Here is a 115,343-nt window from a genome sequence, read left to right on the forward strand (position 1 = left end):
AGTTGGGTTCCTCGTTCCCCGACCACGGTGTCGTATCCGTAGGGAAGGCGCGCGACGAACTCGTGGGCATGCGCGGCCCGTGCCGCCGCCTCCACCGCCTCGCCGGTAACACCCTCCAACGCATAGGCGATGTTCGCCCGGACCGTGTCGTGGAAAAGCACGGTCTCCTGCGAGACGACGCCGAGCCGTTCGCGGAGGGACCGGAGTGAAAACTCGCGAAGGTCGGTCCCATCCACGAGGATCCGGCCTCCCGTCACGTCATAAAAGCGCGCGAGGAGATCCACGATCGTCGTTTTTCCCGCGCCCGAGGGGCCGACCAGCGCGGTCACCGTCCCCGCCCCTGCGCGGAAGCTGGCCTCCTGAAGGACGGGCTCCCCCGCACGATACTCGAAGGAGACGCGGTCGAAGGCGATCTCCTCCCGGACACCGGGAAACGGCACGGCCTGGGGGCGATCTCGAATCTCGATCGGGGCATCGAGGAACTCGAAGGCCCGCTCGGCCGCGACAAGTCCGGGTTGCACGATCGCGGGCAGCTTCCCGAGGTACTTTACGGGAGCATAGAGCTTCATGGAGAGGGCGACGAAGGTGATGAACTCTTCCCCCGAAACGCTTCCGCCCTCCAGGACGAGGCGCGTCCCGTACCAGAGGATCGCGACCGTCCCGAGGGCACCGGCCGTCTCCGTGATCGGTGCGGAGAGGGCCCGGTATCGCTCGGTCCTCACGAAGTTCTTGAAGTAGCTCCAGGTGAGCGCCCGGAAGCGCTTCCGCTCGTGGGCCTCGGCGGCCGAGGCCTTCACCACGCGAATCCCTGCCAGCGTCTCCTGAAGGTGACTGTTCACGTCACCGGCCAGGTTCAGGACCGCGCGATCCCCGCGGCGGACCCGACGGAGAAGTGGACCCCAGATGAGCGCGACTCCGGGAACCACGATGAAGGCGGCGAGCGTGAGCCTCCAAGAAATGAGAACCATCCAACCCAGAGCGGCCACGAGCTCGAAACCCGACGAGAGGATTCTCGCGAGCTCTCGCGAGACGAGCGTCCGGAGCTGCTCGATGTCGTGGGTCACCCGCGAGACGATCTGTCCCATCCTCGTCCGCCCGAAAAAGACGAGATCCAGGTCCACGAGGTGGTCGTAGACTTCGTTGCGAAGGTCTCGCGTCACCGACTGCTCGATCCAGGCGACCAGGTAAGTCCGCAGGTAGTCGAAGGCGTTTTTCAGAAGGAAGACAACCAGCAGGAAAAGAATGATCCCCTGCATCGCATCGGCCGGCGGAGCGCTGAGGTCCACGAACCGGCCCACCGTCCAGTCCATGATGCGCTCGAGCGTCCCTTCCTCCCCCGGTGCGGCGGCGGCTCCCCCTCCGGGCTCTGAGAAGAGGGTCTGCAGGAACGGGATCAGAAGCGCGAGCGAAAACGCGTCCAGCGCGGCGAAGATCGAAGTCGCTAGGACGGCGAGCGCGAACACCGGGCGGTAAGGCGCCAGGTATCCGAGGATCCGGCGGATGAGCGTCAACGCGGGCGGGGTTTGAGGGTCGCCACCGGGACGATCATCTCCTCGGGCGAGATGCCACCGTGGAGGAAGGCCCCGCGGTACCGGTTCTGGTACTCGCGAAGCTTCGTCGGATACACGAGAAAGTAGTCCTCCAGCGCGAGCACGTATCCCGTCCCGATTCTCCCGTGCGGGATGCGGAGGTCGGCCGGATCAGAGGTCGCGAAGACCGCCTTCGGGTCCTCTGCCTTGAGATCGTATCCGAACTTAAAGCGGAGGTTCGAAGTCGCGTCCTTGCGCGCGAAAACCGTCGTGGGACGGTTGCAGTGGATCGAGCCATGATCCGTCGTGAGGACCGTGGAAATTCCCTGCGCCGCGACCTCTCGCAGGACCTGCAGGAGGGAGGATCTTTCGAGCCAGGACCGCGTGAGCTCCCGGAGCGAGATCTCGTCGCGGGCCACCTCCATGAAAACCGGAGACTCGCCTCGCGAGTGGATGAGGAGGTCCATGAAATTGAAGACGAGGGCGACGACCCCCCCCTCGGTCTTGAGGGCAGAGGTCACGCGAGCACGGAGCCGCTCTCCCTCCCGTTCGGAGAAGATCTTTTCGTAGTGGACCGGGATGTCGCGTCCGGCAAGACTTCGGAGATGGCGTGTGAGGAGCGGTTGCTCGAAATCGTTCAGGCTCCCTTCTTCCCCGATCCCCTCCCACCACCCCGGTCGGTCCGCCGCGATTCGCTCGGGGAATTGCCCCGAAAAGATGGCGTTTCGCGAATACGGGGTCGCGGTCGGGAGGATGGAGTAATAAAGATCCTCCTCCACGTCGAATAGCGGCGCCAACAGAGGGCGCATGACGCGCCACTGGTCGAGTCGCATGCAATCCAACACGACGAGGAGGACTGGATTCCGGCCGAGCAGCGGGAAGAGGTATCGCGTGACCAGGTCCGTCGAGAGGGTGGGGCGATCGCCTCTGTCCCTCATCCAGAGGGGATACACCTCCTTCACCCAGACGCCGAAGTCCCGCCGCAGGTCGCCCATCAGGGAGTTCACCGAGTCGAGCAGCCCCGTCTCGCCCGCCGCCTCGAGCCGGATGTGCCAGTCCGTCAGCTCGCTGAAAAGCTCCGCGAACTCGGCGGGGGTACGCGCCGCCTCCCGACGCTCTTCGAGCCTCCGGAATCCGGCCGCGAAGTCCTGCGCGACCTGTTGTTGGCGGATCGAGGGACCCTCTAGGATGCGGGTCACCATCGAGAGGACCTGACGCGGGCTCGCCGGTTTCACGAGGTAGTCATCCACCCGCCGGCCGATCGCTTCCGTCATTGTCCGGTCCTCCTCGGACTTCGTGATCATGACCACCCGCGCGTGCGGATCCTCGCGGCGGAGGATCTCCAGCACCTCCAGTCCCCGCCGCCCCGGCATCCTTTCGTCGAGGAGCACAAGGTCGTACGGCTCGTCCCGGAGGAGGGCGAGAGCGTCGTCGCCGTTCGCGATCGCGTCCACGTGATAGCCGCGTTGCTGGAGGAAGAGACAATGGGGCCGAAGGAGCTCGACCTCGTCGTCCACCCAAAGGATCCGCTTCGCGGCACGGAGATGGGTCATGGTGGGAAAGCTACCGCGGGTAGCGGAGGAGGGCCAAGCAGACCGGAGTGGAAGTACACTTTCCCTGTTACATTCCGCGCCGAACCCGGGTCCGCCAGCCGCCTGTCGCCGGACCGCCAGGACCGATGCCCCCATGGACCACGATGATCGGTTCCCGAGCCCCCTCCCCCCCCCCGGCCTTTCGCGAGATCCCCGGGTCGCGCCTCCGTGCCTGGGCGCGCCCCGAGCTGGAGGAATGGGTGCGCGGGGCCCTGGGGACGTGCGGGACGCTCCATGCTGCCGCTCGCCGGGACGCCGGCGGAGCCACGAAGCTCACGGGACGCGCGCCGGTCTTCGTGGTGCGGCGGGGAGACACCGCATGGGCCGTGCGCCGTTACACCCGCGGGGGAGCGGTCGCCTCGTTTCTCGGCGACCGGTACCTTCACCTCGGCTCTCCCCGCCCTCTCAGCGAGCTCGCGGCGAGTGAGGGACTCCGCCGGCTTGGGGTCCCAACGCCACGAATCCTCGCTCTGGCGGTGTACCGCGCGGGCCCTTTCTACCGGGCCGACCTGGCGACCGAGCTCGTTCCCGACGCGACGGACCTCGTCGAGTTCCTCTTTCAACCACGGTCCAACGCCTCGGCGGCCACCCGGCAACGCGAGATTCTCCACGAGTCCGGCTCCCTCGTGCGCCGGCTCGCCGAAGTGGGGGGATACCACCGGGACCTGAACGCGAAGAATCTCTTGGTCCGGAACTCTTCCATGGCGCCACGGATCTATCTCATAGACCTCGACCGCTGCCGCGTCGGTGTCGGCGCCAAGGATCGCTCCCTCTCCCGAATGGCCGGCCGCCTCCGGTCTTCCCTGACGAAGTGGGGGCATAAGACCGGGCACTGGCTCGACGCCGCCGACTGGGATGCGCTGGCGACGGGGCTCGGGTCCCCTTCGGAGGGCACTAATTCGGGGCCTGAGGGTTACCAAACTCGTTAGACGGATTTGGAATCCGCAGCGAAACGAACACACGGAAGGAGGAAGGTATGAGGAGGAGGCTTAATCGTTGGACTGGAGCGGCGGTGGCCGGGCTCGTCCTGACGCTCGCGACGGCGGGCGGCGTGCATGCTCAGGCGCCGAACATCTCGGGCACATGGCTCTTCGATGTGGTGGTCGAGGGAGGCGGCGGGACGCCCACGGTGACGATCGTCCAGGAAGGGAACGCGCTCACCGGACACTACTCGTCCGAAACGCTGGGCGAGGCGGACTTCACCGGGACGGTCGAGGGAAACATGTTCACGTTCACCTTTTCGGTGGATCCGGGGCTCGGTCAGATGGTCCCGGTGACCTACGCCGGGGAGATCGAAAGCGCGACCGCCCTCAAGGGGACGTTCGATCTCGAAGGACTGGGCACGGGGACGTTCACCGCGGTGCCGAAACCGGAAGCCTGACCGGCCTCAGCGATCGCAGAGATTCAACCCCCGAGGTCGGCGGCCCGTCCGTCGGCCTCGGGGATTTCTCGTATCCGCCCCTTTACTCCATCCCGATCACGTAGGGAAACCAGGCCGCGACGGGGACGCCGTTCTCCCGGGCCGGATTAAAGACCCACTGGGCGGCCTCGCGTGTCAGCTGCTCATTAAAGCGACGGTCCGAGGTCGGCGGCCGAAGTTGAGTGGAGTCCGCAACAACGCGCCCCTGCTCGTTCACGAATACCCAAACCTCGATCTCGCTGCCCCGTAGTTCGCGGTTCGTGGGCGGGATGATCATTCCGCGCGGGGAGGGGGGGATCAACCGTGAGATGCCATCGGCGCCCTGCCCGGCGTCCCCGAGCCCGGTGGCTCCCGGCTGCCCACTGTCCCCGGCGTCGAGCCGATCGACGCCCGTCCCTGTCCCGACCCCGGGATCGAGGATGTCCGGTACCGCGGGTTCCAACTCCTCCGGTACTTCGGGGAGGATGACCTCCGGTTCCGGAAGGACGACGTCGGGAACGGGGATGAGGGGTGGTTGTGGGATCGCCGGTGGCGGGGATCCCATCGAGACGGCCTGGAGGACTCCAGGCGCGGCCCGGTCATTGGCGTTGTCCGGACCGGCCGCTCCGTCGGAGTCGAAGGGATTGTTCCAGATCGGGCTCAACAAGAAGATGAGCACATGGATCACCACGGAAGCGAGGAGCGCGAGCCACCACACGGCGCGCTCGCGCGACCGTCGGCTCCCCGCGTCCTGTTGGCGCTCGGTGGCATCGTCCATCATCGCTCCGTCGTCCGGCCGGGCCGGGTGGGTCGCCCTCATCCTCCGGACATCCCCGGCCGCCGCATGAAGGCCGGTTCCCTGTAGTACGACCGAGCCCCACCAAGGGTTTCCGTGCGCTGCCCCGCGCACTCCCCGGATTCCACGCCTCGAACGTGAATCGAGGCCGTCCGATCGGCGCTTGCGCGCCGCTGGGCCGCCGGGCAACTTCGATCATCCGCGTCCCGACCCCCACACCTTCCCCAGCCGGCCAGGGCCCATCGAGGCTTCGAACCGGAATCTCGGACCCCGTGCCCACGCAAGAACACACCGCCGATCGGGCCGCCCCGTCACTCGCGCGTTCGTATTACGAGCTCACGAAGCCAGGGATCGCCGGCTTCGCGATGATGACCGCCGGGGTCTCTTATTACGTGGCGACCGCGGGGCGCGCGGACTTCCTCCCCGTCCTTTACACCCTCGCGGGGATGCTTCTCGCCAGCGCCGGCGCCCTGGCCCTCAACCAATATGCCGAGCGGGACCTCGACGCCCTGATGGACCGGACCCGCCGGCGCCCGCTCCCCTCGGGCCGCATTCGCCCGAGGGATGCGCTCGCCTTCGGCCTCGTCCTGGTCGCCGCGGGCGCCTCCCTGCTCTGGGTGACCGTCGGCACCCTCCCCGCACTTCTCACTCTCGTCTCGGCCGCGGCCTACAATCTGATTTATACCCCGCTCAAGTCCCGCTCGTACGCGGCCACCCTCGCGGGAGCCATCCCCGGGGGCATGCCGGCCCTGATCGGGTGGAGCGCGGCGACCGGAGAGGTGACCCTCGGAGCCCTAGTGCTCTTCGGAATCGGATTCCTCTGGCAGATTCCGCACGTGCTCGCCCTCGCCTGGCTCCTCCGAGAGGACTATGCCCGGGCCGGGTTCCTCATGGCGCCGCCCGCGGATCCCGAAGGAAGGACCATCGGTCGCCACATGATTCTGTATGCTTCCGCCCTCATCCCGGTGAGCCTCCTTCCCACTCCGCTCGGATTGACCGGAACCATTTACCTCGTCGGTGCGCTGGCACTCGGGGCCATGCTCCTCGGATTCGCGGTCGTCGCGCGCGGGGAGATGTCGCGCCGCGCGGTGCGGAGAGTCTTCCTGGGCTCGCTCGCCTACCAGCCGCTCCTGTTGGCCCTCATGCTCGTAGACACCGTGCGAGGCTGACGCCGCGGCCCGTGCGTCGTCAGAGGGGCGGGGCTGGTGGGTCACGCCAGGAGTCTCGCCATCGATCGTAGCGGACCGCGACGACCCCGGCCCGCCCGAGGACGGCCAGCCCGTCGGCGTCGCGATACGGCTCCCGGTAAAAGAGGTGCGCCACCCGGGCCTGAACCATGAGCTTCGCGCACATGACGCAGGGCGACGCGGTGACAAAGACTACCTTGTCGTGCAGAAGGCCGGGGGCCTTCACGAGGGCGTTCATCTCCGAGTGGATACACCCGCACGCCCCGGGGATCGGGGAGTCGCAATCGTTCGGAAAGCCCCGCACGTTTCCATTGTACCCGATCGCGACGACGTTTTCGAGCATCGGATCGGTGATCACCGTTCCCACCGAAAGGCGGCGGCAGGTGCTGCGCTTGGCGAGATCCTCCGCCATCCGCATGTACACTTCGAAGAGGGGCGGCCGGTCGAGACTGTAAGCGGCGACTTCGCTCGCGTCGGCCACCTCGACCATGTTCAACGGATGTGTGTTTTCCGGAACGAGATCCTTGAAGAGGACCGGCATCGGTCACGCCTGTTGCGATGCGGTGGCCCTCAGCGTCTTCTTGCGTGCGTTGGGATCGAGCTGACGCTTCCGGAGCCGTAGCCCGTCGGGTGTGACCTCGATGAGCTCGTCGTCTTCGATGAACTCGAGCGCGAGCTCCAGAGTGAGGATCCGCGCGGGCTCGAGGCGCACATTTTCGTCCGAGCCCGACGCCCGCATGTTCGTGAGCTTTTTCTCCTTGCACACGTTCACGTCGAGATCCCCGGGGCGGACGTGTTCGCCCACGATCATTCCGGGATAAACCGGGTCTCCGGGTTTCACGAACATCGTCGCGCGCTCCTGGAGACTAAAAAGCGCATAGGGGATCGTCTCCCCCTGGCGGTCGGCCACGAGGACGCCGCGCCGGCGGCCGGTGATCGGTCCCGCCCAGGGCCCGTACTCGAGGAAGTGGTGGTTCAGGATCCCGAGTCCTCTCGAGTCGGTCAGGAACTCGGAGCGGTAGCCGAAGAGCCCCCTCGCCGGAATACGAAAACGCAGGCGCGTCGTGGACTCCACGGACGGGCGCATCTCGAGGAGCTCTCCGCGGCGCGGCCCCATCTTCTCCATGACGATCCCGACCATGGCTTCGGGAACGTCGATGAGGACTTCCTCGTAGGGCTCGAGCCGGTTCCCTGCCGGGTCGCGCTTCGTGATCACCCGTGGGCGAGAAACCTGAAACTCGTACCCCTCGCGCCGCATCGTTTCCATGAGGATCGAGAGATGGAGCTCGCCACGCCCGGAAACCTGGAAGGTATCGGTCTGGTCGGTGTCCTCGACCCGGAGGGCGACGTTCCGCTCGAGCTCCCGGAATAGACGCTCACGAACCTGCCGGGTGGTCACGAATTTTCCGGCCCGTCCCGCGAAGGGGGAGTTGTTCACCGTGAAGTCCACGGAAAGGGTGGGCTCCTCGACCTGGATCCCCAATAGCCGCTCGCGGTGCGCGGGATCGGTGAGCGTCTTCCCGATCTCCACCCCCTCGAGGCCGGCGAGCGCGATGATATCCCCCGCGGAAGCTTCCTGTACTTCGATCCTCTCGAGCCCCCGAAAGGCGAAGAGTTTCGATACGCGGGCCTCCACGCCTTCTTCGTCCGGGACACGGCCTGGGTCGCCGTAAGGCAGGAGGGCGACCGAGTCTCCGACTCGTACCCTTCCCCCCTCAATGCGCCCGATCGCGATCCTTCCCAAGTAAGACGAGTGGTCGAGGGTGGAGACGAGCATCTGGAAGGGACGGGAGGCGTCCCCCGACGGAGCGGGGACCGTGTTCTTGATGGCGTCGAAGAGGGGAACCAGGTCCGTGCCATCTTCGTCCGGCTTCGTCGCGGCCCACCCCTGCAACCCGGAGGCATAGAGGAAAGGAGCGTCGAGCTGACGGTCCGACGCCTCCAGTTCCATGAAGAGCTCGAGGACTTCGTCGTGCACTTCCTTCGGGCGAGCGGCAGGGCGATCCACCTTGTTGATCACGACGACCGGCATCAGCCCCAGCTCGAGTGCCTTGCGCGTCACGAAGCGGGTCTGGGGCATGGGGCCCTCAACGGCGTCCACGAGGATCAGGACTCCGTCCACCATCCGGAGAATCCGCTCCACCTCCCCCCCGAAGTCGGCGTGACCCGGGGTATCCACGATGTTGATCTTAAGACCCCGCCAGTAGACTGCTGTGTTCTTGGAAAGGATGGTGATGCCGCGCTCGCGCTCGAGCGGATTCGAGTCGAGCACGCGCTCCTGCATCGCCTGGTTATCCCGGAAGATTCCCGCCTGGCGGAGCATCTTGTCCACGAGAGTCGTCTTCCCGTGGTCCACGTGCGCGATGATCGCGACGTTCCTGATGGACATATTCCGGCCCTTCGACCCCCGAATGTGCGCGCCGAAGTCGGACTCACCGGATCGGCGCCGCCCTCCGCGCGGTTGCGTGGGGCGTAGCCCTTAATTTTAGCCGCTTCCGTCCTGTCGCGGCAGGGAGTAACGGGAGAGTGGACAGCCGGGTTTCGTTCGGCTCCGGCTTGGGAACCCTGGAGTCGGAAATGAATCGGGGGTGTGGGGGCGGGGGCCCCACACCCCCGTCGTTCCTCGACTCTCCCTCCGAAGGGCGCTCCGTTAGTTGCCACTTCCCCTAGTTGCCGCCTCCCCACTTCGCGGTGAGACCGACCTGAAGCGAGCGGTCTGGACCGGGTTCGTAAAAGCGGCTCCCGAAGGCGTTCACGGCGACCGACGCAATGTAGTCCTTGTCGGCCACATTGATGACCGCGACCCAGGGCGAGAGGCTCAGGTTCCCGACCACCAGGTCGGACACCCCCGCGCGGAGGTCCACGATCATGTAAGACGGAGCGGACGCGGTGTTCAGGTCGTTCGCCACGACCTCGTCCGAATAGGTCCACGCGGCATCGACCCAGAATGGATCCGGGCTCACCCGAGTGACCGCCTGAAGCCTCTGCGGAGCGACTCCCGGAATTTGGTTGCCGGCGAGATTCTCGTCGCCCAACTCGTAGGCGCGGAATCGGGCGTTGGTGTAGCTGTAGGTGACATTCTGGCGGAAGACACCGTCGGCGCTCGCGAAGGCGAGACTCGCCTCCACGCCCCGGTGGCGCGAGCGTCCCGCATTGCGGAAGAATGTCACGCCGGGGGAGCCTTCGACCTCGAAGGGCACGAGCTCGTTTCGCAGATCCGTCTGATAGGTCGTGACCTCGAAGGTCGCCGAGTTGCCGATCGCGCCCCGGAGCCCCGCTTCGTAGGACTCACCCTTCATGGGATCGAGATCGGGATTGAATCCTCCCGCCGCGTCGGGCCGGTTCGCGAGCTCCGTGGTCGTCGGCGTTTCGAATACCGTCCCGATGGATCCGAAGAATGTGAGGGAGGGTCCGGCGGGAACGCTGACGCCGATGGAGGGGCTGATGGCGTCGAGGGTGCGGCTTCCGGAGTCGTCGGGGTTCTCCGGTGTCACCGGGACCCGGTCCGTCGCGGTGAACTCCTGGCGGTCGTAGCGGAGGCCGGCGAGCGCAACCGCGCCTCCGGGGAGCTCAAGCGTGCCCTGGATGAAGGCGCCGATGCTCGAGACCTCCTCTGCCTGATCGAGGTAGGGCTCGTCCAAGGGGAGTCCGGACTGGAACTCCACTACGACCTCCGAGCGGTCGTCGTCCTGGAGGTCGTACTCGACGCCCCCACGCCAACGCAGGTCGCCGAGCGCGCTCGCGATCGTGCTTCCGAGTTGCGCGCGCACGCCTCCGCCGTTCCGCGAAAGATCGATGATGTCGCTCGGAATCGGGTTGTTGATCGTCCGGTGGACGCCGTAAAGGGAAAAGTCTCCCTCCAGCGCGGCTCCGAGCGGCCCCTGCCAGCGGAGGCCTACCTGCTGCTGTTTCAGCGTCTTCCCCGTGCGAAACCGAAGATAGGTATCGGCGATTTCGCGGAAGACCTCCGGCGCGAAGTTCCCCGCTTTCGAACCCGCGCTCTCGGCGTCCAGATCCACCAGGTTCGCCGTCAGGCTGAGCTCTCCGCCCGCCATGCCTCGAGAAAGCTGGGCATTCAGGCCGAAGCGCTCGGAACTGCCGTACGACGTGCCGAGGGTATCCACGCGCGGAGACGCCGGGGCGATATTCCGGTAACCGTCCCAGGTCTGGCCCGAGATCGCGAAGATGTACCCGGTGCCGTTCACCGTTCCGGATGCCGTGAGTTGGCCGCGGTAAAGACCATCGCTCCCGGTCACCCCCGTCACCTCGAGATTGTAGGGTGTCAGGGCCGGACCCCTCGTCGTGAAGGAGAGGACTCCGCCGGAGGCGTTCCCGAAGAGGGCGGAGGCGGGGCCCCGAATTACCTCGACACGTTCCAGCGATCCAACGTCGAGGTGGTCCAAGCTGCTCTGGCCGTCCGGAAGTGTCGCCGGGATCCCATCCACGATGACGCGAATTCCGCGGAGGCCGAACTGCGCCCGCGCCCCGAATCCGCGGATCGCCACACGTTCACCGACCGCGGGATTGTACCGGTTCTGCACCTGGACGCCGGGGAGCCCGTAAAGCGCCTGATCGAGGAAGAATCCGCTGCGCCCCCGCTGGAGGTCCTCCCCGCTCAAGGTCGCGATCGCGAGCGGAGAGGCGGTTTCGAGCAGAGGGGTCCGGAGTACCGACACCTCGACGGGAGCGAGCGGAATGGTGTCTGCGGGAGCAATCTGCAGTGCGGCGGCCGGCGCGGCGCCGAGGAGCCAGAGCGAGAGCGCCGCGGAAACGGGACCTGAAACGGCTCTCGGAACTCTCACGAGGGACCGCGGGTGGCAAAACGAACGTTGCATCTCGAACATAGGTGCCTCGTCTTGAGAGAAAGCATCGGTCCGTCCGACCCGCGGAGCGCGGTCGGCGAACCGTTCTTCCAGTCTTCCAACGTCCGGCCTCTCGAAGGGGATCGAGGCGGACTACGCACCGTTAAAAGAATCGGGAGGGGTTCAACTGTCCAGAGATTCCCGGAGCGGAAGGGCGGTCGTGGCGGAATTCGGGGGATCCAATCCCCCGATCAGGGTGGGGTTGACCGCGGTGATCGTCGCCGTCACCAAGGAGAGCCCTCGCATCTTGACGCTATCCGGCATGGTGCCGGCCGGGAGCCCTGTGGAAGGCGCCAATCCGGAGCCTGCACCTGATTTCCTTCCCTACGGCCCGCTCGACCCGGCGGGCGACCGAACGCTGGAGCTGACGCTGCGGGGGTGGGTGCGCGAGCAAACCGGGCTCGAAATCGGCTACGCCGAGCAGCTTTATACGTTCGGGGACCGTGACCGGGTCGGGAGAGGCCGTTCCGCCGGGCCGAGAGTTATCTCCGTCGCGTACCTCGCGCTGATGCGGGAGGCGCGCCCATCCGGGTCGTCGCGGGCGCGTTGGCGCGACTGTTACGCTTATTTCCCCTGGGAAGATCGGCGCGCCGGCGCACACCCAGTGATCTCCGATGTCATCGCGCCGGCACTCCAAGCCTGGATGCGCGCCGTGCCGAAGGGTCCGCGGCAAGAAGAACGGCGACAGCGGGCCGGGATCGCCTTTGGGCTGGAGGGGTCGGGGTGGGACGGAGACCGCGTTTTGGAGCGTTACGAGCTTCTTTACGAGATCGGGCTGGTCGCCGAATCGGGGAGGGTTCGGCCTCACGAGAAGCACGACATCGCCACCGAGTCGCTCGGCCGGGCCATGGGGCTCGATCATCGCCGCATCCTGGCCACGGGGCTCGGGCGCATTCGGGGCAAGCTTCGTTATCGTCCTGTCGTTTTCGAGCTCCTTCCCGACACCTTCACCCTTCTCCGCCTCCAGCTCGTGGTCGAAGCTCTTTCGGGAATCCGGTTACACAAGCAGAACTTTCGCCGGCTCGTGGAGAGCGGGGGTCTCGTCGAGGGAACGAGAAGATTCGACCAGAAGACGGGAGGGAGGCCCGCCGAGCTCTTCCGATTCCGCCGGGAAGTTTTGAAGGAGCGCCGGGCGCCGGGGATGCGGCTCCCAGGAGGGCGTTGAGGGACTAACAGGGCGCCGCGACAGGAGGCGCGAAGGCCCCCCCCCGATCCTCGGTTTTCCTTGTTGACGAACCTCCCAATGTCCGGTAGGGTAACAGAAATGTGGCGGTTTTTTTTCGCCCTGATATGCTCACACTGAGTATAAGAGAGCCGAGATGCCAGCTAGTGCCTCCACAACGGTTGCCGAGCCGCTCGAGTACACGCCGGAAATCGCGCGAGCGACCGCGGAGCTCTATTCGCGTTTGCGAGGAGTCATTCCCGAAGTCGAATGGCCTTTTCACGCGCCCTACATCCACCGGATCGAGCAGCTCAAGATAGAGCGGAACGCGGTCATCCTCGCGCACAACTACCAGACGACGGAGATCTTCCACGGGGTCGCGGACTATCGGGGTGACTCGCTCGGGCTGGCGCAGGAGGGGGCCAGGACCGACGCTGACGTGATCGTCCTCTGCGGCGTCCACTTCATGGCCGAGACCGCGAAGATCCTGAGCCCGGAAAAAACGGTGCTCATTCCGGACCTCCGCGCCGGCTGCTCGCTCGCCGAGTCCATCACCGGCGCGGACGTCCGCCGGATGCGGGCCCGGCACCCCGGCGCGCCCGTCGTGAGTTACGTGAACACATCGGCCGACGTGAAGGCCGAGAGCGATATCTGCTGCACTTCTTCGAACGCCGTGAAGGTCGTCGAATCCCTCGGGGCCAAAAAAGTCATCTTCCTCCCCGACGAATACCTGGCGAGTTACGTGGCCAGCCAGACGAAGGTCGAGATCATCCCGTGGGACGGTCGTTGTGAGGTACACGAGCGCTTCACGGCGGACGAAGTCCGGAGATATCGGCGCGCCACGCCGGACCTCGTCGTTCTCGCGCACCCGGAGTGCCCGCCCGACGTCCTGGCCGAAGCCGATTACGTGGGCTCGACCTCGGGGATGGCCCGTTTCGTCCAGGAGAAGAAGCCGGTGCGGGTCGCGATGATCACGGAGTGCTCCATGAGCGACAACGTCGCGGCGGAGAACCCGGACGTCGAGTTCATCCGACCATGCAACCTTTGCCCGCACATGAAGCGGATCACCCTTCCCCGGATTCTCAGGTCCCTGGAGACCCTCGAGCACCGTGTGGAGGTGGACTCCGGAGTCGCCCAGCGCGCTCGCCGGGCCGTTGAAGCGATGCTGGCCGTCGGCCGGGGAAGCGGGGGATGAGCGAAGCCCCGCAAGGGGACCCCGACCCAGCTCCCCGTCACGCTCCACGGCCCCGCGCAGTGGACGTCCTCGTGGTGGGCTCGGGAGTCGCCGGCCTCTCCGCCGCGCTGGAGCTCGGCCGCCACCCTCTTCGCCCTAAAACGCTGGTCGCGACTCGCGGAACGCTCGGGGGCCACGGCGCCTCCCCCCTGGCGCAGGGCGGAGTCGCCGTGGCCTTCGATCCCACGGACTCTCCCGAGCTGCACGCGGACGACACTCGCGCGGCGGGTGCCGGCCTCGCGCGTCCCGAGCTCGTAGAGATTCTGACGCGTGACGGTCCCGACCGGGTTCGGGAGCTCATCCGTATCGGCACCGCCTTCGACCGGGGACCGTCCGGACGCCTCGCCCTCGGACTCGAAGCCGCGCATTCTCGCCGACGAATCCTCCACGCACGCGGAGACCGCACCGGAGCCGAGGTCACCCGTGCGCTCCGCGAGGCGGTACAAGGCTCCGCCGCGATCGAGGTCGCCGAGCACGTGGAGGTGCTCGAGCTCCTCGTGCGGAACGGAAGGGTCGAGGGTGTTCTCGCCCGCGACGGCGCCGGCGATCTCGTCCGCATTGAGGCCGCCGCGGTCCTCCTCGCCACGGGGGGTGCCGGGCGGGCTTATCTCAAGACGACCTCGCCCCCGGGGTTGAACGGGGATGGCCTTGCGATGGCCGCGTTCGCCGGCGCGCGTCTCATGGACCTCGAGTTCGTGCAGTTCCACCCCACCGCCCTCAACGTGCATGCGGACCCTCTTCCCCTCATGACCGAGGCGCTCCGAGGTGCCGGGGCCCGCCTCGTGGATCAACACGGGGAACCCGTGCTGGATCCCGACGAAGGCGACGAGCTGGCCTCGCGCGACAAGGTGGCGAGGGCCCTCTGGGCCCGGATTCGGGAGGGAATCCCCGTATTCCTGGACTGCCGGAAGGCGCTCGGGGGAAAGGGGGCCGAAGCCTTTCCGGGAGTCTACGCCCTCTGCCGGTCACACGGAGTGAATCCCGACTCCGAGTTGGTCCCCGTGACACCCGCCGCTCACTACCACATGGGAGGGATCGCGGTGGACGAGGACGGGAGAAGCTCCCTTCGCGGGCTCTGGGCCGCCGGAGAGGTGTCGGCCTCCGGGGTCCACGGCGCGAATCGGCTGGCGAGCAACTCCCTGCTCGAGGGACTCGTGTTCGGTCCCCGCGCCGCCCGCTCCATGGCGCGCGCCATCGCCCAATCCTTCGGGCCCCAGGGGACCCGCTCGGACCCACGGATCAACGGTTCGATGGGCACCTTCGACGCGCCTCCCCTCGCACCTGAGGCCGTCCTTCGGGTCCGCACGATCCTCTGGGAACAAGTCGGCGTCATTCGAAGCGCGGCGGGCCTCGAGAGCGCGCTGGCCGAGCTGGACGCGCTCGAAGAGAAGCTGCGGCGCCTTTCGACTCCACCTGTTCGTCCCTTACTTCTCGTGGCACGACTGATCACCCGCACGGCGCTCTTGAGGACCGAGAGCCGCGGCTGCCACTTCCGCACCGACTTCCCGGAACCGGACCCGGGCGCCCCTCGGCACAGCCAGGTGGAGGTCGGGCCCGACGGCCTCGCGATCCGCGCCTTTCTCGCGGAAGCTCCGACCGAACCCGCCCCACCCGCGGAAGTCTCCTCACCCGCTTAGGGCGAGCGACGGAGAAGGAGGATTCCTCTCCTTTCTCCCCGACTATCCGGGTGGAGTGGGTTTCCGGAGCGGGTCTCGATCAGGGAAGCTTCTCGTCGTCGTCCTCGGCCGGCGCCCGGGTGCCGGGGCCGGCTAGGACCTCGCGGTAGTGCCTGGCGGCTTCGCGAAGGCGCGCCTCGGTCATCGCGTGACTGGCGGCATGAAAGGTGGGTCCCACGCCCGTCCGAATGCCGGTCTGGAAGTGGGTCCCGGGGATCTGCCGCGCCGGCACCGCACGCACGAGACGGCGCGCGAAGTCCCTCCCGCGGCCCTCTGGTACGGCGACCACGAATTCGTCCCCTCCGGCCCGGAAGAGTCCCCTGGCATCGATCCGCATCTCACCTGCTACGCGCCCGATCATCGAGGCGACCATGCGAATCAGGCGATTCCTCGCCTAGTGGCCTCCGGTATCGTTTACCGCCTTGAGGCCGATGAAGTCCGCGGTGACGATGTCCACTTGCGGATCGTCGTCCAGCCGGTTTCGCGCCCTGGACCAGGCATATGCGTTGGCGAGCCCGGTGAGTGCGTCCTCGGGGAGCGTTCGAAGGCGTTCCCATCGCTCCGGATCGATCGCCTCCGCCAGGCGGCGGCGCAGGTTCCGGAGCGGCCGCTCGCGCAGCGGAATCGCGAAGAAGAAATAGGCGGCGTGCGCGTCCGCCGCCGAGTTGTTCGGCGCCGAGGCCTCCCTCCTTGAATGGCTGCCGGGATTGCGCGCCCGTGTCAGTCGCTCGGTGGCCGTCCGAACCAAGGCTGCGAGCTTCGTGACGAGGCCGGGAGGAGGCGCGGACGGAATCTCCATGAGAACCGTCGGCGAAGGAGCGGATCCCGCGAGCTCTCTCCGGGCGGCGCGCCGTCGCGGTGGGACTGGATCGGTCGCGGGTGGCGAGTCGCCGACCGATCCGCGCGGACGGGCTTCCTCCACCCCGGCGGCGGGGCCGGGAATCCGATCCTTCGACTCCGTTGGCGGATCGGTCGGTTGCATGCTCGCCCAGGGCGGCGGTGAAAGATGGTCCTTCGGCCCGGGGGTCGTCCCCGTGGACTGCAAGAGTCGTACCTCGCTCGTCCCCGTTTGAGACTCGTCCAACAAGGGCGTCACAAAATGAATGCCCGGACTCTCAGATCTTGGAGAAGTGGATCGGAGCGGCGCGATTTTCCCGCCATGGGGAACCCCTTGGGGCCGGACCGCCACGCCGGAGTCCCGGGAGGAGTGTTTCAGGACCCGAGGGCGAAAAAGAAGGGGGGGAGCCGGCGGGCTCCCCCACTTCGAAACTCCGCGCGGCGCCGGGCCGTGGGCCGCTTGGAGAACGTTTCCCCCGAGCGGTCCAGTCCGAGGCTGGAACCACCATGATCGCCGCCTGTCCGGCCTCGTCGCTCGGCAGCTCGGTTTCACCGGCGGGAATGCGGTTCAGCCTGAGCATGTACGCGACGATGTCCGTGTACTCCTGGCGGGTGAGCCTCCCGGGCGAGTCGTAGGGCATGGTCATGCGAATGCTCTCGACGAAGTCGCCGATCGGCCGCCCGGACCGGACGCTCAACAACATCGGATTGGCCCATTCGTTCTGGGAATGGCAACCGAAGCAGTTCGCCTGAGCCGTTCGTTGTCCCCGATCGGCCTGGGCGGTCGTGAACACGCCGTCCATGATCGTGACGCCCCCGGCCACCTCGTCCACGGGGGCGGGCCCGGCGGTCTGTGCCGATCCGGAGGTCGTGGAACAGCCCGCCATCAGGAGCGCGCCAACCCAGAACAACCCAATCGTGGATCTCATGATTTTTTCCCTTGTTGGTTCCCCGCTGTCCTTCTGGTTCGAAACGGGCAGCCTCCCGGCACCCTCCCCTGGTGACGCGCAGGGTTGCGGACGGTAAATCGTTCGTCCGTGTCAGTCAACCCGGATTCCGGCCTCACCGATCGTAGTACCCGCGAGATGGAGCCAAGTCTCGACCACGGTGTCCGGGTTGAGCGAAACGCTGTCGATTCCCTCGTCGAGGAGCCACTTCGCGAGGTCTGGGTGGTCGGACGGGCCCTGTCCGCAGATCCCGACGTACTTCCCCTTCCGCCGACACGCCTGGATCGCCATGGAGAGCAATGCCAGAACGGCAGGATCCCGCTCATCAAAAAGATGCGAGAGCAGCCCCGAGTCCCGGTCCAGACCCAGGGTGAGCTGGGTCAGATCGTTCGAGCCGATTGAAAAGCCGTCGAAGTATTCCAGGAAATCGTCCGCCAGCAGGGCGTTTGAGGGAAGCTCGCACATCATGATGAGCTTGAGCCCCCGCTCTCCCCGCCGGAGCCCCTTTTCCGCGAGGAGCTCGGTGACCTTTTTCGCCTCTCCCAGAGTGCGGAGGAAGGGAATCATCACCTGTACGTTGTCGAGTCCCATTTCCTCGCGAACCTTCTTGAGCGCACGCACCTCCAACTCGAAGCAGTCCCGGAACTCATCCGAGATGTAACGCGCCGCGCCACGGAATCCGAGCATCGGGTTCTCCTCTTCGGGCTCGTACTTCGCGCCCCCGAGGAGATTCGCGTATTCATTCGACTTGAAGTCGGACATCCGGACGATGACGGGTTCCGGCGCGAAAGCGGCGGCGAGGGTGCTGATCCCTTCAGCCAGCTTGTCCACGTAGTAGCTGACCGGATCCGGGTATCCGGCCGTAAGCTCCAGGATCGTCGCCTTCAGATCGTCCGTCTGATCGTCCAGGTTGATCAAGGCCTTGGGGTGAACGCCGATCATCCGATTGATGATGAACTCGAGGCGGGCGAGCCCGATTCCTCGATTCGGGATGCTGGCGAAGTCGAAGGCGCGGTCCGGATTCCCGACGTTCATCATGATGTCGAGCGGGATGTCGGGCATCGCGTCGAGGCTGAGCTCCTGCCGGTCGAAGTCGAGCTCCCCGTCATAGATGTACCCCGTGTCCCCTTCCGCGCAGGAGACGGTCACCCCCTGCCCGTCGGGGATCTCCTCCGTCGCGTGTCCGCATCCGACCACGGCGGGAATCCCGAGCTCCCGCGCGATGATGGCGGCATGACAGGTCCGCCCCCCGCGGTTTGTGACAATGGCGGAAGCCCGCTTCATCACCGGTTCCCAGTCCGGGTCCGTCATGTCGGCGACCAGAACGTCGCCGTCCCGAACCCGCTTCATCTCGGAGATCTTCTTGACGATCCTCGCCGGTCCGGCGCCGATACGCTGACCGATCGCCCGACCTTCGATGATGACCTTGCCGCGGGTCCTGAGCGTGTAGCGCTCGACGAACTGGCCCGGGCGACTCTTCACCGTCTCCGGGCGCGCCTGGAGGATATAGAGCGTTCCATCCTCCCCGTCCTTCCCCCATTCGATGTCCATCGGTCGCCCGTAGTGGCGCTCGATGGTGACCGCCTGGCGGGCAAGCTCGATCAGATCTTCGTCGGTAAGCGAGAAGCGGCGGCGATCTTCCGGGGAAACCGGCACCGTCCGAACCGACTTTCCATCGAAGTCCGCGTCGGCGTAAATGAGCTTCTCGAGCTTGGTCCCCATCGTCCGGCGAAGAATCGGGAGATCTCCTCTTTCCAGTGCGGGTTTGTAGAGGTAGAACTCGTCGGGGTTGACCGAGCCTTGGACCAGGAGCTCCCCCAATCCGTACGTCGCGGTGATGAAGACGACGTCGGGAAATCCCGACTCCGTGTCGAGAGTGAACAGCACGCCGCTCGCCCCGAGATCGGATCGGACCATCCGCTGCACCGCGGCCGAAAGCGCCACCTCCGAGTGCTCGAAGCCATGATGCACGCGGTAGGAGATCGCGCGGTCGTTGAAGAGCGACGCAAAGACTTCGTGCACGGCCTTCAGGACCGCGTCCACTCCCCTCACGTTCAGGAAAGTCTCCTGCTGGCCCGCGAAGGAGGCTTCAGGAAGGTCTTCCGCCGTGGCCGACGAACGAACCGCGACGGAGTGCTCCGTTCCGTCGCCGTGCATCTTGGCGTAGAATTCCTTGATCTCACGCTCGATCTTGCCGGGGAGGGGGGCGGCGAGAATCCACTGGCGGATCTCCTGGCCCGTGGCCGCTAGAGCCTCGACATCGGAGGCGTCGAGGGCGTCGAGGGCCGCATGAATGCGGTCCGCGAGGCCGTCCTGCCCGAGAAAGTCCCGGTACGCCTCGGCGGTCGTGGCGAAACCGCCGGGAACGCGGATGCCGAGCTCCGAGAGTTGGCTGATCATCTCGCCAAGGGAGGCGTTTTTCCCGCCCACGCGTTCGAGATCGTTCATCCCGAGCGTCGCGAGGTCCACGACATAGGCACTCACGATTCCGGTCGCTTCCTCTTTATTCTATGAGTGACGCACAACCGAACGACGCACCGAGGCCCAGCGTGCGGCCAGTGTTTTTCGTCTCGGATCGGACGGGAATCACGGCCGAGACGCTCGGTCACAGCCTTCTCACGCAGTTTAATGGGATCGAGTTCCAGCGGGTAACGGTGCCATTCATCGACAATGCTGACAAGGCCCGGGAAATGGTCGTGCGCATCAACGAGGCCACGCGCGCGTCGGGAGTTCAGACGCTCGTTTTCAGCTCCTTCGTGGACGATGAGGTTCGTGAGATCATCGAGACGGCGGACTGCCTGTGCCTCGACTTCTTCGACGCATTCATCGGGCCGCTGGAGAGAGAGCTCGATGTGCGCTCTGCACATGCCGCCGGCCGCGCGCATGGAATGCAGGACCACGATGACTATACGCGGCGTATCGACGCGATGAACTTCTCGCTCGCGAACGACGACGGAGTGAACACCAGAAACTATGGAAGCGCGGAAGTGGTCCTGATCGGGGTGTCCCGTTCCGGGAAGACGCCGACCTGTCTCTACCTCGCACTCCACTACGGGATCCACGCGGCAAACTGCCCCCTGACGGAGGACGATCTGGAGGACGGGAAGCTGCCGCCGGCCCTCGCCAAGCACCGCGAGCGGCTCTTCGGCCTCACGATCGATCCCGTCCGCCTCAAGGGGATCCGGCAGGAAAGGCGCCCCGACAGCCGGTACTCTTCAACCCGACAGGTGAACTTCGAGGTGAAGGAGGCGGAGGCGATGTTCCGACGATACGAAATCCCCTTCTACAACACGACGAACGCCTCCGTGGAAGAGATCGCCACCACCGTGATTCAGAAGGCGGGCCTCCGCCGCCGCCTCCTATGATGGACGAGACGAACCGCCCCCATCCGGGCTCCCCCGCCCAGAGCCCCTTCAGTCAGGAGCCTCCGCCCGGCTCGGTGGACTCCGAGTTCGAGACGCCCCTCAAGCTCTTCACGGTCCTGTCTCGGGCCCATGCGACTCTGCATGCGCGCGCCGCGGAAGACATCGGACGTCATGAGATCACCGCCACCGAGTTCTCGGTGCTCGAGACGCTCTACCACAAGGGTCCCCTCCTCCATGGTGCGATCGGGGAGAAGATCCTCGTCTCGAGCGGGGGGATCACCTATCTCGTGGATCGGCTGGAGGCCCGGGGGCTCCTCGAACGCCGCGAGTGCCCGGGGGACCGGCGCGCGCGCTACGTGGCGCTCACGGCCGAGGGAGTGGAGCTGATGGACCGCATCTTCCCTGAACACGCGCGCGCGTTGGCCGACGCCATGGCCGCCCTTACCGCGGACGAGCAGGTTCGGCTGACGCAGCTTCTCCGCACCCTCGGAAAGGGCGCAAGCGATCCCCCGAATGCGGGCGACCCGATCGCCCCGGGCCAGACTTCGGCCGGCCCGACCCCCCTCAGGGGATCTCGACCCGCGCGCGAGTGACCCACCCCTGGCCCGGAGCGAGACGTTCGGGCCCGGAATCGACGATCAGGAGATTCGCTTGCTTGTTCCGCGAACCTTCATTATATTAGTTTTGTCCTAAATGATTCAGTAATGAGATAAATGCCGGTGCGATCAATCCGGTCCGGGGCCCTGAACGGCCAATTGTCTCACCGCGTGACTTCACGATTCAGAGAAAAATGGGGGAGAACATGGCAACGAGCAGCCAAGGGGTCACCGAACAGGTTCGGGTCTGGAACATCGACCCCGCGCACACCCAGGTGGAGTTCGGCGTCCGGCACCTCATGTTATCTACGGTCAAGGGGCGTTTCCCCGGTGTCGCGGGGACGGTCCGGCTCGACCAGGATGACCCGTCCCGCTCCTCGGTGAAGGTCGAGATCGACGCTTCGTCCATCGACACTCGAAACGCGGACCGGGACGCCCACCTCAGGAGCGGGGACTTTTTCGACGTCGAGAACCACCCGACGATCCGCTTTGAGAGCCGAGAGGTCGAAATCTCGGACGACCGGTACCGCGTCGGGGGAGAGCTGACGATCCGCGGCGTGAGTCGCCCGGTCGTCCTTCGCGTCGAACGCCTCGGAGAAGTCGTGGATCCGTGGGGATACGAGCGGATCGGATTCCACGCCGAAACGCGCATCAACCGGAAGGACTTCGGGTTGACGTGGAACCAGCTGCTCGAGGCGGGTGGCGTCACCGTTGGCGAGGAGGTCCAGATCTCCCTCGACATTCAGGCGGTCGCGGGCGAGGAGGCGTAACCGCTCCGCGCCGCGAAGGTGGCTTCGCCGGCTAGAGGAGGGCTTCGATCCGGCGAAGCCGTTCTTCTGCCTTGCGAGGCTCGAGGTTGCTCAGGTAGATCTTTTCGATCCCGCGCTCGCGCAGCGCTTCGAGGCTCCGGGCGCATACGGCCTCGGGGGTGGCTCCACGCTCGAACTCCTCTCTCAGCGCATCCGCGGGCACGGGAATGAACTTTCCCAGGCGTTCGAGAGTGCGCGGGCGTCCACTTCGGTAATAAAAGACCCCCACTAGGATCGGGAGCGTCACCCCGCGCTCGGCCGCGGTCGCGAGGAAGCGCTCGAGGGGCTCGATTTCATGATGCGAGACGACCTGAGTGAGGACGTAGTCCGCGTAGAAATCGGGATCCAGGAGGAGATCCACCTGTTCGCCGGGATCCCGGAAGGGATTGACCCAGGCACCCAGGGCGAGATCAGGGACCTGCTCGCGGATGAGCCGGCGCAGATCCCTGGAGTGTGGAACGCAGCGGGCCGGGCCGACCGACCGGTCGCCGCCGGTCACGGTGAGGGCCCCCAGGCGGTGTGACGCGGCCCTCCTGGCGAAAAGGAGACAATACTCCAGCGAGTGTTTGCAGGTCAGAAAGGGGACCACGCGTGACAGATCGTGCCCGGCGCCGAGGTTGGACGTCAGGTGCTGAAGACTCTCCTCTTCCGGGTCGCCCACCGCGTCGTCGGTGAAGAGGACGAAACGGCCGGCACGAAGGAGCGCGCGCATGGCCTGATTCAGGTCGATCCATGCGTCCACCGAGCGGCCGCCGATCAGGCCGACCCGCGGTGGGCGCAACTCGACGGCCCGTAGCGGTCCGGGCGCCCGTAGCGCCTCCATGAACGGACCCCGCCCGGGCGCGTTGCCCGATCGCCCCGCGTCTCGCGTGGCTGGAGCGGGACGGTCAGCGACCATGCGGCCCGATACCCGCCCGTCGGCGGGCTTCCTCCGCCAATTCGAGGGCGAGCTCCACGCCCCCGCGCGATCCGTTCACATGCACTCCCTGCACGTGGGGGAGGACGGCCTCCAGGACCTCGCTCAGAATCTTTCGACCTTCGCTTACGGCCTCTTCCGCTCCCCGCGCCTCCGCGCCGGCCATCCGGCTCAGGATTTCCTGTGGCACCTGCACGCCCGGGACCTCCTGGGCGAGGTACTCCGCGTCCCGAAGCGTCGCGAGCGGCCAGAGTCCTGCGAGGATCGGGATGCGCGGGGCACCCGCCCGCTCCAAGAAACGCAACAGGGCACCCGCGTCGAAAACGGGCTGCGTGATGGCGAAGTCGGCCCCGGCCTCGACCTTCCACCGGTATCGACTCGTCTCGCGTTCAAGGTCGGCGGCCCCCTGGTTCAGCGCCACCCCCACCACGAACCGGGTGGGAGGTTCCACCGCGTGCCCGCCCGGGTCCACCCCGCGGTTCAGGTGGTGAAGAACGTTCGTCAGGCCGATCGAATCGATGTCGAGGACCGATGTGTGGTCCGGATAGGGACCCGTCGGAGCGGGGTCGCCGCTCACCACGAGGACGTTCCGGATGCCGGCCGCCGCCGCGCCGAGAAAGTCCGAAATCATCCGAAGCATGTGGCGGTCCCGGCAGGTGTAGTGCACGACGATCTCGGCGTCCACCTGGCCGGCCAGCACGATCGCCGCGGGAATTACGCCCGCGCGCCTGAGCCCTCTCCCCGCATCCACGAGCGTCACCACGTCCACGCCGGCCGCCCGCGCCCGGCGTGCATCCGCGATGAGTCCCGAAAGATCCCATCCCTGAGGGGGAAGCAGCTCGATGGACGCGACGAACTCCCCGGCCGCGAGCGCGCGCCCGAGCGGCGAGCGTTCCGCCAGGGGAACGGGGGAGGTGCCGGCCGCCACCTCCTGTGCGGGAAGGCGCGGGGCAGCGGCCCCCGCTGCGCGGACATGCCCGTCCGAAACCTCCGTTACCGAAACCGCGGCGCTAATCTCGCTAATGTGTGCGGGCGTGGTACCGCAGCACCCACCCACGACGCGGGCGCCCGCTTCGACCATGCGCCGCGCGTATCGGGCCATGTAGGAGGGGCTCGCCAGGTAGATCTTCCGGTCCCCGACGAGCCGCGGGAGCCCGGCGTTCGGCTGGGCGGAGAGTGGCACTTCCGTGACGCGGGCCATCCGCTCCACCGCATCGAGGATCTCCGCGGGTCCGACGGAGCAGTTCACCCCGATGACGTCCGCGCCCCATTCCTCGAGGCTGCGGGCCACGCTCTCCACGTCGGTCCCGTAGGAGGTGTTCCCTCCCTCCTCGATCGTCACCTGCGCGAAGACGGGGCGATCGCTCACCGACCGGACCGCCTTCAACGCCTGCTTGAGCTCGTTCAGATCCGAAAAGGTTTCGAGGAGAAAGCCGTCCACGTCGCCCTCGAGGAGCCCCGTCGCTTGCCGCCGGAAAAATCCCTCCGCTTCCGCTTCGGAGGTCGGGCCCCATGGCTCGATTCGGATCCCGAGGGGCCCGATCGCGCCGACGACTTTCGCGCGGCCCGCCGATGCCCTCCGGGCCAGGATCGCCGCCGCGCGGTTGATCTCCTCCGTCTTCTCCTCCAGCCCGAAACCGGAGAGCTTCACGGGATTCGCGCCGAAGGTGTTCGTTTCGATGATCTCCGCTCCGGCCTCCACATATTCCCTGTGGATTCCTTCCACGAGTTCCGGTTCGGTCAGATTCAACTCGTCGTAACAGACGTTGACGAACACGCCTCGCTCGTAAAGCAGGGTGCCGATCGCCCCATCGAGCAGATGGACGGCGCCGTCCCGGATCAGGTCTCGCAACGTTTTCACCGGGACTCCCTCCTTTCGGGACGCGCCTGGGATCCGGGTCCGGACCCCTCCGGATCGTAGCCTAGAACGGGCCCCAGCCAGCGCTCGGCTTCCTGGAGCGACCACCCCTTCCGGCGCGCGTAATCCTGAACCTGGTCTCTCCCGATCCGCCCGATTCCGAAGTAGAACGCGTCCGGGTGCGAAAAGACCCAGCCGCTGACCGCGGCCGTGGGAAGCATCGCGTAGCTTTCCGTGAGGGTGACACCCACCTGGTCCTGCCCCTCCAAGAGCGTCATGATCGTTCCTTTCTCCGTATGGTCGGGGCAAGCGGGATACCCGGGCGCCGGCCGGATCCCGCGGTACCGCTCCTGGACGAGCTCCTCGTTCGAGAGGCGCTCGTCGGCGGAATAACCCCAGATCTCGCGCCGCACTCTTTCGTGCAGGCGCTCCGCAAAGGCCTCGGCCAGCCGGTCGGCGAGCGATTGGGCGAGGATGGACCGGTAGTCGTCATGGTCCCGTCCGAAGCGTGCAATGAGGTCTTCGAGTCCGTGCCCCGCGGTGACGACGAAGGCTCCCGCCCAGTCCGGCGGGCCCCCGTCCCGAGGGGACACGAAGTCGGCGAGAGCCAGATTGGCTCGGTCCCCCTCCTTGTCGAACTGCTGACGGAGCGTGTGGATGCGAGCCACGACTCGATCCCGAGCTTCGGACTCGTACAGCTCCACGTCGTCGCCCACCGAGTGGGCCGGCCAGATCCGAACCCCGCCGGCGGCCCTCAAGAGTTTTTCGGCCACGATTTCGTCGAGGAGTAGGTTGGCGTCCTCGAGGAGGCGCGTAGCTGCTTCCCCCCGGTCCGGATCCGAGAGGATCTCGGGATATTTCCCCCGGAGCTCCCAGGTCTGGAAAAAAGGCGTCCAATCGATGTACCGGCGCAACTCCGCAAGCGACTCTTCCGGAAAAAGCTGGAGCTCAGTCGTGTGGGGCGCGGGCGGGAGATACCCCTCCCACCGAATGGGAAAGGCATTGGCCCGCGCCTCCTCGATGGGTACGAGTGGGCTCTTTTCTCGGCGGCCCTCGTGGCGCTCGCGAAGCTGGGCGTACTCCTCGCGCGTGCGGGCCATGAAACCGGTGCGCTCGCGCGGGCTCAACAACTTGGACACAACCCCCACCGCACGGGACGCATCCAGGACGTGCACGGTCGGTCCGCGGTAACGCCCTTCCACTTTGATCGCGGTGTGGGCACGGGAGGTCGTTGCTCCCCCGATGAGGAGGGGAAGCTCGAAGCCCTGCCGCTCCAGCTCCCCCGCGACATGAACCATTTCGTCCAGGGAAGGCGTGATCAGTCCCGAGAGCCCGATCACGTCGGCCGCCTCGCTCCGCGCCGCGTCAAGGATTCTCTCCGCGGAGACCATGACTCCAAGATCCACGACATGGTAGCCGTTACACTGGAGGACGACGCCCACGATGTTCTTGCCGATGTCGTGCACGTCTCCCTTCACCGTGGCGAGAAGCACCTTCCCCTTCGCCGAAGGCGCCTCGCCCTCCTCCTTCTCGGCCTCCATGTAAGGGAGGAGGTACGCGACCGCCTTTTTCATGACGCGCGCGCTTTTCACGACCTGTGGGAGGAACATCTTCCCGGACCCGAAGAGGTCACCCACGACGTTCATCCCCTTCATGAGGGGCCCTTCGATCACTTCGAGGGCGCGTTCCGCACCCTTCCTCGCCGCTTCGGTGTCCTCTTCGACCCAGCGGTCGAGGCCCTTCACGAGCGAGTGGGTGAGGCGCTCCTCGGGAGTGCCCTCCCGCCAGGAGAGGTCTGCCTCTCGTTCCTTGCCGCCCTCGCGGTGGCGCTCCGCGATCGCGGTCAGCCTCTCGGTGGCGTCGGGGCGCCGCTGGAAAAGCACGTCTTCGACGGCTTCCCTGAGTTCCCGGGGAACTTCGTCGTACACCGGGAGCGCACCCGCATTGACGATCCCCATATCGAGGCCGGCCCCGATCGCGTGATAGAGGAAGATCGTGTGCATCGACTCCCGCAAGCCGGGATTCCCACGGAAGGAGAAGGAGAGATTCGAGATCCCCCCGCTCGTGAGGGCCCGCGGGAGGGTCGCCTTGATCTCGCGGACGGCCTCGATGTAGGCGACGGCGTACCCGTCGTGCTCCGGAATTCCGGTGGCGACCGCAAATACGTTGGGGTCGAAGATCACGTCCTCGGGAGGGCATCCGACCTCCTCGGTCAGGATCCGGTATGCGCGCGTGCAGATCTCGACCTTTCTCTCCTTCGTTTCCGCCTGCCCCTGCTCGTCGAAAGCCATGACGACCACAGCGGCGCCGGCATCGAGCACTTTTTTCGCGCGTTCGCGGAAGAGCTCCTCCCCGTCCTTCAGGGAAATGGAGTTCACGACCCCCTTCCCCTGGAGGCACTGGAGACCCGCCTCCAGGACTTCCCAGCGGGAAGAGTCCACCATGACCGGGATACGCGAGATGTCCGGCTCGGCTGCCACGAGGCGGAGGAAGTGAACCATCGCCTCCTTCGAGTCCAGCAGCCCCTCGTCCATGTTGACGTCGAGGATCTGCGCGCCCCCCTCGACCTGTCCGCGGGCGACGTCGAGCGCCTCGTCGTAACGCTCCTCTTTGATCAGCGTCTGGAAACGCCGCGACCCCGTCACGTTCGTGCGTTCACCAACATTCACGAAGTTGAGCTGAGGGCCGATATTCAGCGGCTCAAGCCCCGAGAGTCGGCAAAGAGGCGGAATCTCGGGAACCTCGCGGGGCGGGAGCCCCTCGATCGCTTCCGCCAGGGCGGCGATGTGGTCGGGTGTGGTGCCGCAGCACCCTCCCACGATGTTGACGAGCCCACGGCGTGCGAAATCACCAATGAGGGCGGCCATCTCGGCCGGGCCTTGATCGTACCCGCCAAACTGGTTCGGGAGGCCCGCGTTGGGGTGAACGCTCGTCCGCGTATCCGCCGCCCGCGCCAACTCCTCGAGATGGGGAGCGAGTTGGCGCGCCCCCAGCGCGCAATTCAGCCCCACCGAAAAGGGGCGCGCGTGGCGGATCGAATTGAGGAAGGCTTCCGCGGTCTGCCCCGACAGCGTCCGTCCGGACAGGTCGGTGATCGTCCCCGAAACCATGATCGGGAGAGAGGACCCCATCTCGGCCTGGACCTCACGGATCGCGTAGAGGGCGGCCTTCGCGTTCAGCGTGTCGAAGACGGTCTCGACCATCAAGAGGTCGGAACCGCCCTCGATGAGGCCCGCCGCCTGTTCGCGATAAACACCGACGAGCTCCGCGAAAGTGATGTCGCGGAAGGCCGGATCGTCGACCCGTGGAGACATGGAGGCGCTCCGATTCGTGGGACCCAGAATCCCACAAACGAAGCGCGGTCGTGAGGGTTCCGCCGCCTCCACGGCGGCCGCCGCGCGCCGCGCCAGTGACGCGGCCTCCCGGTTGAGCTCCCGGACGACTCCGCCGAGGCCGTATTCGCTCTGCCCCAACGTCGTCGCGCTGAAGGTGTTCGTCTCGACGATGTCGGCGCCCGCCTGGAAGTAGCGCCGGTGGATCTCTTCGATCACATCGGGACGGGTCAGAACCAGGACGTCGTGGTTCCCCTTGAGCTCCTTCGAGTGGTCCCGGAACCGGTCACCTCGATAGTCGGCCTCGGTGAGGCCAAACCCCTGGATGAGGGTAGCCATGGCGCCGTCGAGGAGCAGGATACGTTCGCGGGCCGCGGCGGCGAGGGCGCCGGCTCGTCCGGAAGGTGCGGCGGTGCTTGTCATGGGCCGTTCTCCTCCCTCGACAGGAGGCTCACGCCACTCGCGCGCAGGATCGCGCGAGAAGCCGGAGTGGGCAGCGGCGAGGGATAAAAAAAATCCCCCGCCACAATGAGCGCGCCGAGGGGAGCAGCTTTTTAGCGGTTCGGTTTCCCGGGTCGCAATACGCTTCAAATCACCCTGAGCTCGTTCGGCTCGGTAGAATGTATAGCGGAGTCGCCTGGCGAATGCCACCCGGACGATGCGAGCCCGGAGCTGTGGGCGGAAAAGGGCGCAGCCATTCCGGTTCCGCCGCGGGCCGGAGCGAGGGGAGGAGAAATTGCCATTCACCCGTTACCGGGACGTCGTCCCGGACTGGGCGGGGTTTCAGGAGGCCATCGGGACGCCCGAGCCCGTCACGCTGAGGGTGCGGACGGGACTCGTGTCGCCCGATCGTCTCATTCCCCGGCTGGAGGGCCAGGGATTCCAGCTCTCGGAGGTCACGGGCGCGAGTGGGTTCTGGCGGGTGGACCGGGGCCCCGGATCGGTTGCCCAGACGCTCGAGCACTGGCTCGGGCTCTTTCACGTGCAGCAGGCGGTCATGGGTCTCCCCACCCTCGCCCTGGCGCCCCTTGCCGGAGAGCGCGTCCTCGACCTGTGCGCCGCGCCGGGGGGGAAAACCGCACACATCGCGGAGCTGATGGGGGACCGCGGCCCCCTCGTCGCCGTGGACCGGAAGGAGAAGAGGCTCCGGGGGCTTCTCGGGAACCTGTACCGACTGGGGCATCCCAACGTCCTGGTCATTGCGGCGGACGGCCGGCAGCTTCCGGGTGGGGCGATGTTCGACCGGATCCTGGTGGATGCCCCCTGTTCCGCCGAGGGGACGAGCCGGCGGCAGGGAGGACGAATCCCGCGGCGGGACGCTGGCTTCGTCGCGTACGTGACCTCGGTCCAGGAGGCCCTCCTCCGGCGAGCCGTGGATCTCCTCCGCCCCGGCGGCGTCCTGGTTTATTCCACCTGCACCTTCGCTCCGGAGGAAAACGAGGCGGTCGTGAGCCGGGTCCTCTCGGACACGCCCCTCGAGGTCGAGCCCATCCCCCTGCAAGCACCCCATTCGCCCGGACTCGCAGACTGGGAGGGAACGAGCTTCGATCCGTCCCTCGCGAGGGCGTGGCGCGTTTACCCACACCAGATGAACTCGGGAGGCCTCTTCATGGTTCGCCTCCGCAAGCCCACGGGTGCGAACGAGCCAGACGCCGGGTGGTCACCGGTTCCAGAGGCCTTTCCCGGGGAGGACACGGCCGCCGCTCATCTCAGGATCACAACAGCACAAATCGAATTAGAAGAGTGGTTCGATATGCCGCACGACCTCCTCGCGTCGCTCGACTGGATGGTGCGGGGCAAGAATGTTTGGGCGCACACGGCCGAGCGCTGGCCCGTCGCCGCCTGGGGCCGTGACCCCGCCGCGACGCGCTGGCGGGTCGTCTCCCTCGGGATTCGCGCCCTCAAGCAACGCCGCGAAGGGATGGAGACACCCTCGAACCACTTCCTCGCGCGTTGGGGGAAGGAGCTGGGTGGAGACCGCCAGGTCGAACTGACCCGGGACCAGCTTCGGACCTTGTTGTTGGACCTGCATATTCCCTCGGCGGAACTCCCGGTCGGTCCGGTCGCGCTTCTGTGGGAGGGAATGGTCCTGGGAAGAGGGATGGTCGGTGTCGGGGGACTACGGCACGAGATCCCCGGCGCGTCCGCGGCAAGGCTTTCGACCCTTCTCGGGGTCCGGACGGAAGGCGACGAGGGGGGAGACGGCCCTCTCGTCGGAGGCGACTTGGACTCGAAGGTCCGGACCCCAATCAGCCCCCATGGTTCGGGTCACGTAGGGGCAGACCCTGCGACCGGCGGGACAGAATAGAAACCGTACTGCTGTTCTATATCAAAAGGGAGGGGTTGTCGGGGGCGGAACTCGAGGATTCACGAGACGTTCATAGGCGTAGGCGAGCCCGATGAGCCTCCCTTCGTCGAATGGACGCCCGAGGAGCTCGATCCCGACGGGAAGCCCCGAGGCTGTGAGCGCCGCAGGTGCGACGAGCGCCGGGAGCCCGGTCGCCGCGCTCAGCTGACAATTGATCCCCCCCTGGGATTCGCCCACAGGAGCGGGCTCGCGCCTCGCGCTCGGATAGGCAATCGCGTCGAGCCCCTGGTCGTCCAGGAAGGCGATCACCACTTCCCGCACCCGGTCTCGGCGGCCGAGTGCCCTCCGATATCCGTCCGAATCCGGCCCCTCGGTCGCGCTGCTCGTCCGCAGGACTCCCTCGACGGCGGGATCGTGAAGCCCGCCCGCGATGATCTCTTCGAGCGAACCAACCGGGGCTCCCGGAATCGCCGAGAGATAGGCGCGGAGGTCTTCCCGAAACTCCTGGGTGATCACGCTCGTCCCAGCCAGCAACGTGTCGAGTCCGGGGATGACAACTTCGACGATCTCCGCCCCCCCTTCCTCCATTCGGGCGAGCGCGGAACGCACGACCGCGCTGACTTCGGCTTCCGCCTCCCCGGCACCGAAGTAGCTCCCAAGCACACCGATCCTGGCTCCTCTCAAGGCATCGGCCCGAAGGGCGTCCTGGAAACCTTCCACGAGAGAGGGGCGGGGGACCATGGTGGCCGGATCGTTCGGATCTGGACCCGCGATCGCCGCGAGCCCGATCGCGAGATCCTCGACCGTCCGGGCGAGCGGACCCGGTGTATCCTGGGTGTGGGAGAGGGGAACGAGCCCTTGGACACTGGCCAACCCCTTGGTCGGGCGGATCCCGAAGAGCCCGTTGAAGGCGGCGGGCACGCGGATCGAGCCGCAGGTGTCGGTTCCGTATCCGATCGCCGCAAAACTCGCGGAGACCGCGGCCCCGGTGCCCCCGCTCGACCCGCCCGGATTTCGGGAGGGGTCATAGGGATTGCGGGTTTGGCCGCCAAGCGAGCTGATGCTGGTGTAGCCGAAGGCGAACTCGTGCAGGTTGGTCTTCCCCAGGATGACCGCGCCGGCTTCCCGCAGCATCCGCACCACCGTCGCGTCCTCGGGAGGCACCATTCCCTCCAGCGAGACGGAACCTGCGGTCGTCGGCTGGTCCGCGGTTCCGAAGTTGTCCTTGAGGACGATCGGAATTCCATGGAGGGGGCCCCGCGGCCCTGACTCCGCGCGCTCGCCGTCGAGCGCCTCCGCTTCCTCACGGGCTCGCGGATTGAGGGAAATCAGGGCCCTCAGCTCGGGGCCGGCTCGATCGTAGGCCTCGACCCGCGCAAGATAGGCGTCCACCAGTGCCACCGCCGTCGTTCGCCCTTCCTCCATCGCCTCCTGAAGTTCCGTGATGCTCGTCTCATAGACCTGGACCGGGCCTTCGGGGCCCCGCGGGCCACATCCCACGAGGACCGCCGCGAGAACGACCGCCGTCGCGGCGCGGGGAGGTCGGTCGGCGCGAGGAGGCATCGGCTTGGTCATCCGTTCTCCAGTGCGCGCGGGAACCGAGACGACTGCGCGAAGTCGGAGTAAAGGAAGGGGGACGCTCCGCGTCCGCGCCCCCTCAATCTCCCAGGAGGTACCCGAAGATCAGGGGCGCGACGATCGTGGCATCCGACTTGATCAGGAACTTCGGGGTGTCGGGCGCGAGTTTCCCCCAGGTGATCTTCTCGTTGGGAACGGCCCCCGAATACCCACCGTACGAAACCTCCGCGTCCGAGATCTGGCAAAAGTACCCCCAGAAGGGTGTTTCCCGCCTCATATCCTGAATGATGGACGGCACCGCGCAGATCGCGAAGTCTCCGGCGATCCCACCCCCGATCTGGAAAAATCCGACCGAGGGAAGCCCCTCCGCCAACCCATTGTTCGCGAGGTACCACTCGATGAGCGCCGCGAACTGTTCGGTCCCCGTCTTTACGCACTGATGGTGAGGAACCTTCCCGACCAGGACGTTGGCGGCGAACATGTTCCCCGTCGTCGAGTCCTCCCACCCGGGGGAGTACACCGGCACACCCTTCTCCATCGCGGCGAGGAGCCAGGAATTTTGGGGGTCTCCCTGGTAGTGCTCGTCGAGTTCGCCGGAGGCCAGGATGTCGAATAGGTACTCGGAGGGAAAGGTGCGCGTCCCTTCCCGGCACGCCGAGCTCCAGCGGTCGAGCAGGCGGGATTCGATGTGGCGCATGATGTCTTCGGGGATACAGGTGTCGGTGACCCGATTCATCCCCCGCTCGTACAGTGCCTGCTCGTCGCTCGCGGAGAGCGCGCGCCAGTCGGGAACGAGCTCGTATTCGTCGTGACCGAGGAGGTTGAAGACGTCCTCCTCGAGGTTCGCGCCGGTGCACGAGATCGCGTGGACCTTGTTTTCCCGGATCATTCGAGAGAGGCTGATCCCCAGCTCTCCGGTGGACATCGCCCCGGCGAGCGACACGAGCATCTTTCCTCCCTTCGCGAGATGGGCCTCGTAGGCCCGTGCGGCTTCGACCGTTTCGCGGGCGTTGAAGTGGAGGTAGTGCTTGTCCATGAATACGCGGATCGCACCCATTTAGCGGAACCCCCGGAGGGCGGGCGCGCGGAGCGGGGGCGGGGCGGGAGAAAAACGAAACGACACGGAAAGTGGTCCTCCGGTTCGGTCGGGGATGCGGGAGGCAAGGTGGTCCGCCTTCCAGGGTCCTCATTATTTCACAGGCCTCCGTTCCTCACAAGCGCGTCACGGGAGACGCCGCGCCCCGGGGGACTCTCATGACGATGTCGAGCGCGGGAGAGTGAGCGTCTGATGCGGCCCATCCCTAAGAGTGGCGGCCTCCAGGAAGAACCGCCGGTCGGTCTCCTCCTCCTCCAGGCCTCGTCCGCGCTCGTGGGTCCCCCGGGCGATCGGGCGCGGAGCCTTCCTCCCGGCGCCCTGCGCCCGGTGTGCGGCGGGGGCCTCACCGCCCTCCTGGCCGGCTCGGAAGGCCTACACGGGCTTTTCCAGGAGTCGCGGAAGCTCGCGGGACGCCTCGAGCTCTTCACCGAAGAGGGACCGATCTCCCGCGAAGCCGGGATGAGGGCCGGATCGGGCACGTGGCATCGAACGATCCACCTTCCCTCGGGCGGCTCGCTGGAGGAACGGGGCCTCTTAGCTGACAACCATCCCGCCGCCGTGGTTCAGTGGACCTTGCGCTCCGGGCCCGCCGGAAGGAGGGGTGCGCCGGGCAATAGGCGGATACTGGATCTGCGCCTCCATCTCCCGTTGCCTCACGCGCCCCTGGAGCTTCGCCTTCTCCTCGCGGAGGGCGCCCCCGTGGCCGTTCTCCTCCTCCCCGGCAGTTCGGAACCGATGGCGGCCGCGCGCGCTCTCGCGCCACTGTCGGAGCGCGAACGCCAGCGGGTGGGCCGCGGTGAGCAGGGTGGCATCGAACTCAGGTTGGGGCTCGACGGGTCCGGTCCGACGCGGCCGCTCGCTGACGCCCTTCTGGCCATCGAAGAGGCCTCTCTCGGGTTGGGACCTATGGGGCGCCCCACGGGTCCCTTTCTCGCGGGCGTCGCCGACGGGCTCCCGACCTTTTTGTCCGGAGTGCCCCTTGCGGAGTTGTGCGTCGCGGCATTGGCAGCCGGGCGCTTCGGTCTCGCCCGGGGAGTCCTGGACGCGCTCGTCTCGGCCGCACACCCGCAGAGAACGGACCTCGACCGGCTGGCGAGCCGATGGGTGGAATGGACCGGGCGCCCGGCGCCGTCGGCGTTCGCCTCCGCGAAGGAAGGCTCGCCCTTTGGCCCCGCACCCGCCAACCCCCGGCACCATCTCCCGGTGCTGGGCGGAGGGAGACCGGGCGGCGCGGAGGAGTGGCTCGCGCTTTCGGCACCCCTCCCCCCTCCCGAGAGCTTCGGGAGTCCCGACCTTCCGGCCTTTGCGCTGAGCCGCACTGTGCATGCCGCCCGGCTGATTCGGTCCTGGGTCGAGGGGGCCCTCGGAGCTCGTCCAGACGCCTCGGTGGGACGCCTCAGGCTCGCTCCCCGGATTCGCCCGACCTGGAGCTCCCTGGGGATGACGGGGATGCGGATGGGGGACGTCTCCATCGCCCTCGAATGTCGGCGGGAGCCGAGGAAAATTACCTTCGTCCTCCGTCAGGAAGGGGGGCGGATCCCGATCCAGCTCGTTTTCGAGCCACATCTCCCGCTCGCGCGCGTGTCGGAGGTCAGGATCGCCGACGCGGTCGCCGAGGTCGGGCTCGTCCCGGAGGGCGCGGGTGTGCGGCTTAGCTGTCAGTTCCCTCTCGATCCAGAGCGGAGAGTGACGATTGTCGGATGATCTCGGGACGACCGAAGCTACCCGGAGCGCGCCGGAACCCCCTCACCGCCCAGGGCGGCGGTGGGGCCCCGTCCTCGTCGCCGTCATGGCCGCGTTACTGGCATGGCTCCTCTCTCCCGAGCTCTCGCGGCCAGTGGCGGAAGGGGGACATTTCGGGCTGACGTCGCTCCTCCCCGCGCTCACCACGCTCGTCCTCGTCTTCCTCACGAGGGACGTTGTGAGCTCCCTCTTTCTCGGAATCGTCGTCGCGGGAATCGTCGTCTCCGACCTCGACATCGTGGACCGCTTCCTCCTTCCCTCGCTCGCGACGAATTCCTTCGCCGTCATCCTCCTCGTCTACCTCTGGGCGCTCGGTGGACTCATCGGCTTGTGGACCCGGACGGGGGGGGCGCGCGAGTTCGCGCGTTGGGCTTCCTCCCGGATGGTCCATGGTCCGCGCTCGGCGAAATTCTTCGCCTGGCTCATGGGGGTGGTATTTCACCAGGGAGGGACGATTTCGACCGTCCTCGCGGGAACCACGGTCAAGGCGGTGACCGACGAACAGGGGGTTTCCCACGAGGAGCTGGCGTACATCGTGGACTCTACCGCTTCACCGGTTGCGACCGTCATCCCGCTGAACGCATGGCCCCTTTACGTGGCAGGGCTCGTGGTCGGGACGGTCCCCTACTTCGCGACGGAGCAGGACGCCCTCGCATTTTTTTTCCGCTCCGTCCCGCTGAACTTCTACGCGCTTTTCGCCGTGACCACGACGCTCCTCTTCGCGCTGGAGCTCCTTCCGTGGGAAGGGCGAAGGATGCGGGCCGCCCGGAAACGGGCCCGCACGACCGGTGCGCTCGACGGTCCCGGCTCCGCGCCGCTGGCCGCCGGAGAGCTCACGACCGTGAACGTCGCCAAGGGTTATGATGCCGGCGTCGCGGATTTCGCGGTCCCTATTCTGGTCCTCATCGGAGTTGCGATGACGGGGGTCATCGGACCGCTCCTCTCGGCGATTCGCGCGGGCGACATGGGGATCTTCCTCGCGGGAATCGCCGTGCCGATCGCGCAGGCTTTTGGCCTCGCGGTCCTCGCCGCGATCGGTCTCGCGCTCGCAAAGGGGATGTCGCTGGGGGACGCGATCGGCGGCTTCGTGGAGGGGTGCAAAGGAGTGACGATCGGCGCCCTGATCCTCGCCCTCGCCGTGACCCTCGGGACCGTCTCCCGGGAGCTCGGAACGGGGAACTACATCGTGGAGACGGTCGCGGGAAGGGTGAACGCGGCACTCCTCCCGGCCCTCTTCATGTTCGTGTGCATGGCGGTGTCCTTTTCCATCGGAACGTCATGGGGGACGTACGCGGTCGTCTTCCCGCTCGCGATGCCGCTCGCATACGCGGTGCACCCCGATCCCTTTTACCTGTCGGTGACCTTCGGAGCGGTGTTGGGAGGGGCGGTTTTCGGGGACCAATGTTCTCCGATCTCGGACACGACGATCCTGTCGAGCCTCGCCTGCGGATGCGACGTGATGGATCACGTCACCACCCAACTTCCCCTCGCACTCGCATGTGCGGCGGCCGGGGCCGGGCTGACGACTCTCTTCGCGGTGGTAGCGTTGGGGTAAGGCGGTTACTTCTTCGAGCGCTTTTTGGCCTTCCGGTACCTCTTGGCGGCTTCCTCGGCCGTTGCGGCGTCGAGGAACTTGTGCTCGACAAGTAGCTCCAGGAGGCGTTCCCCCCGGTCGGGGACCGGGGTCTTGCTGATCACGCGAGCGAAGGCGATACGGTCCTTTTCTTTGATGTCGTCCAGGATCCTGATCGGAACTCCATAACGGAGCAGGATCCGTTTGGCGTCGACCGCCACCGAATCGCTCAAGTTGGCCTCCTTCACCCAGGGAAACCTCACCTCCGAAGGCTCCAATCTAAAACTCCGGAGGGCCGGACCCAAACATTTGCTTCCGGCTCTCCTGTCCGACGGGACGCATGTCGCGTGTCCGATCCCGCCCGGGGGGTCAACCGCCCAGCGGGATCGCGAGCATGAGGAAGAGGTCCGTTTGGAGGTCGCTTTCCTCAGCGCCCTCGGGTCCTTCGCCCGGCTCGAAGCGGGAGAGATACGCGGAGAGCTCGAGCTGGGGCTCCAGGCCGAGCAGATCGAATTCGAGGCCGACGCCCAACTGACCGGCGAAACGTGTCTGGTCCTCCAGGACCGAGCTCCAATCCCCGTCGTCGGTGAGCTGGCCCGGGTCGAAGTCGTAGCGCTTCACTCCGGCGCCCACGAGAAGGTTGGGGCGGAAAAACAGGATCCGGGGGAGAGGGTGAAGCACCAACCCCACGGTGGCGGTCAGGAGTGTGCTCCTCGCATCGCAGCTTTCACATCCGACGCCGCTGATGGGAACGTCGGATGCCGTGGCATAGTTGACTTGGGCCCTCAGGCTACCGAGCTCCAGCGCGAGTCCCAGCCCCACCGTGGAGGACTTTTTTCCCGCCTCGAAGAGGTTTTCCCCGCCATCGGTAACCTCCGTGAGGTCGGTGAGCGGCGTATACAGTCCGACCTGGGGAAGGAGTCGCAGCCCTCCCTGCCCCGCGGCGATTTGTGGGAGGGCAAGAAGCGCAACGAGTGACAGAGCGACCCGAGGGCCAGCCTGTCGAAGGATTCGTGCTCCGAATTGCATGGAATGGCTCCGGTTCCAGGGGGAAAGGATCCCGCTCGCGCGGATTGCGGTCCAGGGCAAGAATGGCAAGAAAGATGCCGGTCGGCTCGCCTCCCCATTCCCCGCGCGGTAAATTGACTGCCCGTTTCGCGCCACTTCCGGGACGACAACGCATGGCCGAAGATGAAGGCCCCAGCCTTTCGCGCTCCGTCGAAGACTACCTCAAGGCGATTTATGCCCTTTCCGAGAGTGGAGCCGCCGCCTCCACGAGCGAGATCGCGGCGGCCCTGGAAGTACAGCCCGCCTCCGTGAGCGGGATGATCAAGAGGCTCGCGGAATTCGGATACGTCGAACATGCCCCCTACCGGGGGGTCCATCTGACCCCCGAAGGGAGCCGCGAAGCGCTTCGGATCATCCGCAGGCATCGGATTCTCGAGACTTATCTGAGCCAGCGCCTCGGATTTTCTTGGGACGACGTCCACCAGGAAGCCGAGCGCCTCGAACACGCGGCCTCGGACGCGCTGATCGAGCGCATGGCGGCCGCGCTCGAGCACCCCCGCCACGATCCGCACGGTGCGCCGATCCCCACGCCGAGCGGGGATGTGGAGGCGACGGACCACCCGAACCTCGCCGACGTGGCAGTCGGGAGTCGTGTCCAGATTCGGGCCGTTCAGGACGAGGACTCGGACCGCCTCCGGTACCTGGAGGCCCGCGGCCTCCTTCCCGGAGTCCTCCTCTCCATTGACGCGCGCGCACCCTTCAACGGACCTATTACGGTCCGCGTCGGTGGTCGACGCGGGACGCTCCAGACGATCGGGCACGATCTCGCCCGCCGAATCCGGGTCGCCGTCGCCGAATAGGCGCCCGCGGCCTGCGCCGGGCCCGTTCCGGCCCGTCCGTACCGTCTGGGTCGTCCCGCGACAAAAAAGGGACCCGGCGAGTTCCCCCGCCGGGCCCCGATCGCTCCATCGAGCGTCACCGATCGGGCGTTAGCGCCGTGCCGCGCCCAGTCTCTCCGCTATCGCGCCGGAACGCGGCGCACTCCGGACCGAGACCAACTCGATTCGCCGAGTCACCCGAGGCGCCCGAGTCGAAAGCTCTGGGTAGGTATATTCATGCCGGTTCTGGAATCTCCGGCTGGTATGTCTGAGCATCGTGTCTCCTTCTCACAGTCCCCCTGGATCTCCCCTCACCTCACCCACGCCGGAGGACCCGGGCCCGGGTGATTCCCCTCACTCACATTCCCCTACGAGGGGGATGCTGTAGAGTTTCAAAGGTTAGATGCGCAGGGAGTCGAGGAGGAGATCGCCGGGGAGGAAGGAGCGGTGCAGATTTCGAATCCTCCATCCCTCGGATGATCCAATGAGAAGAACGGTTTCGTGCATCTGTCCGACCATCCGTGCCGCCCCGTCGGGACCGGGCTCGAAGACCCCGAGACGGGTCACGAGAAATGCCGTTCCCCCGGAAAAAAGCGTCGCCCGGCTCGCCACGGGCTCGAGGGTGACCCCATCCGCATGCCGGCGGCGGAGCTCGAGGAGAAGCTCCCCCCTGGTTGCCGCTTCCGATGCCTCCCCGACCAAGGCATCCACGAGGGTGGCATCCCCGTCCACCAATGCGAGGGCCCGGGAAAGGTCGCCGGCGGCGACCGAGTTCCTGAAATGTTCGATCGTTTGGAGGGCGGCCGCTTCGGAGAGTTCGGCGGAGGGTGCGCCTCCGAGGGCCTCATTCTCCTCCTCGGCGGGAGTCGTATCGGGTCCGCCTCTCGGCTCGAAAGTGCACGCGGCGAAGACCAGGGGAAGGAGGATCGTGCCTACGGCGAGCCCAACGTCTCCTCGGGCCACCCAACGCGGGGTGAAGCCGGGGACGCGATGCCGCTTGTCCGGCTGCGTCACGGGCCCCTGTGGCGGTAGATTCCGACCCGAAGGGGAGGGTCGACGCGCCAACGGAAGTAGATCCGGTTTTCCCCGTCGACGATGATCCCCTCTTTTTTGTCCCGAGCCTTCGGGTAGTCCACCCCCTGCTCGCTCTCGACGACCAGGACCTCTCCGGCCCCCAGCCCGTCCAGGAGCCTCTCGATCTTCTCCTTCAGCCTCTCCAGAAGGAGCGCCTCGGCTTCGGTCTGGACCGGGCCGTCGGATTCGGAGGCGAGCGACTCTTCTCTGACTTTTTCGTATTCCTTCGCGAAGGTTTCCGCAGGGACGGAGAAGTTTCGATCCCTTCGGAAGCCGATCTCGCTCAGCGCGTTCGAGTCGAAGTCCGTGACGACGGACTGGAGAGAGGTGCCGTACCGTCGAAGGAGCATGCCGATCAGTCCTTGAAGTCGAGAAGTGCCGAGAGCTCTTCGTCGGAGAGATCCTGGGCGGATCGGGACCCCATTCCGCGGCCCGATCGCGAGTGTTTGTTGCGGGCGCGCTCCTCCCGCATCCCGCCACCGGAGTAGTCGAACTCGGCAACCGAAAAGCGCGGGAGGGTCCGCCCGAGGCGGAGCTCGATCGAGCGGAGGTACCCGAGGTCGGCGCCCGTGACGAAGGTCACCGCAGTCCCTACCGCGCCGGCCCGACCCGTCCGCCCAATACGGTGCACGTAGTCCTCGGGGTCGGTCGGGACGTCGAAGTTCACCACGTGTGAGATCCCCTCCACATCGAGTCCCCGCTGGGCCACGTCCGTGGCGACCAGCACGCGCACCTTCCCCGAGGCGAACCGCTCGAGTGCGCGCACACGGTGCTGCATGGGACGGTCGGAATGCATGGTGTCCACTCCGATCCCGTCGCTCTCGAGGCGTCCGCGGAGGACCTCCGCCCCGGCCTTCGTGCGGGTGAAGATCAGCACCTGGTCCCACCCCGGCTCCGAGAGGAGCTTCACGATCAACTCGGGCTTGTGCTCGGGCTTGACCGTGTAGATCCGCTCCTCGATCCCCTCCGCGGTTGTCCCCTCGGGCGTCGCCTCGACCCACTCCGCGTCTCGAGTGATCTGAAGCGCGAGCGCATGGACACCGTGGGGCATCGTGGCCGAAAAGAGCATACTCTGGCGCTGTTTCGGCGACTTCCTCAGGACCGATTCGATCTGGGGGCGGAATCCCATGTCGAGCATGCGGTCCGCTTCGTCGAGGACGAGGACCTTCAGGTTCGAGAGGTCCACGTTGCCCCGGTCCAGGTGGTCGTTGAATCGTCCCGGCGTCGCCGTGAGGATCTCGTATCCCCCCTTCAGCGCATCGATCTGGGGCCCGTAGCCCACCCCGCCGACGATGTCCGCGACCCGGAGATCGCTCCCCCGCGCGAGCTCCCTGGCGTCCTCCGCAACCTGTTGGGCGAGCTCTCGCGTGGGGCAGAGCACGAGAATCTGGAGCCCCGCCCCGGAGCTCACGCGGTCGAGCGAAGGGAGGATGAAAGCTCCGGTCTTCCCCGTTCCGGTCTGCGCGATCCCCACCAGGTCTTTGCCCAGGAGTGCGGCCGGAATCGCCCTCGCCTGAATCGGGGTGGGGACGGTCCAGCCGATGGCTTCGACCGCCTCCAGTCGCTCCGCCGAGAGACCCAGGCCCGTGAATCCTTCACCCTCTCCCAAGAAGTACCGCCTTTGTGGGGGTGCCGCCGTCGTTCTTGCAGGTGATAGTTTAAGAGATTCCTCCCGATCCGCCCACGTCCCGGGGGCCGCATGGGCGCCCGACCACAGGTCCGCGCCTCCTCCGGAAACCGATCCCGAACGACCATGCCCGAGTCCCGCGATCCGACCAGAGCGACGAGCGTTCTCTTCGTTTGCCTTGGCAACATCTGCCGCTCTCCCCTCGCGGAAGGTGTGTTCGCGCACCTCGTTCGGGAGGCGGGAAGGGAGGCGATCTACCGAGCCGACTCGGCGGGGACCGGCCACTGGCACGTAGGAGAGCCACCGGATCCCCGCTCCGTGGGAGTGGCCGAGCGGCACGGGATCGCCCTCAGTGGAGTGGCCCGGCAGGTGGATCCCAGTGACTTCCGCAGCTTCGATCGGATCGTCGCGATGGACCGCGACAACTTGCGCGAGCTCCGCCGGATCTCGCCGAAGGGAGAAGGTACCGGACTTCTCTCCCTCCTTCGCGAGTTCGATCTCGAAGCGGAAGGAGAGCTGTCGGTCCCCGATCCGTATTACGGAGGTCCGGACGGGTTCGAGAAGGTTTTCGCAATGGTGTATCGGTCCTGCGCGAGGCTTCTCGAGGATCTCGAGGCGGAACGCGCGCGGTGAGGGCGGGCGGAGTCCCGGCCCAGGTGGCCGAGGAGGCGTCGCGGGCGCTCGGCGGAAGGGGCGCAGGGCGCCCCTTCCGCCGGGTCCAGGCCCTCGGAGGAGGGTGCGTCCACCGCGCGGCCCATGTGGAGACGGAGGAGGGAACCGCGGCCTTTCTCAAGTGGTCGGGCGAGGGCGTATTCACCGGATTCGGGGTGGAAGCCCGGGGGCTACTCGCCCTCGCGGAAAGGGGTGGGGTGAGGGTCCCGAAGGTCTTGGGTTTTAGCTCGGGGGAAAGTGGCGCCGCAGGTTGGCTCCTTCTCGAGTTCGTCCGTCCCGGGGCTCCCGGGAGCGCGATTCCCGAGCGGCTGGGAGAGGGACTCGCCACCCTCCATCGACCTCTCTCGAAGGGAGCGCCGGGGTGGGAGGAGGAAGGGTGGATCGGAACGCTGCCGCAGCGGAACGGTCCGGAGCAGGAATGGCCGGCATTTTGGCGGGATTCCCGGCTCCTTCCCCTCCTCTCCAGGCTCGAGCACGGCTTCGATCGAAAGACGCGGGCGGGAGCCGAGCAGGTGCTCTCCGCCATCCATGTCGCGCTCGAGGGCTGGCAGGACGACGGTCTTTCCCTCCTCCACGGCGACCTCTGGAGCGGGAATGTCCTCTGGGACGAATCGGGGGATCCGGTCCTCCTGGACCCCGCGGCCTATCGCGGGCATCGTGAGGTGGATCTCGCGATGATGGAGCTTTTCGGCGGGTTCTCGGGACGGAGCTTCGATGCCTATTTCGCTTTGGCCCCTCTCGCCGCCGGGTACCCGGAGCGCCGCCGCGACGCCTACCAGCTTTACCCGCTCCTCATGCACCTCGCGCTGTTCGGGGAGGGCTACCTCCCTCGCGTTCGCCACTGCATCCTGCGACTGGCTTCGGCGATCTCCTGACTCACGGGCGTGGCGCGGCTACCTCCGAAGGGCAACGAGAAGGCCGTCGCCGACGGGGAGAAGGGTCGCGTCGAAGGCCGGGTCACTCCGCAGGTTCTCGTGGCTCCGTCGGATGGCCTCCGTCGCGGGATCGGTTACGGCCGGATCCAGGACCTGTCCCCTCCAGAGCGCGTTGTCCACCAGGAGGAGGCCTCCGGGGCGCAGGAGCCTCCGGGCTTCAACGACGTAGGAAGGGAGCCCCTCCTTGTCCGCGTCGAGGAGGATCGCGTCGAACGATCCGTCGGGACCGAGGCTGCGGAGCACAATGTCCGCCGGGCCCTCGCGGACCTCGACGCGGCCCCCGACCCCCGCTTCGGCGAGGAGCCTCCGGGCGAGCGCGGCTCGTGCGGGATCCACCTCGATGGTGACGAGGCCAGCCTCGCCATCCGACTCGTCGGGGAGCGCTCGCGCGATCCAGAGCGCCGAATACCCCGCGAGCGTCCCCACCTCGACGACCCGGCGTGCTTCGGCGATGCGGAGGAGGAGCTGCACGGCTCGCGCGGTGACGGCCGGGAGCTGGATCGTGGGGAGCCCCTCCGCCTCCATGACTTGCCGGATGCGGCGAAGGGCGTCGTCTTCGGGCGCGAAGCGGTCGCGAACGTAAGCCTCCGCCGACGCGGAGAAGAAGCTTTCGGCGGTCTCCGGCTCGGGCGATCCCATGGCTCTCAGCGGGCCGCGAGTCTCCGGACCGATTCCTCGAGGATGTCGTCCGAGGTCGCGAAGCTCATCCTGGCGTACCGGTCGTCGCCGAAGGCGGACCCGGGGACCATGGCGACACCGGTTCCCTCCAGGACCGAGGCGCACCAGGCCTGGGAGCCCTTCATCTTTTCGCCGTATTCGGCCGACACCTTGAGGAAGAGGTAAAAGGCGCCGTCGGGATAAACGAAGGAGAGGTGCGGAAGCTTCTCCTTGACGCGATTCACGACGAGATCTCGCCTGCGGCGGAAGGCGGCGACCATCTCGGCGATGGACGCGGCGGCCTTTTCCGGGTTCGACAGGGCCGCGAGAGCGGCCACCTGCGAAGGGGTCGCCGGATTCGACGTCGTTTGGCTCTGGAGTGCGCCCACTTTTCCGGCGAGCCCCGCGTCCCCGAGCATGTACCCGATGCGCCATCCCGTCATGGCAAAGGTCTTCGAGACCCCGTCCAGAATCACGAAGGGGCCGAGCTCCTCGGGCGAGAGGCTGAGGAGCCCGGGCGCGGCACCGCCTTCGCTTCCAAAATAAATGCGCCGGTAGATCTCGTCGCTGAGGAGCCAGACCCCGTGCCCGCGCGCCCATCCTGCGACAGCGCGGAGCTCCTCCAGGGAATACACGGCGCCCGACGGATTCGAAGGAGACGAGACGATGAGCCCGCGGGTCCTCGGCGTCCGCACCTTTTCGAGGTCTTCCACCGTCAGCTTGTAGTCCCGCTCCTCCGAACCCGTGACGAAAGCCGGCTCGGCGCGAGCGAGCGCCACGATGTCCGGATAACTCGTCCAATATGGAGCGGCGACCAGGACCTCGTCGCCCGGCCCGAAGAGCGCGAAACAGACGTTGAAGAGGGCCTGCTTGGCTCCCGCCCCGACTACGACGTTTTCGCCGGAGAACTTCCACCCGGGAGCGGCGTTCGAGAGGAGGTCGCGCGCGACCGCGGCCCGCAGCTCGGGTATCCCCTGGGGCTGCGTGTAACGCGTTTTTCCGGCTCGGATTCCCGCGATCGCCGCATCGGAGATCCAGGCGGGCGTGTCGAAGTCGGGCTCGCCGGCACTCAGATCGATGATGTCGCGCCCTTCCGCCGCGAGTTTCTTGGCGAGTGCGCTGACGGCCATGGTCGCGGACGGTTGAAGTCGCGAAATGTTGTCGCTGTAGTTCATATCGGGGGGCGAAGGGATCGGCCGCGAGGAAAAGCCCGGCCCGGGCGGCGCGCGGGAGGGCAACGGCGTGGTAATATCGAGGCGCGGCCGGAGGCGAGCAACCGGAAGGGCGACCGCGCGCGGTCATCGGGGATCCCACGGGGAGGAGACGTGACACGGCGAGATCGGCCGCTTGAAGGCGGAGCCCTTCGCTTCGTCTTCGACTACGTGGACCCCGGCTCGTATCTCGCGGCCGCGATGCTGGACCGCGTCCCGCGGTCGCGTGTGGCGTCGTCACCCGTGGAATGGGTGCCGCTCGAGCTCCGGCCGCCCCCAGCTTCCCGCCCGGACCCCGGGACGCCCGAGTGGGCCGGCCTGATCGAGGCGGTCGGAGAGGCGGCCGCCAGGGCGGGGATCCCGTTTCGTGCCCCTCCCTTCGTTCCCTGGTCCCGCAAAGCGCACGAGCTCGCCCTTCTCGCCGCGGAGAAGGGTTGCTTCGAACGGGTCCACCAGACACTCTTCGAGGCCCATTTCGTCCGAGGGATGGACATCGGACGCGTGGATGTCCTCGCCGGACTGGGCGGGGAGTGCGGGTTCGATCCGGCGGAAGTGCGAACCGTTCTCGGTGTGGACCGCTTCGGTCCGAGGATGGACGAGATCCGCGCCGCATTGCTCCGCGAAGGGATTCGGGGCGTTCCCCTCCTGCAGGCGAACGGGAAGCAGCTGGCGGGGTTCAAGGACGCTGCCGAGCTGACGGCTTTTTTCAAAACACTGTGAGCCTCGCCTTTGGCGAGAGGTGATGTGTGGCCGGTTACGTGCGAAAGACGGTGCTCTCCACGAGTGAGGTTCTCGACCTCGCCGCCGAGGTACTTCCCGAACGGATCGGCCTCGGGCGGAGGAAGGAGTCCGAGCACGGTGCGACCTACTCCGGGAAGGAGGGCACCGTTACCGTGACCGCGCATCCTCATTCGCTGTACACCGAGGTCACGGTGCAGACGGACCAGCTCCGGACCTCCCGCATGGATTACGAGATCCAGAAGTTTCTCAATCGACTTCCCTACGAAGTTGGAGATCGGGGAGGCCCCGGAGCCGGCGATGTCACCTGACCCGGTGAACCGAGGTGTCCGTCCATGACCGGGCCGGACACCTTCGAAGAGCTCGGACTTTCCCCCGCCCTTGTGGAGGCACTCGCGGCGGAAGGGATCGAGGTCCCGACCGCTTTACAGGCCGAAGCGATTCCGGTCCTGCGCCGCGGAAACTCGGCGGTCCTTCGCGCGGGCCCAGGGTCGGGGATCCTCGTCGCGTTCGGCGTCCCCCTCCTCGACCGCCTGGAGCCGGATGTGGCCGGCCCCCGTGCCCTCGTCCTTACGACCGGCGCAACACGGTCCGGCGCGCTCGCTCTCTCCTTGGCGCGCATCGCCGCCGGAACGGATCACCGGGTGGCGGCCCTCGGAGGACCATGGGCCCTTCCGGAGCGAGCGACGATCCTCTTCGCCACGCCGGCGGAGCTGGACCGCGCGATCCGTGGCTCGCAGGTGAAGCTCGACCGGGTGGAGGCCATCGTCCTCGACGGGGCATCTTCCTTCTTCGAGGGAATGGAGTCCTCTCTCCCTCCTTCAATCCTTGTGGAGCTTGGGACCGGGGAAAGGCAGATCGTCGTTGCGAGCGAGCCGTTCACGCCGGCCGTGCGCCGATTCGCGGACCAACAACTTCGGCGTGCCGTTTACATCCCGTCCGATGCGGCGTCGCCGGACGAAGGGTCCCCGGGTCCCCATCGCGGCGCTCTCCGCGTGCGGACGGTGGAGGGGGAGGGGGAGCAAGAGGTCGCGCGGCTCGCCGCGGAGCTCTTCGAGGAAGGCGCCGCCCACGTTCTCCTCTTCGCGCGCTCCGCGGACCGGGCGGCGGATGTCGGCGACTTCCTCGCGCTCCACGGCTTCGTGGCCGGCCCCGCGGGAGAAGCGGATTCGCCGGTCTGGCTCGGGGTGGATCCGCTCCAGGTCCGTGAAGCACTCCGCGAAAAGAGTGACCAGGTCAGGGGAACCGTCGTCGTGTCCACGGACGTCCCGATGGACGCAGACGATCTCGACCGGAGGCACGGCGGTTCCCTCGGACAGGGGGTCGTTCTCGCACGCGCGAGGGAGCTCCCGCACCTCCGCAGGACGGCCCGGGAGGCCGGATACGTGCTCCAGCCTTTCACCTCCCGGCGGAAGGAGCTCCGCGAAGCGGCGGGGGACTTCCTCGCACGGGTCGAGCGAACGCTCGAAAGTGGAGATCTCCTCCCTCAGCATCTTCTTCTCGAGCCACTGATCGAACGCTGGGAAGCCGCCGAAGTCGCGGCCGCCCTCTCCCTCCTCCTGCGTGAGAAGGGACCGCCCGGGCCCGTCGGCGCCGCGGCGGGCCCGGCCGAAGCGGCGCCCGGAGAAGCGCGCGTCGGTCCGCGTCCGCAGGCTTGGGTCCGCCTCTTCCTCAGCGTCGGCGAGCGCGACGGAATCGGGGCGGGCGACCTCCTCGGCGCGATCATTGGCGAGTCGGGAATCGCCGGCGATCAGATTGGCCGCATAGACCTGAAGGACACCTATTCGCGCGTCGAAGTGCACGAAGGGGTGGCCGACCAGGTGATTCGCGCCCTGAACGGAACGTCGATCCGCGGGCGGAGCGTGCGCGCGGACTTCGACCGTGGTGAAGCAAGATCGCGCGGGGGGGGGGCCCCTGGGCGGAAACAGGGGGGAGGAGCGCGTCGCGGAGGCCCTCCCTTCGGATCCGGCGGGAGCACACCAAAACGCTGAGACCTGGGGGAAGGGGCGGCGGGCGCGAGGGTCGTGCTTCAGCGCCGGAACGGCGAAGGGGCCACGATCCCGTGCGGCGGGAACGTGGCCCCCATCGTCCGGAGGAAGCCCCTCCGAACCTACTCCGGGCTCACTTCACGGCGTCTTTCAGGCCCTTCCCGGAACGGAAGCCAGGGGTCCTCGTGGCGGCGATCCGGATGGTCTGGCCGGTGCGGGGATTCCGGCCGGTCCGGGCCTTCCGCTGCTTCACTTCGAAAGTGCCGAAGCCGGTGATCTGGACCTTCTTCCCCTTCTTCAGCGCCTTGGCGATCACGCCACTGTCGGCGGCGAAAAGGGCATCAACGGCGCGCCCGGCGTCGGCCTTCGTCATTCCGGTGGCACTGGCGAGTGCGTCCACGAGCTCGGATTTGTTCATCAGGGTCACTCCTCGTGCAAGATGGTGAAGGGGACTGAACCACTCTGGACGCGACGGCCGAAGCCACGATCCCGACCGGAAGCAGTGAAGGGAAGGGTAAGGCGCGACCCCGGGAGCGTCAAGGGAAGGGATGACCGGAAACCCGCTCCAACACTGGATTTCAAGGGGATCGCACGGAAACACATGAGGGCCCTCGCGGAACTCGCCGCGCTTCGAGCGAGCGGCGCAACACCTCGGTCTTGGCCTCTAATCCCCGCTGTGACAACGTCTTGAGAAATGCAACGGCGCGGAGGGATCCATTGGAGAAAGTCTCATGAGCCGGGAGGCAGTCTATTCGAAGGACGAACTCGCGGAGTTGCACGCCTCCGCGCGATACGGCCGCCCGCTTGAATGCCCGAGGTGTCGGACGTCCCTCCTGTCGCGTCCCGTCGTGCAGAGCCGGGAGGTCGCTTACGTGCGAACGCGCACCTGGTGGATCTGCCCCGAGTGCCGGCGCAGCGCCGTGCTCGACGCGGATTCGGAGGAGACCCGTGGGAGTCGCGGGGATGGTCCCGCGCGTTGACGGTCCGGCGGACGAACCTTTGGCACTACTCGGCGAGCTCGGCGACGGCTCCGGCGCCGAGGCGTCCCCGACTCTTTTCGGCGGTGGGCCGAGCCCGGGCCTGCTCCTCTTCGGAAAGACGGAGCGGCCGCTGGCGGTGCCAATCGGTGACGGCTTGCCACGCGCTCGCCAGGGCGAGTAACCGCTCCTCTCCGAAAGGAAGGCCTGCCGCCAGGACGCCGTGCGGTGCGGCGACTCCGGACCGCTCGCGCATTCCGATCGGGAAGGCGATGAGGGGAAGGCCGACCATGTCCATCGGACCGGCCCCGGACTGGAGGACGACGTCGCAAGACGAAAAGACGCGATCGAGCACGAGCCCGAGGAGGGCCACCCGCGCCCGTTGACCCTTCAGGAACTCGTCCCCCGAGAGGAGGAGCCCGTTGATCCAGGGAGAAAGGGCGACGCCGAACAGCCGGACATCGCGCCGAAGCGTCTCCAGGAAGATCTCGCTCCGCTCCGGTAGTCGGACGGCGTTCATGGCGGACGAGGTGAGCCCCTCCCATTCGGGAGGAAGCGCGATCTCAACGAGCTCGCCGCCGATGGCCTCGAGTGCCAAGAGGAAGCTCTCCCGGTCCGCCTGCACTTCGTCTCCTCCCGCCCCGACCCAACCCTCGGGCACGCCAACGCGCGTGGGCCACCGAAGCTCCATGCCGCGGTCCCCCTCGACAGGCGTCGCGGCGGCCAGGTAGTCCGGGACGGGCGGAAGGCCGAGGGTTCGAAGATCCGCCGGGTCGGGTCCGGCCATCGCCTGGAGGAGAAGTGCGGCGTCCGCCGCGTCGCGCGCGAGCGGGCCCGCATGGTCCCTCGAATAACTGAGGGGGATCACACCTCGCAGCGAGACCCGGCCTAGAGTGGGCTTGAGCCCGGTGAGCCCCTGCGCGAGCGAGGGCGAGGTGATCGAGCCTCCAGTCTGCGTTCCGATTCCGGCCGGCGCCATCCGTGCGGACACGGCCGTGGCGGTGCCACTCGACGAGCCGCCCGGGCTCACCTCCGAGTCGTGCGTCACCCACGCGTTGAGCGTCGTGATCTCCCCATCGGGGGTGAGCGCGCGCGTCGTGGCGAGCGGGCCCATCTGCGTTTTTCCAAGGACGATTCCGCCCGCCGCCGTAAGGCGCTCCACGGCCGTCGCGTCGAAGGCGGGCACGAAGTCCTGGTAGATCCAGGAGTTCGCCGTCGTCGGGACGCCGCGCGTGTAGAAATTGTCCTTGATCGCGAGCGGAATTCCGTGGAGGAGCCCACGGGGCTGGAGGCCATCGAGCTCGAGTGCCCGCTCGCGCACGGCATCCGCCGGTACCGCGTTAAAGGCCATGTAGACGCCGTCCCACCGTTCGATGCGCGCGAGGCAGTCGGCCGCGAGCTCGGTGGGCGAGAGTTCACGGGCCCGAAAGAGGGCTCCCGCTTCGCGGATGGTGAGCTCGGCGGGCTCGGCCGCCTGGAGCCCCGCGCTTGCAGGCGCGGCGGCCCCGAAAAAATCCGAGGTGTCCAAGCGCCCCGCGCGAGGGGCCCCTGGCCGGGCACCCGTCAGGGAGAGGGGAGGAAGCTGCCCGACCGCGGCTCCGGCCGCGACCACGCTCATCCTCGTGAGGAAGGCGCGACGATCGAGGCGTTCGTCCTGGGGAGGTTCGCGGTCCAGGTCCTCGCCCTCTCGCTTCCGCCTACCGAGCATCGGGACCCCTTCCCTCGGGACCCAGGAGCGCTGTCGGAAAGAGCGCCGGGAGCGCGTCCTCGGGCTGGATGCGAAGCTCCGCGATCGCGGGAACGGTGGAACGCAGGAAGCTGCGCGCGGCCCGGAGGACCCGGATCCGGTCGGCGGGCGCCAACTCGTCCTCTTCCGGCAGAACGGAGAGATCCACCCCGACAATCTCCAGGCGCGTCAGGATGTAGCGGTCCAGTTCCTCGTCGGTGAGGTCGGCCAGATCGCGGGATGCCGGCTTGGACACGGGGAACGCGCTCCTTTCCCTTGGGCGAGGGACCAGACCGGCGGGGCGCTCTGCCGCCGCAGCTGGACACCCCTTTTAATGGTACCCCCGGGGTCTGGTGCGGACCAGTGAGAGCTTCTGAAAGCGGCACGCGAGCGAGACCCGGGCATCTGTCGGGAAGTCGTGGGGCCGGACCCATGCCGCGTGAACGCTGTATCTTTCCGGGAACCTGCATGGCGTCCCCCCAAGCGACGGTCCGGCCCGGCAGAATGCGATGAACCTCCCGCGAGCAATGCTGGGCCGTGCCTGGGTCCGGGCCTGCGCCCTGTCCCTCGCCGTCCCCCTTCTCCTCGCCCCCCCGGTCGAGGCGCAGGGACCTGGGGCCCTCGACCCCGCCCTCGCCGCGGCCACCTTCGATTCCGCCTGGACGCGGGTCCGCGACACGTATTACGACCCGGGAATGCGCGGACTCGACTGGGACGGCGTGCGGGCGGAGCTTCGGCCGCGCGCGGTCGCCGCCTACTCCTCCTCCGAGTTGAGGGATGTGCTCACCGAGATGCTTTCCCGCCTGGGAGAGTCACACTTCAGCATCATCCCGGGGCCTTCGGCGGCAGCCTTCGACCTCCCCGCCGCCGCTGGGGATGCCGAACCGGGACTCGATCTTCGCCGGGTGGGGGATGAGCTGGTCGTTTCGCGCGTACGCGCGGGTAGCCCGGCCGAAGGGGGAGGCGTTCGGCCCGGATGGATTCTGGACGGGATCGACGAGCTGTCCATGGACACTCTCGCCTCCTGGGTCAGCGAGGGTGCCCCCGACGAGAACGTGGAGCGCTACATCGGGCTTTGGTTCCCGATTTCCGCACGTGCGCGCCTCGCGGGAGCCCAGGGCTCGGAGGTGACCGTGCATCTGCGTGACGGATCGAACGAGGAGCGCAGCGTCACACTCGAACGCGCCGCTCCTCCGGGCGAGGAAGTTCGCCTCGGAAACCTCCCTCCGCTCCGGATGGAATCGACCCATCGGATCGAGACGCTCCCGGGGGGCGGCGAAGCCGGGGTCATCCGGCTCTCCGCTTGGTTCCCGGCCATCGTCCCCGCTCTCGCAACCGCGATGGGAGACCTTCGGGACGTCGACGGAATCGTGTTGGACCTTCGCGGAAATCCGGGCGGGCTGGCCGCCCTCGTGATGGGGGTGGGCGGCCATTTCCTCGACGAGCCACTGAGTCTCGGGGAAATGCGCATGCGGGAAGCGACCCTCCGCTTCGTCGTGAACCCTCAACGCGTCACGGGGGACGGGACGCGCGTCGAACCTTTCAGCGGCCCTTTCGCGATCCTCGTGGATCCGCTGACGGCGAGCACCTCCGAGGTGTTCGCGGGGGGGATGCAGGCCCTGGGGCGGGCACGCGTCTTCGGCGAGACGACAGCGGGACAGGCCCTTCCCGCTCTCGTCACCGCGCTTCCGAACGGTGACCGTCTCCTGCATGCGGTCGCCGACTTCACGGCGTCGGACGGCTCACGGTTGGAGGGCGCCGGCGTCACCCCGGATGTCATCGTCCCTCTGACCCGCGAGGCCCTTCTCGCGGGGGAGGATTCGGCTCTGCGCGAGGCCTTCCAATGGATCGCGTCGCACCCGGATTGACCGGGCCGCGCTTCCCCCCTCAAGGAAACTCGACCATGAACAAGAAGTCCGGCAGCTGGGTCCTCCTCCCGATTCTCGCCGCCTTTGCGCTCCCGGCATCCGCGCAGCAGCTCCCCGCGGCGGACGAGTTGATCGAGGACTACGTCGAAGCGATTGGCGGCCGCGAAGCGCATCTTGCGCCCTCTTCCATGCGGCAGAGCGGGAGCGTCTCGATCTCGGGTCTCGGAATTCAGGGAACCTTCGAGATCCTGACCGCCACCCCGAACCGCTTTCGCATGGCCATCTCATTGCCGGGAATGGGCGAAATCCTGACCGGATACGACGGGGAAAACGGCTGGACGTCGAATCCTCTCATCGGTTCGACGATCATGGAGGGAGAAGAGCTCGCGACGGCGCGGGACAACGCCAACTGGCGCGCCATGCTCCGCGACTCGGACCTGATCCCCGTGCGCGAGACTGTCGAGGCGGCCACCTACGGCGGCCAGGGTTGTTGGAAAGTCCGCCTCCAGTGGGCGTCGGGAAGGGAGTCCTTCGACTGTTATTCGCAAGAAACGGGCCTCCTGGTGGCTTCCGAGGAGACACAGGTGTCCCCGATGGGCACCATTCAGGCGACCATGCTTTATTTCGACTACCGGGACGTAGAGGGAATGCTCCTCCCCGGAAGAATGTCGCAGAGCTCCGCGGGGCAGACGCTCGAAATCGTGCTCAGTTCAGTGGAGATCAACACGGTGGATCCGGCCGCCCTCGAGCCCCCACCCGCGGTAAGAGCTCTCCTGGGAGGAAACGGGGGGGACTGAAGAGCGCCCTGGCGCGCCGGGGCGAGCGCCGTCAGACTCCTTCCGCATGACCGAGGACAGCCGCCCTTCACGGCTCGAGCGATTTGGGCTGCATCGCCCCGAGTTACGCGCGTGGGCGATGTACGACTTCGCGAACTCGGCGGTCATGACGACCGTCGTCGCCGCCGTCTTTCCCCTGTACTTCCGAAGTGTCGTCGCGGCCGAGCTTCCGCTCGCCCTCTCGATCTTCGGCACGGCCACCTCCCTCGCAGTCATCTCGATCGGGGTCGTCTCCCCGGTGCTCGGCGCCATCGCGGACTTTTCTGCGATCAAGAAGCGGATGCTCGCCGCCCTCATGGCGATCGGGGTCCTCGCCGTGGCAGGCATGTTCTGGGTCCAGGAGGGCGACTGGGGGCTCGGGATCGCCCTCTTCATGCTCGCGAACGTCGGGCTGGCCGGGAGCTTCGTCTTCTACGACTCGCTCCTCCCCCACGTCGCCGAGAATCAAGAGATGGACCGCGTCTCCACCTCGGGTTTTGGCCTCGGGTACCTGGGGGGTGCGATCCTGCTGGGACTCAATCTGGCCTGGATTTTCGCCCCGGGTGCCTTCGGACTTCCCTCGGGCGAAGGACTCTCCCCGTCGCAGGCGACGCTTCCGGTGCGGCTCGCCCTACTTTCCGCGGCCGTGTGGTGGGTGATTTTTGCGATCCCCCTATTCCGGCGGGTGCCCGAGCCTCCCCGGCGGCTCGAGGCAGACGAGAAGGCGCGCACCAATCCGATCGGGGCGGCGCTCATTCGCCTCGGAGAGACCTTCAGGGAGCTGAGGAGCTACAAGCAGGCCTTCCTCATGCTCCTCGCCTTCCTCATATACAGCGACGGGATTGGAACGATCATCCGGATGGCCGCGATCTACGGCGGCGAGCTCGGGATCGGAACGCAGTCCCTGATCGCGGCGATCCTGATCACGCAGATCGTCGGTGTCCCCTTCGCTTTTTTGTTCGGAGCGATCGCGGGACGGATCGGCGCCAAACCGGCCGTGCTGATCGCCCTCGTCGTTTACATGGGAATCACGCTCGTCGGGTTCCTGATGACGACCGCGACCCACTTTCTCGCGCTCGCGGTGATGGTGGGGATGGTCCAGGGGGGGGCCCAGGCACTGTCGCGCTCCCTCTTCGCCCGGCTCATCCCGCGCCACAAGTCGGGTGAGTTTTTTGGGTTCTTCGGCGTGATGGACCGGTTCTCGGGGAGCATCGGGACACTCGTGATGGCCGGGATCGCCGCGATCACCGGTGAGGCACGCTTCGGAATCCTCGCGATCATCCTCTTTTTCATCGTCGGCGCCTTCCTCCTGACCCGAGTGGACGTCGAGGCCGGGGAAGAGGCTGCGCGAGAAGCGGAGCGGGCCGCGGGGGTCACCATCTAAGTCTCTTTTGGGCCGGCGACCGCTCTTCCCGTACGAGGACGTCAGTCCTCAATCGCCCTTCAAGACCTCCGCCGGGCGGATGCGCGCGGCACGAAGGGCCGGAAGCAAAAAAGCGACCAGCGTCACCGTCATCACCGCCATCACCGCCCCGATGAGGATCGCGGGATCGTCGGCGCGAACTTGATGGAACCGGTTCGTGACGACACGGCCTCCAACATAGGCCGCCGCCAACCCCAGGATGATTCCGGCGACGGATAGGACCCAGGCCTGGGAGAGCAGGATGGCCACGACCTTCCCCGGGGTCGCCCCGAGGGCGATCATCGTGGCGAGTTCCCTCCGTCGCTGCGCCGTCGAGTGCGCGACGACGCCGAAGATTCCGATCGCCGCGAGTGCCAGGGAAACGGCGGCAAAAAGGCTCATGAGGACGAGCCCGAGCCGGTGACGCCACATGGCGTCGGAGAGTAACTCCGAGAGCGGGATGATATCGACCCGGATCGCGGGATCTACCTGAGCCAGTGCGGCCCGAATCGTCGGAATAGCATCCGTCGGATCCGCCAGCGTCGTCTCGATGATCCAGCCCCGCGCGGCGAGAGCGGTCGGCACGTACCACACGGGTGTGGGCACGTCCCTGAGCGAGCGGTATTGGATGTTTTCAACCACGCCGACAATCTCCTGCAGATTGTCGAAGTCCACGACGGGCGCTCCGAAGCCGAATAGGACTCCGACGGGATCACGGCCGGCGAGGTAAGACTCCGCGAACGCCCGGTTGACCACCACCCGCGGCAGGCCGAAATCCGCCGGACCCGGTCGAAATTCACCAGTCTCCCGATCGATCGTTCCCGACTCCGGCTGGCCGGAGGTGGGGTCGGTCCTCGTTACCCTAGGCGGGGGTCGGTCCTCTTCCGTGAGCATGCGGCCGGCGAGCAAGCGAGTGCCCATCGCCTCGAAGAATCCCGGGCTCACCGCGGTTCGAATGGCCACGTTCTGACGGTTCACATCGTAGTCGTCCCCGGGAACCGCCACGTACCAGCCTGAATCGTAGTACGGACGGAGCGGAAGGGCGCTCGACGCGCCCAGGCGGGAGACGACGTTCAAGGAGCGGAGGCGCTCCGGCGCGGCGGCCATCCAATTCTGCACGGCCGCCTGGTCGTCCGGAAGCATCGGATCCACCAGCAGGCGACCCTCCGTCGCAAACCCGAGATCCATGGACGACAGGTTCAGATAGCTCCGCACGAGCCAGCCCGCGCCGGCCACGAGTGTGATGGCGAGCGAAATCTCCGCGACGACCAGCGCATTCATGATCCGCCGCGATCCCTGACCACCGGACGCGGAGCGACCGCTTTCACTGAGAAGCCCGCGGAGGTCCGGAGCCGACAACCGAAGGGCCGGAAGGAGTCCAACGAGGACAGTGGCGCCGGTGAGCACCGCGACGCAGAAGGCGAGGACGCGCCAATCGAGGGGAACCTGGTCCATGCGGGGGAGATCGGACCCTCCCCACGCGACCAGGATGCGAACTCCCACGAAGGCCAGCAGAAGTCCCACGATCGTCCCGGCGGAGGCGAGGAGTAAGGATTCGCCGAGGAACCGCCGCATGATCCTGGCCCGGTCCGATCCCAGGGCCAGGCGCACTCCCATCTCCGTGGCCTGCCGCTGGCCCTTCGCGAGGAGCAACGTCGCGACGTTCACACTTCCGAGGACCAGGAGCACCAGCGCTCCGCCGAGGACCACGAGCAGAATCGGCGCGAGGTCGCCGACCAGCAGCTCGTTGAGAGGGAGGATTGCATAGACCCGATCCGCGAAACTCGGAAATCGCTCCTCCAATCCGAACGCGATGGCGGCCAGCTCCGCCTCGATCTGTTCCTGGGACGCGCCCGGATTCGCGCGAAGAAATCCGTTGTAGGCAATGAGAACGGCGTCGGGCAAGGCGAACGGCAGCCACAGGTCGGCGCCCAGGGGAAATTCAAGCTCGGGTGGGGCGACCCCTAGCACCGTGACGGATCGTCCCCTCAGCCGAATCGTCCGGTCCACGATCGTCGGATCCCGAGCGAAGAGCTCGCTCCAGAGTCCGTCCGACAGGATCGCGACGGACGGGGCGACGGTGACCATCACCGTCCGGGATTCCCCGCCCGGGCCGGCCACCGTCTGTTCGCGAACTTCCGGAATGTGGTCCTCGGGGACGAACGCACGTCCGGCGCCCATCGGCGCCGCGAAGAGATCGAAGAAGCCCTCGCTCACGTGCCCGATCATGACGTCGCGGGGAGCGCCGCCCTCCGGAATGACGGCCGTTCGGCTCACCCCGTAGGCGACTGCATGCCGTACCGTTCGCGCCTGGTCGTTGATCGCGTGGACGTGGGCACCGGAAACGCGGTCGCGACCCGTGGTATAACGGCCATCCACCAGCCGTGACCCCAGAAAGTACAGGTCGTCGGCATCGGGAAAGGGGAGCGGCCGAAGGAGGGTCGCATTGACCGTACTGAAGATCGCCGTGGTCGCGCCGATGCCCACGGCGAGAGTCGCCACGGCGGCCAGGGTGAACCCCGGTCGCCTGGCCAACCGACGCATCGTGATCAGGACGTCTCGCCACATCGACCGTGACCTCGGCGCGAAGGGAACGTAGCCACGGCCAGGCGGGCATAGTTGGAGCCCACCATGCGCGTGTCAAGTTTCCGCCGGTAGCGCGCCCATGGGGACGAAACGCAGGAAGAAAACCGTCCCGCCAGGCCTTTCGTTTCGCGGGGCGCCCGCGACTTATCCTGCCGGTTTCGTTCTCGACGAAGGTCCGCGAACGTCGTAAGCTTCCCCGACGATGCCATCTCTGGAGATCACGAAACACGAGCTGACCCGCCTGCCCGCTGACGTCGCGACGGCCCTCGGCCTCCTTCGGCGAAGGTACCTTGCGGAGCACTGGCCGGAGCGGTCGCTGCCGGGCGTCGAGGCCTCCGCCATTCGATTTGAAAGGCTCTGGTGCCACGGCGCGGGCGCCGTCTGGATTGCGCATCATGCCGAGTGGGGTCCGGTCGCGTACCACCTGCTGGTCCCGAGGGGCAAGTCGGCATCCGCCGCCTGTGTCCTATGCGTGCTGCCCGAGGCCCGTGGGCGCGGCATCGCACGAGCACTCCTCCGTGAAGGACATTCATTCTCGGCCGCGCACGGCATTGCCGAGATGGAGGCCGAGTCGAGCTCGCTCGTCCCGGAAGGAGACATGCTCCTGAAACGAATGGGAGCGGTCTCCCAGGGACGAGCCCACGTCTATGAAGGCCTCATCTCCGCGGTACGGGACGAGGTGGTCCGGGAGAGGAGTCGCCTCGACGAAACGCTCGGCGTTCGCCTCGAGATTCACCGGAAGGGCCATCCGGAGGACGATCTCGCGCAGCTGGTTCATCTGAAGGGATTCATATCGACCACATACGGTCACACTCCCCACGACCTATCCGCCGCGACCGCCGCAGTTCGACGATCAGACGCTTTGCTCGCCGAGCGGGGAGGTAGCCGCCTCCTGGTCTTGGCCCGGGAACAGGAGTCGGGCCTCGTCGTCGGTTGCGCCGAGACGGTTTGGTGGACCGATGACCCGCTCGCCGTCTATACGTGGAACTTGGCCGTCCTCGAGCGGTGTCGCGGCCGGTCCCTCGCAGGAGCGCTGAACGCCGCGCTCCTTCTCGAGGTTCCGAGAACCTTCCCCGCGGTCGAGTCCATTCGACTCCGGCTGCATGAATCGGCCCATGGGCTGCAGGCCAGATGCCGAAGGCTGGGATTCAACCTGCACCACACCGAAGGGTTGTGGACCGTGCCCGAGGGGAGCCTCGCGGATTACCTGCATGGACACCGGAATCCGAACGACGACGATCGGGGGAGCCATGTGGGGTGAGGCCCAATTCTGCGCCGTCACGTTCGCGAGCCGGGGTCCCATTTTCCGGATCTTACGGCGAGCCATGTTTCGAGGCTCAGGAGCGGGAGCAGGGGCCACATCGGGGTCGGCACTCCCAGTCTCGCGGCATCCACCAGATCTCGAAACTTCTCTCCGTCGACGATCCCGTAGTCCGCGAGCACGGGCTCCTTCAGCATCCTGTCAAGCGCGGCCTTCCGGGCGCTCAGCGCCCAGATGATCCCTCGATCCGCGGAATCGTTGGTCATGCGGTGACGGACCACCGGCGGGAGTCGGTCGTGCATGGCATGCCGCAGAAGCCCCTTCGGCTCACCACCGCCGAAATCGTCCTCGGAGGGCAAGGAAAGCACGAACTCCACGAGTGGCTGGTATAGGAACGGATGTCGGCGTTCCAGATAGTCCGTGTACGGCTGCACCTCCAAGGCGGACCGCATCGAAACGAGTGATCGCCTGATGTGATCGCCCCGGTGGCCCACTTTCCTCCAGCTCCCCCATCCTCGCATGCGTGCGGACATGACGTTTCGCGCACGCTCGCGAAGGCCTGGCGCAATCCAATCCGGAATTGACTTCGGCGAGCGATGGGCCCCGAGGATGGGAGCCAACCCGCTGGACCACAGATGCCGCCAGAACGACGTGTCCGTTTGGCGAGCGATGCCGTAAGCGGTCCGGAGCGCGGTCGGGAGTCTCCCTGAGACGATCTGATCGGCGATTCGCTTTCGAGAAACTCCCAGGTACTGGTCCGCGCCGTACCCGCCGAGAATCACCTCGCCACCACCCGCCCGCACCAGCTCCCGGGCCGCCCGATCGCTTGCCCAAAAGGCGTAGTGATACCATGGTTCGTCCGACTTCGGCGGAGGATGTCCGTCGGCTTGCCACGGACGGAAGTTGAGGAACTCCCGGTGCTTCAAGCCGCACCTCTGCACGACACCCTCGAAGTACGGGCGCTGATCCTCTCGATCCAACTCGTCCACGAGGGTATACCCGCCGCCCAGTCGGATCGGGGTCTTGCCGCACTCGAAGAGGTGCTGCGCGGTGACCACGATGGATGAAGAATCGAGCCCGCCCGAAACTTCCGCCCAGACTCCCTCCCCCCTGCCGAGGTGTGCCAGCACCGCTCGGTCGAACAGCGCCCGGAACGTCTCGATCGCTTCCGCTTGCCCCACGGTCTTCCGGGGACGGACGGACCACAGGCTACGAAATACCCTCTCCGAGGAGGCACCGTCGCGGTATTGAAGAATGAATCCGGGCTTTATCGGAGAGATGCCCTTCCAGATCGTTCGGGTTGGCTCGGGCGGAAAGCTGGACAGCAGATAGTCGGCCACGTAGTCCCGATCGATCCTATCGTCCGTGCGAAGCGTCTCTAGGTGGGACGAAACGGCGATCCCCCACTCGCCCTCGGATACGAAGATTCGATTGAGCCCAAGCCAGTCCCGTGCCGCCCAGAGCGTCCCTGACTCGGCGTCCCACAGTACGAACGCGAAGGATCCGGAGAGTTCCGCGAACGACTCCGGGCCCTCGGACGCGAAAAGCCGAAGGGCCAGCTCGAGGTCCACACCCCCCCCGGAGGAGTCCGGAGCGTCGGTGCGCTTCGCGAGCTCCTCCCGGTTGTCGAGGGACGCTTGTCCCACACAAGAGAGATGTCGGAATTCCGCCGTGGCCACCCGGCGACCGGTCGGCCCACCGGCGGTGGCTAGAAGAAAGGTGGATCGGCGAAGGACGGTCGGCTCGTACCCGCAGATCTGCCCCAGCCGGCCCGTGAGCGCTCGAAACCTCTCCTCGTGCGCCGTCCCGAGACCGGCCACTGCTACGAAGCTGTCGGTCACAAATCCAGGTTGAAGGTTGGAAGCCCGGTCGCCCACACATCTCCCGTGTTCAACCGCTCACCGGCGACTTCGACCCATGCATGAGCGTAAAAGGGAAACGGTTGCACGCCAATCTTGATCTCGGCGGGCACCCGCATCCATCGCAACATCAGACCCATGGACAACGACCGTTCCAGGCAGCCGGCTCTCCCGGGAAACAGGGCCGCGGCACTCGAAATCGACTCCTCGATGGCCCGCACTCTCTCATCGTGAGCCGAAGCGGCATCGCCAGAGCTGGAACGGACTTTGGCCAGTTTTCGATAGACGCCGAGCGTCCTACCGAACCCCAACGTCTTGAGGCTCAGGCGAAAGAAGAGGATCGTGAGACCCGACGTGAGGATTCGGAGGCTCCGTCGAAGGTTAGGCACGGGACCGAACGAGCTGGTTGTCCACGAGGTGCCTGAGGAACTTCAGGATGTCCTCTTCCAGCTGCTCACGGCCGATCTGGTAGTCCGCCGTGAGTTCCTCAAGGAGCTCCGACGAGTCCGCTTCCGAAGGACGATCGGCGGCCTGGATCGCCGCCCAAACCCGCGCCCCCACCGCGTTTAGTCCGAAGTACTCCCCCCGAGTCGAGTGCAGCAGGACCGCGCGCCCCTCCTCCAACACACAGTACACGCCCGGGGCCGGCCTCAGGGAGCCGATCATGTCCGTGCAGCGTGGGCCCTGCGGAGGAATGGGATGCCGATGCCTTGCTCGGAGGACACGTTGGATGGAGGAGGCAACGGTATTTCGTGCCCGAAGTCGTGTCAAGAAAGCGAGAAACGACGCGCCGGGCGAAGGCCGAAGGTTCTCGGACTCGACGGCCGGCCAAACGCCGCCCCCTACCTTAGCGTCCTGTCCGGCGAAGTCCGCAATGATCGGGCGCCAGTCCTTCACGGGCAGACCCATCTAACCCTGGTTCCGGAGAGCGGATCGTAACAAGACCCTGGACCTTTGCCTACCAGAAGATTTAGCTTGAATCCTTTCGGGTGAGTTTGACCCACGAACCTGACGAGACTCCGGGGGACCCTGGAATGAAGATGTCCGAGACGACCGTGGCTGGCACGGCCACGAAGCGACGTTGGAGAATACCCCCACCGCTCCTTCAGGACGGGGGGGCTCCGGGCCCCGAGGGACTGACGATCCTGAGCGAGTTCCGGAGCGAGTTGGGCGCGGTCCTGTGGAAATCGCTCCGCACAGTCGTCCTGTGGGCCGAAGCGGATCCCGCTTCGCGGCGGAATCTGTTCGACGAAAGGGCCGCGGACCGACGCCAGTTGGAAATTCTTGCGGTCGCGCCGGACGACGAGCGCGCGCCGAGGGCCGCGCTCGAGGATCTTCTCTGCGTACTGGCGCAGCCCGAGCGCGCCGACCCCGAGTTTGTCGGGGTGGTGTGTTCGCGAATCGCTGCGTGGGCCGAGGGGATGGGGGCCCGTAGGACCCAACTCGAGTTTCAACAGGCAGCGGCGCTTTCCTGCCCGGCCAATCCCTGGTTCGCTCTGGCGGTGGGAAACGGGTCCCGAGATCTCGCACAGTATTCCCGCGCCGAGGCCTGGTACTTCCGCGCGGTCGGGCTCGCCCGTCAGGGGAGCGACTGGGAAGCATATGTGAAGGCTTACCTGAATAACGGAATCATGATGTTCCGGCGCGGCGCCCTTCCGGCCGCCCGCCGGAGTTACCTGAAGGCGTTGCGTCGCTCGAGGCGCCAAGGGCTTCGTGAGGGCGAAGCGAAGGCACTGCACGACCTCTTCGTTCTCGAGGCCCGGGGCACGAATTGGAATCGGGCCCACTCCTGGGCGCAGTTGGCTCTGGAGGCTCACGGCCCCGGCCATGCACAATTGCCTCGGCTCGCCCACGATATCGCATACTTTTGGTTGGAGCAGGGTGTTTGTGCCCACGCCCTGTGCGTGTTCATGGAGACGCTCGGTCAGGTCAATGCGGGAGAGCGACCGACGGTCCTGGGGTCACTCGCGCGCGCGGCTGCCGGGAACCGCGACCTGGCCGCCTACCGCTGGGCGAGGCAGGAGTTGCTGCGCTACGAGCCGGGACCCGGAATGGCCGAGGCGTGGGTGGATATGGCCCGGGCGGCGCTCGCGTTGAGCCACCGAGACGAGGCCCTGGAGGCCGCGCACCTCGCCGAAACCGTTGCTCGGTCGCGGCGGGAGGGCCAGATGCGCTTCCTCGCGGAGTCCGTCATGAACGAGATCGAGGGAGAGCGGAGGGCGGCCGCCGAACGCCCCGCCCCCGAAATGCCGGCTTTCCACCTCGGCACGAGCGATGAGCTCGCCCGGAAGCTGATCAGAACGCTCCAGCTCGCGCCCGCCCGGCAATCGGTCGCTGCAGGAGCCTGAGGCCTTTAAGTGTGAGAGGAGGCCAGCCTATTGCTGGGCTGGCCTCCTCTTTCCTCCCAGTCAGCGAAATGGCGTCAACCACCGGATCCCAAGTATCCGGCAATCGCCTTCTTCTCGGCGAAGGATCCGTCATCACCCATTGTCCGCTCGACCGCGTCGCCGAAGCTCACGAGTCTGGGCGGCTCGTACGACAGTGCCGGAATCTCAGCGTCCAGCGGGCGGGTCGACTTTTCCTGGAATCCCTCGATCATGCTCACCTCCGAATGGAAGAAGCCACCGAAACTGGGGTAGGTTGATGGCTGACGAACGACGACACACATATGGAATGTTGATCCGGAAGCCGGTCCGGACCCACCCCGATTCCGTTAGAATCATGACTGATTCCACCGATTTATGAACACGGCCCCCCGCCCCCTCTTCCTCCTCCACCATGACCGAGTGCTCCTCGAGCGCCTCGCGCGCGCGGCGCACTCCCGATTCAGGCTCTCCCCCGTGGAGAGCTGGGACTCCCTTCGTGCAGGTGTCGCCGAGGCTCCCCCGGCCGCCCTCATCCTGGTCGACCCCTTCTTCGGTCAGACGAATGGTCATGGGCCGGCCCCCCAATTGCACGACCTTCTGACCTCCTTTCCCTCCTCGACCGTGATCGCGGCGATGGACTCCTCGCCCGCGAGGTACCGGGACATCTGGCTCCTGGGGGAATGGGGGATCGCAGAGATCCTTCAGACGGAAGAAGACCGGAGTCAGCTCGCCCTGACCCGCCGATTGCTCCAGGCGCGTGCGCAACCGCTCCGAAAGCTCCTCTCCCACGAGTCCGGGATCCCCTTCACGGGTCGGGCCCGGGCCCTCATGGATGCCGCCGTCGAGACGGTCATGACCGGGGGCCATCCTAAGCACCTGGCGCGCTCCCTGGGGTTTTCGCCATCCACACTGCTCCGCTGGTGCGAGCGTTCCCAGCTCCCCAGCCCGAGACGACTTCTGCTCTGGCTAAGGGTTCTTTTTGCCTCGGCGCTCCTCGACGATCCAGGCCATACGGTGTTCAGCGTGGGACTCGCGTGCGGCTATTCCGGCGATCAGGCGCTCCGGCGCGCGATCCACTCCGTCCTTCCCCACACCCCGACCCGGCTTCGGGAGCTCGGAGCCTTTGAGACTGCCTCAGCGGCCTTCTTTCGGGAGCTCCAGGGCCTTCGGGATGACGGGGCCGAGAAGAGATAGGCAAGGATGAGGCCAATCGAGGCGCAGGGCGCACCGGGATCGGCGGGGATGAACCGTGACGAGCGGCTCCACCGGCTCGGCCGGGTGACCGGTGAGCTTCTCCACGATCTGGCCGGCTCGCTCGCCGTCCTCTCCGGAAGAGTGTCCCTGGCGCGCGCCGAGGCCAGTCTGGGTCGACTGGCCACGGACGAGCTCGCCCGGATCGGCGCGGACGCCGATGAGCTCCGGGCGATGGTATTGGACGTTCTCGGAGAGGTCCGGGGCGTTCGCACCCCGGCGGAGGTCACCTTCCCGGTTCGTTCGACATTGGACGGCGTCGTAAACCGATGGCTCATTGGAGCACCCCAGGTCTCCGTTTCTTTACGGTCCTCCCTTCCCGCGAACGCCGAGATCTCGGGACCCCGCACCTTTTTCGTGCGCGCTCTCGGCAATCTTCTCCGCAACGCCGCGCGCCACGCCCATGGGGAGATCCGGATCGCGGCGATGCCGGTGGGCGGGGGAGACTGGGTCGAGATCGAAGTGGAGGACGATGGAGACGGCGTTCCCGAAGACCTTCGGAGCCTCATCTTCGAGCCTTTTCTTACCGGAACGGAGCTCGGAACCGGACTGGGCCTCTCCTTCGCCCGGTGGGGGATCGAGCGCCTCGGCGGCTCGCTCGAGCTGAACGCCGCGAAGTCGCGTCTGGGCGGGGCGTCCTTCCGCGTGTCGCTCCCTCTTTCCACCATCGGCGCGCGCGCGCGCGGCCCGGCGTCGGCGGCGCCGGACCGTCCGACCCAGGGTCCCGCGCCCCTGAGGGGATTCCGGATCGCGGTCGTAGACGACGATGAAGCGGTGCGGACCACCTTCACCCGACTCCTCGAACGCTCCGGGGCGGAGACGGAGGGGATGGATCCGACGCGCTGGGACTCGTTGGAGGCGGGCATGGACGCCCTTGCCGCCTTCGCCCCGAACGTGATCCTCCTCGACCTCACCCTGGGACCGTATTCGGGGCCCGACCTGGCCCGCATCATGCGGGAACGTGCTTCCCGGCTCTTCCAACGGGTGATTTATTTCACTGGCGGCGCCGATCCGGGCCCCATGGACCGTCCGACCGTGAGCAAGCTCCTTCCCTGGGAAGTGATCTTGGACCGTCTCCGTCGCGTGGCCCTCGCCGCGGAAGGGCGCGATCGTCGCGGTTGACATCCCCCGCGTAAAGGGATGAGGATTACTCCGCCCGCAAAGCGGGCCGTTCCCCCCTCGAGAGACGCGGTCGCTTGGATCCCATCGTCCACAACATCGACCCGTTCCTCCTTCGCTTGGGCGACGGATTCGGGATCCGGTGGTACTCCATCCCGTACATGCTCGGGATGCTCTTTGCCTATCTCTCCCTCCTGAAGGCCGCACGGGAGAAAAAGATCGCGGGGCTCACCCCCGAAATCTCGGAGTCGTTCGTCCTAGCGGCGATCCTCGCCGCGCTCCTCGGCGCGCGTTTTTTTCACGTCTTTGTCTTCGAGTACGACCGGTACGGCCTCGATCCGATGGCATGGATCGCCGTGTGGCGCGGGGGACTGGCCTTCCACGGGGGGCTGGCGGGGATTCTCCTCACCGTGTTCTGGTTCTCCCACAAGCGTGGCATCTCCGCCTACGATCTCACCGACCGGCTGGCCGCACCGGTCGCCGTGGCTCTCGCGCTCGGCCGGATCGCCAACTTCATCAACGCCGAGATGTACGGGACTCCCTACGACGGTCCGTTTTGCGTGGATTATTCGCAGAACCAGTACATGGCTCGTCCGCCCGAGGGGTGCCGGCATCCGACGCAGCTCTACGAATCGGCAAAGAACTTCGCGCTCGCCGGCTTTCTCTTCACGATCCGCGAACGACTTCGGCCGCGCCCCGGTGTCCTCACCTGGAGCTTCATCGCGCTGTACGGCTGGATCCGATTCTGTCTGATGTACGTCCGCGAAGAGGAGCGGGTCTGGGGAGATTTCACCCTGTCTCAAATCTTCTCCGGAGGGATGGGCATTCTGGGAACCGCTATGCTCGTGGCGGTCCTGCTCGCCCCCTCCCCCAAATCAGCGAGGAAGTCCCGTTGAGCGGTCCCCAGTACATCTTCGTCATGAAGGACCTGAGGAAGGTCGTCCCTCCGAAGCGCGAAATCCTCAAAGGCATCTGGCTCTCCTTTTTTCCCGGCGCGAAGATCGGCGTGGTCGGGCCGAACGGGTCCGGTAAGAGCTCGCTCCTCCGCGTCATGGCCGGCGCCGATACGGACTTCCAGGGGGAGGCCTGGCCCGCCAAGGGCACCCGCATCGGATACCTTCCACAGGAGCCCGTTCTGGATCCGGCGCTCGACGTGCGTGGAAACGTGGAGCTGGGGGTGAAAGAGGCGCGCGATCTCCTCCGGCGCTTCGAGGAAGTGAGCCTCCGTTTCGGCGAGATCACCTCCGACGATGAGATGACGGCTCTGCTCGATGAGCAGGGGAAGCTCCAGGACAGGATCGAAGCGGCGGGAGTCTGGGAGCTCGACCGGAAGATCGAGATCGCGATGGACGCTCTCCGGCTTCCTCCCGGCGACGCCCCCGTGGGTCCCCTTTCCGGCGGTGAGCGGCGGCGGGTGGCGCTCTGCCGTGTCCTTTTGGAGGAGCCGGATCTCCTCCTTCTCGACGAGCCCACGAACCACCTCGACGCCGAGTCCGTGGCATGGCTCGAGCGGCACCTCAGCGAGTTCAAGGGGACGATCGTCGCGATCACCCACGACCGTTACTTCCTCGACAACGTCGCGCAGTGGATCCTCGAGCTGGACCGGGGCGAAGGATTCCCGTACCAGGGCAATTATTCCTCCTGGCTCGAGCAGAAGCAGGCGCGGCTCGTGAAGGAAGAGAAAGAGGCGTCGGCGCGAAGCCGCACCCTCGAGCGGGAGCTCGAGTGGATCCGGATGGCTCCGCGCGCCCGCCACGCGAAGGGGAAGGCCCGCATCAGCGCGTACGAAGAGTTGATGGCCCAGGAAGGGAAGGAGCAACTCCGGGCCACCGAGATCCTCATTCCGAAGCCGCCCCGTCTCGGCGAGGACGTCGTGATCTTCGACGGCGTGAGCAAAGGATACGGCGACCTCCTGCTCATGGAGGAGGTGAGCTTTCGGCTTCCGAGGGGCGGAATTGTCGGAGTCATCGGGCCGAATGGCGCCGGAAAAACCACGACATTCCGCTTGATCGTGGGCGAGGAGAAACCGGACGAGGGGACGGTCACCGTCGGCTCCACCGTCACACTCTCGTACGTGGATCAGTCCCGCGAGGGAATCGATCCGGGGAAAACCGTCTGGGAAGAGGTGTCCGGAGGCCTGGACACGCTGGACTTCGGATGGAGAGAGGTAAACTCCCGTGCCTACCTCTCCTGGTTCAACTTCCGCGGCGCCGATCAGCAGAAGAAGGTGGGCGTCCTCTCAGGCGGAGAGCGCAACCGGCTTCACCTGGCGAAGCTCCTCAAGGCGGGAGGGAACGTCCTCCTCCTGGACGAGCCGACGAACGACCTCGACGTGGACACGCTGAGGGCGCTCGAGGACGCCCTGGTCGCATTTCCCGGGTGCGTCGTCGTCATCTCGCACGACCGTTGGTTCCTCGACCGGGTGGCGACCCACATTCTCGCCTTCGAAGGCGACTCCAAGGTGGCCTGGTTCGAGGGGAATTATCAGGAGTACGAGGAGGATCGGAGGCGGCGGCTGGGCGCCGATGCCTCGCAACCGCACCGGATCCGGTACAAGCGCCTCACGCGGTAAGGGGATGCGGGGCCCGGCGGGAAAGCGCATGGGCAGTGGCCACGGATCTCACCGGGCGAAGCGCGCCCGCCAGTCCCCCGGCCGGAGAGTCGCGAGCGGCTCTCCCGCTTCGAGCCGGTCGAGGATTCCCTCCATCGCAATGCGGATTCGAGCCGACTCCCCCGCCAGGTGCGCTCGTCCGATCGCGGCGCCCGCGGCGAGACCGACGAGAGCGGCCGGAATCCCGATGAGGGGGAATCCAAAGCCGAATCCGAGCCCGGTTCCAACCGCCGCGGCCGGGATGCCCATCCCGATCATGCCGCCGACCCCGGCTCCGCTCCGTACCGATCGCACGTCCGCCGTCATCGTCACGAGGACTTGCCCCTCCGGAAGGGGCACGAGGGAGAGCTCCAGGCTCTTGGCTCGAACCAGGTCGTAGGAAGAGCCCCCGACGCGCAACGCGCGCCGGACCACGGCGCGAACCCCGCCGGCCGGCTCCCAGAGAGACCGATCGCCCCGTTTGCGGAGGCGCCGGAGCGACTCCCCCTCGGCGAAGTGGTCCTCCAGGCGCTTCTCCAGGGCCCCGAACGGCCCGGGGACGACTCGGCTCACCTGCACGAACCCCGGGCCCACGACGCGGGCCAGAACGCCCTCGTCCTTCGAGGGGACCGGCCGAAGCGCCTCGGCACGCACCTCTCCGAGGGCCCGCCTCAGGTGGCGCGGCTCGATCCCGACTTCCTTCCCGATCCGGAGGAGCTCTTCCTCCCCCACGACGTCGCCGGGACCGCTCGAACCCGAGTCCTCGAACTGGAGCTCGGAGGCGCGACGGATGATCCGGTCGAACTCCTCTCTCGAAAAGCCTTCCTTCGCGGGAGGCATGCCTTCCAATGCGATTCCTCCGGGTGCGTCCTGGCGGTCAGAGTCCGGCGGCCGGAGGCGGCGCGGGAGCGTCCGCCGCCGGGGCCTCTCCAGGTCGCATCCAGCGCACATCCGCCGACCCTCCCCCTGGAACGCGGGTGACGACGACGAGAAGATGCTGGACCGTCCAGTCCCCGGGTGCGGTACGCCAGTTCCGCGCCGTGTCCAGGTCGTCGAAGATACGAGCGTTCACCGTGGCGGCGGGCGGAGCCTGCTCCGCGATGCGGCGGCCCAGTTCCATGACTTCCTCGTAAGCCGACCCAGCGGGGACCACGATCACGAGCTGTCCCCCCGTCGTGCCCGAGACCTCCACGATCTCGTGGGGAGGGGCTCCCGCGAGGTCGAGCCAGGGATGTCCGCGCTCGGGCTCCCCGGCGCAACTCGAGAGGAGGCTCACCGCGAAAAAGGCACAGGTTGCGGCGAACCGGGGGTGCGTGGGAATTCGAAGGAAGCGGCTCATGAGGTGGTCCTGCGCCGGCGCTCGAGCTCGGTGTAAGGGGGCCGGGGGACAGGCCCGGCGCCTTGCCTCGGGAGGGTGGGGATTGTATGACGACCCCGATGGAACCGCCAGCGGAAAGTCACCCCTGGGCGCCGGCCGCCGAACAGATTCGACCTCCCTCTGCGTGGACTCTTCTCGGGAATGATCACTGCGACTCCGGCGTTGTCCGTTCTCCTCCCCGTCCGCGACGCCGCGGCCACCCTCGACGAGGCCATCTCGTCCATTCGGTCGCAGTCCGTTCGTCACTGGGAGCTCGTCGCCGTGGACGATGGATCTACGGACGAGTCGGGCGAAATCCTTCGACGACACGCCGGTGCGGATCCGCGAATCAGGGTCGCGACGACGGGAAAGCGGGGCCTTGTCCCCGCTCTAGAAATGGCGCGCGCCGCCTCCCGGGCGCCCATCCTCGCCCGGATGGATGCCGACGACTTCGCGGAGCCGTCGCGCCTCGAAGCTCAACTCTCACTCCTGGCACGGCACCCGGGAGTCGCTCTCTGCGGGACCCATGTTCGATATTTCCCGCGCAGCCGGGTGCGGGACGGGGCACGGAGATACGAAGCCTGGCTGAACGGTCACCGAAGCCACGAGGACCTGGCGCGCGACCTCTGGGTCGAGTGTCCGCTGTCCCATCCAACCTTTGCGATGCGCGCTTCAGTCGTCGACCGGGTCGGCGGCTACCGTGAGATGGCGTGGCCGGAGGACTACGATCTCGTCCTCCGAATCTGGGAGGCGGGGCTTGGCCTTGGCGTCGTTCCGCAGGTCCTCCACCGCTGGCGCGAGGGAAGCGAGCGCCTATCGCGGGTAGATTCCCGCTATGGTCCCGAGGCCTTCCGGCGAGTGAAGCTCCACTTCCTCTCCCGCACCCTTCTTCGGAAGAAGGAAGGGGTCCTCGTCTGGGGCGCGGGACCCACGGGGAAGGCGTTCGCCCGTTCGGCGATCGCCCTCGGGATCCCGGTCCGGGCCTTCGTGGACCTGGATCCGAGGAAGATCGGCCAGGAGGTGCATGGGGCTCCGGTCATTCCGCCGGCGGGCCTCGACGCCTTCCGCGACGCTCTCGCCTTGGCTGCGGTGGGTCGCCCGGGCGCCAGGGAGGAGATCCGCGCCGCGCTGCGCGACGCCGGCTGGGTGGAAGGGAGCGACTTCGTCGCGGTGGCCTGACCGGCGCACCCGCCTTCGAGCATCCGCAGCTCGCGTCGGCAACGGAAAGGCGCCTCCCGGTGTACCGAGCGGCCATGTCCATGCCGCCCCGAGTCACCATCCTTCCCCAGCCGGACGACGCGACGTGCGGGCCGACCTGCCTGCACGCGATCTACTCCTATTTCGGGGACGAAGTCCCGCTGGACCGGGTGATCGAGGAGGTCGTCTCTCTTCCGACGCAGGGGACTCTCGCGGTCCTCCTGGCCTGCCACGCCCTGAGACGCGGGTATCGGGCGACGATCTACACATACAATCTGCTCGTCTTCGACCCGAGCTGGTTCCATCTGGACCCCTTGGAGCTCCCCGGGAAGCTCCGTGAGCAGCGCGCCGCGAAGGCCGGAGATGAACGGCTCCGCTTCGCAACGGACGCCTACCTCGAGTTCCTGGGTCTCGGCGGCGAAATCCGGTTCAAGGAGCTGACCCAGGAGCTCCTCCGCGGCTTCCTCCAAGTCGAGCGACCTCTCCTCACTGGACTCTCGGCGACGTACCTGTATGGGTGTCCGCGCGAGTTGGGGGATCAGCGTCTCGCTTACGACGACATCCGCGGGCTCCCCACGGGACACTTCGTCGTCCTTTCCGGGTACGACGCCGACCGTGACGAAATTCTCGTGGCCGATCCCCTCCGGGAAAACCCTCGCTTTCAGCCGCACTACTATCCGGTCGGGGTGCAGCGCGTCATCGGGGCCATCCTTCTCGGCATCCTGACCTACGATGCCAACTTCCTCGTCGTTGAGCCCCGCGACGCCGCCTGACCCGATGCTCCCGCGCATGCCCGTTCGATGAAACCGCTGGTCGTGGTCGAGAACACCGGCCGTTGGCCCTTCGACCTGGATGAAGTCGAGGTCGTTACGGCGCGGGCGTATCTCACGGAAGACGAATACTCCGAGCGCCGCGGAGTCGCCGTCTTTAATCTCTGCCGACGGTATGGCTACCAGACTGTCGGGTACTACGTCTCCCTCCTTGCGGAGGCCCGTGGCCACCGGCCGATCCCTTCGGTCGCGACCCTCCAGGCCTTGGGAAACGCGAGCATCGCCAGGCTCGTGTCCGAAGAGCTCGAGGCGCTGATCCAGCGGAGTCTCGCGCCCCTCAAGTCGGACGAATTCACACTTTCGATCTATTTCGGGCGAAATCTCGCCCACCGATACGACAGCCTGGCCAGGGCCCTCTTCAACGAGTTCAGGGCTCCACTCCTTCGAGCGCGATTCGCGCGCGAAGGGGACGAGTGGCGCCTCCTCGGGGTCCGTCCGATCCCGACCTCGGAGATCCCGGAAGCCCACCGCCCATTCGTCCTCGAACAGGCGCGCAGGTTCTTTCGCCGCCCGGCCGGTCCCCGTCCCGATGAGGAGTTCCGCTACGACCTCGCGATCCTCTGGTCGAAGGACGACCCGAACGCTCCCTCGGACGAACGCGCCATCCGGCGCTTCATCCGCGCCGCGCGGAGCCGGGGAATCCGCGCCGTGGTCATCGAGCCGGACGAAGCGGCGCGCATCGCGGAGTACGACGCCCTCTTCATCCGCGAGACGACGGCGGTCGAGCACCACACCTTCCGGATGGCGCGGCGCGCCGAAAGGGAAGGGCTGGTCGTCCTGGACGACCCCCAGTCCATCATCCGCTGCTCGAACAAGGTCTATCAGGCCGAGCTCTTTCGGCGCCGGGGGCTTCCGACCCCCAAGACACTCGTCGTCCACGAGGGGAATCTCCGCGAGGTCGCGGCGACGGTCGGCCTCCCATGCGTCCTCAAGCGACCGGACGGGTGTTTCTCCCAGGGGGTCGTGAAAGCGGAGAGTGCGGAGGACCTCGCCGCCCTCCTCCCGGCGCTATTTCGCGAGTCCGAGCTCGTCATCGCGCAGGCCTGGACCCCCTCGTCTTTCGACTGGCGGATCGGCGTGTTGGACGGGAGGCCCCTCTTCGCCTGCCGCTACCACATGGCCCCCGGGCATTGGCAGATCGTGCGCTCCGAGGGGGCCCGGCACGCGCGTTACGGGAGGGTCGAGGCACTCCCGATCGGGGACGCGCCGAAGAAGGCGGTGGAGCTCGCCGTCCGCGCGGCGAATCTCGTCGGAAACGGCTTTTACGGCGTGGACCTGAAGGAGATCGAGGGACGGTTCGTGCTCATGGAGGTCAACGACAATCCAAACGTGGATGCGGGGTTCGAGGACGGCGCGGCGGGCGACGCGCTTTACCTCGAGGTCATGGACTACTTCCGGCGGCGGCTCGACCAGCGCGGATCCGACGGGAGGAAGAACGGAAAGTGAGCGAGGCCCCGCTCGCGGAGCCGGACCCGCCTTCACTCGGGCTCTTCGAAGGATTCGGCGTCGAGATCGAGTACATGATCGTGGACCGGGTGACGCTCTCCGTCCGACCCGTCGCGGACCGTCTTATGGAGGCCGTCGCGGGCGCCCCGGTCGCGGAAGCGGAGTTCGGACCGATCGCCTGGTCCAACGAGCTCGCTCTCCACGTCCTCGAGATGAAGACGAACGGACCGGCCGCCACCCTCGCGGGACTCTCCGCATCCTTCTACGAGCAGGTCGTGCGCGCGAACGATGCGCTCGCTGAGCTGGGTTGTCTCCTCCTTCCCGGGGGCGTCCACCCCTGGATGGATCCCGATTCGGAGACCCGCCTCTGGCCTCACGAATACACCGACGTCTACCAGGCCTTCGACCGGATCTTCTTCTGTCGCGGGCACGGATGGTCGAATCTGCAGTCCACCCACCTGAACCTCCCGTTCGACGGGGATCGGGAGTTCGGCGCCCTTCACGCCGCGGTGAGGGCGCTCCTCCCCCTCCTCCCGGCACTCTCTGCCTCCAGCCCGATCCTGGAGGGGCGGATCGCGGGCGCCCTCGACCGCAGAATGGTCGAATATCGTTCGAATGCAGGGCGGATCCCTTCGGTCGCGGGCGTCGTCGTTCCCGAGCCCGCCGGATCGCGAGCCGAATACGAGAGGGAGGTCCTGGAACCGATTTACCGCGACCTCGCGCCGCTGGACTCCGCGGGGACCCTTCGCTACGAGTGGGTGAACGGACGGGGCGCGATCGCCCGGTTCGAACGGGGGACGATCGAGATCCGCGTCTTGGATCCCCAGGAGTGCCCGGCGGCCGATCTGGCGGTCGTGCGCGCGGTCACGCGCGCAGTGCAAGCCCTCTGCGAAAGAGTCCTCGACGGCGATTGGCGCATCGGCGCGCTTTCCACTGACCGGCTCGCGGCGATTCTCGAGGAGACGGTGCGCGACGCGGATCACGCCCTGATCGAGGACAGCGCGGTCCTCGAGGCGCTCGGCATTCCGCGCCCGGGGCGGTCGCGGCGCGCGACGGACATCTGGCTCGACCTGCTGGAGCGGTCGGTGCCCAGGGAATGGGAAGGGGGGGGAGGGGAGCGCGACGCCGGGGGCCGCGACCCACTCGAAGTCATCCTCGATAAAGGAAGCCTTGCGCGCCGCATCCTCGCCCGCGCGGGCCCGGAGCCCGGCCAGGTGCGCCTCGTCCAGACGTATCGAGCGCTCGCGGACTCTCTTCGGGAGAATCGCGTATTCCTCGACGCCTGAGCGGGACGCCGGCGGCGGCGCGGACGACTTCGGGAAGCCGCAAGAAGTCGGCCCCCGCCGGGAGAAGCCCGGGGTGCCGCCTCCTTCTCACCTGCGAACACGGGGGAAATCGCGTCCCCGCGCGGTACGCCCGGCTCTTCGGCGGCACAAAGGCGCTCCTCGCCTCGCACCGGGGGTGGGACCCGGGTGCCTTACCCATCGCGCGGGTCCTGGCGACCGGGCTGGACGCACCGCTCCGGTTCGTCCTGACGACTCGACTGCTCGTAGATCCGAACCGCTCCCTGGCGAGCCCCGAGCTCTTTTCGGAATTCACGCGAAGCCTTCCCGAGGAAGAGCGGTCCCGAATCATAAGGCTTTATTACCACCGCCACCGCGCCGAGGTGGAGCGAATGCTGTGCATGGAGCCGGCGGGGGACGAGCCGATCGTCCATATCGGGATCCACACCTTCACTCCGGTCTGGAAGGGGAAAAAGAGGGAGGTGGACGTCGGGGTCCTCTTCGATCCGGAGCGCTCGCGGGAGCACCGCTTCTCGCGCCGGTGGATTGAAGAGGTTCGTCGGGAGCTTCCCAACCTCGTGGTTCGGTCGAACGAACCTTATCGCGGCTCGGACGACGGCCTCACCACGGAGCTACGCCAACGGATCCCGCCGAGCCGGTACCTGGGAATCGAGCTGGAAGTCTCCCAGCGGCTCGCCGCAGGCAGTCCCGACGTGCGGGGGAAAATTCGCCAAGGGCTGCTCGCCTCCCTGCGCCGCGCCCTACGCGAGACAGACTTTCCCTGAGTTCGCGCCCCCGTCGGTCAGCGCGTGTTCGTCAGGGCGAAAACGAAGACCGCAGAAAGACGGCTTCCCCATTCGTCTGTCCGACGTCCATCGTTCCCGACATGCGAAGGATCGTCGTCAGAACCCCGCTGAAGTTCCTGTTTCCACCCGGATAATTGAAGAGGGTGAACGAGACAGTCTCCGCGCCGGAGCGTTGTCCCGCGACGGTCCCCTGGGGAAAGGTATCCGTGAAATACCAGGTTCCCGTAAAGGTGCCGTTCACTTCCGGCTGAAGGAGGAGCCGAAGCCCGGGAGCGACCTGACCGAGCGCGCCGACTGCATCCCACTTCCCCTCCATCGTGACTTCGTCCAGACCGGTCGTCGTATCGCAGGCCGCGAGCGCCAAGAGAGCGATCGGGACCGCGACGCGTATCCTTCTCCGTAACATGATCGTCCGTCCTGCCTGAGGGTGCCTGGGCATGGTTCCGCCGCGGGCGCGGCGGGGCTCGATGCTTCAACCCTGAATTTACCTGCCGCTCGGATTCAAGTCCATCGGGGAGGGCCTCCGGATGCGTAGATTCGGTGCGCCGCCGCGTTTCGCACGGCCTCCCCAACCGGCTCGATGCCGCGGGTCACGCCAACCGCTTGCGCCGACGGCCCACGAGCGGGAGAATTCTTCGCATCGTCATGCATCCGGTACTCATCCGATTCACCGCATCGCTCTCCGCCGCGGGGCTGCTCGTCGGCACACTGTTTTTCGCCGCCTCCCTGACGCCGAGCCTCCTCCCGCGCACTTACGTGATGCAGGGCATGCTTTCCGGAGGGTCCCTGGCCGCGGGATACGGGATCGGCGTGTTCGGGCGCTGGCTCTGGTCTTACCTGGAGCTGCCGATGCCGGGAAGGCGTACGGGAAGGATTGCCCTTCTTGTCGCATCCCTGGTGTGCCTCGCGGTCGCCCTGATCTTCCTGCGCCAGGCGGCCGAATGGCAGAATTCGATCCGATCGCTGATGGGGCTGGATCCGGTGGACAGCGCACACCCCTTCCGCGTCGGCGGGATCGCATTTCCCGTCTTCGTCGCTCTCCTCGGCGTAGCGAGGCTTTTTGCGCTGACTTACCAGTTGTTCGCGAGGAAGCTTCACCTCTTCATCCCCCGCCGCGTGGCGCATGCGATCGGGGGTTTCCTTGCGGTCGCCCTCTTCTGGTCTGTGATCAACGGTGTCCTGTTCGAATACGCGCTTCGCGCCGCGGACTCCTCCTTCCAACAGATTGATGCCCTGATCGAGCCGGAAGTGCAGCGACCCGACGAGCCCTACAGGACGGGGAGCGCCGAATCCCTGATCGCTTGGGAGGATCTCGGCAGCAGGGGGCGCGAGTTCGTCTCGTCGGGGCCGAGTGGAGAAATGATCGCGCACTTCCTCGGCGGCGAGGTGTTGGAACCCCTGCGGGTGTACGTGGGGCTCAACTCCGACGAGTCCATCGAGGCGCGCGCTCAATTGGCCTTGACGGAACTGAAACGAGTCGGCGGTTTCGAGAGATCCGTGCTGATTGTCGTCACGCCTACCGGCACGGGCTGGATTGATCCGAAGGCGATGGACACCGTCGAGTTTCTCCACCGTGGGGATGTGGCCAGCGTCGCGGTGCAGTACTCCTACCTCCCGAGCTGGCTCTCGCTGATGGTCGAGCCCGATTACGGTGCGGATACGGCGAGGGCTGTGTTCGCTGCCATCTACGGGTACTGGACCGAGCTGCCACCCGATCTCCGCCCGAAACTCTACCTGCATGGATTGAGCCTGGGCGCTCTCAACTCCGATCGGGGCGCCGATTTTTACGATGTGATTGCCGATCCATATTCGGGCGCCCTCTGGAGCGGGCCGCCATATCGGAGCTCGACATGGCGCACCGTGACGGAGCTTCGCGATCCCGACTCGCCGGCATGGCTTCCCCGGTTCCGCGACGGTTCGATCGTGCGCTTCACCAACCAACACGATGCCCTCGACGTTTTGGGCGCCCAGTGGGGCCCGATGCGGATCGTCTTTCTCCAATACGCTAGCGATCCCGTCACCTTCTTCGAGCCGCAGGCGCTGTACCGGAGCCCGAGCTGGATGAGCCATCCGCGCGGCCCTGAGATTTCGACGCACCTGCGGTGGTTCCCGGTCGTCACGATGCTGCAACTGGCGATTGATGTGGCGGCCGGCGACTCCGCACCCGTAGGGTACGGGCACGTGTACGCGCCCGAACACTACATTGACGCCTGGCTGGCCGTTACCGAACCGGAGGGGTGGACCGAGGAGGAGATCGCGCGCCTCAAGTCCCACTTCTCGGGTTAGAAGTGGAACGACTGGAGTCACAGGGGGCGGTCGGTCTCCGGGCACCGCCCCGTAAGGGTGACCCCCGTCAGTAAAGGATCCGCACGCGGATCGTGTCTGGAATCGCGCGCAAGTCCTGCGCCAGCCCCTCGTCGTAGTCCTGGCCGATATCGGTGATCACGTAACCGATCTCCTCATTCGTCTTGAGGTGCTGGCCCGTGATGTTGATCCCGCGGCTCGCCATGATCTGATTGATTCGTGCGAGGATCCCGGGGACGTTCCTGTGGACGTGCACGACCCGGTGCGAACCCTGGAGCTCCGGAAGCTGGAGGTTCGGGAAATTGACCGAGAGGGTCGTGTTTCCCCTTTCCAGGAAATCGAGGAGCTTGGCCGGCACGAAACGGCCGATGTTCTCCTGGGCCTCCTGGGTGCTCCCGCCGACGTGCGGCGTCAGGATGACGTTCGGGAGCCCCTGGAGAGGGGAGGTGAAGTGACCTCCATCCTCTTTCGGCTCCTCCGGGAAGACGTCTATGGCCGCGCCCCGGACCCGCCCCGTGGCCAGCGCCTCCTTCAGCGCCTCCAAGTCCACCACGAAGCCACGGCTCAGATTCACGAATACGGCGCCCTTCTTCATCCAGCCGAACTCTCTGGCGCCGATGAAGTTGCGATTCCCGGGAGTCCCATCCACGTGGACGGTGACGACGTCGGAAGTCTCCAGGAGCTCCCTCAGCGACGCGCAGGGACGCGCATTCCCCAGCGCCATCTTCTCGGCCACGTCGTAGAAGCGCACCTCCATCCCGACCGCTTCGGCCACGACTGAAAGCTGAGAACCGATGTTCCCGTACCCGACGATTCCGAGGCGTCGACCGCGGATTTCGCGCGCGCCCTTCGCGCTCTTCTTCCAAATTCCGCGATGAAGGAGAGCGCTCTTCTCGAAGAGGTCCCGAAAGAGGACGATGATCTCGCCCAGCGCCATCTCCACGACGCTCCGGGTGTTCGCGAAAGGAGCGTTGAAGACCGCCACACCCCGCTCGAGGCAGGCCTTCAAGTCGATCTGGTTCGTCCCGATGCAGAAAGCCCCCACGACGCTGAGGCGGCGCGCCGCCTCGACGGCGGTCCGGGTCAGCTGCGTCTTGGATCGAATCCCGAGGACAGCCACGTCCTCGACCCGCTCGACGAGCTCCTCCTCGGAGAGGCTCCCGGCCACTTCCTCGACATCGAATCCCGCTTCCCGGAAGCGCCCTGCCGCCTCGGGGTGGATTCCTTCGAGGAGGAGGACCTTCTGGCCTTCTTCGAACGTTTCGATCGGCGGAATCACGGCTTCTCCAAGAGGGCGATCAACTCGTCCATGGACTTTGCGACAAAATCGGCCTTGGCCACGACGGGGTCCCGGTGGCGGTTTTCCGTATACGCGATGAAGCCGTCGGCGAGCCCGCGCTCTCGGACCTCCAGGTCCGTGGCCCCGTCACCGATCATCCAGACGGACCTCTCCTTCTCGCGAAAGCGCTCGACCGCGGCCGGCTTTCCACCTTTGGCGATGACCGTATCGGGGTCCAGCCCGAGGACCCGTCCACTCTCGTCGTAGCGGAACCGATGCGCGTGGAGGCCGGAGGGAGAGAGGCCCATACGCTCCAGCGTTGGGAGAATGAGCTCCTCGAAGCCGCCGGATACCACGCCGACCCTGGAAAGGTTCTCGCGGAAGAAGGCGAGGTTGCGAGCCACGGAGGGGCTGATGTGCTCCCGGATCTCCTCTCCCACCGTGCGGACGAGCCCGCGGTCCGCCGCGAGGACGCCAAGCCGGCGCTCGAGCGACTCCTCGGCCGAGATTGCGCCGGCCATTCCGAGATCGGTGATCTCGCGGAAGGCGGCCACTCGGGCCTCTCGGTCCGGGGCGCCGTCGAGGGAGCGGGCGAAAAGCTCGTCCAGTCCCTCAACGGAGACCAACGTGCTGTCGAAGTCGAAGACCAGGAATGACATGGGCCGTGGCGGAGCGTCTCCCCGGCTCACATGGCCGGGAGAGCATGGTTAGCTAACAGGATCTCCGGGCGTTGCCAACCCCTCGGCATCCTGCGGGCCAACGCCGCCGCGGCAGGCCGCCAGGCACTGCCTCCTCTTGGCCGCCCCACCCGGCAAGGATAAGATCCGGGGCTCACACACCTCCCCCGCTCTGTCCCGGGGCACACACGCCCGCGAAACGCCCCATGGGGAACGATCGATGGCCAAGAAACTCAACGTCTTCAGCTCCCGCATCACCCAACCCAAGTCCCAGGGGGCCTCGCAGGCCATGTTGTACGGGACCGGGCTCACCACCGAGGACCTCGCGAAGCCCCAGGTGGGGATCGCGAGCGTCTGGTGGGAGGGGAACACCTGCAACATGCACCTGAACGACCTCTCGGCTCGCGTGAAGGAGGGTGTCGAGGCCGCGGGCCTCGTCGGGATGCGCTTCAATACGATCGGCGTCTCCGACGGGATCTCGATGGGGACCGAGGGGATGAGTTACTCCCTCCCGTCGAGGGACCTCATCGCGGATTCGATCGAAACGGTGATGGGAGGGCAATGGTACGACGCGAACATCTCCATCCCGGGGTGCGACAAGAACATGCCCGGGTGCATGATCGCGATCGGACGGATGAATCGGCCCGCGCTGATGGTTTACGGCGGGACGATCCGGGCCGGGCACTCCCGCGGCGAGGTCGTGGACATCGTCTCGGCCTTCCAGAGTTACGGCGAATACCTGGCGAAACGAATCGACGAGGAGACCCGGCGCGACATCGTCGAGCACGCTTGCCCGGGGGCGGGGGCGTGCGGCGGAATGTATACCGCGAACACGATGGCTTCCGCGATCGAGGCGCTCGGAATGTCGCTCCCTTACAGCGCCTCTACCCCCGCGGACGATCCGGCGAAACTCGAAGAGTGCTTCCGGGCGGGCGCGGCGATCAAGAATCTCCTCGAGCTGGACCTGAAGCCCCGGGACATCATGACCCGCGAGGCGTTCGAAAATGCGATGGTCATCGTGATCGCCCTAGGGGGCTCCACGAACGCCGTCCTCCACCTGATCGCGATGGCCAGGGCGGTGGACGTTCCCCTCCACCTGGATGACTTCCAGCGGGTGAGCGATCGCATCCCCTTCCTCGCCGACCTGAAGCCCTCCGGGCGATACGTCATGGAGGACCTCCACCGGGTAGGCGGGACGCCGGCCATCATGAAGCTCCTCCTCGGGGAAGGGCTCCTCGAGGGAGGATGTATGACGGTGACCGGGCGGACGCTCGCGGAGAACCTGGAGCCGCTACCGGGGCTCGCCGATGGACAGGACGTGGTCCGTCCCATGGACGCACCCATCAAAGAAACCGGGCATATCCGCATCCTTTGGGGCAACCTCGCGCCCGGCGGAGCCGTGGCGAAGATCACGGGGAAGGAAGGTCTTCAGTTCGAGGGTCCCGCGCGTGTATTCGACTCTGAGGAGGAGATGCTTGGCGCCCTCGAGCGAGAAGAGATCCAAAAGGGGGACGTCGTCGTGATCCGCTATGAGGGTCCGAAAGGAGGGCCCGGGATGCCCGAGATGCTCACGCCGACCTCCGCGATCATGGGCGCAGGCCTCGGCGGGGATGTCGCGCTCCTCACCGACGGGCGCTTCTCCGGTGGATCCCACGGATTCCTGATCGGCCACATCGTCCCGGAGGCCCAGGAAGGCGGTCCCATCGCCCTGGTCCGCGACGGCGACCGGATCGAAATCGACTCCGTCGCGAGCCGAATCACGGTGCAGGTGCCGGAGGCGGAGATGACCCGCCGGAAGGCGGAGTGGACGATGCCTCCCTACAAGGTGGGGCGGGGGGTGCTCGCGCGGTACATCCGGACCGTGCAGGACGCTTCGCATGGTTGTGTGACTGACGCGTGAAGGCCTCGCCCGGCACCCGCCTCCGCGTGGGAGCGATCGACGTCGGTTCGAACGCGATCCGCTTTCTGGCCCGCGAGGTCGCTGGCGACGGGACGCACCGCGAGCTCGAGAGCGAGCGGCTCGCGGTTCGGCTGGGCGGGGACGTGTTCACCCGCTCCCGCGCCTTTACTCGCGAGACGATGGACGCCGGAGTCGCGGCCCTCGGCCGGATCCGGCGGCGCATTGACGACCTGGAAATCGTGAACTACCGGGCCGTCGCGACGAGCGCCGTGCGGGAGAGTCGGAACGGGGGAGAGTTCGTCGAGCGGGTCCGGCGCGAGTCCGGAATCCACCTGGAGACGATCTCCGGGAGCGAGGAGAGCCACCTCGTCTGGCTAGCGGTGAAGGATCGCGTCGCTCTTGGGCCCTCAAGGTGGCTCATGATGGATCTCGGAGGCGGGAGCGTCGAAGTCTCGGTCGTGGACAAGGACGGGATCCTCTGGACGGAATCGCATACCCTCGGCTCCGTCCGCCTCCTCCAGGCCTTCGAGGCGGAGGAGGAGTCGAAGGACTACCAGGAGCTCCTCGAGCGGTATGCACACAGCCTCAAGGTCCCGACCGCGGTCGCCGAGTGGAATCCGGTGGGTGCGATTGCGACCGGAGGGAACATCGAGGCGCTGGCGGAGCTCGCGGGAGTCCCGCGCGGGGACGACGGGGTGTCGGTCCTCCCGGTGGACGATCTCCGGCGGGTCATGAACAAGCTTGCCCGCCTCAAGGTGCAGGAGCGGGTGAAAAAGCTCGGCCTCCGTGAGGACCGCGCCGACGTGATCGTCCCCGCGGCCGTCGTATACGAGCGGGTCGCCGAGCTCGCGGGCGCCCGGGAGATCCTCGTCCCCCGCGTCGGGTTGAAGGAGGGACTGCTCCTCGACCTCACCGACGAGCTGCAGAACCGAAGCGCTCACGCGGACCGGCGCGATCGGGAGATCCGGGCTGCCGCGGTTTCCGTAGGGCGGCGCTTTCACTTCGATGAAGCGCACGCTCAACAGGTCGCCTTATTGTCCCTGGCGCTCTTCGACCAGCTTGGGCCCCTGCACGGGCTCGGGGGAAAGGAGCGCCGGCTCCTCCTCGCGGGAGCGCTTCTGCACGATATCGGACAGTACGTGTCGTACCGCCGGCACCACAAGCACTCCATGTACCTGATCGCGAGCGCCGAGCTTCCGGGGCTTTCGCCGGAGGACCTCCGCATCGTGGCCCTTCTGGCCCGATACCACCGACGGGCCGAACCGAGGGACGCACACCCCGGATACCAGGAAATGGGCGCGGCCGGCCGCGAGGTGGTGCGGAAGCTGGCCGCCCTTCTCCGCGTCGCCGACGCCCTCGATCGCGAACATCTCGCGCGCGTCGCCTCCATCACGGCCAAGATCGGCGACGACGCCGTGACCCTCCGCATGCAGATCCGGGGAAGTGTGGCCCTCGAGGAATGGGCGCTCTGGAAGAAGGGAAGTATGTTCCAAAAGGTGTACGGAAAGGCATTACTGCTTGAGAAGGCGAAGAAGGGCAATGCGAAAGAGTCGTAACGATTCGGCCACGACGCGGCGTCGGCTCGTTCCCCATGCCAGGCAGTACATTAATCTCCACCCCATGGACCTCCGCCTTAGCCAGGCCGTTCAGCCCGCGCCAGTGCCCCCCGGGGCCGAGCTGGATCACCCGTCGCTGTACTTCAACCGGGAGCTCAGCTGGCTGGACTTCAACCGCCGCGTGCTGCAACAGGCCTTCGACGAGGGACACCCTCTCCTCGAGAGGGTTCGTTTTCTTGGCATCTCGGCAAGCAACCTGGACGAATTCGTGCAGAAGCGGGTGGGCGGGCTCCGCCGTCTTGAGGCGGCAGGGGTCAGGCAGCGGTCCCCGGACGGGCTGCGGCCGTCCGAACAACTGCCCGCCGTGCGGGAGGCCATTCGCGCCCTCTCGACAGCGATTCAGCGGGAGTGGGCGGACGAGCTGAGGCCCCTCCTCGCGTCGCGGGCCGGAATCCGGATCTCGCGGATGTCCGCGCTCGACGAAGCGCAGCGGATGGAGCTCGAGGCGTTCTTCCGGGAACACCTCTATCCAATTCTCACGCCGCTCGCGGTGGACCCGGGGCACCCCTTCCCCTTCATCTCGAACCTCTCGCTCTCCCTTGCGATCGACATGAGAGAACCGGTCGCCGGTACCCTGCACTTCGCACGGGTCAAAGTTCCGATGCGGCACGGCCGCTGGATCACTGTCCCCGGCTCAGGGGAGCCGTACCACTTCGTTCCGGTCGAAGAAGTGATCGCGCATTACGCGGGGGAGCTGTTCCGGGGAATGGAGATCCTCGGAGTCTTTCCCTTCCGTGTGACGCGCAATGCGGACGTGAGCCGCGAGGAGGAGGAAGCCGAAGATCTCATCGAGATGATCTCCGAGGAGCTCCGCGAGCGCCGCCTCGCGCCCGTCGTCCGTCTCGAGGTCGAGGGGACCATGCCACGGCGCGTCCAGGAGCTCCTTCTGCGAGAGCTCGAACTCGGGCGGGAGGATCTGCTCGAGGTCTCGGGAGAGCTCGCGCTCGAGCACGTCCTCGATCTCGCGAATCTCGATATCCCCACGCACCAGTTCGAACGGTGGGACCCGGTCGTTCCCCCTCAGATTGCGGCCGGAGGCGACGCGGACGCCGAAACCGACATCTTCTCCGTGCTCCGGCAGGGCGACCTCCTCGTCCACCATCCGTACGAATCGTTCTCCGCCACCGTGCAACGCCTCGTAGAGGCTGCCGCGGAAGATCCGTCGGTGCTCGCGATCAAGCAGACGCTTTATCGCACATCGGACGATTCGCCTATCGTTCGCGCCCTCCTGAGGGCGGCGGAGCTGGGAAAGCAGGTCGCGGTCCTCGTCGAGGTGAAGGCGCGATTCGACGAACAGAACAACATCGAGTGGGCCAGGATCCTGGAGAATGCCGGCGTCCACGTCACCTACGGCCTCGTTGGCTTAAAGACCCACGCGAAGGCAGTCCTGGTGATTCGGGAGGAAGGCGGGCATCCGCGGGCCTACGCACATGTCGGGACCGGGAACTACCATGTGGGGAATGCCCGCGTGTACACCGACCTCGGTCTCCTCACCTCCGATCCGGAAATAGGGGGCGACCTCGTCAATCTCTTCCACTTCCTCACCGGATACGCGCCGGCCCAGCCCTACCGGAAGCTCATCGTTGCACCGGCCTCCATGCGGGCCGCCTTCCGGCGGTCGATCGCTCGGGAGATCGAGCTTCAGGAAGGTGGAACGCCCGGACGGATCGTGGCGAAGATGAACGCGTTGGACGATCCGGAGATCATCCGTCAGCTCTACCGCGCGTCGTGCGCCGGGGTGCGCATCGAGCTGGTCGTCCGCGGGCACTGCTCGCTTCGCCCCGGCCTCCCCGGTTACAGCGAAAACATCCGGGTAGTCAGCCTGATCGGCCGTTTTCTCGAGCACGACCGGATCTTTTTATTTGGAAATGGTGGCGACCCGGCCGTCTTCATCGGGAGCGCGGACTGGCGGGGCCGGAACCTGGATGCGCGGGTCGAAGCGATCGTCCCCATCACCGAGCCCCGCCTTCGCGACCGCCTGGTACAGCTCCTCGAATACGCTTTGGCCGACAACGACCTGGCATGGGAGATGGGAGCCGACGGAGATTATCGGCGCCTGGCCCCGCAGACGGGGGAAGAAAGGCTGAACCTCCACGAGAAGCTCATGGAAGAGACGCTCCGGCGCCGCGAGCTCGTCGCGCAGGGCGCGACATCGCGTTAGTCGGACGGCTCGGTCCAGCGGGAAGCACTCCTCCTTCGCACCCTCAAGCGCGCGGAGCGCCAATGAGATCACCCGGGCTCGCGGGACTTGGCCTCTCGCTCCTGATCACCGTGGGATGCGGCGTGGACCGAACGGAGGACGTGATGACGCTCGCGGATGAAGGACGCCGGATCCTCATCGCCCACCGAGGAGCGTCGGCTTATGCGCCCGAACACACGCTCGATGCGTATCGGCTCGCGATGGATCAGGGGGCGGACTTCGTCGAACCGGATCTTCAGGTCACGAGCGATGGAGTTCTGATCTGCCTCCACGATCTCACCCTCGATCGGACCACGAACGTCGAGGAGGCCTTCCCGGACCGATTCCGCGAAGAGGAGTCCCAGGGAAGGACGGTGCGACGCTGGTATGCGTCGGACTTCACGCTCGAGGAGATCCGTCGGCTCGACGCGGGATCGTGGTTCGACGAGCGCTTTCGGGGCGCGAGCGTCCCGACTCTTGCGGAGGCGATCGAGCTCGTCCTGGGGAGGGCTGGACTGTACCCGGAAACCAAGGCGCCCGAGGTGTACGGAGACCTCGGCCTGGACATGGAGCGCCTCCTCGTGGCGGAGCTGGAGCGTACCGGGCTTCTGAGGCCGGGCACCCACCCCGCGACTCCAGTGGTCATCCAGTCGTTCAGTCCGGAGAGCCTCCGGATTCTTCGGGGCGATCTCGGCGTCGAGCTCCCACTTACTCTCCTCATCGGGGGCGCCGAAGCGGCCGCAGAGTGGCTCACTCCCGAAGGGCTGGCGCGTGCCCGCGAGTTCGCGGACGGGATCGGTCCCACCAAGGGCCTCCTCCTCGAAACGCCCGCGCTCGTCGAACGGATCCACGAAGCTGGGATGCAGGTGGTCCCCTATACCTTCGCTTCGAGGAACACGGGAGACTTCGCAACCGTGACGGAAGAGATGGCGTACTTCCTCTACGAGCTCGGGGTGGACGCCCTCTTCACGAACAACCCGGACGAGTTCCCGCGCCGGCCAGCGCGGAGCGGCTCCTGAGACGAGCGTCTGCGCGGGCGCTCGCGCTCACGGCACTGGCATGCGGATGCGCCGGGCCGGTCATCGAGGACTGCCCCCATGGGGACTTGGACCCCCGATACTGCGACCGTGACGGCGATCTCGTCGCCGACCTCCCCTCCGATCCGGCTTGGCGCCTCGACCCGGAGGCGCTGGTCTTCGCGTATACGCCGGTCGAAGACCCCGCGCAGTTCAGAGACGTCTGGGCGGGATTCCTCCGGCACCTCGAGGCGGAGTCGGAGCGGCCGGTCCGGTTTTTTCCCGTCCAATCGAACGCCGCCCAGATCGAGGCGATGCGCGCGGGAAGGCTTCATGTCGCCGGTTTCAACACCGGGAGCGTTCCCCTCGCCGTGAATTGCGCCGGCTTCGTTCCAATGACGATGATGGGGCGGGCGGACGGGTCCTTTGGATACGAGATGGAGATTCTCACCCGGCGCGACAGCGGAATCGAGTCGGTGGCCGAGCTGAGAGGCCATACCCTCGCCTTCACGTCGCCCACCTCCAATAGCGGGTTCAAGGCTCCTTCGGTCCTCCTCGAAGCGGAGTTCGGGCTGGTCGCCGGCCGGGATTTCGAACCGGCCTTCTCCGGAAGGCACGACAACTCGGTCCTGGGAGTGTTGCACGGAGACTACGACGCCGCGGCGGTCGCGAACATCGTCATCGGGCAGGTCCTCGCGCGGGGGGTCGGCACGATGGAGGACCTACGGGTCCTGTACCGGTCCGAAACCTTTCCCACCACGGCGTATGGCGTCTCAAACCGGCTCGCCCCCGGGCTCGCCGAGGCGGTCCGTCGCGCCTTCGCGAGCTTCGAATGGGAGGGGAGCGCCCTCGACGACGAATTTCAGGACGAGGACGGGTTCCTTCCCATTACCTACCGGGAGCACTGGGAAGTGATTCGCCGCATCGACGTCACCTCCGAAACGAGTTGGAGCTGCCGATGACGGACGGCCGCCCGCTCCTCGAGATCGAGGACCTATACGTCAGGTACGGAGCGATGGAGCCGGTCCTCCACGGCGTGTCGCTGGCCCTGGGGCCGCGCGAGGTCGTAGCTCTGATCGGTCCTTCCGGAGCCGGGAAGAGCACCCTGCTCCGGGCGGTGCAGCGGCTCGTCGAACCCACATCGGGGCGTATCGTTCTCGAAGGCACCGAAATCACCGGCCTCCCTCGCCGGGCGCTCCGCGCCGCGCGCCGCCGAATGGGGATGATCTTCCAGGAATTCGCTCTGGTGGAGCGCCTCACGGTGATGGAGAACGTCCTCTCCGGCGCCCTCGGGCGCACAGGGCTCGTCCGGAGCCTCCGGCGCCGCTTCCAACCCGAAGATGTCGAGGAAGCATTCACCCTCCTGGACAGGGTCGGCCTCACCGGCCTCCAGGACCGGCGGTGCGACTCCCTGTCGGGGGGCCAGAAACAACGGGTCGGGATCGCCCGGGCCCTCATCCAGCATCCGGCGGCCCTCCTCGTGGACGAACCCACGGCCAGCCTGGACCCGGCGACCTCGATCCGGATCATGACGCTCATCACGGAGATCTGCGAAGAGAGGGGGCTCGCCGCCATCATCAACCTGCACGACGTTCCACTCGCGCGCCGATTTTGTGGCCGGATCGCAGGAATGAGCGAGGGAACGATCGTCTCGGACGGCCCGGCCGCCCGGCTCGACGATGTTCTCCTTCGCCGGATCTACGGGGATGAGGTGAGCCTGTCCGGTCCCCATTCACCCGACGTTGGAGCGGAGTCCTGAGCCCCCCGCCAGCGCGCGGCTGGCGCCGCCCTCCCCGTATCGCGAATCCTTCCGTGAGGCTCGGGCTCACGATCGGCGTCCTGGCCTATCTCGTCCTCGCCCTTGCGACCCTCCAGCTGGACCTGGCTCGGATGTCCGAGGGGATCGCCCGGGCCGGAGAGTTCTTCGGGGGTTGGCTTAGGCCGGACTTCCTGACCCGCTGGGGGGAGATCCGGGACGGCCTCGTCGAGAGCCTTGCGATGACGGCGGTCGCGACGGCGGCGGGTCTCGCGCTTTCCATTCCCCTTGGCCTCTGCGCGGCGCGCAACCTGGTGAGCGCTCCCGTTTACTTCGTCTCCCGGAGCCTCCTGGCCGTTTCCCGCGGATTCCACGAGATCCTCCTGGCGATCCTCTTCGTGGCCATGTTCGGGTTCGGACCTTTCGCCGGACTCGCGACCCTGGTAGTCGGGACCGTGGGGTTCCTGGGGAAACTTTTTGCCGAAGCCATCGAAGAGATTGACCGGCGGCCGCTCGAGGCCCTCACGGCCGTCGGGGCCCCTTGGACCTCGCGCGTTCTCTTCGGAGTCGTCCCGCAGGTGATCCCTCGGGTGCTGGGCCTTTCGCTATACCGACTCGACATCAACTTCCGCGAATCCGCCGTGATCGGTCTCGTCGGTGCCGGCGGCATCGGGGCGACACTCACGACTGCCTTCAGTCGCTACGAATTCGAGACGGTGTCCGCCATCCTCATTGCGATCATCGCGCTAGTCTTCGGGGCCGAGCTCGCATCGGGACACCTTCGCCGGAGGCTTCTCTGATGCCCGTTGTGGTCCGGAACGCGGTCAGGGAGTGGACCCGCCGTACACCGGCAGAAGAACGGATCCGCTTTGCGATCGTCCTCGGGGTCGTCGCGATCCTCGGAGCTGCATGGACCGGGATCTCTTCGGGAACCACGTGGTCCTTCGTGTGGAGCTCCGGCACGCAGGCGCGGGACCTGGCGTCGCGGATGTTTCCTCCGGACGCGTCTTATGGACCCTCGTTGTTGCGGCCCCTCGTAGACACGCTTCACATCGCGACGCTCGGAACCGCCCTCGGCGTCCTGATCGCACTTCCCCTCGCGTTCGCGGCCGCACATCCAACCACGCCGTCGCGACTCCTCGTCCGTCCGTTCGCCCTCCTTGTCCTCGTGACCTCCAGGTCGGTGAATTCGATCATCTGGGCGCTCTTTCTCGTCGTGGTGCTGGGTCCGGGGACGGTGTCGGGAATCCTGGCGATCGCCCTTCGGTCGGTCGGATTCGTAGGGAAGCTCGTCTACGAGGCAATCGAAGAGGCGCCGACGCTCCCCGTCCTGGCCGTCCAGGCGACCGGCGCAGGGCGGGTCCAATCGCTCGCATACGGACTGGTCCCGAACCTCCTCCCGGTCATGGCGGGGGCGAGCGTCTATCGGTGGGAGATCAACATCCGCGAGGCGACGATCCTCGGACTCGTCGGAGCCGGAGGAATCGGAATGGCGCTCCAGAGCTCGATCGATGCCCTGGCCTGGTCCCGCGTGAGCGTCATCCTCGTCGCGATCCTCGCCACCGTCGTCCTGGCCGAGTGGGTGTCGGCCCGGGTCAGGCGCCGCTTCCGGTGATCCGGCCGCCCGTGCCTTACTCCACGATCACGCTCCCACGCATTCCGCTCGTCGGCGTGCCGTGCTCGGTGCAGTAGTAAGCGTAGGCGCCGGCGCCCTGCGGCATCGCCTGCTGGTGGGCGCCCGTTGTCTGGAGCGGAGAATCTCCCAGTCCAGCGGACACCCAACGAATCCGGTGGGGATTGTCCCCTGCCCAGGTCCAGGTGACGGTCGCCCCCGGATCCACGAGAATGTTGGCCGGAGCGAAGACATCGTCGAGGACGGAAACCGATGTGGTCGCCACGGGGTCGGAGGAGGTCGGGTCGCTCCCGCCGCACGCGGCGACGAGCGTCGGAAAGAGGCAGAGCGAGGCGACGAGCTTGGCGGACATGACGTGGCGCATCGTTACTCCTTGCGGGAGCTTTTCCGGCGCGAACGGATCGTAGCGCCTGTCGGGCTATACGTCCCATGCGAGAAGATCGTTCCCGAATCACGCTCCGGCGTAGAATGAAATTGCTGGCACGGCAGTAAGGTGCGCGGATTCGTCTGATCAGGCGAGGCGGACGCACCGTCCCCCGAGGAACGCGTGGCGTGCGGCCCGTTGCCGCACGGCTGTTCTCGGCTGATCGTATTGCTTGCACGCGCGTGCCGAATGGCCGCGCACCGGGGTCCAACGCAAGTGGAGAGCAGTGTGAACAAGCAGGGAGCGACCATACTCGTCGTGGACGACGACGCAACCATGCGAGACGTCCTGGAGATGCGGCTCCAGACGTGGGGGTATCGAGTCCTCCTCGCCGGCGACGCGCATGAAGCGTCGGCGCTCCTCGAGAAGGAGGATCCGGATCTCGTGCTTTCCGACGTCGTCATGCCCGAGCTTTCGGGTCTGGACCTCCTCCGCACGCTCAAGAGGTCGGATCCCGATCGACCCGTAATCCTGCTCACGGCGCACGGCACGGTCGAGATGGCCGTCGAAGCGATGAAGGCGGGAGCGCTCGACTTCCTCACTAAGCCACTCAACTACGGGAACCTTCGTACGGTCCTCGACCAGGCTTCCCATGACCGCGATCTCCTCAAGTCCCAAGGGAGCGCGCCTGCCGAGTCCAGCGACCGGGCGTTCGGACGCTTCGTCGGGTCGAGCTCACCGATGGTCGAGATCTACGAGCTCATAGACTCCCTTGCCGGGAGCGACGCCCCGGTCCTGATCACCGGAGAAAGCGGCACGGGAAAGGAGCTCGCCGCCCGCACGATTCACGAGCTGAGCGAGCGCAGCCAGGGGCCCTTCGTGGCCATGAACGCCGCCGCGATTCCGCGGGACCTCGTGGAGAGCGAGATCTTCGGACACGAAAAGGGGTCGTTCACCGGGGCGAGCCATGATCGAATCGGATGCTTCGAGCTCGCCGACGGTGGGACCCTCTTCTTGGACGAAATCTCGGAAATGCCCATCGAGCTCCAGCCGAAGCTCCTCAGGGTCCTGGACGAAGCGCGATTCCGGAGGGTCGGCGGGAGGAAGGAGATCGTCGCGGACGTGCGGATGCTCTCCGCCACGAACATCCCACCGCAGACCGCGGTGCGGGAGAATCGACTCCGCGAGGACCTTTATTACCGCCTGAACGTCTTCACCCTGCATCTCCCACCCCTCCGCGAGCGGGAGGACGACATCCCGCATCTCGTCCAGCACTTCCTCGACAAGTTCCGGGAAAAACACCAGGCGCGCGCGCGGGCCATCCGGGAAGAGGCGCTCGAGCTCTTGCGCGCCTATTCCTGGCCGGGAAACGTCCGCGAGCTTCGTAACGTCATGGAGCGCGCCACGATTCTGGCCGATGGAGAGTGGATCGAGGTCTCGCACCTTCCCGCCTACATCCGGACCCCTTCGGCGGAGCCGATGGATGACTTGCCGATCCCAACGGGAATGAGCGCGGCCGAGGTCGAGAAGCGACTGATCCTCCAGACGCTGGACGAGACGGGGAACAACAAGGCCGAGACCGCCCGCCGCCTCGGTCTCAATGTCAAGACGATCCGGAACAAGCTCCGGTCCTACGGTCTCGATCGCTGACCCCAGCCGCGAGCGCGATCCTGAACTCCCTAGTGTCCCGGAGCCACTCCGGGGGCGCCTCCTCCCGACGGGCGTCGGTCTAGATCGATTCGACGAAGCATCTCCAAGGCATCATTGAGCTGTCGCAAGAGCTCGTCCCGCTCCTGAATCTGCCCCTCGAGCTGCGCGACCTGCTCCAGCGTCTCGCGTGCCCAGGCCGCCTGGGCCTGCACGAGCCCGTCCGAGGCTTCGTGCTCCACGATGTCGAGGTGGGTCAAGGCCCTCGCGCGATCCTGTAGGAGACTCGCGGGGGACAGATATACGAGGGCGAGACCCCAATGCGCTTCGGTCAGCGCGTCGCCATCCGCGCCGAGTCGAAGGGCCGCTTCGAGCTCGCTCGCCGCGTCGGCGAAGCTCCCCCCCGCGAGAAGGGCGCGAGCGCGATCCATCCGGACGGACCAGGCCGGTGAAGGCTCGGAGCCCGATGCCTCCGGAGGAGCCTCCCGGACGTCCTCCGGGGGTGCCGGCGCCGAGGTGCCGCTCGATCCCCCTCCCATGAGGGCGCAGCCCGGAAGAGCGAAAACCGCGAGGAGCGCCAGTGTGGCCTTGGTCGCGACCCGACCAACAGGGGCGGCGGCGGGATGGGCCGATCCCATTTCCTCCTCGTGGCTGCGATTGGCTTCGTCCATGGACTGAATATCGCGCCACCGGCTCGACGCGACAGGAAGGAGGACGAAAAAGATGGACCCGCCCCTCGGCCGGTCCTCGACCCAGATGGCTCCTCCGTGCGCCTCGACGATCCTGCGCGAAATGGCGAGGCCGAGCCCCACACCCTGTCCCTGGATGCGTTGGCGGCCGCCCACCTGGTGGAATTTGTCGAAGATTCGAGTCTTGTGCTCGTCGGGGACGCCGATCCCTTCATCGGCCACCGAGAGGAGGAGGAATGGTCCGCTTTCGCCAGCCAGAACGGAGGTGTACCACTCCGGGACCCCGGGCGGGAGGGAGCGGCACCCGGCGAGGTCCGCCTCCACCCGAGTGCCGGCGGAGGAGAATTTGATGGCGTTCCCGACCAAATTGGCGACGACCTCGCGGACCCTTTCACCGTCGCAAAGGACGGTGACCGTTGGGGTGCCCACGAGGTCGAGGCTTCGGTTGTTTTCCTCGGCGACCGGCTGGAGCTCTTCGAGGACCGATCGGACGATTTCCGCCGCATCGTGCGAGGCGACACGGTAACTGGCTCCCCCGCCTTCGAGGCGCGATACCTCGAGCAGGTCGCCGATCATCGAGGAGAGCCTTCCGGAACTCCTGCGAGCGAGGTCGAGGAGGTGCCGCTGCTTTTGATTGAGTGGCCCCGGGAGCTCGTCGAGAAGAATCTCCACGGTTTCCTGCACAGCCGCGAGGGGATTCTTGAGCTCGTGCGAGACGTGGGAAACGAAGTCCCGCTTGAGGTCTTCCAGCTCGTCCAACCTCGCAGCCATGTCATTGAAATCGCGCGCAAGGTCCGCGAGCTCGCCCGGCCCCCGAATCTCGAGGCGATGCTTGAAACGCCCCGCCGCGAGCTCCCGGGTGCCGCGGGTGAGATGTCGGAGGGGCCCGGAGATGGAGAAGAAGAGGAGGAGGCTCGCGATTCCTGCCAGCCCGAGCGAGGCGCCCGCGGCCGCTCGAGCGACCACGCGGGCCCGCTCGCCGGCGGCGGCGGACATGTCGGCTCTCAGCGCTACGGCCGCCTCGTTCACCTCGATGAGTCGCTCAACTTCGCCCCGCAGGGCGAGGAGCATCGCCTGCACTTCTCCGAAACGGGTGGGGTTCAACCAGAGGGCGGGACCCGTGGCCCGGTACTCGCGCCATCCAATCTGCACCCGCGCGCGAATCCGCGCCTCTTCACCTTCCAGAGAGAGTTCGGTGAGACGGACCAAGGCTGCGTCTACCGCCTGCTCCCAGTCCGTCCACTGGCGCCGGTATTCGTCGTCGCGAAGGAGGGACGCCTTTTCGGCGAACTCCAGAACGCCCTCAAACCCCTGGACCAGGAGAATGGAGATACGTGCGGCTTCGAGATTGGTACGGGAGAGCTCCAGATTGACCTGTTGCAGCCGGTCCACCTGGGTGAGTTGATACCAGAGCGCTCCGATCAAGAGCGCGGCCATTAGAAAAAGGCCCGCAACGATCCGGGTGGTGATCCTCACGCTTTATCCCCGTCCAGGCAGGTTGCACCCAAAGAGCGGATGGCCGCTCGGATCCGGACTGAACCGCGGGGAGCCCGGGATTTCCCCGCGCGCCCGGACTAACTCCGGGCGCGCGGGAATCCGGACGCGAAGGATCAGAGGTCGTCTGCGCTTCCCGACAAGACGACGGAGGGCTGCCCCTGCGACGGACCGAAGTCGATCACCATGGCGACGCGACGATTCTGCCATCCCGCATCTCCGGGGCCCTCGGCGCCGGCGACGATCAGCCGGTTGCCACCTTCGCCATAACTCACCGCCCGCATCCGATCCGACGGCAGGCCCGCCGACGCGAGATATGACTTGACCGCGTCCGCGCGCTCCTGGCCGAGCCGCAGATTGTACTCTACGCTCCCGGAAGGATCGGTGAAACCCTCGACCGTGATGGTCGCGTCCGAGTAGTACCCCCCAACGACGTTCGCGAAGCGATCCAGCACCGCATAGTCGGCGGGCCGAACTGTCGCGTCATCGTACGCGAAGTGAACTGGAGCGCTGAAGCGAATGGACGACTCGAAACGCTCCATCGCAACGTCGAACTCGCCTTCCAGGGCACGGAGCTCGCCCTCGAGAGAGGCTAGCCTCGTTTCCACCCGACTCTCGGCACTCTGGATTTCCTGCGTGAGGCGGCTCTCGACCCCGTCGTCGCCCTGACGGATCTCGGCCCGGATCTGAGTAAGCTCCCCGGCGAGCTCGTCGCGGTTGACGTGAGCACAGCCGCCGATGGCCAGCATCGCGACGGCCGCGACCAGCAGGCGACCCTGCGATCCAGCGACTCGGTACCCGTTCCAATTCAACATTCTCGTCCTCCGTATCCCCTTGCTTGGTGGTCCGGTCCGGCACAGAGCCGTCCGGCTGGCGCTCAGATCAGCGCAAGGGAGATGCCAAGTCGCGTGCGCGCCGCGATGACGCCGCCATTTCGGTTCTTCGTGGCCCTACGGATGGGATCCGACCCAGCGAGGGCCTCTGACCTCCGGCCGATCCGGGTGGCCTCGGCGCCTGCCTGGAGGAAAAGAATGGGCGGCCGGCGGCCCATTCTTACCCGGCCCTCCCCCACGACCACGGCCGCCGCAGGGGTGCGCCCCGCGCGCCACCGCGCCTCGCTTGAAGAAGGGGAGGTCGTCTGGCACGCGACGCGCTGGCCCGGGGATTGCGTATCCAATCGGGCCCGATCGCCGGCTTCCGAACTCTGTCTCGACCGAGGGTGCGCGGAGCCCGACCCCACCGAGGAATCCCATGAACTTCGTGAAGGCCCAGGACGGACCGGCTCAGAACTCCGAGCCCGACTCGCTCTTCCCCCTCCCTCCCCTCCCCGAAAACGCGGGGCACGGGTCCTCGCCCCAGGAGAACTCCGAAGAGCCCGCATCCGACGAGGTCGAAGCATCCTTCGACCAGGCGGTTGACGCCGCCCAGGCGGGTCGCAACGAAGACGCGATGTTCATGTACCGCACGATCCTGCGCGCCAGCCCAGCGCACGTGCGCGCGAGGAACAACTTGGGGCTCCTCCTCGACCTGATGGGCGACCACGCGGTAGCCCTGGAGCACTTTCGCGCCGCACTCCAGATCGAGCCTCACAATCCCACGGTCCTGGCGAATCTGGGAGCCACCCTTGGGAGTCTCGGGCGATACGACGAAGCCGAATCGCGGCTCCACGAGGCAATCGGAATGGATCCCGAGAGCACGGAGGCCCGTGTGAATCTCGGCATCCTGCACATGCGCCGGGGACTATACGGGGAAGCGGAAGCCGAGCTCCGCCGTGTCGCGGAGCGCGAACCCAATCACGCCACTGCGCATCTCTTTCGAGGAAAGGCATTGAACCGGCTTGGGCGCGTGGATGAGGCCCTCGACGCCCTCGCCCAGGCCGCGCGGCTCCGTCCAAGCGATCCGCAGGCCTTCCACCTCATGGGGATCCTCTATGATCGGAAGGGTCTTCCCCAGGAGGCGGCCGTCATGTACCGGCGCGCCCAATCGCTCGTCCGGTAATGGGAGGGTCACCATGAGAGCCGGAATCCCTATGCCGGCCCGCGGCATCACGGCGGTCGTTGTCCTCGGGATCGGTGCTGGTCTCGCGCACCCGGCGAAGGCTCAGGTCGCTTGGGACGCGCCCTTCCTCGTCCCCCCGCGCGTAGGATCCGGTTGGGGGCTGGCGCTCCTGGATCCGGCGGGAGGAGACTTCGGGGTGTTGGGATCCTGGCGGGGCCGAGGCGGTTCCCTGGGGATTCGCGGCGGCCTCGCCGAGGAGCGCAACGACGACCTGGCGGCCTTTGCCGGTGTGGACTTTTCGGGGTCGCTCGCGCGCCGCTCGTCCGACATGCCCGTGGACGTGGACTGGATTGCGGGGGTCGGGCTCGGAGTGGGTGATGAGATTCTGTTCAGCATTCCCTTCGGCGTGACCATCGGCGCCGCCATCTCGACGGAGTCCGTGGCCTTCGGTCCGTACGTCAGTCCACGCCTCATTCTCGACGCGTGGACCGGGGACGATGGGCCCCGTGACGGGCTCGACCTCGAGTTGGCCGTGGATCTCGGGCTGGATGTGGCCTTCAACCCCGGATGGACGCTCCGCTTCGGTGCGACGCTGGGCGACCGGGAAGCGCTGGCCGTGGGTTTCGCAGTTCACTAGAGCGGTGCGGGGTGGGCCTCGGAGGGCGGGCCCAGCAAGGGTTGTCCGGCGTCTCCGGGGAAGCTAGCCTCCTCGTCATGCCAGCATCCCGCTCCATGCCGAGGTCCATCCTCGGGCTCCTCCTGATCGGCATCGTTCTCGCCGCCGTCCGGTGCTCCACGGTTTCCGAAGCGCCCCCCGCGGCACCCATCCCGCCCTCTCTCGCGCAGAGCGCTCCCCCCTCCCCGTTTCTCCTGGATCCGACGGCGCCCGAGGTAAACCTTCCCGTTCCCGAGCGCTTCAAGGTCCTCTTCGAAACGTCGCAAGGGGACTTCGTGGTGGAGGTGATCTCGGCCTGGGCGCCGATGGGAGCCCGACGTTTTTATAACCTCGTGAGCAACGGTTATTACGACGGCGCGAGGTTTTTCAGGGTCCTTCCCGGATTCGTGGCCCAGTTCGGGATTCACGCCGTGCCCGAGGTCACCGCTGCGTGGAGGCAGGCCGCCATTCCCGACGATCCGCCCTCACGCTCGAACACACGCGGTACGCTCACCTTCGCCACCGCCGGGCCAAACACGCGGACCGTTCAGCTCTTCGTCAACCTGGTGGACAACGCGCGGCTCGACCCGATGGGTTTTTCTCCCTTCGCCGTCGTGACTGGAGGAATGGACGTCGTGGATCGGCTCCACGGCGACTACGGGGAGGGCGCGCCGAACGGACAGGGTCCCGATCAGGCGCGCATCCAGGCCGAGGGCGAAAGTTACCTGGCCCGGGACTTTCCCTTGCTCGACAGCGTCATTCGCGCCCGCATCATCGAGGACTGATCCGGAGGGACCTTTCATGCTGAAAGAGTTCAAAGAGTTCGCACTCAAGGGAAACGTCCTCGACATGGCCGTCGGGATCATCATCGGCGCCGCCTTCGGGACCATCGTTCAGTCCCTCGTGAACGACGTCGTGATGCCGCCGGTCGGGCTTCTGCTCGGAGGCGTGGACTTCACCGACCTCTTCGTCGTCCTGCGCGAAGGTGAGTTCGCCGCCGGCCCCTACGCGACACTGGCCGCGGCGCAGGATGGTGGCGCGGTGACGATCGCCTACGGAGTGTTCCTGAACGCCGTGATCTCCTTCACGATCGTCGCCTTGGCGGTTTTTTTTCTCGTGCGAAGCTTCAATCGCCTCAAGGCCGCGACCGAAAAAAAGGAGGCCGCGGCCCCGGTGACCCCCCCGCCGCCCTCCGCCGAGGAGAAACTTCTCGCCGAGATACGCGATCTCCTGAAGGCGAGCCGCGCCTGAGCGGCGGGGGCCCGGCGAGCTACCAGACGTCCCCTTCCAGGTAGGTGTATCCGGCGAGCCCGGCGATGTAGTCGGCGATGAAGGTGTTCGCTTCGCTCCTCGGGAGCGTGGTAGCGCGCGCGACCTTCTTCCGGAAGTTGGCGATGAGGGTGTCGGAGTCGTACTGGACGTACTTCAGGACGTCCGTCACCGTGTCCCCCCGCGAAAGCTCGGTCACCTCGTAATCGCCATCGGAAGTCAGGGAGAGGTGCACCGTGTTCGTGTCACCGAAGAGGTTGTGCAGGTCCCCGAGGATTTCCTGGTAGGCCCCGGTGATGAAGATCCCGAGGATGTAGGGCCGCGCCGGATCGAAGGTGTGGAGTTCGATTCCCCGCTGACCTGCCCCGTTTCCGACAAAGCGATCGATCTTCCCATCCGAATCGCAAGTCACGTCCTGAAGCGTCCCGCGGCGAGTGGGGCGCTCGTCCAATCGGTGGATCGGCATGATGGGAAAGAGCTGGTCGATCGCCCAGGAATCCGGGAGGGACTGAAAGAGCGAGAAGTTGCAGAAGTATCGGTCGGTGAGGATGTCCTCCATCTCCGGGAGGATGTCCTCCCATTCCTCCGGCTCTCGTCGCGCGAGCTCCGCCCCCCGCGTCATGATCGCGAGGTAGAGCCGCTCCGCCAGTGCCCGTTCCGGGAGGCTCAGCACTCCGCTGTTGTACAGCGACCGCATCCGGTCCTTCCAGTATGATGCGTCGTGGAAGACCTCCCGAAGCGATCGCTCGCTCATTCCGTGGAGCGTTTCCGCGAGGTCGTGGACCACCGAGTGCATTTCTTCCGGGATCTCGTCCCGGTCCTCGACGATTTGGGTCTCCAGCGCGATGACGTTCACGAGGAGGAGGGTGTGGTGCGCGGTGAGCGCCCTCCCCGACTCCGATAGGATGTGCGGCATGGGGAGGTCGTTTTCCCGGCACGCCTCCGCCATCGCGTACACGATGTCGTTCGCATACTCCTGGATGGAGTAGTTCACGCTCGCCGAGCCGACCGAGCGAGAACCGTCGTAGTCCACGCCGAGGCCACCACCCACGTCCACATGGGTGATGTCGAGCCCGAGCCTGCGGAGCTCCACGTAATAACGCGCGACCTCGGTCATCCCCTGCTTGATGTTCCGGATGTCGGGGATCTGCGAACCCATGTGAAAGTGGACCATCTTGAGGAGGTCGGTCCGTCCCGCCGCGCGGAGCTTCTCAACGACACGCATGAGCTCGGAGGCCGAGAGCCCGAACTTGCTCTTCTCTCCGGCGGTCTCGGACCACCGTCCCGCCCCCGCGGTCGAGAGCTTGATGCGCACCCCCGCAACGGGGCGGATGTCCATCTCTTCGCCGAGCTTCAGGAGGAGATCCACCTCTGAGATCTTCTCGATCACGATCATCACCTGATGCCCGAGCTTCTGCCCCATCAGCGCCAGGTAGAGGTATTCCTCGTCCTTGTAGCCGTTGCAGATGATGAGGTGATCGGTCCGGTCGGTGAGAGCGAGGACCGCCTGGAGCTCGGGCTTGCTCCCGACCTCGAGTCCGAGGCCATGTTCCTCCCCGGCGGCGACGAGCGCCTCGAGGACCTTCCTCTGCTGGTTGACCTTGATGGGATAAACGAGGGTGTACCCCCCGTCGTAGTCGTACTCCTCCATCGCCGTGCCGAAGCGGGAGACGAGGGTCTCGATCCGGGTGCGGAGGATGTCGGGGAAACGGAGGAGGATGGGGAGTCCGACGCCCTGACCCATGAGATCGGTCGCGATCTCGTAGAGGTCGAGTCCTTTCTCCGCTTCGCGCGTCGGATGCACGGTAACGTGCCCACTAGCATTGATGTCGAAGTAGCCGACGCCCCACCACTCGATGTTATAGAGATGCCGGGCCTCCTCGATCGTCCAACCCATCGCCGATTCCACCTTCCCGCAGGTCGCGGAGCATAAAGGGCGGCCACGCTCCCCAGCGCGATCGCGGGAAGAAGATCGCGGGCGAGGGGCGGAAGCTCAACTTCTGCGGGGACGTGCCGGGTTGTGCCCTCCTCGGTTGTGCCGCTCCTCCCTTCCGCGCTAAGTTCCGCTGAGCCCGAACAAAATGCGAATCTCCGCCTCGCGATGACCCTCCTCCCGGACGCGCCCCCACTCCCCGAACGCGCGGCCGCGCTCCTTGCGAAGGTGCGCGCCGGGGCGAAGAACCGTCCCGGGATCTACCGGTTCTTCGGCGCTCGTGGTGAGCTCCTCTACGTCGGGAAGTCCGTGCGGATCCGCGCGCGGCTCCTCTCCTACTTCCGCGCCGGCCCCGATGAAAAACCGGGCGAGCTCGTGAGGATGTCCGGCGGGGTCGAGTGGGAGTATGTCCCAACCGAGTTCGAAGCGCTTCTTCGGGAGTTCCGGTTGATTCGGACCTTCCGCCCGCGCTTCAACGTGCAGCATCGGCGTGAGCGTCGCTTCGCCTGGGTGAAGCTGGCGGGGGGGGCGGCACCGCGGCTCTCCGCGACCCGCGCCCCAGCGGCCGATGGCCACGCCTACTTCGGTCCCTTTCCGGCGAGAAGGGATCTCCCCGACGCCCTCCATCGTCTGGCGCACCTGATGAAGCTGCGCGACTGCCCAGCCCGCACCCCCCTGTTTTTCGCCGACCAACTGGACCTCCTACGGGAGCCGCGGGCGCCCGCGTGCCCGAGGGCCGATTTGGGGAATTGTCTCGCCCCCTGCGCGGGACTCTGCACAGAAAAGGAATACGCTTCCCGTGTGCGCGAGACGACGGAGTTTCTGGGAGGGCGGTCGGAGGTGCCCCTCGGGAGAATTCGCGCGCTCATGGAAGGCGCGGCGGAGCGGCACGAATACGAGATGGCGGCCCGCTTCAGGGACTCGGAAGAGCGGCTCCGCCACCTTCGCGACGAGGTCGTGGCCTTCCGCGACTACCTGGAAGGCCTCACCTTCGTCTACCGTGTCCCCGTCGAAGAGAAGCGCGCCCGAGGTTACCTCCTACGGGCGGGACGGGTCCGGCTCACCTTCGACGAGCCCGATGCGGGAAGCGGCGCGGCGCGGGAGCTCGCGCGCAATCTGCGGGGCCTCCTCCGGGATCCCGACCGGCCCCCTGCGGCCCTCACCGTCGAAGAACGGGAAGAGCTCTTCTTGGCGGCCCGGTGGTTCCGCGCACACCCCGCAGAGCGCGAACGGGGGCTGGATCCCGCGGACTACATCACCGAGCGGCTTGCCTCCGCCGCGCCGGACGAGGATGATGGCAATCCGTCCCACGCCACCCCGACCCCTTCACGCCGCCGACGCCGGAACTCCCATCCATGACCCCGCGGATCTCGAGCCTGCACCATGTGACCGCCACTGTTTCGGGCGCGCAGCCGGACCTCGACTTTTACGCCGGGCTGCTCGGGCTCCGCCTGGTGAAGACGACGGTAAACTTCGACAATCCCGCCGTTTATCATCTCTATTACGGAGACGAGCGCGGGACTCCTTCGACCCTCATGACCACCTTCCCGTACGAGGGATGGGGTGTCCCCATCGGGGTCCGGGGAGCGGGGCAGATTCATGTGACTTCTTTTTCGGTCCTCCCCGGAACTCTCGATTTCTGGCGGCAGCGATTTTTCGCGGGCGAGGCCGCGTTCGTTGCGGAAGACGAGCGCTTCGGATCCCGGGCCCTGACCGTCGCGGACCCCTCGGGCCTCAACATCGAATTGATCGAGGCGCCCGAGGACACCCGCACTCCCTGGACGGGCGGAGAGGTGGAGGCGGCCGCCGCGATTCGCGGGGTCCAGGGGGTGACTCTTCTCCACCGCGATTCCCGGCCCACGCTCCGCTTCGTCACGGATGTCCTCGGATTTCAGGTCGCCGCCGAAGAGGGTGCGCGCACGAAAGTCTCGATCGGTGAAGGGGGGCCGGGCGCGACGCTCGAGCTCCTTCGCGATGCCTCCGCCCCCGTCGCGCAGAACGGCCTCGGGACCGTGCACCACGTAGCGTTCGCGGTGGCGGATGGGGCCGAGCAGCTCCGGATTCGCGAGCTTCTGGTGCGCGCGGGTGTCCAGGTGACGGAAGTGCGGGACCGGCAGTATTTCCAGTCCATTTATTTCCGTGAACCGGGCGGGGTCCTCTTCGAGATCGCGACCGCGGGACCGGGTTTCCTGATCGACGAAGACTCGTCGAGCCTGGGCGGAGCGCTCAAGCTCCCCCCCTGGGAGGAGGAGCGCCGGGAAACCATCGAAGGCCGACTTCCGCCGCTCTCCAGGGAATAACACAAGGAACTACGGAGCCGCCGCCGGGTTCCCCGAGAACCCCCTTCGATCACCCCCTGCATTCGCTCCCATGCGCTCCACTGGGATCCATCCCGCCATCGAGGCGACGCGCGAAACCGGCGCCTTCGGCCCGCGCCTCGAAGAGCGTTTCCTGGGAATTCGCGCATTCTCCGAGAAGCTGACGGAGGGGCTGCTCCCCGAGGACTTCGTCGTTCAGTCCATGACCGACGTGAGCCCCCTCAAGTGGCACCTGGCTCACACGACCTGGTTCTTCGAGTACTTCGTCCTCCTTCAGCACGCGGCGGGATACCGCCCCCTGGATCCGCGTTATCACCACCTCTTTAACTCGTATTACGTCCAGGCGGGAGAGCGTCATTGCCGGGCCCAGCGTGGCTACCTCTCTCGCCCCACGGTGCGAGAGGTGTTGGATTACCGGGCCCATGTGGACGACGCCATGACGCAGTTTCTCATGGCCGGCGAGCCTCCCCGCGTCCTCGCGGAGCTCGTCGAGCTCGGACTCCATCACGAACAGCAGCACCAGGAGTTGATACTCACGGACCTGAAACACGTCTTCTCCGTGAATCCGCTCCGCCCCGAATATCGACCGCGGGCCACCGGCGCGCCTCGCGCGTCCGCCCGCACGCTTCGATGGATCGAGAATCCGGAAGGACTTCGTGAGGTGGGCGCCGCTGCCGAGGGATTCTCCTTCGACAACGAGCGCCCCCGCCACCGCGTTTACCTGAAAGGCTTCGCCCTCGCGGATCGGCTTGCGACCTGCGGCGAATTTCTCGAGTTCATGAAGGATGGCGGGTACGAGCGCGCCGACCTCTGGATGTCCGACGGCTGGGCGGTAGCCCGGGAGCGCGGGTGGACCGAGCCCTTTTATTGGGAGAAGCGAGATGGCGAATGGTGGGTCTTTACTCTGACGGGAATGCGGCGGGTGGAAGCGGCCGATCCGGTTTGCCACCTGAGCTGGTACGAGGCGGACGCCTTCGCCCGCTGGGCAGGAGCGCGACTTCCGACCGAGTTCGAGTGGGAGGTCGTCGCGGCGGATCTCCCCGTCGCGGGGAATCTCGTCGAAGCGGGCCACTACCATCCGATCCCCGCCACCGATCCGGCCTTGAGGACGGGGTCTTCACCGACGCAGATGTTCGGCGACCTCTGGGAGTGGACGGGAAGCTCGTACCGCCCCTATCCCGGCTTCATTCCGGCCCCGGGAGCGATCGGGGAATACAACGGGAAGTTCATGTCCAACCAGTTCGTCCTGCGGGGCGGCTCCTGCGCGACATCGGGGTCGCACCTGAGGGCGACGTATCGGAATTTCTTCCATCCGGACGCCTGTTGGCAGTTCTCGGGGGTCCGGCTCGCAAAGGACGTCGGGTGATTCCCCTCGCCCGGCTCGCCGAGCCTCCGCGCCTGGACTCCCTGCGCGAGGAGGTCCTCGCGGGACTCGGCGGGACGCCGAAGACCCTTCCGGCCCGCCTCCTCTACGACGCCGGGGGTTCGCGTCTCTTCGATCGGATCACGACGCTCCCGGAGTATTACCTCACCCGCACGGAACTCGAGATCCTTCGGCGGTGCCTCGGAGAGTTGGCGGAGCTGGTCGGCCCCGACGCGCTCGTGGTCGAGCCGGGGAGCGGGAATGGCGCGAAGGCGCAAATGTTACTCGGCGCCCTCGTGCGACCTCGTGCCTACGTCCCGGTGGACGTGGCCGTGTCGCAGCTGCGGTCGCTGGCACGCACGCTCCGCGACCAGCCGATGGAGGTCGAGATCCACCCCGTCGTCGCCGACTATACGCGGCCGTTCGAACTCCCCCTCGCGCCGGCCGCCTTCCGGCGCACCCTCGTCTTCTTCCCCGGATCCACGATCGGAAACTTCGCCCTCGAGGAGGCGGTCGCCTTTCTCGCGATGCTCGGGCGACTCGCCGGGCCGGAGGGAGCCCTCCTTCTCGGCGCGGACCTCCGGAAGTCACCCCGGATCCTGGAGCCCGCGTACAACGACTCCGCCGGCCTCACGGCGGCGTTCAACCGCAACGTCCTCCTCCACCTGAATCGGGCGCTCGGCACTCACTTCGATCCCCTCGCGTTTCGCCACCACGCGCCCTGGGTCCCCGACGAGAGCCGGATCGAGATGCGCCTCGTGAGCGTGCGCCACCAGGTTGTGCGGGTTCCGGTGGGAGCCGGCGAGCGACCTGCCGAGGTTCGTGTCGAGCTGGAGCCCGAGGAGCCCATCGTGACCGAGCATTCCTACAAATATTGGCCCGAAGACCTCGAGCGTCTCGTCGGGCGAGCGGGATGGACGACGGTGCGTGAGTGGCGGGACGAAGCGGGGTGGTATTCCGTGCGCTTTCTCGAACGGTCGGCCGCCGAGTAGCCCGGCGGCGGGTTATCCTCAGAGCCAGCCCCTCCTTCGGAAGTACCAGAGCATCCCGAGCCCCACCGCGAACATCCCGGCGAGAACCGCGGGATAGGCCCACCGGACGTCCAGCTCGGGCATGTATTCGAAATTCATTCCGTAAATGCCCACGACGAACGTCAGTGGAATGAAGATGCTCGCCATCACGGTGAGGACCTTCATGACCTCGTTCTGACGGCGGCTCATGTCGGAGAGATAGAGGTCCCGCATCCCCGTCGTGATGTCGCGCAAGACCTCCGCCGTGTCCATGAGTCGGACGCTGTGGTCGTACACGTCCCGGAGGTAGAGCTTCGTCGTGTCGGTGAGGAGATCGGATTCCACCCGCAAGAAGTTGCCCAGCATTTCGCGGAGTGGCCAGACCGAACGCCAGAGTACGAGGAGCTCGCGTTTGAGCTGGTGAACTCGGTACATCGTGTCGGGAGAGGGCTCGTCCACGACTTCCGCCTCGAGTTTTTCCGCGCGCTCGCCCAGGCGCTCGATGATCTGGAAGTAGTTGTCCACGACGGCGTCCATGAGGGCGTAAGCGAGATAGTCCGAGCCCCGGGCGCGCAATTGCCCCCGTGCGGAGCGGATCCGCTCGCGGACCACCTCGAAGACGTCTCCGGGGGACTCCTGGAAGGAGAAGAGACATCCTTTTCCGATGACGAAGCTCACCTGCTCGTCCGTGATCTGGAAAGGCTCTTCCTGAATCCGGAGCATATGCAGGACGACGAAGAGGTGATCGTCGTATTCCTCGACCTTCGGCCGCTGTCCGACGTGCGCGATGTCCTCCGTTATGAGGGGATGGAAACCCATGCGGACGCCGATCTTCTCGAGGATCGCGACATCGTGCAGTCCCTCCACATTCACCCAGAGGACTCCGGCGCCGTCGGGGACGAAGCCCTCGGGTGGGGCGTCCGGGTCCCAGAGGCCTTCGTGAACGCCCCCTGCATCGAAGCGGATCGCGTCGATCCGGACTTCTTCCACTCGACGCTCCCCGGTGTGCACGACCGTCCCCGGAGCGGATCCGGGCTTTTTGAGCGAGCGCCGCACAAAGCGCCCCATCACGCGGAGCTGATGGAGGGGGCTCAACGTGTTCAGCACGAGGTGGGCGAGGGGTTTGTTTTCGTAGGATCCAGACGCCACAGGTCCTCCGGGTGACAGCGGAAGCGGGCCCTGGCCAGGTATATCCGATGCGTGCCGCGCGCGTCAAGCCGCGGAGCCCCCGCTCCGCCTGCTCCGCTTGCTCGCCCCGTTGGTCGCGGCGAAGATGTCCCGATGCCCGACCCACCGAACTTCGCCGGAAGGCGCCCGCCCCCTCCGGCCGGCCTCCAAGACGGATCCGTCGAGCTTTGACCCAAGAGCCCGTCCTCAGGATTCGTGGACTGACGAAGCGATTCGGGGGTGCGGTTGCCGTGCATCCGCTCGATCTGGAAATCGGCGCCGGCGAGTACTTCTGCATTCTGGGTCCGTCGGGTTCGGGGAAAACGACGCTTCTTCGCATGCTGGCGGGATTCGAAGCCCCCGACGCCGGCGAGATCCATCTCGATGGAGTCCGCGTGGATGGGTTTCCCCCGGAGCGGCGGGACACCAACACGGTCTTTCAGGAATACGCCCTCTTCCCGCACCTCTCCGTGTTCGAAAACGTCGCTTTCGGGCCGCGAATGAAGGGAGGGCGTGGAAACTCGCTGAGCAGCCGGGTGCTCGAGTCCCTGGCGCTCGTCGGACTGGAGGGCCATGGCGACCGCTCGCCGGCCACACTTTCGGGCGGTGAGCAGCAGCGGGTGGCCCTCGCACGGGCCCTCGTGAATCGGCCGCGCGTCCTTCTCCTGGACGAGCCACTCGCCGCCCTCGATCGAAAGCTCCGCTCGCGGATGCAGATCGAGCTTTCCAGGATCCAGCGCGAGTCCCAAGTCGCCTTCGTGCACGTGACCCATGACCAGGAAGAGGCGCTCAGGCTCGCGGACCGGGTGGCCGTGATGCGGGCGGGCCGTTTCCTCCAGGTTGGGGCCCCCGAGGAGGTGTACGATCGGCCCAACTCCGCCTTCGTCGCCGACTTTCTGGGCTCGGCCAACATCTTCCGTGCCCGTCCCTCGGATGGCTCGCTTTTTTTCCCCGATGGAACCCGTGTCTCGATCGGTTCGCGCCCTTTCGACGCCGGGGGCGAAAGCGAACGGCTCTACGCGATCCGTCCCGAAGCCTTCATGGTGATTCGCGAGGGCGGAGGCGAGGACCCCTCCGGCGGGTCGGAGATGATCCGCCTCCCGGCCATGATCACGGGGCGCTCACGCGTCGGAGGTGTCGAGGAGCTCGACCTCCGTGTGGGACCGCTGCGCTTCGTGGCCCATCTCCGCGGCCCGGCCCCCGTCATTCCTTACGCCCCCAGCGACCGGGTCGTCCTCCTTCTCCACCGGGAAGACATCGTCCCGCTCGTTCTGGAGGGCGGCGAGGAGGATCCCGATCCCGCTCCTGGGGCGGCACGATCCCCATGAAGGAGGGCAAGGGAGAGGGCCGCACGGAAGGGATTCGAGGGCTCGCCCTCTGGACCGTCGGGCCGGCCACGGCCGTGCTCGTCGTCCTCTTCCTCCTCCCCCTCGCGATTGTGGGGGGATACGCCCTGTCGAGCGCGGGAAGCCAGGGAGAGCCGGCACTCCCCGCGACTTTCGCCAACTTCGTCCGCTCCTTCGATCCGCTCTACCTGGGAATCCTTGTTCGCTCGGTGAGGCTGGCCTTCATCTGCACACTCATCTGCCTGGTCGTCGGGTTCCCCCTCGCCTGGATTCTGCGCGGAATGGGCACCCCCGCCCGCCACCTGGCGCTCCTCGCCTTCATCCTTCCTTCTTGGACGAACCTCTTGGTGAAGAACTACGCCTGGATCGTCCTCCTCCGGCAGGAGGGCGTGGTCAACTCGGCCCTCCTCCGCCTGGGCGTCATCGGGGAGCCCCTCCCCCTCCTCTTCAACGAAGGGGCGGTCCTCGTCGGCCTGGTGCACACCTTTCTCCCCTTCATGGTCCTCCCGCTTTATTCCTCGCTCGAGAAGCTCGACCCCGCGCTCCTCGACGCGGCACGCGACCTCGGTGCGGGACGCTGGGCACGATTGCGCAAGGTCGTCCTTCCCCAGTGCGCGCCGGGAGCCGTCGCCGGGGCGATCCTCGTCTTCATTCCCACGCTCGGGTCTTTCGTGACCCCCGATCTTCTCGGGGGGGCCCGCGGAATGATGGTGGGAAACCTGATCCAGAATCAGATGCTGGTAGCGCGGGACTGGCCTTTCGGGTCGGCGCTCTCCATCTGGCTGATCGCGGCGTCGCTCGGGATGATCCTTCTCGCGGGAAGGCTCACCGGCCGGGGCGACACTTCGAGACCGGGACGGGCATCGTGGCTCCCCTGAGCGGCCCCCGCCGGATGGGGATGGGGAGCGCGGTCTTTTTTGGGAGCGGGTTGGCCTTCTTGTATCTCCCGGTCGTGGTTCTCGCGGCGTATTCCTTCAACGACTCGCGCTTCGCCCTCGCCTGGGAGGGATTCACCCTCGACTGGTATCGCGGGGTGTTCACGAGCCGCGAAATCGGGCGGGCGGCCTGGAACACTCTGATCGTTTCGAGCGCGTCCACCATCGCCTCCGTGATCCTCGGGACCGCGCTCGGTGTCGGGCTCCACTTCAGCCGGTTCCGGGGACGTGAGCTTCTCTGGAAGTCCTTTTACCTCCCCATTCTCGTCCCGGACATCACGCAGGCCGTGGCACTCCTTTCCATTTTCGCCCTGGTCGCATTTCCCCTCGGTCTCACCTCGATCATCCTGGCGCACATCTCCTTCCAGATTTCCTTCGTCGCGCTGCTCGTACGGGCGCGATTGGACGCCTTTCCCGGAAGCGTCGTCGAGGCGGCGCGGGACCTGGGCGCCCCGCCCCTGGTCGCGATCCGAAAGGTGGTCCTTCCCCTCGCGGCACCGGGGATCGTGGCGGGCGCTCTCATCGCCTTCACCCTTTCGGTGGACGATTTCCTGATCGCCTACTTCACCGCCGGCCCGGGAGCTTCCACCCTCCCAATCCGGATCTATTCGATGATTCGCAGAGGGGTCACACCGGAGGTGAACGCGCTGGCCACCCTGCTTCTCGCCTTTTCCCTCCTCACGATGACGGCGGCCATGCTCTTCCTGAGGAAGGGAGGAGGTAAGGACCGGGCTTGAGGGTGCGGCCGCCGTACCTCCGCGGCCTTTACGCCCGGATCGGCCCCTTCTACCCTCAGGGATCCGCCCCCGGGCGCGTTCGTCTCCCCTCTTCCGAAATCACCGCGACCCGTGAACCCTTCGCACGCTACGCCTTTCCTCGCGCTCGTCGCCGCCGGCGTCCTCCTTTCGCTATCGGTCGCCGGATGCGGCTCGCCCTCTCCCGAGCTTCCCGCCGAGATCGAGGCGTTCGGGATCACCGTCGAGACGGCACGCCTCTCTCCGACGCTCCGGCTTTTTAATTTCCCGGAATACATGGATCCGGAGCTCTTGAGGCAGTTCGAGGAGCGCTTCGGCACGCGAATCATCGAAGACTACTTCGACACGAATGAAGCGATGATGGCTCGCCTGACGGCGGGAGGCACGGCGCAGTTCGATCTCGTCATGGCTTCGGACTATGCCGTGGAAATTCTCGCGGCGGCCGGGCGCCTCGAGCCGCTCGATCCAACACTTCTCCCGAACCGTGCGAATCTCCACCCGAGCTTCGGTTCACCGCCGTACGATCCCGAGAACCGCTTCGCGATCCCCTTTCAGTGGGGGACGACCGGCCTCGGGATTCGGGGGGACCGCGTGCAGGGAAATCCGGACGAGCTCGCGACCTGGGGGCTCCTCTTCGATGCCGCGAAGTCGCCCGGCCGCTTCGCCTTCCTCGATGACCCGCGCGAGACGATCGGGGCGGCGCTTCTTTACCTGGGTTACTCCGTGAACAGCACGGACGACGCGGAGCTCGCCGCTGCCGAGGCGGTCCTTACCGTGGCAGCGGGCCGCGCCGTGGCCTTCACTCCGGCCTCCACGGGACGCGACCTCCTTCTGGCGGGTGAGCTCGACGTCTCCCACAACCACTCGGGCGAGATCACGGTTGCAGGGGAGGAGCGCCCTGAGATCCTGTACCTGGTCCCGCGGGAGGGCGCCGTGGTCTGGGCCGATAACCTGGTCATCCCGGCCGGTGCCGCGGGAGCGTACACCGCGCATGTCTTCGTGAATTTCCTTCTGGACGCGCAGAACGGAGCCCGGCTCACGGAGGAGGTGCGGTACTTCTCTCCTAATCTCGCCTCATGGGAGCTCCTCGATCCTGTGCTCCGTGCCGAACACGAACGCCTCCTGGAACCGGGCGCGATGGAGGGGCTCGAGTTCATCGCCGACGTGGGTCCCGACCGGCGCAAGTACGACCAGCTCTGGACGCGCGTGAAAGCCGGCTCGGCGCGGTAGGCGGGGGAATTCGATGGAGATCGGGATCTATTCGTTCGCCGAAACCCGGCTCGAAGCCGGGACGGGGCGCCAACTCGCGGCCGGCGAACGAATCCGCCACCTCATCGAGGAGATCGAGCTCGCGGATCGGATCGGGCTCGACGTCTTCGGGGTCGGCGAGCACCACCGCCCGGACTACACCGTCTCCGCTCCCGCGATCGTCCTCGCCGCGGCGGCCGCGCGCACTTCGCGAATCCGCTTGACGAGCGCCGTGACCGTGCTCAGCTCCGACGACCCGGTTCGAGTCTTTCAGGACTTCGCGACGCTCGACCTCATCTCGAAGGGCCGGGCCGAGATCATGGCCGGGCGGGGCTCCTTCGTGGAGTCATTCCCACTCTTCGGCCAGGACCTGGCCGACTACGACGAGCTCTTCGCCGAGAAGCTCGAGCTTCTCCTGGCATTGCGTGAAAATGAACGGATCACCTGGTCAGGGAAGCACCGCCCGTCCATCGAAGATCGAGGAGTTTATCCCAGGCCCGAGCAGAACCCGATTCCCGTCTGGATCGCGGTGGGCGGAACTCCGGGCTCCGTCGTGCGGGCGGGAACCCTCGGCCTCCCGATCGCGCTCGCCATCATCGGGGGGGCACCGGCCCGCTTTCGCCCCGTCGTGGACCTCTACCGAGACGCCGCCACCCGCGCCGGGCACGATCCGGCCACCCTCCCCATCAGCATCAATTCGCACGGCTTCATCGCCGACGACGCCACTGAGGCCGCGGAGCTCGCCTTCCCTCCTTTCGCCGAGACGATGACCCGGATCGGGCGCGAGCGGGGGTGGCCCCCGACCACCCGCGCCCACTTCGACGCCGAGGCCGACCTTCACGGAGCGCTGTTCGTCGGAAGCCCCCGGGAGGTCGTGGAGAAGATCCTCTACCAGTGGGAGATCTTCCGCCACGACCGCTTCCTCCTTCAGCTCACGGTCGGGCCGATGGCGCACGACCGGGTTCTCCGCGCGATCGAACTGCTCGGAACGGAGGTGGCGCCGGTCGTGCGCCGAGAGCTGGGTCAGTCGGCCGCGAAGCAATAAAAGAGCCCGGCGCCGCCCGTCGCCACGAGCTGCTCCTGCGAGCAGCCCTGGCTCGCATGCGCCGTATTCCATGGAGAGCCCGGAGTCGTACGGGAGAACCGGTCGTGGTGCCCCAGCATCGCCGCGCCTTCCCCACTGCTCGTCCAGTTGTTGCAGGTGCGATCCTGTTCCGCCGGGAAAGCCGTCCCGTCGAGCTGGCTCCCGGTCAGGATGTCGTGCGCGTTCGGCGAATCCCCCATCGCCCCCGAGTTTACCGTCTCGCCCCGCTCGTTCACCGAGAACTCGTAGTTCAGATTCGAATTGTTGTAGTGCAGGTCGTTCACGTTGGCTGCGACCTGGACGCCGGCGGCATTAAACCAGGGCCCAACGCCGATACGGTCCCGCGCATTGACCGCCGGCTGGCCGCCGGTCGCCTGGGTGCTCAGATACGCCCGCCAGGTGCGTGCTCCCGCGCCAACGGGCGCGGCCAACGCCTGACAATGGGCGTCGGCCCCCGCGAGGCCACCGAGATCGCCCCCATTTCCGAGTCCCACGCTCGTGATGAAGAACCCCATGGGCTGCTGTTGCTGCTGAGCCCCTCCCGCGAGCGGAAGCACCAATACGGCGACCAAGGCGATCACTCCCACCGAAAAGCTTCGAAAACAGACCATGACAACCCCTCCCTCCTGAAGTGGACCGAGACTATTTCAACCTCACCCGTGCTGGAGGTCCGCCCAAGGTAGTCGGGCCCAAATCGCGCCAGCAACTTCCTTTGCGCGCGCGCTCTCCCCCCGTAGCTTGGACCGAAGGAGCGACTCCCCTCACTCTCCGTGCCCCATGACGCACTCATCCGACTTCTCCCGCCGCGAGTTCATGCGCGCGATCGCGGGACTCGGTGCCCTCCTCGCCGCCCCGCGCCGACTCTTCGCGCGCCAGGCGCTCCCTACCCGGGCAATTCCGGTGAGCGGGGAGCAGATTCCCATCGTGGGCTTCGGGTCCACCAAGTCCGTGTTGGAAAGCCCGACGGAGGGGACGGGGCCGATCGCGAACGTCATGCGCATGCTTCGGGAGTACGGCGGGCGAGTGGTGGACACCTCGCCGCGCTCCGCGGCCATAGACCAGGAGTTCGGACGCGTGCTCCAGGAAGCCGCGGCGGCGGAGCCGCTCTTCATCGCCGCCAAGATCTACGTGGACGGCGCGGAGAATGGGATCGCGCAGTTCCGGCAGACCCAGCGGCTCTACGGGCGACGCACCCTCGATCTCCTCCAGGTCGAGAGCCTCCGGGACCTCGAGGCCCATTGGCCGAACGTGCGCGGCTGGAAGGAATCCGGAGAGGCCCGGTACATCGGAGTCACGGTCTTCCTCGACCGCGACCACGAGGCGCTCGAGACCTTCATGCGCCGCGAGCCGCTGGACTTCGTCCACATGAATTACTCGGTCGTCGAGACGGCCGCCGAAACCCGCCTTCTTCCCCTCGCCCGCGACCGGGGAATGGCCGTCCTCATCAACCGACCCTTCATGAATGGCGACTTCTTCCAGCGAGTTGCCGAGCGCCCCCTTCCGGAATGGGCGGCGGAGTTCGATTGCGTGAGTTGGGCCCAGTTCTCCCTGAAGTACGTGCTCTCCAATCCGGCCGTGACCTGTGTCCTCACCGAGACGACGAATCCCGTGCACATGGAGGAAAACATGCGGGCGGGACTCGGCAGGCTCCCCGACGACGCCACGCGGGTCCGGATGGCGGAGTTGATGCGGGGAATCTAGACTTTGTATAACAAAGTACTTGACGTAATCCTCGGGAGCCATTAACCTCTCGCCATCATGGGAACGCGTCCCCTCCCTCGGTCCCCTTCGGAGCCCGTCGCCCTGCACGATCGGGCCATGGATGACCTCCGATTCATCCGCCGCACGATGGAACGGGCGGGCGCCTTCACGGCCGTCCCGGGATGGGGCGGAGTCGCGATGGGGGTAACCGCCCTTGTGGCGAGCGCGGTCGCCACAGGGCAACCCACATTCGAGCGATGGTTGTGGGTTTGGCTCGCGGCGGCGGCGATTTCGGTGACGATCGCCATCTCCTCCATCGTTCAGAAGGCGCGCCGCGTCGGACTGCCGCTACGAACGGGTCCGGGCCGGACCTTCGTACTCAGCTTCCTTCCGCCGGTCCTCGCGGGCGCGGCGCTCACACCGGCCCTGTATTTCGCCGGGGCCACCGGAGCGATCCCGGGCACGTGGCTCCTCCTCTACGGGGTCGGCGTGGTGACGGCCGGCACCTTCTCGGTGCGCGTGGTCCCGGTCATGGGGCTCTCATTCATGCTCGCCGGCGCCGCCGCCCTCTTTTCTCCCCAGGGCTGGGGCGATCTCTACATGGCGGGTGGTTTCGGGGCCCTGCACGTCGCCTTCGGTCTGGTCATTGCCCGGAGGCACGGTGGCTGAGCGAAGCGCGGTCCCCAAGAAGCGAGACGAAGCCGTGGATGACGGCACACGAGAGAAGAACGGCTCCCCTTCGCGCCGGGCGAAGAGACGAACCAACCCGGTGGATCTCGACCGCGTCATCCACGAGCGGGTACGCCTCGGGATCGTGAGCGCGCTCGCCGTGAACGACACGTTGACCTTCAACGAGCTGAAGGCCCTGCTCGACACGTCTGACGGGAATCTGAGCGTCCACGCGCGCAAGCTCGAGGAGGCGGGATACCTGGTGTGCAAGAAGAGCTTCCAGGAGCGCGTCCCCCGCACCGAGTATCACCTTACAGCCGAAGGGAAGAAGGCGCTGGAGCGTTACCTCGATCACATGGACGCGCTGATTCGGCGCGTTCGGGAAAGCTGAGCCGACCCGGGCATGCGCCCTCAACCCTCTCTTTTTTCTCGCGAGGCTTTGTGATACAAAGATCTTTTCATACGCCGTCCCGCGGCCTCCACGTCGCGATCATCATGGACGGCAATGGGCGTTGGGCATCTTCTCGCGGCCTTCCCCGGACTGACGGCCACCGCGCCGGGGCCAAAGCCGTCCGTCGGACTGTCGAGGCCGCGCGCTCCCTCGGGATCCGGACTTTGACCCTGTACGCCTTTTCCTCGGACAACTGGCGCCGCCCCGGGGCGGAAGTCGGTGCGCTCATGCGGATCTTTCGGGAGTACCTCGAGGGCGAGGTCGGGCGGTGCGTCGCGGAGGGGATCCGACTGAACGTCGTCGGCCGGCGGGACCGCCTGGCCCCTTCCTTGGTTCGGGCAATCGAGGTCGCCGAGGCGGCGACCTCGACCGCGACCGAGCTCCAGCTTCGGGTCGCAGTCGATTATTCGTCGCGGGACGCAATCGTCGCCGCGGCCGGCAGGGGACCGGACATTGGGATTCCCACGCGGGACTCCTTCTCCCGCGCCCTCGCGGAAGTGATGCACGCCTCGGGCACGATCCCCAATGTGGATCTCCTCATCCGCACCGGTGGGGAGCGCCGGCTGAGCGACTTCCTTCTCTGGGAGTGTGCTTATGCGGAGCTCGTCTTCGTCGAATGCCCCTGGCCCGAGTTCGGACTCCAGGCGTTGCAGGAGGCGCTCGAAGAGTTCGACCGCCGGGAGCGGCGGTTCGGCGGGATCGAGAACACCGTGACTTCAGGGGTCACGCCCGACCGAGCGGAGGTGGGCCGATGACACAGGTCGTCATACCCAAGCGGCCGTTGATTCTGGGCGGCCTCCTCCTCGGCGTGATCGCGGATGTTCTCCTGCGGGCCCCGGGTGCGCCCGGGCTCAACCTCGCCCTCTGGGCGCTGGCCCTGGGGGGCGCCACCGGGCTTCTTCATCGCCGCAAGACGGGCGCCCCATACCCCGAGGCAACAATTCTCGTCGCAGGCGGCGTTCTCCTGGCCGCCACCATCGCTTGGCGAGATTCGGAGGCGCTCAAGCTGCTCGCCCTGGCGGGATCGGCAACGGCCTTCGCGCTCCCGGCGTACCGGGCCGGTGCGTCCTGGGTGCGGCGGACCCATGTGTTCGAATACGGCGGGGCGATCGCCGCCGCCATGGCCAGCTCGGCATTCGGATGCCTCTTCCTCGCTTTCGACGGCCCGGACGACTCCCGTGCGGCCCCCGCCGCCGGGGTCGGATGGTGGCGACGACTCGGTCCGGTGCTTCGCGGGGCGGCGCTCGCGCTCCCCGTCCTCCTGGTCGTAGGAGCCCTCTTCGCGGCGGCAGACCCCGTATTCGCGGACTTCATGGCCCGCCTGGTCCGATTCGACCTGGAACGGATCTTCGAACACCTCTTCGTCACCGGACTCTTCGCGTGGATCGCGACTGGATACCTTCGAAGCTTCCTCGGGAGGTCTCCTCTGGCCGAGGTCGGCCGGTTGGTGAGCTGGCGGCCCTCCTTGGGCGCGGGCGAGACCGCGACGGCGCTCGCACTTCTCGATCTCCTCTTCCTCGTCTTCGTGGCCGTGCAGCTCCGCACCTTCTTCGGCGGCGCCGCCTTCGTCGAGGCTACGCCCGGGCTCAGCTTCGCCGAATACGCGCGCGAAGGTTTCTTCGAGCTCGTGGCCGTGGGGGCCATCGTGATCCCCTTCCTTCTGGCGGCCGACCAGATGATGCGGCGCGACTCCTCGAGGGACGAGCGGGTCTTCCGCGCCCTCGCCGGCCTTCAAGTCCTCCTCCTCGCCGCCGTGATGGCGTCCGCCATCCAGAGGCTCCGACTCTACCTCGCCGAGTACGGCCTCACGGAGGCGCGTTTCTTCGCCGCAGCTTTCCTGGGATGGCTCGCCCTCTTGCTCGTCTGGTTCACAGCCACCGTGCTCCGAGGGCGACGCAGGCCCTTCGCCTTCGGTGCGCTTCTCATGGGTTTCGGCTGGATCGCGGCACTGATTCTGACGAATCCGGATGCCGCGATCGTCCGCGCGAACGTGGCCAGGGAAGGCACCGGTGTGGAGTTCGACGCGGCATACGTCACACGGTTGAGCGCGGACGCCGTTCCGACCCTCGTCGCCTCGCTTCCGGCTCTCACTCCGGTGGCGCACTGTCGGGTCGCCCGGTCTCTTCTCGACCGATGGGGGACGCCCCCGATGGGGGACTGGAGAAGCTGGAGCCTCTCGGCCTGGAGAGCTCGGGTGGTGGTTGCGCGGGAGCGGGTGGCACTCACCGCCGCCCTGGGGGAAATGGACGACTGCCCCGACGGCACGACTTAGGAGGGCCGCGCCGGTCTTTCCCGCGGCGCTTCTCTCTTGCCGGTGCGGGGTCCACCCGGGTACGATCCTCGTCGTCCCGCCGTCCTCAGGATTCCCCCTTCTCTCCCGCGGAAGGCGCCCTTCGATGATTCCCCAGCACCTGATCCCGACATCGCTCGTTCTGGGAGCCTTTCTCGCCGTCAACGCGGCGGGAGCATCCGGGCAGGCACCGCCCGTCTCTCCGCATCCGGGTGAAGTTCTTTTCCAGCAGCGCTGCAACGTCTGCCATGGGGGAGGAGATCCCCGAGCCCCGACAATCGCCACTCTCCGTTCGATGACCGCCGAACAGCTCACCTTCGCACTCACGGAAGGGATCATGGCTCCGCAGGGCTCCACGCTTTCCGCGGAGCAGCGATCCCAATTGATCGCCTATCTGGCCGCCCAGTCGGTTCCCCAGGAAGAGTGGATCACCTCCATGACATGCACCGCCGCCGCGCGGCGGGTTGCCCTGGAGGGGCCCGTGGCCATGCGGACCGCGGGCGTCGAAGTGACCGCCTCCCGCATGATCTCCGCCGAGGCGGCAGGACTCTCCCGGGACGATTTCGCGCGGCTCGAGCTGGCCTGGGCGATCGCCTTTCCCGGCGTCACCGGACTTCGCGCGGGGCCGGTCATCGTCGGTTCGACGGTCTTTTATTCGGCCGTGAACACGGCGAA

General features: G+C 66.7%; 104 protein-coding genes (2 of these 104 cut by a window edge). 62 read left to right on the plus strand and 42 right to left on the minus strand.

Translation table 11 applies throughout. The features are described from left to right. Both WEG36_08420 and WEG36_08425 read right to left on the minus strand, forming a co-directional pair. Nucleotides 1-1,511, minus strand: the 5' portion of a protein-coding gene (locus tag WEG36_08420) for an ABC transporter ATP-binding protein (GenBank protein MEX1257627.1). It extends 343 nt beyond the left edge of the window; 1,511 of the gene's 1,854 nt are visible here — the first part of the coding sequence; its start codon is at nt 1,509-1,511; its stop codon lies beyond the left edge, outside the window. Next, nucleotides 1,508-3,082, minus strand: a complete 1,575-nt coding sequence (locus tag WEG36_08425) for a response regulator (GenBank protein MEX1257628.1) — start codon at nt 3,080-3,082, stop codon at nt 1,508-1,510. The genes WEG36_08420 and WEG36_08425 overlap by 4 nt, the downstream gene beginning before the upstream one ends. Nucleotides 3,083-3,225: 143 nt before the next feature. Here WEG36_08425 and WEG36_08430 point away from each other — a divergent pair, with 143 nt between their 5' ends. Continuing rightward, the gene (locus WEG36_08430; protein ID MEX1257629.1) at nt 3,226-4,050 is read left to right on the plus strand and encodes a lipopolysaccharide kinase InaA family protein; all 825 of its coding nucleotides are present in this window, start codon (nt 3,226-3,228) and stop codon (nt 4,048-4,050) included. Nucleotides 4,051-4,097: 47 nt separating this feature from the next. Continuing rightward, entirely contained in the window at nt 4,098-4,502 is a 405-nt protein-coding gene (locus WEG36_08435) for a hypothetical protein (protein MEX1257630.1), read from the plus strand. An 82-nt stretch (nt 4,503-4,584) separates the two neighbouring features. On the opposite strand, the gene WEG36_08440 is transcribed toward WEG36_08435, so the two are convergent. Continuing rightward, the gene (locus tag WEG36_08440) at nt 4,585-5,340 is read right to left on the minus strand and encodes a hypothetical protein (GenBank protein ID MEX1257631.1); all 756 of its coding nucleotides are present in this window, start codon (nt 5,338-5,340) and stop codon (nt 4,585-4,587) included. 248 nt (nt 5,341-5,588) lie between these two features. Between WEG36_08440 and cyoE the strand changes: the two genes are divergently transcribed. After that, on the plus strand, nt 5,589-6,485 hold the full coding sequence (gene cyoE, locus WEG36_08445) for a heme o synthase (GenBank protein MEX1257632.1): 897 nt from the start codon (nt 5,589-5,591) through the stop codon (nt 6,483-6,485). A gap of 19 nt (nt 6,486-6,504) precedes the next feature. Here cyoE and WEG36_08450 read toward each other — a convergent pair whose 3' ends face one another. From WEG36_08450 to WEG36_08465, 4 genes are all read right to left on the minus strand, one after another. Further along, a complete protein-coding gene (locus WEG36_08450) occupies nt 6,505-7,044 on the minus strand; it encodes a deaminase (protein ID MEX1257633.1) in 540 nt (179 codons plus the stop codon). Nucleotides 7,045-7,047: 3 nt separating this feature from the next. Further along, entirely contained in the window at nt 7,048-8,892 is a 1,845-nt protein-coding gene (gene typA, locus WEG36_08455) for a translational GTPase TypA (protein ID MEX1257634.1), read from the minus strand. Between the two features lie 277 nt (nt 8,893-9,169). After that, nucleotides 9,170-11,305 carry a TonB-dependent receptor gene (locus WEG36_08460; GenBank protein MEX1257635.1) on the minus strand — a complete coding sequence of 712 codons (2,136 nt, stop codon included), beginning with the start codon at nt 11,303-11,305 and terminating at the stop codon, nt 9,170-9,172. Between the two features lie 183 nt (nt 11,306-11,488). Then, nucleotides 11,489-11,611, minus strand: coding sequence for a hypothetical protein (locus WEG36_08465; protein MEX1257636.1), 123 nt, complete (start codon nt 11,609-11,611; stop codon nt 11,489-11,491). A gap of 1 nt (nt 11,612) precedes the next feature. Here WEG36_08465 and WEG36_08470 point away from each other — a divergent pair, with 1 nt between their 5' ends. From WEG36_08470 to WEG36_08480, 3 genes are all read left to right on the plus strand, one after another. Beyond that, nucleotides 11,613-12,530, plus strand: a complete 918-nt coding sequence (locus WEG36_08470) for a hypothetical protein (protein MEX1257637.1) — start codon at nt 11,613-11,615, stop codon at nt 12,528-12,530. Between the two features lie 154 nt (nt 12,531-12,684). Next, nucleotides 12,685-13,722: a quinolinate synthase NadA gene (gene nadA, locus WEG36_08475; GenBank protein MEX1257638.1), complete on the plus strand. Its 1,038-nt coding sequence runs from the start codon at nt 12,685-12,687 to the stop codon at nt 13,720-13,722. Then, nucleotides 13,719-15,398, plus strand: a complete 1,680-nt coding sequence (locus tag WEG36_08480) for an L-aspartate oxidase (protein MEX1257639.1) — start codon at nt 13,719-13,721, stop codon at nt 15,396-15,398. Before nadA ends, WEG36_08480 begins: the two co-directional genes overlap by 4 nt. A 79-nt stretch (nt 15,399-15,477) precedes the next feature. On the opposite strand, the gene WEG36_08485 is transcribed toward WEG36_08480, so the two are convergent. The 4 genes from WEG36_08485 to ppsA form a co-directional block, all read right to left on the minus strand. Further along, nucleotides 15,478-15,810 carry a hypothetical protein gene (locus WEG36_08485; protein MEX1257640.1) on the minus strand — a complete coding sequence of 111 codons (333 nt, stop codon included), beginning with the start codon at nt 15,808-15,810 and terminating at the stop codon, nt 15,478-15,480. Between the two features lie 21 nt (nt 15,811-15,831). Next, complete coding sequence (locus tag WEG36_08490; GenBank protein MEX1257641.1) at nt 15,832-16,236, minus strand: hypothetical protein; 405 nt, start codon at nt 16,234-16,236, stop codon at nt 15,832-15,834. Between the two features lie 316 nt (nt 16,237-16,552). Next, nucleotides 16,553-17,203, minus strand: a complete 651-nt coding sequence (locus tag WEG36_08495; GenBank protein MEX1257642.1) for a cytochrome c — start codon at nt 17,201-17,203, stop codon at nt 16,553-16,555. Nucleotides 17,204-17,314: 111 nt separating this feature from the next. Continuing rightward, nucleotides 17,315-19,705, minus strand: a complete 2,391-nt coding sequence (ppsA, locus tag WEG36_08500) for a phosphoenolpyruvate synthase (protein MEX1257643.1) — start codon at nt 19,703-19,705, stop codon at nt 17,315-17,317. A gap of 26 nt (nt 19,706-19,731) precedes the next feature. On the opposite strand from ppsA, the gene WEG36_08505 reads away from it, so the two are divergent. The 3 genes from WEG36_08505 to WEG36_08515 all read left to right on the plus strand — a co-directional run bounded on the left by WEG36_08505 (nt 19,732) and on the right by WEG36_08515 (nt 21,952). Next, the gene (locus WEG36_08505) at nt 19,732-20,586 is read left to right on the plus strand and encodes a pyruvate, water dikinase regulatory protein (GenBank protein MEX1257644.1); all 855 of its coding nucleotides are present in this window, start codon (nt 19,732-19,734) and stop codon (nt 20,584-20,586) included. 74 nt (nt 20,587-20,660) lie between these two features. Further along, nucleotides 20,661-21,179, plus strand: coding sequence for a MarR family transcriptional regulator (locus tag WEG36_08510; protein ID MEX1257645.1), 519 nt, complete (start codon nt 20,661-20,663; stop codon nt 21,177-21,179). 209 nt (nt 21,180-21,388) lie between these two features. Further along, nucleotides 21,389-21,952: a YceI family protein gene (locus WEG36_08515; GenBank protein MEX1257646.1), complete on the plus strand. Its 564-nt coding sequence runs from the start codon at nt 21,389-21,391 to the stop codon at nt 21,950-21,952. A 31-nt stretch (nt 21,953-21,983) separates the two neighbouring features. On the opposite strand, the gene WEG36_08520 is transcribed toward WEG36_08515, so the two are convergent. The 3 genes from WEG36_08520 to metH all read right to left on the minus strand — a co-directional run bounded on the left by WEG36_08520 (nt 21,984) and on the right by metH (nt 28,520). After that, nucleotides 21,984-22,814 (minus strand): hypothetical protein, encoded by an 831-nt coding sequence (locus tag WEG36_08520; protein MEX1257647.1) that lies wholly within the window; start codon nt 22,812-22,814, stop codon nt 21,984-21,986. A gap of 64 nt (nt 22,815-22,878) precedes the next feature. Continuing rightward, a complete protein-coding gene (locus tag WEG36_08525) occupies nt 22,879-24,768 on the minus strand; it encodes a bifunctional homocysteine S-methyltransferase/methylenetetrahydrofolate reductase (protein ID MEX1257648.1) in 1,890 nt (629 codons plus the stop codon). Beyond that, entirely contained in the window at nt 24,765-28,520 is a 3,756-nt protein-coding gene (gene metH / locus WEG36_08530) for a methionine synthase (protein MEX1257649.1), read from the minus strand. Before metH ends, WEG36_08525 begins: the two co-directional genes overlap by 4 nt. A gap of 313 nt (nt 28,521-28,833) precedes the next feature. Between metH and WEG36_08535 the strand changes: the two genes are divergently transcribed. Next, a complete protein-coding gene (locus WEG36_08535; protein ID MEX1257650.1) occupies nt 28,834-30,405 on the plus strand; it encodes an RsmB/NOP family class I SAM-dependent RNA methyltransferase in 1,572 nt (523 codons plus the stop codon). A 21-nt stretch (nt 30,406-30,426) separates the two neighbouring features. On the opposite strand, the gene WEG36_08540 is transcribed toward WEG36_08535, so the two are convergent. Then, on the minus strand, nt 30,427-31,980 hold the full coding sequence (locus WEG36_08540) for an amidase family protein (protein ID MEX1257651.1): 1,554 nt from the start codon (nt 31,978-31,980) through the stop codon (nt 30,427-30,429). Nucleotides 31,981-32,062: 82 nt separating this feature from the next. After that, complete coding sequence (locus WEG36_08545; protein ID MEX1257652.1) at nt 32,063-33,040, minus strand: deoxyhypusine synthase family protein; 978 nt, start codon at nt 33,038-33,040, stop codon at nt 32,063-32,065. A gap of 231 nt (nt 33,041-33,271) precedes the next feature. Here WEG36_08545 and WEG36_08550 point away from each other — a divergent pair, with 231 nt between their 5' ends. Further along, a complete protein-coding gene (locus tag WEG36_08550) occupies nt 33,272-34,783 on the plus strand; it encodes a hypothetical protein (protein MEX1257653.1) in 1,512 nt (503 codons plus the stop codon). Further along, nucleotides 34,773-36,377: a Na+/H+ antiporter NhaC family protein gene (locus WEG36_08555; GenBank protein ID MEX1257654.1), complete on the plus strand. Its 1,605-nt coding sequence runs from the start codon at nt 34,773-34,775 to the stop codon at nt 36,375-36,377. Before WEG36_08550 ends, WEG36_08555 begins: the two co-directional genes overlap by 11 nt. A gap of 5 nt (nt 36,378-36,382) precedes the next feature. On the opposite strand, the gene WEG36_08560 is transcribed toward WEG36_08555, so the two are convergent. Both WEG36_08560 and WEG36_08565 read right to left on the minus strand, forming a co-directional pair. Next, nucleotides 36,383-36,673 (minus strand): hypothetical protein, encoded by a 291-nt coding sequence (locus WEG36_08560; GenBank protein ID MEX1257655.1) that lies wholly within the window; start codon nt 36,671-36,673, stop codon nt 36,383-36,385. Between the two features lie 91 nt (nt 36,674-36,764). Beyond that, complete coding sequence (locus WEG36_08565; protein MEX1257656.1) at nt 36,765-37,424, minus strand: hypothetical protein; 660 nt, start codon at nt 37,422-37,424, stop codon at nt 36,765-36,767. 152 nt (nt 37,425-37,576) lie between these two features. Here WEG36_08565 and WEG36_08570 point away from each other — a divergent pair, with 152 nt between their 5' ends. Continuing rightward, nucleotides 37,577-38,263 (plus strand): metal-dependent transcriptional regulator, encoded by a 687-nt coding sequence (locus WEG36_08570; protein ID MEX1257657.1) that lies wholly within the window; start codon nt 37,577-37,579, stop codon nt 38,261-38,263. A gap of 417 nt (nt 38,264-38,680) precedes the next feature. Here the strand turns inward: WEG36_08570 and WEG36_08575 are convergent, their stop codons facing one another. The 3 genes from WEG36_08575 to WEG36_08585 are packed head-to-tail and all read right to left on the minus strand — an operon-like array spanning nt 38,681 to nt 40,964. After that, a complete protein-coding gene (locus tag WEG36_08575) occupies nt 38,681-39,295 on the minus strand; it encodes a hypothetical protein (GenBank protein ID MEX1257658.1) in 615 nt (204 codons plus the stop codon). Beyond that, nucleotides 39,292-39,705, minus strand: a complete 414-nt coding sequence (locus WEG36_08580) for a hypothetical protein (GenBank protein ID MEX1257659.1) — start codon at nt 39,703-39,705, stop codon at nt 39,292-39,294. Before WEG36_08580 ends, WEG36_08575 begins: the two co-directional genes overlap by 4 nt. 5 nt (nt 39,706-39,710) lie before the next feature. Continuing rightward, nucleotides 39,711-40,964 carry a DEAD/DEAH box helicase gene (locus WEG36_08585; GenBank protein MEX1257660.1) on the minus strand — a complete coding sequence of 418 codons (1,254 nt, stop codon included), beginning with the start codon at nt 40,962-40,964 and terminating at the stop codon, nt 39,711-39,713. A 144-nt stretch (nt 40,965-41,108) separates the two neighbouring features. Between WEG36_08585 and WEG36_08590 the strand changes: the two genes are divergently transcribed. Together WEG36_08590 and WEG36_08595 are read left to right on the plus strand one after the other, a co-directional pair. Continuing rightward, the gene (locus WEG36_08590) at nt 41,109-41,615 is read left to right on the plus strand and encodes a low molecular weight protein-tyrosine-phosphatase (GenBank protein ID MEX1257661.1); all 507 of its coding nucleotides are present in this window, start codon (nt 41,109-41,111) and stop codon (nt 41,613-41,615) included. Next, complete coding sequence (locus WEG36_08595; GenBank protein ID MEX1257662.1) at nt 41,612-42,529, plus strand: fructosamine kinase family protein; 918 nt, start codon at nt 41,612-41,614, stop codon at nt 42,527-42,529. Before WEG36_08590 ends, WEG36_08595 begins: the two co-directional genes overlap by 4 nt. Before the next feature lie 18 nt (nt 42,530-42,547). On the opposite strand, the gene WEG36_08600 is transcribed toward WEG36_08595, so the two are convergent. Together WEG36_08600 and WEG36_08605 are read right to left on the minus strand one after the other, a co-directional pair. After that, a complete protein-coding gene (locus WEG36_08600; protein MEX1257663.1) occupies nt 42,548-43,228 on the minus strand; it encodes a class I SAM-dependent methyltransferase in 681 nt (226 codons plus the stop codon). Nucleotides 43,229-43,233: 5 nt separating this feature from the next. After that, the gene (locus tag WEG36_08605) at nt 43,234-44,376 is read right to left on the minus strand and encodes a pyridoxal phosphate-dependent aminotransferase (GenBank protein MEX1257664.1); all 1,143 of its coding nucleotides are present in this window, start codon (nt 44,374-44,376) and stop codon (nt 43,234-43,236) included. A 195-nt stretch (nt 44,377-44,571) separates the two neighbouring features. Here WEG36_08605 and WEG36_08610 point away from each other — a divergent pair, with 195 nt between their 5' ends. Genes WEG36_08610 through WEG36_08620 form a run of 3 tightly spaced genes read left to right on the plus strand, consistent with a single transcriptional unit; the run spans nt 44,572 to nt 47,186 of the window. Continuing rightward, on the plus strand, nt 44,572-45,177 hold the full coding sequence (locus tag WEG36_08610; protein ID MEX1257665.1) for a DsbA family protein: 606 nt from the start codon (nt 44,572-44,574) through the stop codon (nt 45,175-45,177). A 26-nt stretch (nt 45,178-45,203) separates the two neighbouring features. Continuing rightward, nucleotides 45,204-45,506: a hypothetical protein gene (locus WEG36_08615; protein MEX1257666.1), complete on the plus strand. Its 303-nt coding sequence runs from the start codon at nt 45,204-45,206 to the stop codon at nt 45,504-45,506. Between the two features lie 24 nt (nt 45,507-45,530). Next, nucleotides 45,531-47,186 (plus strand): DbpA RNA binding domain-containing protein, encoded by a 1,656-nt coding sequence (locus WEG36_08620; protein MEX1257667.1) that lies wholly within the window; start codon nt 45,531-45,533, stop codon nt 47,184-47,186. Between the two features lie 130 nt (nt 47,187-47,316). Here WEG36_08620 and WEG36_08625 read toward each other — a convergent pair whose 3' ends face one another. After that, the gene (locus WEG36_08625; protein ID MEX1257668.1) at nt 47,317-47,601 is read right to left on the minus strand and encodes an HU family DNA-binding protein; all 285 of its coding nucleotides are present in this window, start codon (nt 47,599-47,601) and stop codon (nt 47,317-47,319) included. Between the two features lie 313 nt (nt 47,602-47,914). On the opposite strand from WEG36_08625, the gene WEG36_08630 reads away from it, so the two are divergent. Further along, a complete protein-coding gene (locus tag WEG36_08630) occupies nt 47,915-48,163 on the plus strand; it encodes a hypothetical protein (GenBank protein ID MEX1257669.1) in 249 nt (82 codons plus the stop codon). Between the two features lie 25 nt (nt 48,164-48,188). Here WEG36_08630 and WEG36_08635 read toward each other — a convergent pair whose 3' ends face one another. After that, the gene (locus WEG36_08635) at nt 48,189-49,868 is read right to left on the minus strand and encodes an amidase (GenBank protein MEX1257670.1); all 1,680 of its coding nucleotides are present in this window, start codon (nt 49,866-49,868) and stop codon (nt 48,189-48,191) included. After that, nucleotides 49,858-50,142, minus strand: coding sequence for a hypothetical protein (locus tag WEG36_08640; GenBank protein ID MEX1257671.1), 285 nt, complete (start codon nt 50,140-50,142; stop codon nt 49,858-49,860). The genes WEG36_08635 and WEG36_08640 overlap by 11 nt, the downstream gene beginning before the upstream one ends. A gap of 253 nt (nt 50,143-50,395) precedes the next feature. On the opposite strand from WEG36_08640, the gene WEG36_08645 reads away from it, so the two are divergent. Genes WEG36_08645 through WEG36_08655 form a run of 3 tightly spaced genes read left to right on the plus strand, consistent with a single transcriptional unit; the run spans nt 50,396 to nt 53,953 of the window. Next, nucleotides 50,396-51,754, plus strand: coding sequence for a S41 family peptidase (locus WEG36_08645; GenBank protein MEX1257672.1), 1,359 nt, complete (start codon nt 50,396-50,398; stop codon nt 51,752-51,754). 35 nt (nt 51,755-51,789) lie between these two features. After that, the gene (locus WEG36_08650) at nt 51,790-52,551 is read left to right on the plus strand and encodes a hypothetical protein (GenBank protein MEX1257673.1); all 762 of its coding nucleotides are present in this window, start codon (nt 51,790-51,792) and stop codon (nt 52,549-52,551) included. Nucleotides 52,552-52,597: 46 nt separating this feature from the next. Then, entirely contained in the window at nt 52,598-53,953 is a 1,356-nt protein-coding gene (locus tag WEG36_08655) for an MFS transporter (protein MEX1257674.1), read from the plus strand. A 48-nt stretch (nt 53,954-54,001) separates the two neighbouring features. Here WEG36_08655 and WEG36_08660 read toward each other — a convergent pair whose 3' ends face one another. After that, nucleotides 54,002-56,539 (minus strand): ADOP family duplicated permease, encoded by a 2,538-nt coding sequence (locus WEG36_08660; GenBank protein ID MEX1257675.1) that lies wholly within the window; start codon nt 56,537-56,539, stop codon nt 54,002-54,004. 220 nt (nt 56,540-56,759) lie between these two features. On the opposite strand from WEG36_08660, the gene WEG36_08665 reads away from it, so the two are divergent. Further along, a complete protein-coding gene (locus tag WEG36_08665) occupies nt 56,760-57,818 on the plus strand; it encodes a GNAT family N-acetyltransferase (protein ID MEX1257676.1) in 1,059 nt (352 codons plus the stop codon). Nucleotides 57,819-57,835: 17 nt separating this feature from the next. Here the strand turns inward: WEG36_08665 and WEG36_08670 are convergent, their stop codons facing one another. The 3 genes from WEG36_08670 to WEG36_08680 are packed head-to-tail and all read right to left on the minus strand — an operon-like array spanning nt 57,836 to nt 60,343. Further along, the gene (locus tag WEG36_08670; GenBank protein ID MEX1257677.1) at nt 57,836-59,659 is read right to left on the minus strand and encodes an asparagine synthase-related protein; all 1,824 of its coding nucleotides are present in this window, start codon (nt 59,657-59,659) and stop codon (nt 57,836-57,838) included. Next, nucleotides 59,656-60,066, minus strand: coding sequence for a lasso peptide biosynthesis B2 protein (locus WEG36_08675; protein ID MEX1257678.1), 411 nt, complete (start codon nt 60,064-60,066; stop codon nt 59,656-59,658). Before WEG36_08675 ends, WEG36_08670 begins: the two co-directional genes overlap by 4 nt. After that, nucleotides 60,059-60,343, minus strand: coding sequence for a PqqD family protein (locus WEG36_08680; protein MEX1257679.1), 285 nt, complete (start codon nt 60,341-60,343; stop codon nt 60,059-60,061). Before WEG36_08680 ends, WEG36_08675 begins: the two co-directional genes overlap by 8 nt. Nucleotides 60,344-60,717: 374 nt before the next feature. Here WEG36_08680 and WEG36_08685 point away from each other — a divergent pair, with 374 nt between their 5' ends. Next, nucleotides 60,718-62,025: a hypothetical protein gene (locus WEG36_08685; GenBank protein MEX1257680.1), complete on the plus strand. Its 1,308-nt coding sequence runs from the start codon at nt 60,718-60,720 to the stop codon at nt 62,023-62,025. A gap of 74 nt (nt 62,026-62,099) precedes the next feature. Here WEG36_08685 and WEG36_08690 read toward each other — a convergent pair whose 3' ends face one another. Then, nucleotides 62,100-62,276 carry a hypothetical protein gene (locus WEG36_08690; GenBank protein ID MEX1257681.1) on the minus strand — a complete coding sequence of 59 codons (177 nt, stop codon included), beginning with the start codon at nt 62,274-62,276 and terminating at the stop codon, nt 62,100-62,102. Between the two features lie 142 nt (nt 62,277-62,418). Between WEG36_08690 and WEG36_08695 the strand changes: the two genes are divergently transcribed. The 4 genes from WEG36_08695 to ettA all read left to right on the plus strand — a co-directional run bounded on the left by WEG36_08695 (nt 62,419) and on the right by ettA (nt 66,985). Then, nucleotides 62,419-63,237, plus strand: a complete 819-nt coding sequence (locus WEG36_08695) for a helix-turn-helix domain-containing protein (protein MEX1257682.1) — start codon at nt 62,419-62,421, stop codon at nt 63,235-63,237. A 6-nt stretch (nt 63,238-63,243) separates the two neighbouring features. Beyond that, nucleotides 63,244-64,416, plus strand: a complete 1,173-nt coding sequence (locus WEG36_08700; GenBank protein MEX1257683.1) for a hybrid sensor histidine kinase/response regulator — start codon at nt 63,244-63,246, stop codon at nt 64,414-64,416. Between the two features lie 74 nt (nt 64,417-64,490). Beyond that, nucleotides 64,491-65,309, plus strand: coding sequence for a prolipoprotein diacylglyceryl transferase (gene lgt, locus WEG36_08705; protein MEX1257684.1), 819 nt, complete (start codon nt 64,491-64,493; stop codon nt 65,307-65,309). Continuing rightward, nucleotides 65,306-66,985: an energy-dependent translational throttle protein EttA gene (gene ettA / locus WEG36_08710; GenBank protein MEX1257685.1), complete on the plus strand. Its 1,680-nt coding sequence runs from the start codon at nt 65,306-65,308 to the stop codon at nt 66,983-66,985. The genes lgt and ettA overlap by 4 nt, the downstream gene beginning before the upstream one ends. A 48-nt stretch (nt 66,986-67,033) precedes the next feature. On the opposite strand, the gene WEG36_08715 is transcribed toward ettA, so the two are convergent. Both WEG36_08715 and WEG36_08720 read right to left on the minus strand, forming a co-directional pair. Further along, nucleotides 67,034-67,843 (minus strand): hypothetical protein, encoded by an 810-nt coding sequence (locus WEG36_08715; GenBank protein MEX1257686.1) that lies wholly within the window; start codon nt 67,841-67,843, stop codon nt 67,034-67,036. Between the two features lie 37 nt (nt 67,844-67,880). Then, nucleotides 67,881-68,342 carry a hypothetical protein gene (locus WEG36_08720; GenBank protein ID MEX1257687.1) on the minus strand — a complete coding sequence of 154 codons (462 nt, stop codon included), beginning with the start codon at nt 68,340-68,342 and terminating at the stop codon, nt 67,881-67,883. Nucleotides 68,343-68,522: 180 nt separating this feature from the next. Here WEG36_08720 and WEG36_08725 point away from each other — a divergent pair, with 180 nt between their 5' ends. From WEG36_08725 to WEG36_08745, 5 genes are all read left to right on the plus strand, one after another. After that, nucleotides 68,523-69,539 (plus strand): glycosyltransferase, encoded by a 1,017-nt coding sequence (locus WEG36_08725; protein ID MEX1257688.1) that lies wholly within the window; start codon nt 68,523-68,525, stop codon nt 69,537-69,539. Between the two features lie 74 nt (nt 69,540-69,613). Then, entirely contained in the window at nt 69,614-70,330 is a 717-nt protein-coding gene (locus tag WEG36_08730) for a hypothetical protein (protein MEX1257689.1), read from the plus strand. A 27-nt stretch (nt 70,331-70,357) separates the two neighbouring features. Beyond that, nucleotides 70,358-71,833, plus strand: a complete 1,476-nt coding sequence (locus WEG36_08735) for a RimK family protein (protein MEX1257690.1) — start codon at nt 70,358-70,360, stop codon at nt 71,831-71,833. Further along, nucleotides 71,830-73,119 carry a glutamate-cysteine ligase family protein gene (locus tag WEG36_08740; protein MEX1257691.1) on the plus strand — a complete coding sequence of 430 codons (1,290 nt, stop codon included), beginning with the start codon at nt 71,830-71,832 and terminating at the stop codon, nt 73,117-73,119. Before WEG36_08735 ends, WEG36_08740 begins: the two co-directional genes overlap by 4 nt. Beyond that, the gene (locus WEG36_08745; protein ID MEX1257692.1) at nt 73,116-73,901 is read left to right on the plus strand and encodes an N-formylglutamate amidohydrolase; all 786 of its coding nucleotides are present in this window, start codon (nt 73,116-73,118) and stop codon (nt 73,899-73,901) included. Before WEG36_08740 ends, WEG36_08745 begins: the two co-directional genes overlap by 4 nt. Before the next feature lie 31 nt (nt 73,902-73,932). Here the strand turns inward: WEG36_08745 and WEG36_08750 are convergent, their stop codons facing one another. Next, nucleotides 73,933-74,328, minus strand: a complete 396-nt coding sequence (locus tag WEG36_08750; protein MEX1257693.1) for a hypothetical protein — start codon at nt 74,326-74,328, stop codon at nt 73,933-73,935. A 239-nt stretch (nt 74,329-74,567) separates the two neighbouring features. Between WEG36_08750 and WEG36_08755 the strand changes: the two genes are divergently transcribed. Further along, nucleotides 74,568-76,208 carry an alpha/beta-hydrolase family protein gene (locus tag WEG36_08755; protein MEX1257694.1) on the plus strand — a complete coding sequence of 547 codons (1,641 nt, stop codon included), beginning with the start codon at nt 74,568-74,570 and terminating at the stop codon, nt 76,206-76,208. Nucleotides 76,209-76,275: 67 nt separating this feature from the next. On the opposite strand, the gene serA is transcribed toward WEG36_08755, so the two are convergent. Both serA and WEG36_08765 read right to left on the minus strand, forming a co-directional pair. Then, on the minus strand, nt 76,276-77,505 hold the full coding sequence (gene serA / locus WEG36_08760; GenBank protein ID MEX1257695.1) for a phosphoglycerate dehydrogenase: 1,230 nt from the start codon (nt 77,503-77,505) through the stop codon (nt 76,276-76,278). After that, on the minus strand, nt 77,502-78,164 hold the full coding sequence (locus WEG36_08765) for an HAD-IB family phosphatase (GenBank protein ID MEX1257696.1): 663 nt from the start codon (nt 78,162-78,164) through the stop codon (nt 77,502-77,504). The genes serA and WEG36_08765 overlap by 4 nt, the downstream gene beginning before the upstream one ends. A 238-nt stretch (nt 78,165-78,402) precedes the next feature. Between WEG36_08765 and ilvD the strand changes: the two genes are divergently transcribed. From ilvD to phnE (WEG36_08805), 8 genes are all read left to right on the plus strand, one after another. Next, entirely contained in the window at nt 78,403-80,082 is a 1,680-nt protein-coding gene (ilvD, locus tag WEG36_08770; GenBank protein ID MEX1257697.1) for a dihydroxy-acid dehydratase, read from the plus strand. Further along, entirely contained in the window at nt 80,079-81,638 is a 1,560-nt protein-coding gene (locus tag WEG36_08775) for a Ppx/GppA phosphatase family protein (protein MEX1257698.1), read from the plus strand. Before ilvD ends, WEG36_08775 begins: the two co-directional genes overlap by 4 nt. Then, on the plus strand, nt 81,622-83,859 hold the full coding sequence (ppk1, locus tag WEG36_08780) for a polyphosphate kinase 1 (protein MEX1257699.1): 2,238 nt from the start codon (nt 81,622-81,624) through the stop codon (nt 83,857-83,859). The genes WEG36_08775 and ppk1 overlap by 17 nt, the downstream gene beginning before the upstream one ends. A gap of 62 nt (nt 83,860-83,921) precedes the next feature. After that, nucleotides 83,922-84,896, plus strand: a complete 975-nt coding sequence (locus WEG36_08785; GenBank protein ID MEX1257700.1) for a glycerophosphodiester phosphodiesterase family protein — start codon at nt 83,922-83,924, stop codon at nt 84,894-84,896. An 86-nt stretch (nt 84,897-84,982) separates the two neighbouring features. Further along, nucleotides 84,983-85,855 carry a phosphate/phosphite/phosphonate ABC transporter substrate-binding protein gene (gene phnD / locus WEG36_08790; protein MEX1257701.1) on the plus strand — a complete coding sequence of 291 codons (873 nt, stop codon included), beginning with the start codon at nt 84,983-84,985 and terminating at the stop codon, nt 85,853-85,855. After that, on the plus strand, nt 85,852-86,652 hold the full coding sequence (gene phnC, locus WEG36_08795; GenBank protein MEX1257702.1) for a phosphonate ABC transporter ATP-binding protein: 801 nt from the start codon (nt 85,852-85,854) through the stop codon (nt 86,650-86,652). Before phnD ends, phnC begins: the two co-directional genes overlap by 4 nt. A gap of 53 nt (nt 86,653-86,705) precedes the next feature. Then, entirely contained in the window at nt 86,706-87,449 is a 744-nt protein-coding gene (gene phnE / locus WEG36_08800; protein ID MEX1257703.1) for a phosphonate ABC transporter, permease protein PhnE, read from the plus strand. Beyond that, nucleotides 87,449-88,264, plus strand: coding sequence for a phosphonate ABC transporter, permease protein PhnE (gene phnE, locus WEG36_08805; GenBank protein ID MEX1257704.1), 816 nt, complete (start codon nt 87,449-87,451; stop codon nt 88,262-88,264). Before phnE (WEG36_08800) ends, phnE (WEG36_08805) begins: the two co-directional genes overlap by 1 nt. Before the next feature lie 16 nt (nt 88,265-88,280). Here phnE (WEG36_08805) and WEG36_08810 read toward each other — a convergent pair whose 3' ends face one another. Further along, nucleotides 88,281-88,646, minus strand: coding sequence for a plastocyanin/azurin family copper-binding protein (locus WEG36_08810; GenBank protein ID MEX1257705.1), 366 nt, complete (start codon nt 88,644-88,646; stop codon nt 88,281-88,283). A gap of 288 nt (nt 88,647-88,934) precedes the next feature. Between WEG36_08810 and WEG36_08815 the strand changes: the two genes are divergently transcribed. Next, the gene (locus WEG36_08815; GenBank protein MEX1257706.1) at nt 88,935-90,296 is read left to right on the plus strand and encodes a sigma-54 dependent transcriptional regulator; all 1,362 of its coding nucleotides are present in this window, start codon (nt 88,935-88,937) and stop codon (nt 90,294-90,296) included. Nucleotides 90,297-90,325: 29 nt separating this feature from the next. On the opposite strand, the gene WEG36_08820 is transcribed toward WEG36_08815, so the two are convergent. Continuing rightward, the gene (locus WEG36_08820) at nt 90,326-92,458 is read right to left on the minus strand and encodes a HAMP domain-containing sensor histidine kinase (protein ID MEX1257707.1); all 2,133 of its coding nucleotides are present in this window, start codon (nt 92,456-92,458) and stop codon (nt 90,326-90,328) included. Between the two features lie 134 nt (nt 92,459-92,592). Continuing rightward, nucleotides 92,593-93,291, minus strand: a complete 699-nt coding sequence (locus tag WEG36_08825) for an OmpA family protein (GenBank protein MEX1257708.1) — start codon at nt 93,289-93,291, stop codon at nt 92,593-92,595. Nucleotides 93,292-93,727: 436 nt separating this feature from the next. Between WEG36_08825 and WEG36_08830 the strand changes: the two genes are divergently transcribed. The 4 genes from WEG36_08830 (at nt 93,728) to mscL (ending at nt 96,380) form a co-directional block, all read left to right on the plus strand. Further along, a complete protein-coding gene (locus tag WEG36_08830; protein ID MEX1257709.1) occupies nt 93,728-94,474 on the plus strand; it encodes a tetratricopeptide repeat protein in 747 nt (248 codons plus the stop codon). Nucleotides 94,475-94,487: 13 nt separating this feature from the next. Continuing rightward, nucleotides 94,488-95,111 carry a hypothetical protein gene (locus WEG36_08835; protein MEX1257710.1) on the plus strand — a complete coding sequence of 208 codons (624 nt, stop codon included), beginning with the start codon at nt 94,488-94,490 and terminating at the stop codon, nt 95,109-95,111. 95 nt (nt 95,112-95,206) lie between these two features. Then, nucleotides 95,207-95,914 carry a peptidylprolyl isomerase gene (locus tag WEG36_08840; GenBank protein MEX1257711.1) on the plus strand — a complete coding sequence of 236 codons (708 nt, stop codon included), beginning with the start codon at nt 95,207-95,209 and terminating at the stop codon, nt 95,912-95,914. A 16-nt stretch (nt 95,915-95,930) separates the two neighbouring features. Beyond that, complete coding sequence (gene mscL, locus WEG36_08845; protein ID MEX1257712.1) at nt 95,931-96,380, plus strand: large-conductance mechanosensitive channel protein MscL; 450 nt, start codon at nt 95,931-95,933, stop codon at nt 96,378-96,380. Nucleotides 96,381-96,399: 19 nt separating this feature from the next. On the opposite strand, the gene speA is transcribed toward mscL, so the two are convergent. Beyond that, nucleotides 96,400-98,295, minus strand: coding sequence for a biosynthetic arginine decarboxylase (gene speA / locus WEG36_08850; protein ID MEX1257713.1), 1,896 nt, complete (start codon nt 98,293-98,295; stop codon nt 96,400-96,402). 123 nt (nt 98,296-98,418) lie between these two features. Between speA and WEG36_08855 the strand changes: the two genes are divergently transcribed. From WEG36_08855 to egtD, 4 genes are all read left to right on the plus strand, one after another. Beyond that, nucleotides 98,419-99,690 (plus strand): nuclease, encoded by a 1,272-nt coding sequence (locus tag WEG36_08855; protein ID MEX1257714.1) that lies wholly within the window; start codon nt 98,419-98,421, stop codon nt 99,688-99,690. After that, complete coding sequence (locus WEG36_08860) at nt 99,687-100,631, plus strand: ring-cleaving dioxygenase (GenBank protein MEX1257715.1); 945 nt, start codon at nt 99,687-99,689, stop codon at nt 100,629-100,631. Before WEG36_08855 ends, WEG36_08860 begins: the two co-directional genes overlap by 4 nt. A gap of 70 nt (nt 100,632-100,701) precedes the next feature. Next, nucleotides 100,702-102,015 (plus strand): ergothioneine biosynthesis protein EgtB, encoded by a 1,314-nt coding sequence (egtB, locus tag WEG36_08865; GenBank protein ID MEX1257716.1) that lies wholly within the window; start codon nt 100,702-100,704, stop codon nt 102,013-102,015. After that, on the plus strand, nt 102,012-103,004 hold the full coding sequence (egtD, locus tag WEG36_08870; protein MEX1257717.1) for an L-histidine N(alpha)-methyltransferase: 993 nt from the start codon (nt 102,012-102,014) through the stop codon (nt 103,002-103,004). Before egtB ends, egtD begins: the two co-directional genes overlap by 4 nt. Nucleotides 103,005-103,022: 18 nt before the next feature. On the opposite strand, the gene corA is transcribed toward egtD, so the two are convergent. Next, the gene (corA, locus tag WEG36_08875; protein MEX1257718.1) at nt 103,023-104,171 is read right to left on the minus strand and encodes a magnesium/cobalt transporter CorA; all 1,149 of its coding nucleotides are present in this window, start codon (nt 104,169-104,171) and stop codon (nt 103,023-103,025) included. Between the two features lie 206 nt (nt 104,172-104,377). Here corA and WEG36_08880 point away from each other — a divergent pair, with 206 nt between their 5' ends. From WEG36_08880 to WEG36_08900, 5 genes are all read left to right on the plus strand, one after another. Continuing rightward, complete coding sequence (locus WEG36_08880; protein ID MEX1257719.1) at nt 104,378-105,517, plus strand: ABC transporter ATP-binding protein; 1,140 nt, start codon at nt 104,378-104,380, stop codon at nt 105,515-105,517. Further along, nucleotides 105,514-106,413 carry an ABC transporter permease gene (locus WEG36_08885; protein MEX1257720.1) on the plus strand — a complete coding sequence of 300 codons (900 nt, stop codon included), beginning with the start codon at nt 105,514-105,516 and terminating at the stop codon, nt 106,411-106,413. Before WEG36_08880 ends, WEG36_08885 begins: the two co-directional genes overlap by 4 nt. Next, nucleotides 106,401-107,207 (plus strand): ABC transporter permease, encoded by an 807-nt coding sequence (locus WEG36_08890; protein MEX1257721.1) that lies wholly within the window; start codon nt 106,401-106,403, stop codon nt 107,205-107,207. Before WEG36_08885 ends, WEG36_08890 begins: the two co-directional genes overlap by 13 nt. 111 nt (nt 107,208-107,318) lie before the next feature. Further along, nucleotides 107,319-108,455, plus strand: coding sequence for a spermidine/putrescine ABC transporter substrate-binding protein (locus WEG36_08895; GenBank protein MEX1257722.1), 1,137 nt, complete (start codon nt 107,319-107,321; stop codon nt 108,453-108,455). A 13-nt stretch (nt 108,456-108,468) separates the two neighbouring features. After that, entirely contained in the window at nt 108,469-109,518 is a 1,050-nt protein-coding gene (locus tag WEG36_08900; GenBank protein ID MEX1257723.1) for an LLM class flavin-dependent oxidoreductase, read from the plus strand. On the opposite strand, the gene WEG36_08905 is transcribed toward WEG36_08900, so the two are convergent. Continuing rightward, complete coding sequence (locus WEG36_08905) at nt 109,497-110,168, minus strand: lectin (protein ID MEX1257724.1); 672 nt, start codon at nt 110,166-110,168, stop codon at nt 109,497-109,499. The two genes, WEG36_08900 and WEG36_08905, sit on opposite strands and share 22 nt — an antisense overlap. A gap of 166 nt (nt 110,169-110,334) precedes the next feature. On the opposite strand from WEG36_08905, the gene WEG36_08910 reads away from it, so the two are divergent. The 6 genes from WEG36_08910 to WEG36_08935 form a co-directional block, all read left to right on the plus strand. Further along, nucleotides 110,335-111,258, plus strand: coding sequence for an aldo/keto reductase (locus WEG36_08910; GenBank protein ID MEX1257725.1), 924 nt, complete (start codon nt 110,335-110,337; stop codon nt 111,256-111,258). Between the two features lie 117 nt (nt 111,259-111,375). Continuing rightward, nucleotides 111,376-111,927, plus strand: coding sequence for a hypothetical protein (locus tag WEG36_08915; protein ID MEX1257726.1), 552 nt, complete (start codon nt 111,376-111,378; stop codon nt 111,925-111,927). After that, a complete protein-coding gene (locus WEG36_08920) occupies nt 111,920-112,318 on the plus strand; it encodes a transcriptional regulator (protein ID MEX1257727.1) in 399 nt (132 codons plus the stop codon). The genes WEG36_08915 and WEG36_08920 overlap by 8 nt, the downstream gene beginning before the upstream one ends. Nucleotides 112,319-112,368: 50 nt before the next feature. Further along, nucleotides 112,369-113,133 carry a di-trans,poly-cis-decaprenylcistransferase gene (locus WEG36_08925; GenBank protein MEX1257728.1) on the plus strand — a complete coding sequence of 255 codons (765 nt, stop codon included), beginning with the start codon at nt 112,369-112,371 and terminating at the stop codon, nt 113,131-113,133. Further along, the gene (locus WEG36_08930; GenBank protein MEX1257729.1) at nt 113,130-114,650 is read left to right on the plus strand and encodes a DUF4173 domain-containing protein; all 1,521 of its coding nucleotides are present in this window, start codon (nt 113,130-113,132) and stop codon (nt 114,648-114,650) included. The genes WEG36_08925 and WEG36_08930 overlap by 4 nt, the downstream gene beginning before the upstream one ends. Nucleotides 114,651-114,774: 124 nt before the next feature. Beyond that, nucleotides 114,775-115,343, plus strand: the start of a protein-coding gene (locus tag WEG36_08935) for a PQQ-binding-like beta-propeller repeat protein (protein ID MEX1257730.1). Its footprint extends 1,306 nt past the window's final position; 569 of the gene's 1,875 nt are visible here — the first part of the coding sequence; the start codon lies at nt 114,775-114,777; the stop codon falls past the right edge of the window.

The organism is Gemmatimonadota bacterium, assembly GCA_040882465.1.
Lineage (GTDB): Bacteria > Gemmatimonadota > Gemmatimonadetes > Longimicrobiales > Gaopeijiaceae > JBBEBG01.

Bases quoted from the DNA above. Each gene is read 5' to 3' on its own strand.
- WEG36_08580 (MEX1257659.1), bottom strand. From the start codon at position 39,705: ATGCTCCTTCGACGGTACGGCACCTCTCTCCAGTCCGTCGTCACGGAC.
- WEG36_08665 (MEX1257676.1), top strand. From the start codon at position 56,760: ATGCCATCTCTGGAGATCACGAAACACGAGCTGACCCGCCTGCCCGCT.
- WEG36_08830 (MEX1257709.1), top strand. From the start codon at position 93,728: ATGAACTTCGTGAAGGCCCAGGACGGACCGGCTCAGAACTCCGAGCCC.
- WEG36_08910 (MEX1257725.1), top strand. From the start codon at position 110,335: ATGACGCACTCATCCGACTTCTCCCGCCGCGAGTTCATGCGCGCGATC.
- WEG36_08685 (MEX1257680.1), top strand. From the start codon at position 60,718: ATGTCCGAGACGACCGTGGCTGGCACGGCCACGAAGCGACGTTGGAGA.
- egtB (MEX1257716.1), top strand. From the start codon at position 100,702: ATGCGCTCCACTGGGATCCATCCCGCCATCGAGGCGACGCGCGAAACC.
- WEG36_08590 (MEX1257661.1), top strand. From the start codon at position 41,109: ATGCCCGAGTCCCGCGATCCGACCAGAGCGACGAGCGTTCTCTTCGTT.
- WEG36_08570 (MEX1257657.1), top strand. From the start codon at position 37,577: ATGGCCGAAGATGAAGGCCCCAGCCTTTCGCGCTCCGTCGAAGACTAC.
- WEG36_08650 (MEX1257673.1), top strand. From the start codon at position 51,790: ATGAACAAGAAGTCCGGCAGCTGGGTCCTCCTCCCGATTCTCGCCGCC.
- WEG36_08680 (MEX1257679.1), bottom strand. From the start codon at position 60,343: ATGATCGGCTCCCTGAGGCCGGCCCCGGGCGTGTACTGTGTGTTGGAG.
- WEG36_08755 (MEX1257694.1), top strand. From the start codon at position 74,568: ATGCATCCGGTACTCATCCGATTCACCGCATCGCTCTCCGCCGCGGGG.
- WEG36_08735 (MEX1257690.1), top strand. From the start codon at position 70,358: ATGAAACCGCTGGTCGTGGTCGAGAACACCGGCCGTTGGCCCTTCGAC.
- WEG36_08515 (MEX1257646.1), top strand. From the start codon at position 21,389: ATGGCAACGAGCAGCCAAGGGGTCACCGAACAGGTTCGGGTCTGGAAC.
- WEG36_08840 (MEX1257711.1), top strand. From the start codon at position 95,207: ATGCCGAGGTCCATCCTCGGGCTCCTCCTGATCGGCATCGTTCTCGCC.
- WEG36_08810 (MEX1257705.1), bottom strand. From the start codon at position 88,646: ATGCGCCACGTCATGTCCGCCAAGCTCGTCGCCTCGCTCTGCCTCTTT.
- WEG36_08660 (MEX1257675.1), bottom strand. From the start codon at position 56,539: ATGTGGCGAGACGTCCTGATCACGATGCGTCGGTTGGCCAGGCGACCG.
- WEG36_08480 (MEX1257639.1), top strand. From the start codon at position 13,719: ATGAGCGAAGCCCCGCAAGGGGACCCCGACCCAGCTCCCCGTCACGCT.
- WEG36_08720 (MEX1257687.1), bottom strand. From the start codon at position 68,342: ATGAGCCGCTTCCTTCGAATTCCCACGCACCCCCGGTTCGCCGCAACC.
- WEG36_08690 (MEX1257681.1), bottom strand. From the start codon at position 62,276: ATGATCGAGGGATTCCAGGAAAAGTCGACCCGCCCGCTGGACGCTGAG.
- WEG36_08725 (MEX1257688.1), top strand. From the start codon at position 68,523: ATGATCACTGCGACTCCGGCGTTGTCCGTTCTCCTCCCCGTCCGCGAC.
- WEG36_08465 (MEX1257636.1), bottom strand. From the start codon at position 11,611: ATGCGAGGGCTCTCCTTGGTGACGGCGACGATCACCGCGGTCAACCCC.
- WEG36_08645 (MEX1257672.1), top strand. From the start codon at position 50,396: ATGAACCTCCCGCGAGCAATGCTGGGCCGTGCCTGGGTCCGGGCCTGC.
- WEG36_08715 (MEX1257686.1), bottom strand. From the start codon at position 67,843: ATGCCTCCCGCGAAGGAAGGCTTTTCGAGAGAGGAGTTCGACCGGATC.
- WEG36_08545 (MEX1257652.1), bottom strand. From the start codon at position 33,040: ATGGGTGCGATCCGCGTATTCATGGACAAGCACTACCTCCACTTCAAC.
- WEG36_08750 (MEX1257693.1), bottom strand. From the start codon at position 74,328: ATGTTACGGAGAAGGATACGCGTCGCGGTCCCGATCGCTCTCTTGGCG.
- WEG36_08550 (MEX1257653.1), top strand. From the start codon at position 33,272: ATGCGGCCCATCCCTAAGAGTGGCGGCCTCCAGGAAGAACCGCCGGTC.
- ppk1 (MEX1257699.1), top strand. From the start codon at position 81,622: ATGCGAAAGAGTCGTAACGATTCGGCCACGACGCGGCGTCGGCTCGTT.
- WEG36_08565 (MEX1257656.1), bottom strand. From the start codon at position 37,424: ATGCAATTCGGAGCACGAATCCTTCGACAGGCTGGCCCTCGGGTCGCT.
- WEG36_08435 (MEX1257630.1), top strand. From the start codon at position 4,098: ATGAGGAGGAGGCTTAATCGTTGGACTGGAGCGGCGGTGGCCGGGCTC.
- WEG36_08520 (MEX1257647.1), bottom strand. From the start codon at position 22,814: ATGGAGGCGCTACGGGCGCCCGGACCGCTACGGGCCGTCGAGTTGCGC.
- phnE (MEX1257704.1), top strand. From the start codon at position 87,449: ATGCCCGTTGTGGTCCGGAACGCGGTCAGGGAGTGGACCCGCCGTACA.
- WEG36_08695 (MEX1257682.1), top strand. From the start codon at position 62,419: ATGAACACGGCCCCCCGCCCCCTCTTCCTCCTCCACCATGACCGAGTG.
- WEG36_08425 (MEX1257628.1), bottom strand. From the start codon at position 3,082: ATGACCCATCTCCGTGCCGCGAAGCGGATCCTTTGGGTGGACGACGAG.
- WEG36_08485 (MEX1257640.1), bottom strand. From the start codon at position 15,810: ATGGTCGCCTCGATGATCGGGCGCGTAGCAGGTGAGATGCGGATCGAT.
- mscL (MEX1257712.1), top strand. From the start codon at position 95,931: ATGCTGAAAGAGTTCAAAGAGTTCGCACTCAAGGGAAACGTCCTCGAC.
- WEG36_08450 (MEX1257633.1), bottom strand. From the start codon at position 7,044: ATGCCGGTCCTCTTCAAGGATCTCGTTCCGGAAAACACACATCCGTTG.
- WEG36_08915 (MEX1257726.1), top strand. From the start codon at position 111,376: ATGGATGACCTCCGATTCATCCGCCGCACGATGGAACGGGCGGGCGCC.
- WEG36_08765 (MEX1257696.1), bottom strand. From the start codon at position 78,164: ATGTCATTCCTGGTCTTCGACTTCGACAGCACGTTGGTCTCCGTTGAG.
- WEG36_08635 (MEX1257670.1), bottom strand. From the start codon at position 49,868: ATGCTCGGTAGGCGGAAGCGAGAGGGCGAGGACCTGGACCGCGAACCT.
- WEG36_08700 (MEX1257683.1), top strand. From the start codon at position 63,244: ATGAGGCCAATCGAGGCGCAGGGCGCACCGGGATCGGCGGGGATGAAC.
- WEG36_08785 (MEX1257700.1), top strand. From the start codon at position 83,922: ATGAGATCACCCGGGCTCGCGGGACTTGGCCTCTCGCTCCTGATCACC.
- WEG36_08605 (MEX1257664.1), bottom strand. From the start codon at position 44,376: ATGGCCGTCAGCGCACTCGCCAAGAAACTCGCGGCGGAAGGGCGCGAC.
- WEG36_08730 (MEX1257689.1), top strand. From the start codon at position 69,614: ATGTCCATGCCGCCCCGAGTCACCATCCTTCCCCAGCCGGACGACGCG.
- WEG36_08620 (MEX1257667.1), top strand. From the start codon at position 45,531: ATGACCGGGCCGGACACCTTCGAAGAGCTCGGACTTTCCCCCGCCCTT.
- WEG36_08625 (MEX1257668.1), bottom strand. From the start codon at position 47,601: ATGAACAAATCCGAGCTCGTGGACGCACTCGCCAGTGCCACCGGAATG.
- WEG36_08505 (MEX1257644.1), top strand. From the start codon at position 19,732: ATGAGTGACGCACAACCGAACGACGCACCGAGGCCCAGCGTGCGGCCA.
- ilvD (MEX1257697.1), top strand. From the start codon at position 78,403: ATGGCCAAGAAACTCAACGTCTTCAGCTCCCGCATCACCCAACCCAAG.
- WEG36_08860 (MEX1257715.1), top strand. From the start codon at position 99,687: ATGACCCCGCGGATCTCGAGCCTGCACCATGTGACCGCCACTGTTTCG.
- WEG36_08430 (MEX1257629.1), top strand. From the start codon at position 3,226: ATGATCGGTTCCCGAGCCCCCTCCCCCCCCCCGGCCTTTCGCGAGATC.
- phnC (MEX1257702.1), top strand. From the start codon at position 85,852: ATGACGGACGGCCGCCCGCTCCTCGAGATCGAGGACCTATACGTCAGG.
- WEG36_08540 (MEX1257651.1), bottom strand. From the start codon at position 31,980: ATGACCAAGCCGATGCCTCCTCGCGCCGACCGACCTCCCCGCGCCGCG.
- WEG36_08600 (MEX1257663.1), bottom strand. From the start codon at position 43,228: ATGGGATCGCCCGAGCCGGAGACCGCCGAAAGCTTCTTCTCCGCGTCG.
- WEG36_08905 (MEX1257724.1), bottom strand. From the start codon at position 110,168: ATGGTCTGTTTTCGAAGCTTTTCGGTGGGAGTGATCGCCTTGGTCGCC.
- speA (MEX1257713.1), bottom strand. From the start codon at position 98,295: ATGGGTTGGACGATCGAGGAGGCCCGGCATCTCTATAACATCGAGTGG.
- WEG36_08930 (MEX1257729.1), top strand. From the start codon at position 113,130: ATGACACAGGTCGTCATACCCAAGCGGCCGTTGATTCTGGGCGGCCTC.
- nadA (MEX1257638.1), top strand. From the start codon at position 12,685: ATGCCAGCTAGTGCCTCCACAACGGTTGCCGAGCCGCTCGAGTACACG.
- WEG36_08885 (MEX1257720.1), top strand. From the start codon at position 105,514: ATGAAGGAGGGCAAGGGAGAGGGCCGCACGGAAGGGATTCGAGGGCTC.
- WEG36_08835 (MEX1257710.1), top strand. From the start codon at position 94,488: ATGAGAGCCGGAATCCCTATGCCGGCCCGCGGCATCACGGCGGTCGTT.
- WEG36_08490 (MEX1257641.1), bottom strand. From the start codon at position 16,236: ATGGAGATTCCGTCCGCGCCTCCTCCCGGCCTCGTCACGAAGCTCGCA.
- WEG36_08825 (MEX1257708.1), bottom strand. From the start codon at position 93,291: ATGTTGAATTGGAACGGGTACCGAGTCGCTGGATCGCAGGGTCGCCTG.
- WEG36_08900 (MEX1257723.1), top strand. From the start codon at position 108,469: ATGGAGATCGGGATCTATTCGTTCGCCGAAACCCGGCTCGAAGCCGGG.
- WEG36_08630 (MEX1257669.1), top strand. From the start codon at position 47,915: ATGAGCCGGGAGGCAGTCTATTCGAAGGACGAACTCGCGGAGTTGCAC.
- WEG36_08655 (MEX1257674.1), top strand. From the start codon at position 52,598: ATGACCGAGGACAGCCGCCCTTCACGGCTCGAGCGATTTGGGCTGCAT.
- metH (MEX1257649.1), bottom strand. From the start codon at position 28,520: ATGACAAGCACCGCCGCACCTTCCGGACGAGCCGGCGCCCTCGCCGCC.
- WEG36_08495 (MEX1257642.1), bottom strand. From the start codon at position 17,203: ATGAGATCCACGATTGGGTTGTTCTGGGTTGGCGCGCTCCTGATGGCG.
- WEG36_08440 (MEX1257631.1), bottom strand. From the start codon at position 5,340: ATGAGGGCGACCCACCCGGCCCGGCCGGACGACGGAGCGATGATGGAC.
- typA (MEX1257634.1), bottom strand. From the start codon at position 8,892: ATGTCCATCAGGAACGTCGCGATCATCGCGCACGTGGACCACGGGAAG.